We start from the raw sequence: 115092 nt of genomic DNA, 5'->3' as shown, positions 1-115092 counted from the left end.
TGGCGTCCAGGCGGTCGGCCAGACCCACCAGGTCGAGCAGATCGCGTGCGCGCTGCTCGGCCTCGTCCTTGGACAGCCCGAGCACCCTCACCGGGGCCTCGGTGATGTTGCGCAGCACGCTCATGTTGGGAAACAGGTTGAACTGCTGGAAGACCATGCCGATCTTCTTGCGCGCCTCGCGCCGCTGCTTCTCGTCGGCAGGGAACAGCCGGCCGCCGTCGACGTCGATCGTGCCCTCGTCGGGCCGCTCCAGGGTCATCAGCAGCCGCAGGATCGTCGTCTTGCCGGAGCCGGAGGGGCCGATCAGGGTGACGTGCTTGCCCGGGCGCACCGAGAAGCAGAGATCGTCGAGGACGGTGTTGTCGCCGAACCGCTTGGTGACGTTGGTGAAGCGGATCAGTTCCGGGGCCGGGGCCGCGGACGCCGCCGCGGCCTCGGGCGTGGTGTTCTTCCGGGCGGGTGTCTCAGCGGGCAAGGCGGCGCTCCAGGGTCCGTACGAGCAGGGAAGCCGGATAGGCGATGACGATGAAGGCGATGCCGACGACGGTCAGCGGCTCCGTGTACTGGAAGGTCGCTGCGCTCTCCAGACGGGACTGCTGCAGCATCTCCAGCACGCTGATCCCGGCGAGGATCGGCGTGTCCTTGAGCATCGCGATCACGTAGTTGCCGAGGGCGGGCGCGATACGCCGCACCGCCTGCGGCAGGATCACCGCGAGCCAGGTCCGGTGCACGGGCAGGCTCAGTGCGGTGGCGGCCTCCCACTGCCCGGCCGGTACGGCGTCGATGCCGGCCCGGTAGACCTGCGCGGTGTACGTCGAGTAGTGCAGCCCGATCGCGATCGTGCCGGTGGCGAGCGCGGAGAACTGCACGCCCCACTCGGGCAGCACGAAGAAGAGGAAGAAGAGCTGCACCAGCAGCGGGGTGCAGCGGATGAACTCCGTGATCAGCCCCACCGGCCAGCTCACCAGGCGCAGTTCCGACCGCAGTGCCAGCGCCCAGACCAGGCCGAGGGAGAACGACAGCAGCGAGCCCAGCACCAGGACCTGCAGGGTGACGAGTACACCGTCCCAGAAGCGCGGCATGAAGTCCGCGACCGCGGACCAGTCCCAGTTCACTTGGCCACCACTCCCAGGTTCGCCTTGGTCCTGCGCTCAAGCGCTTTCATGGAACGGGTGATGACGAAGGCGAGCACGAAGTAGATCACCAGCGTGACCGTGTAGATCTGCGCGCTCTCCTGAGTGGCCAGACGCACCAGGTACGCGGCGAAGGACACATCGCCCACGCCGAGCAGGGACACCAGCGCCGTCCCCTTCAGCAGTTCCACCAGCAGATTGCAGAAGGACGGGATCATCTCGGGCACGGCCTGCGGCAGCAGCACCAGCCGCATCCGCTGCCAGGGCGTGAAGCTGAGAGCGATCCCCGCCTCTCGCTGAGCGGGTGCCACGGCGTTCAGCGCACCGCGCACGATCTCGGCCCCGTACGCGCCGTACGAGAGGCCGAGCGCGAGCACCGCCGCCCACATCGGGACGAGTTGCCAGCCCAGCAGCGGCGGGAGCACGAAGAACAGCCAGAACATCAGGATCAGCGCCGACGTCCCGCGGAACACCTCGGTGTAGCAGGCGGCGACGAAGCGGACGGCACGCGAGCGGTGGGTCCTGGCCATGCCGACGCCGAACGCGACCACCGCGGCCAGCGCCGCGCTGTAGACGGTGAGCTGGATGGTGACCCAGATTCCTGGGAGTACCCAGTTCTGCCAGAGTCCGGCGGTCATCGGCACAGCTCCTTCGCCGTGAGCTCGGTCATCTCGCTCTCGGTGAAGCCGAACCGGCGCAGGATGCGGAAGAGCTCACCACTCTTCTTCATCCGGTGGATCTCGGTGTTGAAGGCGTTCCGCAGCGCGGTGTCGCTCGGGCGGAACGCGAAGCCCCCGCCGTCGATCTTCTTCTCGCCGTCCACGATCGCGGCGAACGGGGCGGTGGCCTCGGCCTTGGCGCTGCCCTTGGCGACCTCCCGGGCGGTGAGCGCGGTGCCCGCGAACACGTCGACCCGGCCGGACTCGACGGCGTTCAGCCCGGCCACCTGGTCCTGGAGGATGACGATGTCCTTCTCGGGATATCCGGCCGCGATCGCGTAGCCGATTTCCGCGTAGCCGGTTCCGGTCGCGAACTTCGCCTTGGCGCGCACGACGTCGTCGTAGCCGCGCAGATTCATCGGATTGCCCTTGCGCACGATGAAGGAATCCAGCATCTGGTATTCGGGGTCCGAGAAGATGACCTGTGCGCAGCGTTCCCTGTTGATGTACATCCCGGCCGAAACAACGTCGAACTGCTGCGAGTTGAGGCCGGGTATCAGCGACGCGAAGTCGGTGGCGACCGGCTGGATACGGGGCACCCCGAGCCGCTGGAAGACCGCCTTGGCGAGTTCGGGCGCCTCACCGGTGAACTCGCCCTGTTCGTCGATATAGCCGTAGGGCACCTCGCCCGCGATGCCGAGGCGCACCGTGCCCTGGGATCTCAGCCGGGCCAGCCCGTCGCCGTCGGGGACCCGGGCGCAGCCGCCCGCGGCTCCCGCGGCGCCCAATGCGCCCGCGGTACCCAGCAGCAGGGTGCGCCTCGGTATCGCCGGTATCGCCCGTCTGGTGTGTTCAGCCGTGTGAGGAGCCATGGGCGCGCGGCTACCCGGCCCGAGTCGGGGTATGCGTAACCAATGGCTGATCGCTTCATCGACGTTTCCCTGGCGAAGCGAGGCGTGCACTGCACCGCACGCCTCCTGGACGACCAGGCGCCGCTGACCTGCCAGGCCGTATGGGATGCCCTGCCGCTGGGCAGCGACGTGTACCACGCGAAGTACGCGCGCAACGAGATCTACGCGCTCTTCCCCGCCTTTGCCGAGCGTGAGCCGCCGCTGGAGAATCCGACGGTGACGCCCATTCCCGGCGACCTCTGCTATTTCACCTTCACCGGTACGGAGCTGGCGACGGCGGCCTATGGCTATGACCAGGACCTGACCCGGCCGGTGACCGTGGATCTCGCCCTCTTCTACGAGCGCAACAACCTGCTGCTGAACGGGGATACGGGCTGGGTGCCGGGCATCGTGTGGGGCACGGTGGTCGACGGACTCGACCGGATGGCCTCGGCCTGCCAGGACTTGTGGCGGGCCGGGGCGCTGGGCGAGACGCTGAACCTCCGGCGGCTGTGAGCCACGTCCTAGACCCCGGCGGATGGTGCCGGGATCGCCGCCGCGCCCGAGACGTACAGCGCGTGCGCGGCGCGCAGCACCAGCGCGTCCTGGTGGCGGGCTCCGACCAGTTGTATCCCTATCGGCAGACCGTCACCGTCCACCCCGCAAGGCACGGAAGCGGCGGGCTGCTGGGTGAGGTTGAAGGGGTAGGTGAACGGGGTCCACCCCGTCCAGCGCCGCAGCCCCGAGCCGGCCGGCACCTCCACGCCGGCCTCGAAGGCCGTGATAGGGAGTGTGGGCGTGACCAGCAGGTCGTAGGAGCTGTGGAAGCGGCCCATGCGCCGGCCCAGGTCCGTCCGCACGTCCACCGCCGCGAGGTAGTCCAGCGCGGACCGCCGCTCGCCCTCCGCGCAGATCTCCCGCAGCCCGGGGTCGAGCAGTTCCCGCTGCCCGGAGTCGAGATGCCGGGTCAGCCGAGCCGCTCCCGTGAACCACAGGGTGTGGAAGGCGTCCACCGGCTCGGCGAGATCGGGGTCGGTCTCCTCGACATACGCACCGAGCTCCGCCAGCCGCGTCACGGCGGCGCGGACGGCCGTCGCGACCTCGGGGGCGACGGCGACCTGGCCGCCGAGGGACGGGGAGTAGGCGATCCTGACCCCCTTCACACCGTCCGCCCCGGCCGCTCCCGCGCCGAGGGTGCCCGCGATGGTGGCGGCGGGGGGCAGCTGCGACCAGTCGCGCCAGTCCGGGCCGCTGAGCACATCAAGCAGCAGGGCCGCGTCGGCGGCGTCGCGGGCGATCGGCCCGGCGTGGGCGAGGGTGCCGAAGGGGCTGGCAGGATAGAGCGGGATCCGCCCGTAGGTGGGCTTCAGCCCGAAGACGCCGCAGAACGACGCCGGAATCCGGACCGAGCCGCCGCCGTCCGTACCGACGGACAGCGGCGCGGCCCCCAGCGCCACGGCCACGGCGCTGCCTCCGCTGGACCCGCCTGAGGTGCGCGACACGTCGTAGGGATTCCGGGTGATCGCGGTCAGCGGCGAGTCCGTGACACCCTTCCAGCCGAACTCCGGTGTCGTGGTCCGTGCGACCAGCACAGCGCCGTTCTCCCGCAGTCTGGCCACGGCCGGGGCGTCCTCGTCCCAGGCCGTGGCATCGGCCCGCACGGTCCGCGAGCCGCGCAGAGTCGGCACACCGGCCTGGAGCAGCAGGTCCTTGACGGTCACCGGCACCCCGTCCAGCGGCCCGAGTGGCTCGCCTCTGCGTCGGCGCTCGGTGGCGTCCACGGCCTGGGCCAGAGCCCCTTCGGCGTCGACCCGGACGAACGCGTTCACCGCAGGCTGGACCGCCTCGATCCGCTCCAGCACGGCACGGGTGGCGTCCAGGGGGGAGAAATCACCCCGTTCGTACCCCGCGATCAGCTGACGGGCGGTCAGTCCGGTCAGTGCCGCCGCGCCGGGTTCAGGTGTCGGTGTCATGAGAGGGGATGTACCCCCGTTTCTTGTCGACCACGTTCGGCAGGGGCCTTCCGGCCTTCCACAGGGCGAACAGCTCGGTGAACTGCTCGCCGAGCCGGTCCCGCCAGCCGACCGTGTCTCCGCTCATGTGCGGCGAGATGATCAGTCCGGGCACCTCCCAGAGCCGGTCGTCCGGCGCCAGCGGCTCACGTTCGAACACATCGAGGGCCGCCCCGGCAATCCCCCGCTCGCCGAGCGCCGCGACCAGGGCGTCCTCCACCACCAGCGCCCCCCGGCCCACGTTCACGAATCGGGCCGACGGCTGCATCAGCCCGAACCGCCGCGCGTCGAACATGCCGCGGGTCCGCTCGGTCAGCGGTGCCGCGCACACCACCCAGTCGGCCCGGGTGAGCAACCGGTCGAGATGCTCCGCGCCGTGGATTCCGGGGCGCCCGGTGCGACCGGTGACGGCGACGGTCACTCCCAGCGCCCGCAGGGTCCCGGCGATGGCGAGCCCGATGGGCCCCGAGCCGACGACCACCGCCTTGCCACCCGCGACCCGCAGGCCTTCGCGGTGCCGCCACTCGTGTCCGCGCTGGAGCTCCAGGGTGCGGGGGAGGTCCTTGGCCATGGCGAGCACCAGCCCGGCCACGTACTCGGCGATGGGCTCCTCGAAGACTCCCCGGGCGTTGGTCAGCACGGTGTCCGACGCCACGAACTCGGGGCACAGCAGCCGGTCCACCCCCGCGCTGGGGGTGTGCACCCAGCGCGGGCGCGGGCCCGGGCCGGGCCAGGCGCGACGTACCGCGTCGGAGGCGAAGTCCCACACCAGCAGTACATCGGCGCCCGCAAGCGCGTCCGCGAGGCAGCGTTCGTCGGTGTAGCGGATGTCGGCCTGCCCGATGAGCGGGCCGAGTCGCGGAGGCGGCTCCGCCTCCAGCACGAGAACGGTCGGCACGGGCGGTACGGCCGGTACGGACATCGCGGGAGAATCCGTTTCTGAACGTCTGACATGTACGGATTGACCCACGCTCGCACCCCAACCTACCGTCGTCAACAAGATGTTCCGAAGGGGGCCTGCGATGGATGTGTCCCTTGAAGTCTCGTTTCTCGGCGGTCCTGCTCCGCAGCGCGGAATCGGTGTGGTGGCACCCTTCGACTTCGCGCTCGACCGCGAGCTGTGGCGCTGGGTCCCGGACGAGGTCTCGCTGAGGGTCACCCGTACGCCGTATGTGCCCGTCGAGGTCTCGCTCGACCTGGCTCGGCTGGTGAGCGAGCACGAGACACTCGCCGACGCGGTCCGGGCGCTGTCCGTGTCCGAGCCCGAGGTGATCGCGTACGCCTGCACCTCGGGCAGCTTCGTGGGCGGGCTCGCGGGGGAGCGGGCCATGTGCGAGGCCATGGCGCAGGCGGGCGGCGTCGCCTCGCTGACCACGTCGGGGGCGCTGCTGGAGGCACTGGAGGAGTTGGGTGCCCAGCGGATCGCCCTGGTCACGCCCTACACGGAGTCCGTGACGGGGGCGCTGGAGGAGTATCTGGGCGAAGCTGGGGTAGCGGTCACGGGGCGCGCCTTCCTCGGATTGACCCGGCACATCTGGAAGGTTCCGTACCGGTCGGTGATGGACATGGCGCGGCAGGCCGTGGTGGGCGCGGCGGACGCTCTCTTCATCAGCTGCACCAATCTGCCCACGTACGACGCGATACCCCAGTTGGAGGCGGAACTGCGCATGCCGGTGGTCTCCGCCAACCAGGTCACGATCTGGGCTGCTCTGCGCCGGATCGGGGTGTACGCGGTCGGCTCGTACCAGGCCCTGCTGATGGCCACCGCGGGGCCGCACGAGGAGCCGCCGCCGTTGCTTCTGCCCGGGGCCGCGCAGATGCCGCCCCCGCCTCCTGGACCCGCGCATGTGTCACCGCCGCCCGTACCCCCGTCCGCCCAGCCCGGGGAACAGCAGGAAGGATGGACATGACGACCGTTGGACTTCTCTATCCGGGGCACTCCGCCGAGGACGACTATCCGCGCATCGCCGTGCTTCTCGACAGCGACATCCGGCTGCCGATCTTCCACACCGATATCGGCGAGGACGCGCACCGGACGGACGCGCTGATGGAGATGGGTTCGGCGGCCCGACTGGCGGCAGGGGTCGAGGAACTGCGTCTCGCCGGGGCCGAGTCGCTGGTCTGGGCCTGCACGAGCGGGAGCTTCATCCGCGGCCGGCAGGGCGCGCAGGAGCAGATCAGGGAGCTGGCACAGACCGCCGGGCTGCCGGCGTCGAGCACCTCGTTCGCCTTCGTGCACGCGGCCCGGCATCTGGGCCTGACCCGGGTGGCGGTCGCCGCGACCTACCCGGAGGACATCACCGCCGCGTTCGGGGACTTCCTGAAGGAGGCGGGTATCGAGGTGGCGGCGGCACGGGCGAGCGGCGTCGTCACCGCCGCCGAGGTGAGCACCTGGGAGCGGGCGCAGGTGCTTGAGCTGGCCAGGGCCGGGGATGACCCGAGGGCCGAAGCGGTGCTGCTGCCGGACACCGCCCTGCACACGGTCGCCTGTCTGGAGGAGTTGGAGACCGAGCTGGGCAAGCCGGTGCTCACGGCGAACCAGGTGACGGTGTGGGAGGGACTGCGGCTCGCCGAGCGGCGGGCCTGGGCCGACGACCTGGGCGCGCTGTTCGTCAGGCCCGACCGGGAACGCGACGAGTGGCAGCCCAGCGGCGGCTGAACCGCTCCCGCGGAACGGCCGGAATAACCGGAGAGACCCTCCTGTTCCATGGAGCCGAGGCTATGGAGCGCGACGACACAGGAGGGGCCCAACCGTGGCGGCACCGAGAACAGCAGACGACCGGATCCGGGGCACGGCTCGGGGCGAAGCACCCGTGCCGCTGTCGGTCCTGGACCTGGTCACCGTCGGCAGCGGGCGCACCGCCACCCAGGCGCTGCGTACCAGCGTGGACATCGCCCGGCTCGCGGAGCGCCGCGGCTACCACCGCCACTGGGTCGCCGAGCACCACTCCATGCCCGGTGTCGCCTCCTCGTCCCCCGCGGTGATCCTCGCCCACCTCGCCGCACACACCGAGCGCATCCGCCTCGGCTCGGGCGGTGTGATGCTGCCCAACCACGCCCCGCTGGTGGTTGCCGAGCAGTTCGGAACCCTGGAGGCGCTCGCCCCCGGCCGGGTCGACCTCGGACTCGGGCGCGCACCCGGTACCGACGGGGCCACCGCCGCCGCGCTGCGCGGCGGCGAACGGTCCGGCGAGGGCGCCGACGACTTCCCGCAGCAACTCGCCGAGCTCACCGCGTTCCTGGACGACGACTTCCCGGACGGTCACCCCTACGCCCGGATCCACGCCGTCCCCGGCCCCGTTCAGGCCACAGCGGCGGGCGGGGTGCAGTCCCCTGCCCGGCCGCCGATCTGGCTCCTCGGGTCGTCGGGTTTCAGTGCCCGGCTGGCGGGCATGCTCGGGCTGCCCTTCGCCTTCGCCCACCACTTCTCGGCGCGCCACACCATCCCGGCGCTCGACCTCTACCGCGACAGCTTCCGCCCGTCCGAGGCACTGGACGCCCCCTACGCCCTGATCGGTGTCGCCGCGTTCGCCTCCGACACCGCCGGGGAAGCCCGCCGCCAGGTTCTGACCGGTGCTCTGTCGATGCTGCGGCTGCGCACCGGCCGCCCCGGTCTGATACCGACGCCGCAGGAGGCGGAGGCGTACGCGTTCAGCGCGCTGGAGCGGGAGTTCGTGGACGGCTGGCTCGCCGATGTCGTCCACGGCACGCCGGACGAGGTACGCGCCGGTCTTGACGATCTGCGCAAGCGCACCGGAGCGGACGAGCTGATGATCACATCCAACGCCCACGGGGCGGACGCCCGGGTGCGCTCGTACGGGCTGATCGCCGACGCGTACGGATTGCCGGACTCGGCCGCAACCCCCAACTGACCGAGGGCGTCACACCACCTGCGGACTGACCCCGATCATCCCGTCGATACGCTCCGGACCGACCGCGCGCGAGTACAGCCAGCCCTGCCCGGTGTCGCAGCCGATCCTGCGCAGCCGCTCCGCCTGGCCGACCGTCTCGACGCACTCCGCCGTGACCGTGAGCCCCAGCCGGTGGGCGAGCTGCACCATCGCCTCGACGATCGTCTCGTCCGCGGGGTTGGGGTGGGTCCCGTCGTCATAGCGGAAGCCGCGCACGAATGAGCCGTCCAGCTTCAGCACGGACACCGGCAGGCGGCTCAGATAGGCGAGGTTCGAGTAGCCCGTGCCGAAGTCGTCGATGGCGATCCGCACGCCCATGTCGCTCAGCGACTGGAGCGCCTGGAGCGGGCGTCCGGCAGAGCCCATCACCGCCGACTCGGTGAGTTCCAGTTGAAGCAGATGGGCCGCCAGGCCCGTCTCCGTCAGGATGCCCGCCACATCGGCGACCAGGTCGGAGTCCCAGACCTGGCGGACCGCGACATTGACGCTGACGAACAGCGGGGTCGCGCCCGGGTGGTCGATCTGCCACTGCCGGGCCTGCCGGCAGGCTGAGCGCAGGATCCACCGGCCGAGCTGGACGATCGACCCGTCCTCTTCGGCAATTCCGATGAACCGATTCGGCGCCAGTGTGCCGAACTGCGGATGATTCCATCGGACAAGTGCCTCGACGCCCCGGACCACCCCGTCGACCATCCCCACCAGAGGCTGGTACTCGAGCCCGAACTCCCCGCGCTCGACCGCGGGCCGCAGGGTGGACGACAGCGCCTGCCGGGTCATCCGGTAGGCGTTGCGCTCGGGGTCGAAGAAGGTCCAGCGAGCCTTCCCGTCCGCCTTCGCCCAGTACAGGGTGGTGTCCGCGTCCTGCATCAGACCGGTCGCCGTCGTCCCGTCGGCGGACCGCTCCACCACTCCGATGGACGCCGAGACCGAGAGCCGCTGTCCCACGAGGTCGAACGGCTGCTGGAGCGCGACGAGCACGGAGCGGGCGAGCTCGGCGAGCTGCTCCCTGCCCATCGAGTCCTCGACCAGGATGGCGAACTCGTCGCCGCCGAGCCGTGCCACCAGATGGCCGCCGCTGCGAGCGTATCCGTCGCTGTCCGCGCACTCGGTGAGCCGCGCGGCGACCGCTGCCAGCAGCCGGTCGCCGACCCGGTGCCCGAGAGTGTCGTTGACGGCCTTGAACCCGTCGAGGTCGAGGTAGCACAGCCCGATCCGGCCCGTCCCGCCAGGCTCGTACGAGGAGGCCTCAAGGGCGGTGGAGAGCCGCTCGAAGAACAGGGTGCGGTTGGGCAGCCGGGTCACCGGATCGTGCATCTGGATATGGCGCAACCGTGCCTGGAGTTCACGCCGCTCGCTGACATCGGCCACCGAGAGCAGGGCGCGTGGACGGCCGGGCACGGGAGTGACCGTGACCTCCGTCCACAGCGAACGCCCGTCGGGGTGCTTGAGCCTGCGCGTGCAGCGGAACCGGGCGCTGCGGCCCTGGAGCACCTCGCGGTAGGCGTGCCAGGTGCGGGGGTCACCCGTCAGGTCGACCAGCTCGGCGGCCGACTGCGCGTGCAGCGCGGTGGATTCGGTGCCGAGGAGGGTGCCGAGCGCGTCGTTCGCGGACACGACACGGCCCTCGTGGTCGACCAGCGCCATCGCGGTCTGGGCCGCGTTGAAGGCCGCCCGGTAGTCGGCACCCGCCCCGGCCCACTCATGACGTTCCGTGAGCGGCGACGAGGCGCTCCCGGGTGCCGTGACCGCCGCGGGACTCGGCCCTTCGGGGTTTACGCTCACCGCTCGCTCCCGCTGTGCGTCGTGTCGTTCAGGCCCGGTCGAGGCCGGAAAGCCGGGAAAGTGTGCCGATCATAGAGGCTGGCCGGTGGCCGTTCCAGCGTGTCAGAGGTGACCGAGGGCACCCCAGGGACGAGCCCGATCGTTTCTGCGCGGCCATGGCCGCGCTCGGCACTCTCCTGATCGGTTGTGACTTTCCGTGAAAGCTCGGGGTGTCGCTGTTCGCTCGCCCAGCCGGACCAGCGGAAAGGTGCGAATTACCTAAAACCATCACAAAGTGGGTGAGGCGTTCCGTAAATCGCAGCCGGAGGTCGACGTGGAGGGTCAGCAGACACACGAGGGACCACCCGAGGGAGTGGATCGGCCCCGGATGCGTGCCACGGCGGCTGCCTTCACCTCTCTCGTGGCCCTCGCCGCCACGTCCCTCGTCGCCGGACCGGCCGTCGCTGACACATCGGCGGACCGCTGCGCCCTGCCGCGCACTTCGGCCCACCACAGCATCGGCCTGGACAGCTGGAACCAGGCCTACCCCCGACCTGACCGCGACCTGGACGCCGTCATGGTCTTCCTCTCCTTCCCTGACGCCGCCCCGAAGACCAGACCCGCTGAACTGGCCGCCGACCACTTCCCGGCCACCTCCGACTTCTTCCGGCGCGCGTCGTACGGGCGCTTCCAGTTGAGGGCCCATCCGCTGCGGAAGTGGATCAGGATGCCGCAGGCCTCGACGGCGTATCGGATGAAGCGCGACTGGGACGCGAGCCGTCGCGCCGCCTATCTGCGGGACGCGATCGCCGTCGCCGACCCTGCGGTGGACTTCTCGCGCTACGACATCGTCTACCTGGTGGCCGACCCGGACGCACCGGGAGTCGACTCCGACGCCACCAAAGTCGTCAACTTCGACTATCCGCTGTCCGCTGACGGCGCGGACATCCGACGCGTGGTCACCGTCTTCGAGAAGCACCCGCCCGACCGCAACGTCCTGGCCCACGAGACCGGCCATGTCTTCGACCTCCCGGACCTCTACCACCGGCCCACCGACGGCAAGAGCGACTGGGACACCCACGTGGGGGACTGGGACGTGATGGGCAGCCAGTTCGGCCTCGCTCCCGACCTCTTCGGCTGGCACAAGTGGAAGCTGGGCTGGCTGAACGACGACGAGGTCCGGTGTGTGGCGGGCCGGCGCGCCGCAGACCGCATGTTCACGCTGGAGTCGATGGGCGCCGCCCCTGTCCCGGGCGGGACCCTGGGTACCCGGCTCGCGGTGGTCCGCACCGGCGAGAGCTCGGCCCTTGCCATCGAGGCGCGCGGAGCCACCGGAATCGATCGCGGCACCTGCACCGAAGGCGTGCTGATCTACCGGGTGCGCAACGAGCCCGCCTCCGGCGCCGGCCCGGTCGAGGTGATCGACACCCATCCGCACACCGAGGCCTGCTGGGGTCAGTCCGTCTACCCGACCCTCGCGGATGCCCCCCTGGGGGTGGGGGAGACCTTCACGGACCCGAAGGACCGGGTGCGGGTGCAGGTGCTGGACCGCACACCGTGGGGTTCCTGGACGGTCAAGATCACCCCGGTGGTGTCCTGACGACCGAAAAGGCCCCTCGCTGCTGCGAGGGGCCTTTTCCGTCGGTGCGCCGCCAGGGACTCGAACCCCGGACCCGCTGATTAAGAGTCAGCTGCTCTAACCAACTGAGCTAGCGGCGCCTGCTGACGTCGTAGACATTAGCATCCGGATCCACGAGAGGAAAAATCGATATACGCACCGCCGTGCGTCCCCGCCTCGGGGAGCCCCGCACATGACCGCGGAAGCCGCGCCGTGCGCCGTGTTCCCGCCCCGTCCTCACCCTGCAGCCAGGCGCCGGACAGCGGTGTATCGGGGGCGGTCCCGGCTCCATGCCCGCGATCGTGTGAGCTCATATCCAGGAGTACGTGATGTACGGCACCTCGCCGCGTCCGTGGGTCCGCCCCGGTGCCGCCCGCCGCCGCTACGGCGCCCGGGGACACGGCGAACCCCGCACCCCGCTAGCCTCGGGTTCGCCGGCGGTGCGCGCAGGTCGCCGTCCACCCTTCCCCGGGGGCAACGGCTACGGCAACGGCTACTGCGCTCCGGGCTCCGAGGCGCGGAGCAGGTCGCGCCCGAACTCCACCATCTTCCGCGCGTAGTCCTCGCTCCACTCGGCCCGGGCGGCGATCTCCGCGGTGTTCAGCCGGTCGAACCGCCGCGGATCGGCGAGCTGCGCCGCGGCGAGCGCCTGGTACTCCAGGGCCCGGTCCGCCGCGGACTGGAAGGCGAGCGTCAGCTCCGTCGCACGGACCAGCAGCTCCCGGGGGTCCTCGATCGACTCCAGATCGAAGAAGTGCTCCGGGTCGGACGCGGCCTCCGAAGGCTCGAAGATCAGCGGCGCAGGCCGCATCCGCCGCTCGCCGCGCTCCGACGATTCCGCCATGCCTCTCTCCTCACCACGCATTCCGGCCATCGGCCACCCACCATTGTCCCGCGCGGCGCAAGAGGGCCCCGCGGTCCGCCGACATCGCCGCGGACCGCGGCATCCGGCGACCGCGCCCGGTCTCCCGACGAGGACCACGGCGACCCGTGTCCGCACCCGCGCCTGCTCAGGCCACCCTCATCCGGCGGAGGCGACCACGCGATGCTCCGCCAGATGAGACAGCACCGCGTGGTTCGCCTCCCATCCGTCCGGGAACTTCATGCTCACGCCCAGCTGCACCGGCTCGGTGGACGGATGCTCGTCCAACAGTTCCGCCACGCCCGCGCGGCACACCACGACACAGGCGTGCCGGTGCCGGGACGTCAGCACGCACAGGCGGCCCGTCTCCAGGTGGAACGCCGTCGCGTCGGGGCGGCCCGACAAGGGGTGGAGCACGACGGTGACATCGAATTCGCGCCCCTGGAGCCGGTTGGCCGTGTCCACGGCCACCCCGCTCACCCCGAGCTCGGTCAGCGCCGCTCGTACCGCCGCGGCCTGGTCGCGGTGGGCGGTGCCGACCGCGATCCGGTCCCGGGTCAGCGGCACAGGACCGTCGGACCGCTCCGACACCGAGACCCCGCCCCGGTCGAGCAGCCGCCGCACCACCAGTGCCACCGTCCGGACCGCCTCGGGGTCGGTGCGCGGAGTGTGCCGGGCGGGCAGCTCCAGCAGCCCCCAGCCGGACTCGGCGGCTTCGTCCAGTACCCGGTCCGTCCCCGAGCCGTCCGAGGCGACACCGAAGGACAGTCGCCGGTCGCCGTGACCCGTACCGCTGCGGAACGGCGTGTACGGATAGAACGCCCCGGACACCAGTGGCGCGGCTGAGGCGGGCAGCCGCCACGACACCGGCAGCCGGTGCTGCGGCAGCTCCGGGTTGTGCGCCAGCAGGGTGGAGACCGCGCTGGCCGACGGGTCGTACGACAGCCCCGCCCACTGGTCCGCGCCGACCACCGAGAAGGGGTCGAGCTGCCCCGGGTCGCCCACGAACAGAGCACGCTCGAAGAGCCCCGCCACGGCGAGCAGGGCGTCCGAGCGCATTTGGTACGCCTCGTCCACGATCGCGTGGCTCCAGGGCTCGACGCCCTTGACGTGCGCCCATTTGGCGGCGGTCGAGACCACCACGTCCAGGCCCGCGAGATCGCCTGCCTTCGCCGACTTCCGCACGTTGTCCAGGCCGTCGAGCGCGTGGTCGTAGGGGTCCGGGTCGTTGCTGTGCAGCCGGCCCACCGGCAGCTCCGGCTCCTTCTCGGCGAGCCGCAGCACCAGGTCGTCCACCTGGGCGTTCGTCTGGGCGACGATCATCAGCGGTCTGCCGGCCGAGGCCAGCTCCAGCGCCGCGCGCACGACCAGCGTCGACTTGCCCGCGCCGGGCGGGGAGTCCACCACGACACCCCGGGCGTCCCCGGCCACGGTGTCCGCCATGATCGCCTCGGTGGCCCGGGCTGCCGAGGCGCCCGGGTCGAGCGCGGAAGCGGCGGCCTCGATCGCTGCAGGCTCCCTCACAGCAGGTCCTCCGTGGTCACCGGGTCGGGACCTTCCGCGCCCTGCGAGACGTCGCCGCGCGGCGGCCCCCCGTGCGTCCAGGGGGTGTCCTCCGGGTCGGGCAGCTTCGGGCCGCCCCGCTGCTCATGCTCGAACAGCGTCCAGGCGATCCGGTCGCCCTTCTCCGGTACGGACCCATCGACGGGGTCCCGTGACCGCCCCATCCGGTCCAGCAGCCGCAGCACCAGCGAGCCGTCCTCCTCGCACCACGCCACGAACTCCGCGCTCTGCGGTCCGCTCTCCAGCGAGCGGTACACCTTCACGCCCGCGCCCAGCTGCGGGGTGTCGTCGGTCCGCACCGTGACCAACGGACGGGGCGACGGTCGCTTGGATTCCGACCAGGCCATCACCACCTCGGTGACCTCGCCGACGAACGCGTCGCCCGAGAGCCGCCGCCCGGCCAGCACCAGCGGATCGTCCAGGGCCTCCTGAGCCTCCAGCTGGGCCTGCGCCGTCTCGCGAGCCGCGAGCTTCCGTGCCGCGGTCACCGCGTCGTCGCGGCGCGGCTGCGGCGGCTCGCCCGCCCGGACCCGGTCGCGGTGGCCCGTGAACGACCAGCGGTCGCGGGTCCAGCGGTCGGCCACCCTCGACCCCTTTGGCAGCTCTCGCAGCAGGTCGATGCCCTGCCATACGGCGTCCCAGGTGGGCCGCAGCACCTGCCCCAGAAGACCCCGGATCTCCCCCTCGGCCACCGTCAGCCGCCCGAGCCACTCGTCCGCGGCTGCCCCGTCCTCCGCCGTGGCCAGAGCCTGACGGGCCCGGTCGTAGCGCTCCATCGCGGGTGCCAGCAGCCGGTTGTCGAAGGCCGGGTCGGTGGCGGGGCCCGCGGGTGGGCACACGAGCTGCCCCGCACCGTCCCGGGCCGTCTCGGCGCGCAACGCCGCCTCGGCGCCGCTCTCGCCGTCGGGCGGCGCGATCCAGGCCACCAGCGCGCCGAGGTGCTGGTCCTCCAACGCGGACTGCCCGGTCGCCCAGTGCCGCCCCAGCAGATCCGTCATCGCGAGCAGCAGCGACGACCCGGGAACCCTGGCCCGCTCCCCGTAGTGCGTCAGCCAGCGTCCCAGCAGCGGCACTCGCGGCGGCGCGGGATGCGGGGTGTCCGGGTCCTGCTCCACCGTCCGCCGGAACCGCATCGACCGGCCCAGCAGCCGGACGAAGTCGATACCGGGGCGGCTCGGCACGATCAGCTGTGCGGCATCCGCGCACAGTTCGACGGAGACCTTGACCCGCTTGCCGGTCTCCGGGTCGGTCTCCGCACGCTCGGCGGCTTCGACGCCGGCCTCGTACCCCTCCAGATGCGGCAGCACGCACTCGGCGAGTTCGGCGAGGAAGGCGGAGCGCAGATCGCGGTCGCGCGGCTGTGCCACGCTCAGCAGCCGTGGCGCGTCGCGGTCCGTGCCGACCATCGCCCCGAGCGGCGCCCCGGCCTCACCGGCGGTCGTCAGCGGTACGAGCACCAGCGGGCGCGCCGACAGGTGCCGGTGCCGCGCCGTGGCCAGCCGCTGGGCCCGGCCACTCTCGACCGCTTCCAGCCGGGCGAGCGTACTGATCAGCGACATCCCGCGACCTCCAGCGCCTCGGCTCGCAGCGACGCCGCCCGGCGCAGGGCGGCGACCGCCGGGTCGTCCGGGTCGCCGGACTCTCCGCGGGCCGCGGCGAGCACGTCCCCGACGGCCGTGAGTCCGCCCAGCTCTCCGCGGGCCGACCGCCCCAGCGTTGCCACCGCGCCTGCCGCGCGGGCCCGCTCCCGGCAGTGGAAGGCCAGCTCGCAGGCGGCCAGGCAGTCGGGAGCGTACGCGGCGGGTACCGCTTCGACCGATGCCGTCAGCTCACCGACCGAGCAGCCCTCCGTGTCGAAACTGACCCCGTCGGGCAGCGCGGCTGCGATTGTGTCGATCCGGGTCAGCCTGGCCAGCTGCCGTCTTGTCACCGACAGCTGCTTGCGCACATCGACCGCCGAGGCCACGGGCAGGTTGGTGAAGTCCTTGGGGCAGACCAGCAGCACCGAGTGCGCCACCCGTGCTCCGTCGGTCAGCTCCGCGACCCGCTCCAGCGCCAGCACATAGACCGCCGACTGGCGAGCGGCCGAACCGACCTTGGCCGCGTCCGCCGAGCCGTCGACCACCGGAAACGACTTGATCTCCACGACGGTCCACCGGCCGTCGGGATGGACCACGACCGCGTCCGGCTCCAGATACGCCGGCGACCCGGCCACCTCCAGCGCCAGCAGGGGATGGTCGAGCAGCGTCCACTCGCCGGACCGCTCCCCGGCCCTGGTGGCCTCGCGCAGCGCCAGCGCCGTGCGTGCCGTGCGCCCTTCGGGACCGGCCGCCGAGAGGTCGGGGACCCGGGCGCGCCGTGCGTCCTCCACGCCGAGCAGCTTCAGCAGCTCCGTGCCGCCGTCCGCCTTGACCCTGGCCTCGAACGCATGGCCCCGCATGAACGCGAACTGCGACTGGCCGAAGGCCGCCGGTGACCCCAGCGCCCGGGCGAGCGCGGCCTTGTCCACCCCGGCTCCGTCCAGCAGCGCCCGCCGCTTGCACCCGGGGTTGGCGGCGAGTGCGGCCAACGCGCGGGCGTCGAGCGGATGCGGAGCGGCCGATGGGCCGCGCAGCTCAGCGAGTCGCTGCCGGAGTGCCGTCGGCGGGACTTGCGGATGAGGTCCGCTGTCCAGGGATGTGCTCACCCGCGGAAGTCTGGCATCCGCCACTGACAATCGTGGACTTCCGGTCGGATCCGTCCGATCCGGCCTCTCCGGCGCCGGCCGCGATCCGGCTCCGTACCCGGTCGGCCAGTCGCAGTGCGGGCCGGGTGAGCAGCAGTCCCACCGCCATGGTGAGCGCGCCCCCGACCGCGTCGAGGAAGTAGTGGTTCGCCGTGCCCATGACCACCAGCGTGGTGATCAGCGGATAGGCGACCGCGAACGTCCGTGCCGCCACCCCGCGTCCGTGCAGCCAGAGCATCACCCCGCACCAAAGGGCCCAGCCGACGTGCAGACTCGGCATCGCGGCGAACTGGTTGGTCATCCCGCCGAGTCCCCGGGGCGCGCTCGCCTCCGCGCCCCACCAGCCGTACGAGCTGAACTGCTCCATCGTGTCGGTGAATCCGTGCGCGGCGTCGAGCAATCGCGGCGGGCAGGTCGGCACCAGGGTGAACCCGATCAGCCCGAGCAGGGTGGAGAGGAGCAGCCAGGTGCGTGCGGCCCGGTAGTTCCGGGGTCGTCTGCGGAACAGCCACACCAGGATCGCGGGTGTCACCAGGTAGTGCAGGGAGGCGTAGATGAAGTCGGCGGGTATGCCGAGGGCCGGTGTGCTCGTGAAGAGCCGGTTGAGCGGGTGCTCGAAGTTGATGCCGAAATGTTTCTCCCATTCCAGCAGGGTCAGCCCCTGGGTGACGGCGTCGCTCTTGCCTCCGCGCGCCAGGAGCCGTCCCGCCGAGTACGCCGCGTAGACGGCGATCAGCAGCGGTAGTTCGCTCCACCAGCGCGGACGCCGCTGGAGCGGACTGCGGCGGCCGGGCCGCGCGGGCAACTCTCTCGCCATCCGGACGCTCTCCCCCTTGTTGTTCCGGTGAACCAGTGCGGCGGCACGGGTGTGGCGGCACCGGTGCGACGGTGGTGACCGGCGTGCAGACGCTACGGGCAGGAGGACGCGGCTCCCGCGGCGGGGGTTGCCTGGAGCAACGAATGACGCGGCGCCCTGCACTCCGCCGCCGGACCGCGCCGCCGGACCGAGCGGCTGTGCAGTCGGTGGGCGATGATCGTCCGGCTGGGCGATGATGAGGCCATGGCACCCCGCATATTCCTCGCCCGGCACGGCCAGACCGAGTGGTCCTCGTCGGGCAAGCACACCGGACGGACGGACATCCCGCTCCTGGACGAAGGACGCCGTGGAGCGAAGCTACTGGGAGAGCGTCTGCACAAGGAGCCGTGGAACGGACTCCCGGACGCGGAGATCCGCACCAGTCCGCTCTCCCGTGCCCACGAGACCTGCGAGCTCGCCGGTTTCGCCGACCGGGCCCAGCCCTGGGACGCGCTCATGGAGTGGGACTACGGCGCGTATGAGGGCATGACACAAGCCGAGATCCACGCGATCGACCCCGACTGGTTCATCTGGCGCGACGGGGTCCCCGACGGCGAGACGATGGCCCAGCTCTCCGACCGCGCCGACGGGATCGTCGAGTACGTGCGGTCCGCCGATCGCGATGTGCTGGTCTTCGCGCACGGCCACATCCTGCGAGTGCTGGGCGCCCGCTGGATCGGCGAGGACGTCTCCTTCGCTGCCCGGATCAAGCTGGACCCGACCAGTCTGTCCGCCCTGGGCTGGGCCTACGGCGCCCCGGCGATCGACCGCTGGAACGACACGGGCCACCTGGGCACCTGACCAGGGCGGCCCGTCCGCCCGCCCCGTGCCACCGCCGCAGGCGGTCGCACGGTTCAGGCCCTGCCGACCGCCGTCCGCGACGTGTGCGTGTGGCGGTCCAGGAAGTCGGCCACCCCCGGGGTGCGCCGCCGCGGAAGCAGCATCCGCGCGGTGTCGGCGAGCATCGCGCGGATACGTGACGACTGGACCTCGTCCAGTACGTCGAGCACCTGTCCGGCCGCCGCCGCGGCCTCCACCGGGGTGTCCTTCGCACGAGCCAGGTCCAGCGCCAGCTGCGCCCGGTAGAGCGCCAGGTTGCGGGCGAAGTAGGGCTTCTGCAGAACCGTCGCCCGGTGGCCGTGCCGTGCGGCCCGCCGCCAGTCGCCGAGTGCCGACCAGCACTGGGCCTCCAGTGCCTGCAGTTCCGGCTCCCCGAAGAAGGACATCCACTCCGGATCGGCGTCAGCGGGACCGCGGCCGAACAGCGCGTGGGCCCGGGACAGCGCCTGCTCGCAGCACGCGCGGTCGCCCAGCCCGGCCCAGCCGCCGGCCTCGCGCAGACTCAGCAGCGCCAGCAGCAGTGCGGAACCCAGCTTGCCGGCCGCCTGCTGGCCGGCCTGGGCGGCTCGTACCGCCTCCCGGTACCGGCCGCCGTCCCGTGCCAGGAACGAGGTGTTGCAGAACGCGTGCGCCTCCAGCGCCGGGTCGTCGGCCACCCGCGCGGTGGCCAGCGCTTCCGCGTAGTGCGAGCGGGCGTCATCCAACCGGCCCGAGTCATGGGCCAGCCAGCCCACCGAGATGGCCAGCTCACCCGCACCCGCCGCGAGCCGCCCCAGGGTCGAGCCGCGGGTGGACGTACCCGAGTCGAGCAGCGCGTACGCGCTGCGCAGAGGGTGGGCGGCCCACTTGTAGAGCCGGTCGGCGCCATGCCGGTCGTCGAGCTGCCGGATCCGGCGCACGGCCTCCTCGACGGCGCCCACCTCGGACTCGCCGATCCGCTGGCGCGGCGTGACGGTCCGGAGTTCTTCGGGTACCGGCAGGGAGCCGAGACCCAGGGATGCGGTCGCCACGGTGGCGGTGCCGCCGGTCATGAATGCGCGACGCAGCACGTCGCTCTCCTCGTTGCTGTAGGTGGTGCTGTGGGTGTTGCCGCCGCTGCCGCCCGTCTGCCGAGTCCGCCGCCCGCGTACCGTGTCGCGGGCCGCGAACCCCAGGTCCGCCAGCGTCGAACCCGGGAACATGTGCAGGAAGACCCGCTCGTAGGCGTAGTTGGGGCAGCGGATCTCGCCGGCCTCCACCCGCCCGATGTACCGGGCGTCGCAGGCGACCTGCTCGCCGATCTCCCGGGCCGCCCGGCGGACGAGCGCGGCGAACTCTCCCGGTGAGCGCTGTCCGCGCAGCCGCCGGAAGACGAGGTTGGGAACTGCCCGTGACGACGCCATGGCCGAGCCCTCTCCTGTACTGCCGGCATTCCACGCTCCGGCGCGCCAAGAAGGTACCGGCTGTGACCGCCCCGCTACGCCCTGTTTAGCTACAAACGGGATATCTCACCCGCGATCCGCCATGAACTGCCATCCTTTGTAGCGGCGTGCCGCCGTAGCCGTTGACGCGCAAGGGCGTTGAACCATGAGGGGACGCGGTGCGTGTCCTCCCTTGCTCGGCGAGGAGGGGTTCCCTTGTTGGAGGTCGGCGTGGATACCAGCGGTGGCTCACGGACGAGTGCGACGAGTGCGACGAGTGTCCAGCATCTGCCCAGCGAGGAGCGCAGCGCGGCGCCGGGGCCGGCTCCCGAGCAGGAGGAGCACGACCGGCACACGAACCACACGGAGCGCGTGGAATACCGGGAGTACCGGGAGTACCGGGAACGCGGCGGCGAGTCCGGCGGTGCGGCTCAGGACCACTCCATGCCGTGCGACCTGGTGACCGTGCCTGCCCGCCAGGGCCTGGAAGCGGTCGACATCCTCCGCCGTGGTGGCGCACCGGCGGTCGGCCCGGTCCTGCACGACGGCAGCTGTGACACCCTGGGCTTTCTGGTGCCGCCGGGCACAGCGGCCGGCTGGGACATGCCGGGCAGCGCCTGTACGGAGACCGCGGGCCGCGGCCTGCGTATTCCCGCCGAACCCACCAGCAGCCAAGCCGCCCGGGGCAGCGACTGGCTGCTGCCCCCCGGGTCCACGGACGTCGTTCCGGTCACGGATCCCGAGATGCTCCGCGAGGCACTTGGTGAGGCCGCGCGCATGATCGAGGCCGCGGACAGCATCTGAGGCTCAGCGGTCCGCTGGAGGCGGGGCAGCCCGCCCACCGATAATGGAGTGGTGGCGAGGAAGAAGCAGCGTGGGCGTGAGGCGTCGGCGGAGATCGTGGTCGAAACCGTGGCCGGCGGCCTCGCCGAGCTGATACCCGACCGCGAGCGCCCCAGGGCCTGGACGCTGGTGATCGACGGTGCCCCTCAGTCCCATGTCGATCTGGACGATCCCGCGCTGCTCACCTTCGAGTACCAGCGCCGTCTCGGCCACATGGTCGACCTCGCCGCCCCCGCCGGGAAGCCGGTGCGCGCCCTCCACCTCGGCGGCGGAGCCTTCACCCTCGCGCGGTACATCGCCACCACGCGTCCGCGTTCCACCCAGCAGGTGGTCGAGGTTGACGTGCCCCTCGTCCAACTCGTCCGCGACCGGCTGCCGCTGGACCCGAACGCCCGGATACGAGTGCGGTCGGCCGATGCCCGTGACGGGCTCCGCAAGGTGCCCGACGGCTGGGCGGACCTCGTGATAGCGGATGTCTTCAGCGGAGCCCGCACCCCCGCCCATCTCACCACCACGGAGTTCCTCACAGAGGTGCGCCGGGTGCTCAGGCCGGGCGGGCGCTACGCGGCCAACCTCGCCGACGGCCCGCCGCTCGCCCATCTGCGCGGCCAGATCGCCACCGCCGCCACCGTGTTCCCCGAGCTCGCCGTCGCCGCCGACCCGACCGTGCTGCGCGGCCGTCGATTCGGCAACGCGGTGCTGCTGGCGTCCGATCTGCCGCTGCCGGTCGCCGAGTTGACCCGCAGGGTCGCCGGAGATCCGCACCCCGGCCGGGTGGAACACGGCAGGACCCTGGCCGACTTCACGGGAGGCGCGGCCGCGGTGACCGATGCCGACGCGAGGCCCTCGCCCGTACCGCCGCCGTCGGTGTTCCGCTGAGCGGCACGAAGCCCGGGGCCCGGGGGCCCGGGGTCAGCGTTCCTCGATCGTCACCCGGGGCGCGGTGTCGTGCCAGGTGCAGAAGACGTCGATCTCGCGGCCGTTCTGCGAGAACGTCACACGGATGTAGGTGGCCTGCTTCCAGATCTGCATGGTCCAGCCACCTGACGGGGTAGCCGAGACCAACTCGGCGGAGACGGGCCCGATGTCGTAGGCGACCCGGCCGCCCTCGACGGTGTAGCTCTTCACATTGCCGGGCGGGTCGGCCGGCACGGAGGGGGCGGTGGAGCCCCGATAAGCAGGCCCACCCGCGGAGGCCGAGGGGCGCGAGGACACGGGAGCACCGGGAGAAGCGCCGGAATCCGAGGCCGGCTTCGACGGTGCGGGCGCCGACGGCGCGGATTCCGGTGGCGATGCCGACTCCGCCGACACGGACGGCTTCGCACCCCCGCCATGCGCCGTGATCGGAAGGGCGCGGGGCCGGTCGTAGGCCGTGTCCGCCATCACGGTGTGGACGCCCCACCATGAGAGCGTGACCGCCGCGCCCGTGGCGAGCGACCACGCCAGGGCGTGTATGAGTCCTCTCCGCATCGGCCTCATACTGCACCACACCCGTCCCACCTGTCCCAAGGGGGACCGAGTTCCTCCGGATGGCGTACGGTGCCGCCCATGGCAAGTGTGCTCGTGGTCGAGGACGACCAGTTCGTGCGTTCCGCTCTCATCAGGCACTTGACCGAGGCCGCCCATACGGTACGAAGCGTCGGGACGGCCCTGGAGGCGCTGCGCGAAGTCGCCCATTTCCGCTTCGATCTGGTCATTCTCGACCTCGGGCTCCCCGATCTGGACGGGGCGGAGGCATTGAAGATGCTGCGCGGCATCACCGATGTCCCCGTCATCGTCGCGACCGCTCGCGACGATGAGACGGAGATCGTACGGCTGCTCAACGACGGCGCCGACGACTACCTCACCAAGCCGTTCTCGGTGGAACACCTCTCCGCCCGGATGGCGGCCGTGCTGCGGCGCTCCAGGGCCGCAGCGGACGAGGCTCCGCCCGGGAGGGTGATCCAGGTCGGGGGCCTGTCCATCGACCCGCTGCGTCGGCAGGCGGAACTCGACGGGGTGAGCCTCGACCTGACGCGCCGGGAGTTCGACCTGCTCGCCTTCCTGGCGGGACGGCCGGGTGTCGTCGTGGCGCGCAGGGAACTGCTCGCGGAGGTCTGGCAGCAGGCCTACGGCGACGACCAGACCATCGACGTCCATCTGTCCTGGCTGAGACGGAAGTTGGGGGAGACCGCGGCCCGCCCCCGCTATCTGCACACCCTCCGGGGCGTGGGAGTGAAGCTGGAGCCTCCGCGATGAGATGGGCCTTGGTGAAGGTGTCCCTGGCGGTCACGGCGATGGTCGTGATCGCCTTCGCCGTACCCCTCGGACTCGTCGTCCAGGAGATGGCAAGGGATCGAGCCTTCTCCAACGCCGAACGGCAGGCAGCCGCCATCGGTCCCACTCTCTCCATCACCACCGACCGCGACCAGCTCGAACGCGCGGTCGCCTCTACCCAGGCCGGAGCGGCGGGCCGGATGGCCCTGCACATTCCGGCATCCGCCGAGACCGGTGGCCAGGAGCTGACGGTCGGCGTCCGGCGGGCCGCCGTACGCGACCTCGGTGCCACCCGACGGCTGGGGCGCGCCTCCACCACCGAGGTGGGCGGTGGCTCTGCGCTGCTCCAGCCCACCGCGCTGAGCTCGGGGGAGATCGCGGTGGTCGAGGTGTTCGTACCGCAGGACGAAGTCGGCAGAGGTGTGACCACGGCCTGGCTGGTGCTCGCCGCGGTCGGCGTGGCGCTGATCGTCGGCTCGGTCGCGGTCGCCGACCGGCTGGGCGTACGGATGGTCCAACCGGCCCGGCGCCTCGCCGGCGCCGCCCACGAACTGGGCGAGGGCCGCCTCGGCGCCCGGGTCCCGGAACAGGGCCCCACGGAACTGCGCTCCGCCGCCGCCGCGTTCAACGCCATGGCCGACCAGGTGGTGCAGCTGCTCGCCAACGAACGGGAGCTTGCCGCCGACCTGTCCCACCGGCTGCGCACCCCACTCACCGTGCTCCGACTCAACGCCGCATCACTCGGTGAGGGGGCCGCGGCCGAGCAGACCCGGGCGGCGGTCGCCCAACTGGAGCGCGAAGTCGACACGATCATCCGCACCGCCCGCGAGGCCAAACCGCAGACGCAGGCCGCCACCGGCCCGGGTGCAGGCTGCGATGTCTCCGAAGTGGTGCGCGAACGCATGGAGTTCTGGTCCGCACTTGCCGAGGACGAGTCCCGCAAGGTCCGTCTGGCCGGCGTGGACCGCCCCGTCCGCATCCCGGTGGCGCGCCCCGAACTGGCCGCCGCTCTCGACGCCCTGCTCGGCAACGTCTTCCGCCACACTCCCGAGGGCACGGCCTTCTCGGTCGACGTGCACAACGGCGATGAGGCCGTGATCGTGCTCGTGTCCGACGCGGGCCCCGGCATCCCCGACCCGGAAGCCGCCTTGGCCCGTGGCAACAGCACCGGCCGGGACGGTTCGACGGGCCTGGGTCTGGACATCGTCCGCCGGGTCGCGGAGTCGACCGGCGGCGATGTGCGTATCGGCCACTCGGTGCTGGGCGGCACGGAGGTCCGCATCTGGCTCGCCCTGGACGGCGGTCGGCATGGTGCCTCGCTGGGCCGACGGGGCAGCAGGGCCGGCCGGCGGGGGCGCGGCGGCGAGCGGACATGACGAGCAGGCTTCTCGCGTCCTGCCGCCGTCGTGAGGAATGCGAGGTGCCTCCGCCGTGTCCTGCGCGCCGCAGCCGGTGCTCTCGGGCTCGGGTGACTCCGTGGTGCGCCGCGAGTGGACCGGATTGCCTGCCACCCGGCGGTCGATGACCGCCGTCGATGGCGGCGGTCGACGATGAAGGCCCGGCCTGTGAACAGGCCGGGCCTTCATCGATCAGGGTGAGTGACGGGACTCGAACCCGCGGCATCCTGGACCACAACCAGGTGCTCTACCAGCTGAGCTACACCCACCATGTCCGGTCGTCTTCCTGACCGGCCGAGAAAAAGTGTACAGGGTCCTGGAGGGTGCTCGTGCACATATTTGCGCTCACCCGGCGAGGGGCCGCGTACGGGCCGTCCGGGCTGGTCAGCGGGGCGATGCCAGGGAGCTACTGCGGCGCCGGGAGCACATGGCGGGCCGCGATCGTCTTCGCCGTGTCCGAGTCGGGGCCGGGCTGTGGGACGAAGATCGCCTCGCGGTAGTAGCGCAGCTCGGCGATGGATTCCCGGATGTCCGCGAGCGCCCGGTGGTTGCCGCTCTTCTCCGGACTGTTGAAGTACGCCCTCGGGTACCAGCGGCGGGCCAGTTCCTTGATCGAGGAGACATCGACGATCCGGTAGTGGAGGTACTCCTCCACCTTGGGCATGTCGCGCAGCAGGAAGCCGCGGTCCGTGCCGACCGAGTTTCCGCACAGCGGGGCCTTGCCGGGCTCCTTGACGTGTTCGCGGACATAGGCGAGGACCTGCTCCTCGGCGTCCGCGAGTGTGGTGCCGGTGGCCAGCTCGTCCAGGAGGCCCGATGCGGTGTGCATCTGGCGTACCACTTCCGGCATCGTGGCCAGCGCGGCGTCCGGCGGGCGGATCACGATGTCCACGCCCTCGCCGAGCACGTTCAGTTCCGAGTCGGTGACCAGCGCGGCCACCTCGATGAGTGCGTCGTCCGTCAGCGAGAGCCCGGTCATCTCGCAGTCGATCCACACCATGCGGTCGTTCATGCGTCCTACCTTAGGCCGTCCTTCCACGCCCGCACCGGGCGCGACCTGCTCCGGACCGTGCGCAAGCGCCGACGACCGGACGGTCCGGGACGCTCTGACGCGTCCCGGACCGTCCGGTCGCGAGGCGGCGCCTAAGGGGCGGTCCGCTGGCTCGGCAGTGCCGGGCGGCCGGAGGCGTACGCGTCCGCCACCGGCTTGCCCGGCTCCGGTGCGAGCGAGCCGGCCACGGCCGAGGCGGGCCGCCTCGGCTGCGATGTGCCATGGGCCTGCGAAGGCACCATGTGCTCGGCCGCCGCGGAGGCTCCGGGGTCCGCCTGCGGGCGCCTGGCGCGGTAGGCCGCCCGGTAAGCGGCGGGCGACGAGCCCAGCTGGCGCCGGAAGTGGCCGCGCAGTGCCACCGGGGAGCGGAAGCCACAGCGGCCCGCGACCTCGTCCACCGAGTAGTCGGAGGTCTCCAGCAGCCGTTGCGCCTGGAGCACCCGCTGGGTGATCAGCCACTGCAGCGGAGCACTTCCGGTGAGCGAGCGGAACCTGCGGTCGAAGGTCCGCCTGCTCATGTACGCGCGCGCGGCGAGCGTCTCCACGTCGAACTGCTCGTGGAGGTGCTCCAGTGCCCAGGCCACGACCTCGGCGAGCGGGTCGGAGCCGATCTCCTCCGGTAAAGACCTGTCGAGATAGCGCTCCTGACCACCGGTGCGCCGCGGTGGCACGACCAGTCGGCGCGCCAGCGCGCCGGCTGCCTCGGCGCCGTGGTCGGTGCGGACGATATGCAGGCAGAGGTCGATTCCGGCCGCGGTCCCCGCCGATGTGAGCACATCGCCGTCGTCGACGAACAGCTCACGCGGATCGACGTGCACCGATGGATAGCGCTTGGCGAGCGTCGGTGCGTACATCCAGTGGGTGGTGGCCGGCCGGCCGTCCAGCAGTCCGGCCGCGGCGAGGACGAACGCCCCCGTGCACAGCCCCACGATGCGCGCGCCCTCTTCATGGGCGCGGCGCAGCGCCTCCAGCGCTTCAGGCGGCGGTGGAGAGGTGATGGACCGCCAGGCAGGTACGACGACGGTGCCCGCCCGGCCGATGGCCTCAAGTCCGTACGGCGCGGTGAGTTCGAGTCCCCCTGTGGTCCGCAGGGGGCCGTCCTCGCCGGCGCATACGAGCAGCCGGTAGCGGGGAACTCCGGCATCCTGGCGGTCGATTCCGAACACCGAGAGCGGGATCGAACTCTCGAAGATGGGACCGCCGCTGAACAGCAGCACCGCGACGACTTCCCGGCGGCGGCGCCCGGACAGCTTCCGTGCGGCCTCCGGCGCGGCGGAGTCCTGTGTCATGACGCTAAGCCCCCCTCGGTGTTCGCGTCTCCCCGTTCGTGTCGGGCGTGTCGCTCCTGCACGTTTCCCCTCGGTTTTGCACGAGTCCCCAGTCTTCGATACTCATGATCGAATCTACTGCGTCCTGTGGTGCCGCCGTGACAAGTTCGGAATCCGGCACATTGTCGACAAGAGCACTTGGCGCGAAGCATTCGATCACGAAGCGTGGCACTCGTGGGCCGTACAGGGAAGTACGCGTGCCGGGCATGGCCCGTCCCCGTAGGGTGCGAGCGGCCGTCGGGACCCCCTTTTGCCTGGTGGCAAGGGGGTTGGTGGGTCTTTTGGGCAAGGAATCCGCCTGGCCGTGAAGTTGGCTTGAAACATTCGGGCGTCGGCTTGCGAATCCGTCAAGTCGCCCGGCGCGTTTTACTCTCGGCGGCGGTCGTGCGGAGTTGGGGCGCGATGGCTCCGACTCGGATGTGACGAGGGCCACTGGTGCGATGGTGACGAGCGTCGGTCGGAGGTGTCGGTGGGTGTCGCGGGACTGCTCGCACGTCGGGTCTCCGACGTGCGAGTGCTCCGTCGCGGCGGAGGAGTCCGTCACCGAAGCGGGAGAACCCCTTCCGATTGCCGGGCCGGCGCTGAAGCCTGTATCAGGCAGCTGCCATTGCCATACGGAGCGTGCTCGTGCATGCTCCCTGGAACGCCGTGAGTGGAGTCGTCGGCTCTGGGTATGGGAGGAGTGTCGCCGTACCCTTGGGGGTATGGGGTTGGGAAGATGATTCCCGGACACAGCTCCGCCGCCCACCGTCGCCCTCCCATGAGGATCTGAACGCCGAGACACCGATGGCCGGTCACGAATTCCCCGAACCCGCGGACCGCAAGCAGGTCGCCGACCCTCTGTCGGATCTGCAGGCGGCGGAAGAGACGCGCCGCCCCTGCGATCCCGCGTTCCGGCATGGAGTCGTCGTGGGTTTCGACGGTTCCACCTCCAGTGAGCGGGCGCTCGCCTACGCCATCGGCATGGCGCTGCGCTCCGGCTCCGGGCTGATCATCGTGCATGTCGCCAACCGTCTCCCCACGACCGTCTGGGCGGGCTGTGAACCGCCGGTCTTCGTGGACGTGCCCGACCATCGCACCGAGGTGCTCGGGCTTGAGCTCGCCTGCGCCGACTACCTGTCCGAGGTCCCGTGGATCCTCGTCGAGCGCGGTGGCGACATCTGCCACGAGCTCGAAGAGGTCGGCCGGGAGTATTCGGCGGACGCGATCGTGGTCGGTTCCACCCATGGCATCGTGGGGCGCATTTTCGGCTCGATCGCCGGCCGTCTCGCGAAGCGCGCGCAGCGGCCCGTCATCGTCATTCCATAGCGGCTCCGACGGTCCGATCCGGCCCGTGGGGCCGGGTTCTCACCTTTGTGCGCCCAGGCCCGCGAGAGCGAGCGTCATATGTGTGACTTTTGACGACCGTCAAATCCGTTCGGCCGCGCAGGTGGATTGTGCGCTTGTGAAGGGTAGATAACCGTGGCTGGGAATCAGCACCATCGCGCGCATGAAGGGAGCCCGCCGTGGACAGCGAAGTCTCCGCGGGAAGCGCAACGTCAACCACTCTCGGCCACCTCGCACTCGGTCTGACCCTGTTGGCCTTCGGCCTGGGGAACACGGGTGTGATCGACAATGTCGCGGCGTCCGACGCCGCAGCCCTCGCGACCTGGGTGGGCGGGGTCGCACTCTTCCTCGTCGGGCTGCTCGAATTCCGTGCGGGCAACGGCGGCACGGGCACGGCCTTCGCGGGCCTCGGCGCCTTCTGGTTCACCTGGGGCACGGGCGTCGGCTCGGGAGCCTCGGCGGAGGCGGCAGGACTCTTCCTACTGCTGTTCGCGCTGCTGGCGCTCAGCCTCACCGTGGGTTCGTCCGGTAGCGGGATGTTCGGCCAGGGCGTGTACGGGCTGCTCTGCGTCTCGATGCTGCTGCTCGCCGTCGCCGCGTTCGCCGACAACAGCGGACTGGCCAAGGCGGGCGGCTGGGTCGGCGCGGTCGCAGGCCTCGCGGCCTGGTACGGGGCCACGGCGGCGCTGGCGCACTGGCCCACCTTCAGTGGGAGCCGGACCGCGGGCAGGGGTGTGACGGCCACCGGCTGAGCGGTCATCGACCGGTGTGAGGGCGCCGGTGACGAAAAGGGGCGGCCCCTCGCACGCTGGTTGGAGCGTGCGGGGGGCCGCCGTCTGCCGTGCGACCGGACAGATCCGATCGGGCAGGGTTCTACTCCACCGTGACCGACTTCGCCAGGTTGCGCGGCTTGTCGATGTCCCGGCCGAGGGCCAAGGCCGTGTGGTAAGCCAGCAGCTGGAGCGGGATGCCCATGAGGATCGGGTCCAACTCGTCCTCGTTCTTCGGCACGATCACCGTGTGGTCGGCCTTTTCCTGGTCCTGGTGGGCCACCGCGAGGATCCTGCCGCTGCGGGCCTTGATCTCCTCCAGCGCGGCGCGGTTCTTCTCCAGCAGCTCGTCGTCCGGCACGATGGCGATGGTCGGCAGCGCCGGCTCGATCAGCGCCAGCGGGCCGTGCTTCAACTCGGACGCCGGGTAGGCCTCGGCGTGGATGTACGAGATCTCCTTGAGCTTCAGGGAGGCCTCGAGTGCCACCGGGTAGCCGCGCACCCGGCCGATGAACATCATCGACTTGGCGTCCGCATACTCGGCGGCCAGCTTCTTGATCTCGTCCTCCGACTCGAGGATCTCGGAGATCTGGGCGGGCAGCTTGCGCAGACCCTCGATGATCCGCTTGCCGTCGGCCACCGACAGGTCCCGGATACGTCCCAGGTGCAGCGCGAGCAGCGCGAAGGCGACCACCGTGTTGGTGAAGCACTTCGTCGAGACGACGCACACCTCGGGGCCGGCGTGCACGTACACGCCGCCGTCCGTCTCGCGGGCGATCGCGGAGCCGACCACGTTGACCACTCCCAGAACCCGTGCGCCCTTGCGCTTGAGCTCCTGGACTGCGGCGAGCACGTCGTAGGTCTCACCGGACTGGGAGACGGCGATGTAGAGGGTGTCGGGGTCCACCACCGGGTTGCGGTAGCGGAACTCGGAGGCCGGCTCGGAGTCGGCGGGGATACGGGCCAGCGACTCGATGAGCCCGGCGCCGATCAGACCCGCGTGGTAGGAGGTGCCGCAGCCGAGGATCTTCACCCGGCGGATGCCGCGGGCCTCGCGGGCGTCCAGGTTGAGGCCGCCTAGGTGCACGGTGGAGAACCGGTCGTCGATACGGCCGCGCAGCACGCGGTCCACCGCGTCGGGCTGCTCGGAGATCTCCTTGTGCATGTACGTGTCGTGGCCGCCCATATCGTAGGACGCGGCCTCCCACTCGACGGTCTCCGGGGTGGCGGTGGTCCGGGTGCCGGAGGTCGTGTAGGTGCGGAAGTCGTCGGCCTTCAGGGTGGCCATCTCGCCGTCGTTCAGGGTGACGACCTGGCGGGTGTGGGCGACCAGCGCGGCGACGTCGGAGGCGACGAACATCTCCTTCTCGCCGATGCCGAGGACGACCGGGGAGCCGTTGCGCGCGACGACTATGCGGTCGTTGAAGTCGGCGTGCATCACGGCGATGCCGTAGGTGCCCTCGACGACCTTGAGCGCCTCGCGGACCTTCTCTTCCAGGGACTCGGCCTGGGAGCGGGCGATCAGGTGGGTGAGCACCTCGGTGTCGGTCTCGGAGGCGAAGACGACTCCGTCGGCCTCCAGCTTGGCGCGCAGCTCCATCGCGTTGTCCACGATGCCGTTGTGGACGACCGCGACCTTGTTCTCGGGGTCCATGTGCGGGTGCGCGTTGTGGTCGCTCGGCACACCGTGGGTGGCCCAGCGGGTGTGGGCGATACCGGTGGTGCCGGTGAAGCGCTTGGGGACGCGGGCTTCGAGGTCCCGGACCCGGCCCTTGGCCTTGACCATCTTCAGGCCGGCGGCCTTCGGGCTGGTGATGACCATGCCCGCGGAGTCGTATCCCCGGTACTCAAGCCGCGCCAGGCCTTCCAGCAGCAGCGGCGCGACGTCGCGCTTCCCGATGTAACCGACGATTCCGCACATAAAGTCTTTGCCCCTCCAGGTTCGATGGGTGTGGTGCCCGGCCGTCCGGGTCTTCCGCTGTGGCCGCGGGTCGGGTCCGGATGATCAGCCGTAGACGACCCGGCGCAGCTGCCTGAGCGTGAGCTCGGGCGGTGCCACGGCCCGGTGCCGCAATTCGGTAGCGATCCGGTCGAAGATCTCCGCGTTCACGGCGCCGCCGGACTGCAGCTCGCGGTGCCGTCTGCGGACGAACTCTTCCGTGGTCTCGTCGAAGAACGCCAGCACGTCGAGCACCACCCGGACCGCCTCACCGCGCTGGAGCGCGGTGCTGCGCACCAGATGGTCGATGAGGTCCTCATGGGACGACGGGCGGCGATCGAGCACCCGTAGATACTGGAGGGTGACCTGAGGGGAACGCAAGATTCCTGCCCGATTCCGGGCAGGAGTTCGCGTGACCAAGGTTACAGAGGCTGGTGACCCGCCTGCTTGGCTACGGCGAAGTCCTCGCCGGCCGGCATCTCGGAGTGACGCAACTCACCCGGTTCGCGCAGTCTGCGCAGCAGTACGTCGTGATCGTTGCCGGCGGGTGCGGGTGCGGGTGCGGGTGCGGGTGCGGGTGCGGGTGCGGGTGCGGGTGCGGGTGCGGGTGCGGGTGCGGGTCACGAACGGGCGGCGGGCGCCCCGCGGAGGACCGTGACTCCGCAAGGCGCCCGCCCGCTCGTGGCCGCTGCCGGGACCGCGCCTACCGGCGGAACGGCGCGATCGGGTTGTGCAGGCTGCCCACCAACTGGAGCGCGCCCGACGGGTCGGCGAGATCGACCATCTGCTTGTTGTCGCGCAGCTGGAGCCGGTTGAGGCAGGACAGCGCGAACTCATCGGCGAACATGTCGTACTGGGCGAACTTGTCCGCCAGCTGTGGCATGGACTCCTGGTAGTCGCAGACACAGGCGGCCACCGTCCGCCAGAACGACTCCTCGTCCAGAACACCCTCCGCGGCGAGCGCGGCGCCCAGGAAGCGGAAGAAGCAGTCGAACACATCGGTGAACACCGACAGCAGCTTCATGTCCTCGGGTATCTCGGCGCGGACCCGCTCCACCGCGGGTGGCAGCACCGCGTCAGGGTCCATCACGCAGATCTCCTCGGCGAGGTCCTTGAAGATCGCGCGCAGCACCGCCCCGTCCTCGCCGAGCACGAGGATCACGTTCTCGCCGTGCGGCATGTAGACGAGGTCGTACGCGTAGAAGCTGTGCAGCACCGGCATCAGATACGCGTCCAGATAGCCCCGCAGCCACTCCACGGGGGACAGCCCCGAGCCGGTGATCAGCGCGCCCGCGAGGGACTTGCCGGAACGGTCGGTGTGCAGCAGGGACGCCATGGTCGCCAGGCGCTCGCCATCGGCCAGGGTGGGTACCGGGCTCTCGCGCCACAGCGCGGCGAGCATCTTCCGGTACGGCGAGTAGCGGTCGGTGGCCGCCTCGTACTCCAGATGCCGGTAGCCGACCGCCGCGTGCTCGCGGATGATCGAGAACCGTGCCGCCCGCAGCACCTCGTCGTTCGCCACCAGCGTGGCCAGCCAGTCGTTGATGGCCGGGGTGGCCTCCATGTACGCGGCCGAGAGCCCGCGCATGAAGCCCATGTTGATGACGGACATGGCCGTCTTCACGTAGTGCTTCGCCGGGTCGCTGGTGTTGAAGAAGGTACGGATCGACTGCTGGGCGAGGTACTCGTCGTCCCCTTCGCCGAGCGGCACGAGGCGGTGCTGCGCGATCTCGGCGGCGAAGGTGACCGAGAGCTTGTTCCACCACTGCCAGGGGTGCACCGGCATCAGCAGGTAGGCGTCCGGGTCCAGGCCGAGGTCGCGCAGGCGGGCGTCGAACCGGTCGAGGGTGCCCTGCCCCAGCTCGGCCCGCATCAGGTTTTCGTAGCCGAGGTCCGCGCAGGAGGTGAAAGTGGCGCGGGAGCGGTGTGCGGCCACCCACAGCAGCCGGATCGGGGCTGCGGCCTCCGGGGCGTACTTGTGGTACTCGTGGACGCCGAAGCCGAGCCGGCCGTTGTTGGCGACGAAGCAGGGGTGGCCCTCGGTCATCCCGGTCTCGATCGCCTGGAAGCCGGCGCGGGCGAGCTCGGCCGCGGAGACCTCCGGCTTCGCCAGTTTGTACGCCGTACCGGACAGCGTGGAGGAGATCTCCTCCAGGTAGACGGGCAGGATCTCGTCGGACAGGCCCAGCGCGCCGCGCAGTTCGGTGAAGAACTCCAGGGCGTCCAGCGGCAGCTCGGCGCCGTCGCGATGGCGGCTGATCGTCACGGGGTCGATCAGCCAGTGGTCGAGGGCGTACCGGTCTGCCCTGAAGCGGTACTCGGTCCTGCCGTCGTCGTCGGCCACGGCGTACCGGCCGTCGCCGAGTTCGCGCGGGGTGAGCAGCCGCTCGTGGGAGAACTCGGCGAGCCCCTTGCGGATCAGCAGACGGCCGGCTTGAGCCCACAGCTCGGGGGTGAGGTGGGCGACGCTTTCGATGGCGTTGCTCATCGGGCGGCTCCGGTGGCGGCTTCGAACTGCTCGCGGGTGCAGAAGCTCAGCAGCGCCTGCTTCTCGGGCTTCTGTATCTCGCGCTCGGGCACGAAGCCGACGACCTCGTTGAGCGCGTGCACGGCCTTGTTGGTGACATCCGGTTCGACGACGACGCGCCGGGTCGCCGGGTCCGCGAACAGTTCCCCCATCACGGCGGTGATCACGGCGCGGGTGAAGCCGTGTACCGGGGTGTCCGTCGGGGCAACCAGGAAGTGCATACCGACGTCGCCCGGTTCGGGTTCGTAGAGGCCGACCAGCTCGATGTGCCGGGGGTCGTAGCGCTCCATCAGGAAGGCGGGCTCACCGTCGTGCAGCCCGAGGAACGCGTCGTGGTGCTCGGACGACGCGATCGCCATGTACTCGCGCTCCACGTCCTCGAGCTTGGCGTCCTGCATCATCCAGAATGCGGCCTTGGGGTGGGTGACCCAGCCGTGCAGCACCTCGGCGTCGGCGAGCGGGTCCAGGGGACGGAAGGAGAACGTGCCCAGGGCCGTCGGGCCGTTCAGGTCGGTTGCGGTGGTGCTCATACGGCGAACTCCTGGAACGCGATGGTCTTCTCCACGGGGTAGTACTCGCTCCCGAGCAGCTCACGGATGATGTACGCGTTTCGGTACGGGCCCATCCCGAGGTCCGGCGAGGTGATCGAATGCGTGTGCACGCCTGCGTTCTGGATGAAGATGCCGTGCCCTGTCGTGTCGATCGCGTAGTTGCGGGCGACGTCGAAGCGGCCCTGCCCGTCCCAGCGGATGCGGTCGCGGACCGGCTCCAGGAAGGCGGGAGCGGCGTACCTGTAGCCGGTGGCGAGCACCAGGCCCTCGGTCTCGATCTCGAAGTCCTTCTGCTGCTCCTCCTGCCGCAGCCCCAGGGTGTAGGTCCCGTTCTCATACCGTGCGCTGTGCAGGGCGGTGTTGGTGAGCAGGCGGGTGGGCACGGGGCCGTCGAGGTTCTTCTGGTAGAGCAGGTCGAAGATCTCGTTGATCAGATCCCCGTCGATGCCCTTGAACAGGTTCTTCTGCTGCGACTCCAGCCGGTAGCGGGTGGCTTCCGGCAGCGCGTGGAAGTAGTCGATGTACTCGGGAGAGGTCATCTCCAGCGTCAGCTTGGTGTACTCCAGCGGGAAGAACCGCGGGGAGCGTGTGACCCAGTTGAGCCGGTAGCCGTGCACGTCGATCTCGCCGAGCAGGTCCTGGTAGATCTCCGCCGCGCTCTGCCCGCTGCCCACCAGGGTGATGGACTTCTTCCGCTGGAGCTCCGCCTTGGCCTGGAGGTAGCGGGAGTTGTGGACGAAGTCGCCGCCCAGCTCCCGGCAGGCGCCCGGGATGTGGGGCGGCGTGCCGGTACCGAGCACGATCCGGCGTCCTCGGAGCACCTCGCCATCTGCGGTGTGTACGACGTACAGCTCGTCCGCGGCCTCGTACTCGACCTTCGCCACCGTGGTGCCGAAGCGGATGCTGCTCAGCTTGCCGGCGGCCCAGCGGCAGTAGTCGTTGTACTCGATCCGTAGCGGGTAGAAGTTCTCCCGGATGTAGAACGAGTAGAGACGGCCTTTCTCCTTCAGGTAGTTCAGGAAGGAGTACGGGGATGTCGGGTCGGCGAGGGTGACCAGGTCCGACATGAACGGGGTCTGGAGGTGGGCGCCGTCGAGGAACATCCCCGAGTGCCACTCGAAGTCCGGCTTGGACTCCAGGAAGACGCCGTTCAGCTCGGCGATGGGCTCGGTCAGACAGGCGAGGCCGAGGTTGAACGGACCCAGTCCGATACCGATGAAATCGTGGATGTCACGGTGCTCAGGACGCGTGGACAAGGTTCTCTCCCAGGTACTGCTCGGCGTGGCCGGCTATCAGATCGAGGACGGCGGCGATGTCGGCCACGGTCGTCTCGGGGTTCAGCAGGGTGAATTTCAGGTACTGGCGGCCGTCGACCTTGGTGCCCGCGACCACAGCCTCACCGGAGGCGAACAGGGCCTTGCGGGCGTAGAGGTTGGCGCGGTCGATCTCGGCCGGTGCGGTGACCTGCGCGGGGATGTAGCGGAACACCAGCGTGGACAGGCTGGGCTCGACCACCACGTCGTAGCGGGGGTCTCCGGCCAGCAGCCGCCAGCCGGCGGCGGCCAGCTCGCAGACCTCGTCGAAGAGCTGCCCCACACCGTCGGCGCCCATGACCCGCAGGGTCATCCAGAGCTTCAGAGCGTCGAAGCGCCGAGTGGTCTGGAGGGACTTGTCGACCTGGTTGGGGATCCGCTCCTCGATGGTGCGGCGGGGGTTGAGGTAGTCCGCGTGGTAGGTGGCGTGCCGCAGTGTGGCGCGGTCCCGTACCAGCAGCGCGGAGGAGCTCACCGGCTGGAAGAAGGACTTGTGGTAGTCGACGGTGACGGAGTCGGCGTACTCGATACCGTCCAGCAGCCGGCGGCGGGTGGGGGAGGCCAGCAGGCCGCAGCCGTACGCGGCGTCCACGTGCATCCAGGCGCCGTACTGCTCGCACAGCTCGGCGACTTCCGGCAGTGGGTCGATGGAGCCGAAGTCGGTGGTGCCGGCGGTGGCCACCACGGCCATCGGGATCAGGCCCTCATCGCGGCACTTCTGCAACTCGGCGGCGAGGATGACGGTCTGCATGCGCTTGTCCCGCCCGGTGGGGACGGAGACCACGGCGTCGGGGCCGAGCCCGAGCAGCGTGGCGGACTTCTGCACGCTGAAGTGGCTGCACTCGGAGGCGAAGACACGCAGCTTCGACAGGTAGTCCGTCTTGGCCTCCTGGCGTGCCAGCAGCATCGCCTGGAGGTTGGACTGGGTGCCGCCGCTGGTGAACACACCGTCCGCGGCGGGGCCGAGGCCGATCCGTCCGGTGGTCCAGTCGATGAGCCGGCGCTCGATCAGCGTGCCGCCCGCGCTCTGGTCCCAGGTGTCGAGCGAGGAGTTGACGGCCGAGAGCACCGCCTCGCCCAGTACGGCGGGGATGACGACCGGGCAGTTGAGGTGGCCGAGGTAGCGGGGGTGGTGGAAGTAGACCGCGTCGCGCAGGTACACCTGCTCCAGCTCGTCCAGTGCGGCTGAGGTGTCGCCGAGCGGCTGGTCGAGATCGACAGCGTCGATGGCGGGGGCGAGTTCATCGGGGGTGATACCGGTGAACGGCTTCCGGGTCGTGGCGAGTTTGTTCGCCACCCGCTCGACTCCTTCGATCACGGAGCTGCGGTAGAGCTCCGCCGTTGTGTCGTTGAGCAGGTGCGAGCGCATGGGGGGCCTTTCCCTGTGCGGGGACGTGACAAGAGCGCCCTCTGAGGCGGGAGGGAGCGGCATGGGGCGTTGTGGCTTAGGTTAGCCTAACCTGAATTTCGCCTTCCAGAGTCCCTGTTCCGATGCGACCGGAGCGATCTGGCTCACACTCACCGGACGGGCGTCGGGCGGGGGTTGCCCGTAACCGGTGCGGCCCCGTCGCGGATGGCGACGGGGCCGTGGCGGATGGCGACATGGCCGCGCGGCTGAGGGGGCGGGTGCTACGACTCGTCGTCGGGCGTCTCGCGCAGCGCGTCCTCGCTGAGGCCGCTGCGCCAGTAGCCGACGAAGGTGATCCTGCGTCTGTCCCACCCGCGGTCGTTCACCAGATGGCGGCGCAGTGCCTTGACCGAGCCCGATTCGCCCGCGATCCAGGCGTACGGGGCCGAGCCCGCGAACTCCGCGGTGCGCACCGCGTCGACGGCGGCCGGAGCGCCCTCGTCCCGTACCAGCCAGTTGACGGTGGCATCGGCCCTGGTGGTGAGTTCGGCGCGGTCCCCGGTGTGCGGGACCTCGATCCAGACCTGCGTGCGCACACCGGCGGGCAACCACTCCAGGATGGCCGATGCGGCGGGAAGCGCCGTCTCGTCTGCCCAGATCAGCACCGAGTCGGCGTCATCGGGCAGGCGGAAGCGTACGGCGGTGTTGTCGGCGAGGGCGGGGCCGAGCACGGTCACCCGGTCCCCGGCGGAGGCCAGCTGCGCCCACCGGCAGGCCGGGCCGCCGTCCTCGTGCACGGCGAAGTCGATGTCCATCTCGCCGTGTTCACCGGCGTCGGGGCGTTGCTCCCGCACTGTGTACGAACGCATCACCGCACGCTCGTCCGGGGGCAGCTCACGCCAGGCGCCGAGCGTGGCGTACATGCCTTCCGTGCCGGCGTCCGGAGACTCCGGCAGCACGGGGGCCTCCTGGCCGGGATGCGGCAGGAAGAGGGAGAGCGACTGGTCGCGGCCACCGGACGCGAAGCCCGCGAGCGCTTCTCCCCCGAAGGTGACGCGTATCAGCGACGGGCCGAGCCGCCGCGTCCGTACGACCTGGAGAGGGAAGAAACGGAACGGGGCGGCTGCGGCATCCGTCATCGTCAGGCGACCTTCTTCGCGTTCTCGATCGCCTTGGCCAGGGTCTCCAGCATCGGGACGCACTTGTCGTAGGAGAGGATGGGCTCAGGGGTGCGGGGGACGACCTGACCGGCCTTGACCGCGGGCAGCTGCTTCCAGGTCGGCTTCGTCTTGTCGAGGACGGAGGGCTGGAGGGTCGCCGAACGGTCGTCCATCATGATGATGTCCGCCGGATACTTGTCGACGTTCTCCCAGCTCAGGTTCTCGAACCAGCCGCCGCTGGCCTTCTTGGCCTCCTCCGGCGGCTCGACGAGGTTCACGCCGAGGGACTTGAAGTACTCCAGGTCGATCGAGAAGTTCGAGCCGGAGACGTAGAAGATGGTCTCGGCGGCGGAGCCGACGAGGACCTTGATGTTCGGCTTGGACTTGGCCGCCGCACGCAGTCGCTCGGCCGCCGCCTCGAACCGCTTCTTGGCCTCGGTGACCTTGGCGGCCTGGACGTCGGCGCCGAGCGACTTCGCCAGGTCCAGCATCCGGCCCAGCGACTCGGGCATCTGGCGGTCGTACACCGAGATGCCGACGCTCGGGGCGAGCTTGAGGATCTTGTCCTTGGACTCCTCGGGGACGTACCAGAGCGTGCCCGAGTTGTCGAAGAGGGTGGAGATCAGCACGTCGGGAGCGAGGGCCGCGTACTTCTCGACGCTGAACTCGTTCCACACGTTGCCGATCACCGTCAGCTTGCTGACGTCCATGTCGCCGGCCTGGATGTCGGCCTTGCCGTCCTTGGTCTTCGTCGGACCGAAGACGCCCTTGCACTCGATGCCGTAGTCGTACAGGGCGGCGGCCACACCGGTGAACGCGACGATGTTCGCCGGGGTCTTGGGCGTCTTGGCCGTCTGACCGCGGTCGTCCTTGAACTCCCAGGGACCGGACTTCCTGACGTCCGAGGCCTTGCCGTCCTTCTTCTTGTCGTCACCGCACGCGGTGAGGGCGGCGCCGAGCCCTATGGCGCCGCCTGCGGCGAGGACGCCGCGGCGAGTGAGGTGGGAAGCGCGGACGTTGGGCATGGGGTATCTGCTTTCTTACGAACAGGGCCGACAGCGACCAAGGAATGTGAGGTTAGCCTAACCTCACACGATGTCTGGCTGAAAGCCCCCTTGCAGTGCCGCGTGATCGAAGTCACGCGTGAACGCTCCGGGTGGCGAGGCGCGTTCTCCCGTGGAGATCGCATCGTGATGCGAGGGCGCCCCCGGGTGCCGGCGTCGGTTTCTGCGAACAGTCTGTGTGCTCTGCTGTCCGAGTCGCGATGAGGGATTTCGGTCAAGTCCCGACTTTGCGGCACTGGTGCCCGTCTCGGTGCTGGGGCTTCCGCGTGCTCCGCTCTCGCGGCTCCATGAAGGGGCGCGGATTCACCCATCGGCCCGCTCTTGATCTCCCGGATTGCGGACCCAGGTCCCTGACGGATCTGCGTTACGGAACCCATGACGGGGCCGTGGCCGGACGCTACGGCTACAAGCCGGCCGTGGACCTGGAAACCGTTGCGGCGCGGGAGCGCAGGGCGTTGGACGCGACGACCCTGCCGCCCGGGGCGGAGGCCGTGATGCCCGGCCAGTCCCCCATGGGGTCGGTGCCCGGCGGGCGGATGCGCGGGCGAGGCCCATCGCAAGATCACGGGTGCCGATGTTGCGGCGTCCATCCCGGCTCAGGGAAATCCCGGGGTGAGGGCGGCGTTCGAAGTCTGGTCCCGGTGCGTGAAGCGCCGGGGGTTCGCCTACGCCAAGCCCATGGACGCCGTCGACGAAGTCCGGTGCCCCCGAAAGCGGTTACGGGGGCGCCGGACGCGTCCGGCGCCGGTGCGGTGCGGAAACCCGCCCCCGGCGCCGGACGGCCGGATCCGTCCGCCTCGGAGCCGGCTGGGTCAGCCCGTGAGCCCCAACTCCCTGGCGATCAGCATCCGCTGGACCTCGCTGGTGCCCTCGCCGATCTCCAGGATCTTGGAGTCGCGCCACATCCTGGCCACCGGGTACTCGTTCATGAATCCGTAGCCGCCGTGGATCTGGGTGGCCTCGCGGGCGTTGTCGACCGCGACTGTGGAGGAGTACAGCTTCGCCAGTGCGGCCTCCTTCTTGAACGGCTCACCATGGACGAGACGCGATGCCGCGTCACGCCAGCCGATCCGGGCCATGTGCGCCCGCATCTCCATGTCGGCGATCTTGAACTGTATGGCCTGGTTGTCGCCGATCGGGCGGCCGAAGGCGTGTCGCTCCTTGGCGTACTTCACCGACTCGTCCACACAGCCCTGGGCCAGGCCCGTGGCGAGCGCGGCGATCGCGATCCGGCCCTCGTCGAGGATGCGCAGGAACTGGGCGTACCCGCGGCCCTCCTCGCCGAGCAGATTGGCGAACGGAACCCGGACATCGGCGAACGACAGTTCGCGGGTGTCCGACGCGTTCCACCCCACCTTGGAGTAGGGCGCGGCGACGGTGAACCCGGGAGTGCCGGACGGCACGATGATCGAGGAGATCAGCGGCTTGCCCTCGGGGGTGCGACCGGTGACCGCGGTGACCGTGACCAGGCCCGTGATGTCCGTACCGGAGTTGGTGATGAAGCATTTGGAGCCGTTGATCACCCACTCACCGGTGCTCTCGTCGCGCACGGCGGCGGTCTTGGTTCCGCCCGCGTCGGACCCCGCGTCGGGCTCGGTGAGGCCGAAGGCGCCGAGCATCTCTCCGGAGCACAGCCGGGGCAGCCACTCGCGCTTCTGCTCCTCGGTGCCGAAGCGGTAGACCGGCATGGCACCCAGCGAGACTCCGGCCTCCAGGGTGATCGCCACGGACGAGTCGACCCGGGCCAGCTCCTCCAGGGCGATACCGAGGGCGAGGTAGTCGCCGCCCATGCCGCCGTACTCCTCGGGGAACGGCAGGCCGAACAGGCCCATACGGCCCATCTCGCGGACGATCTCGTAGGGGAACTCATGCCGCTCGTAGAAGTCGCCGATCTTCGGGGCGACCACATCGTGGGCGAACTCCTCGACGGTGCGCCGGAGTTCCTCGTGCTCGGAGGAGAGACGGTGGTCGAGCGACATGGCTAGGACTCCTTGGGGGAGAGGGCACGCACGGTGCGGGAAGGACTGGGCCGGCCCAGTTGCCCGGCCATCCAGGCGCTGGTGGCGCTGAGCCGGTCGAGATCGACCCCGGTCTCGATACCGAGGCCGTGGAGCATCCACACGAGGTCTTCGGTGGCGAGGTTTCCGGTGGCGCTCTTCGCGTAAGGGCAGCCGCCGAGGCCACCCGCCGAGGCGTCGACCGTGGTGACGCCGTGTTCCAGCGCCGCGAAGGTGTTGGCCAGCGCCTGGCCGTAGGTGTCGTGGAAGTGCACCCCGATGGCGCTGGTGGGCACACCCTCCTCGTTGAGCCGGGCGAGCAGGGCCAGCACATGGCCGGGGGTCGCCACACCGATGGTGTCCCCGAGGCTCAGCTCGTCGCAGCCCAGGTCCATCAGCTGCCTGGCGACCCGGACCACCTGGTGGACGGGCACCTTGCCCTCCCAGGGGTCCCCGAAGCACATCGAGAGGTACCCGCGCACATGGACCTCGTCCTCCTTCGCGCGGGCGACGACAGGCTCGAACATGGCGAGCGACTCGGCGACCGTCCGATTGAGGTTGCGGGCCGCGAACGTCTCGGTCGCCGACCCGAACACCGCGATCCTGCGCGCCCCCAGGGCCAGGGCCCGCTCAAGTCCCCGCTCGTTCGGTACGAGCACGGGCAGGGCCACCCCGTCACCGAGGCCCCCGAGGCGGGGGAACAGGTCTTCGGCGTCCGCCAGCTGGGGCACCCACTTCGGGTGCACGAAACTGGTGGCCTCGATGGTGGTCAGGCCCGCATCGGCGAGCCGGCGGATGAACTCCGCCTTCACCTCGGTCGGGACGACCTCCTTCTCGTTCTGGAGGCCGTCACGCGCGCCCACCTCATGGATGCGGACCCGCGCCGGGAGCCCCGGGACGGATACCTCCATGGGCAGTCCGTCAGTCATCGCCCGCCTCCTTCGCTCCGTCCTCGTGCGGGGCCACGACGGCAAGCACCTGGTCCATGGCGACGGTGGCGCCCGCGGCGACATCCAGCTCGGTGACCGTGCCTGCGTGCGGGGCGGAGATGACGTGCTCCATCTTCATCGCCTCGACCACCAGCAGGCTCTGACCCGCCTCGACCACGTCGCCGACGGAGACCTTGACGACCGTCACGGTGCCCGGCATCGGTGCCGCCAGTGTGTCCGCGCCCTGGCGCGCCGCGCCGCTGAGCGAGGCCTCCACCGGGTCGTGGTGCAGCACATGCCAGGAGTCGCCGTCCCGGCCGAGCCAGCTCCCCCCGGGGCCTGCCGCGTACCGGAAGGTGTGGGTGACCCCGTCGACCTCGACGGTGACGGAGCCCGACCGGTCCGCCGCCACGAGCCCGGCGCGGTCGTCCGTGCGCACCCTGCGCACCGGCTTCGCGGGCGCTTCGCCCACGGTGCACACGGCTCCCGCCGCCGTACCGCTCAGCCGGACCGTCACCGGGTCCTGGCCGGGGACACGGAAGTGGTGGACCGTCGCAGCCGGTTCACCACCCAGCCGCCAGCCGTTGGGGACCGAGAAGGGGTCGACCCAGCCGCCCCCGGGCGCTCCGGATGTCCCGGTCGGAGCGGACTGCCGCAGCAGCGCGGCCGCCGCGTACACCTCGTCCGGCACTCCGTCCGGCACCAGGCCGTCCGCGTCGCGCTCCACGAGTCCCGTGTCCATCTCGCCGGAGACCACATCCGGGTGGTCGAGGAGTCGGCGCAGAAAGCCCGCGTTCGTCGGCACGCCGAGCGTGACCGTGTCCGCCAGGGCCGCGCGCAGCTTGCGCAGCGCCGTCCGGCGGTCCGGGCCGTAGGCGATGACCTTGGACAGCATCGGGTCGTACAGGCTGGATACCTCGGTGCCCTCGCTGAGCCCCGAGTCGGTGCGCAGGCCGTTGCCCTGCGGCTCGTGGAGTGCCAGCACCGTGCCACCGGACGGCAGGAAGCCGCGCGCCGGGTCCTCGGCGCAGATCCGGGCCTCGACGGCATGGCCGGTGAGCCGGACGTCTTCCTGGGTGAAGGAGAGCCGCTCGCCCGCCGCCACCCGCAACTGCCACTCCACCAGGTCCAGTCCGGTGATCAGCTCGGTGACCGGGTGCTCCACCTGGAGGCGGGTGTTCATCTCCATGAAGTAGTAAGCCGACGGATCGCCACCCGGGACGATGAACTCCACCGTGCCCGCGCCCCGGTAGCCGCAGGAGCGCGCCGCCTGCACCGCGGCCTCGCCCATGGCGCTTCGGGTCGCCTCGTCCAGCAGGACGGAGGGCGCCTCCTCGATGATCTTCTGGTGGCGGCGCTGGAGCGAGCACTCGCGCTCGCCGAGGTGCACCACATTGCCGTGGCCGTCGGCGAGCACCTGGATCTCGATGTGCCGGGGGCGGTCGATCCACCGCTCCACCAGCAGGGTGTCGTCGCCGAACGATGCCCGTGCCTCGCGCCGCGCCGCCGCGATCTCCTCCAGCAGCGCCGACTCGACCCGGGTGAGCCGCATACCCTTGCCGCCGCCGCCCGCCGATGGCTTCAGCAGCACCGGCATCCCGATCTCGCGGGCCGCGTCGGCGAGCTGCTCGTCCGTCAGCCCGGACCCGGACGAGCCGGGCACCACCGGCACCCCGGCCCCGCGGACGGTCTCCTTGGCGCGGATCTTGTCGCCCATCAGCGAGATCGCCCGGGAGGGCGGTCCGATGAAGACCAGCCCCGCGTCCTCGCAGGCCTGCGCGAACGCCGCGTTCTCCGCGAGGAAGCCATAGCCGGGGTGGACCGCCTGAGCGCCGCTCAGACGCCCCGCCTCCAGCAGCCTCTTCACCGAGAGATAGCTCTCCGCCGCCGGGGCCGGACCGAGCCGCACCGCGGTGTCGGCCTCCCGCACATGGCGGGCGTCGGCGTCGGCGTCGCTGAAGACGGCGACCGAACGCACCCCCATGGCGCGCAGTGTCCGGATGACGCGGACCGCGATCTCACCGCGGTTGGCGACCAGAACCGTGTCGAACATCGTCTGTCCCTTGAAGTCCACAGCAGTCCCTCAGTCCCTCACATCCGGAAGACGCCGAAGCCGGGCGCCGCGCTGTCCTTTTGCGGAAGCGGGGCGTTGGCACAGGCGGTCAGGGCCAGACCCAGCACCTGCCGGGTCTCCAGCGGGTCGATCACCCCGTCGTCCCACAGCCGGGCCGTCGCGTAGTACGCGTTGCCCTGCTGCTCGTACTGGGCGCGGATGGGGGCCTTGAAGGACTCCTCCTCATCAGCGGCCCACTCGTCACCGCGACCTTCGATCTGGTCACGCTTGACCGTCGCCAGCACCGAAGCCGCCTGCTCGCCGCCCATCACGGAGATCTTGGCGTTCGGCCACATCCACAGGAAGCGGGGGGAATACGCCCGGCCGCACATCGAGTAGTTGCCCGCGCCGTAGGAGCCGCCGATGACGACCGTCAGTTTGGGCACCCGGGTGCAGGCCACGGCCGTGACCATCTTGGCGCCGTGCTTGGCGATGCCCCCGTGCTCGTAGTCCTTGCCGACCATGAAGCCCGAGATGTTCTGGAGGAACAGCAGGGGGATGCCGCGCTGGTCGCACAGCTCGATGAAGTGCGCGCCCTTCTGGGCGGACTCGGCGAACAGGATGCCGTTGTTGGCCACGATGCCGACCGGGTGGCCGTGGATCCGGGCGAAGCCGGTGACCAGGGTCTGCCCGAACTCCGACTTGAACTCAGCGAACCGGGAGCCGTCCACGATCCGGGCGATGACCTCGCGCACGTCGTACGGAGTGCGCGAGTCCGCGGGCACCGCCCCGTAGAGTCCGAAGGGGTCGGCCTTCGGCTCCTCGGCCGGCTCCACCGACCAGGGGAGCGGTCCGCGCTCGGGCAGGGTCGCCACGATGTTCCGCACGATCCGCAGGGCGTGGGCATCGTCCTCGGCCAGATGGTCCGTCACCCCGGAGATCCGGGAGTGCACCTCGCCGCCACCGAGCTCCTCGGCCGTGACCACCTCACCGGTCGCCGCCTTCACCAGCGGCGGTCCGCCCAGGAAGATCGTGCCCTGCTCCCGCACGATCACGGCCTCGTCGCTCATCGCCGGGACGTACGCGCCGCCCGCGGTGCAGGAGCCCATCACCGCCGCGATCTGCGGAATCCGAGCCCCTGAGAGACGTGCCTGGTTGTAGAAGATCCGGCCGAAGTGCTCACGGTCCGGGAACACCTCGTCCTGCATCGGCAGGAACGCGCCGCCCGAGTCGACCAGGTAGACGCACGGCAGACGGTTCTCAAGCGCCACCTCCTGGGCGCGCAGATGCTTCTTCACCGTCATCGGGTAGTACGTGCCGCCCTTGACCGTGGCGTCGTTCGCGACGACCACCACCTCACGGCCGCTGACCCGGCCGATACCGGCGATCACCCCGGCTGCCGGGGCCTGGCCGTCGTACATCCCGTCGGCCGCGAGCGGGGCCAGCTCCAGGAAGGGGGAGCCCGGGTCCAGGAGCGTGTCCACCCGGTCGCGCGGCAGCAGTTTTCCGCGCGCGGTGTGCCGTGCGCGGGCCTTCTCACCGCCGCCCAGCCGGGCCGCGGCCAGCTTGGCGCGCAGCGTGTCGGTCAGCTCGCGGTGCGCCGCCTCATTGGCCTGCCAGGCCTCGGATGCGGGATCTGCCGCACTCGCCAGCACGGGTGCCTGCTGCATCGGTCCAGCCCCTCCTTGTTAATGAGCGTTAACCGATTTCCTCCAGGTTAACGAGCGCTAACCGCCCTGTCTAGAATCAGTTGCATGAGCACCAGGACCGACGCCCCGACCCGGCGCGAGCAGATCCTCAAGGAGGCTGCCCGGCTCTTCGCTGAGCGCGGCTTCCACGGTGTCGGTGTGGACGAGATAGGGGCGGCCGTCGGTATCAGCGGCCCCGGGCTCTACCGCCACTTCCCCGGCAAGGACGCGATGCTCGCCGAGCTGCTGGTCGGGATCTCCGAACGGCTGCTGGAGGGCGGCAGGCGTCGGGTGGCCGAGGCGGACGGCACGGAAGGCGCAGAGGGCACGGGCGGAGCTCCGGAAGAGGTGCTCGCCTCGCTGATCGACGGGCATATCGACTTCGCCCTCGACGACCGCCCGCTGATCACCCTGCACGACCGCGAGCTCGACCGGTTGCGCGACAGCGACCGCAAGCTCGTGCGACAGCTCCAGCGCCAGTACGTCGAACTCTGGGTGGACGTGGTGCGCAGACTCCACCCGGAGCTTCCCGAGGCTCAGGCGCGGACGGCTGTGCACGCCGTGTTCGGGCTGCTGAACTCCACCCCGCACCTCGGTTCGTACGGGAACGGACCGCTGGGGCGCACCGCCATGGAGGAGCTGCTGCGCAAGCTGGCGCACGGGGCCTTCGCGTCCCTGTCGGCGTAACGACGCTGCCGGCACACGGCCGCCGCCGGAGCGGTGGCCGCCGGCGAGCGGCTGACCTCGGCCCCGGCGTCCGCGCTGTGGGACGTAGGGCACGCTCCGCACACCTGACGGCACAATGGGCACATGCCGATACCGAACCGCGCCGCCCTTGTCGACCACCTCGTCCGCACCCGGATCGCCGGAGACGTCGCCACGCCCCGCGACAACAACCTCTCCCACTACCGCAAGCTGGCCAACGGCGACCGCCACTACTGGCTGGGGCTCGAACTCGGCGACCGCTGGACCGACGAGCAGGACGTGCTCGCCGTCATGGCCGAGCGCTGCGGTGTCAACGACGATCCCCGGCACCGGTTCGGACAGGACACCATCGACCCCGAGCTGACCGTGGACGCGCTCGACCGCATGGCCGCGCGGTTGAAGGAGGCCGCCGCCGCGAGACAGTCCGTGCTCTTCGCCACCGGCCACCCCGGCGGGCTGCTCGACGTGCACCGGCAGACCGCGGACGCGCTTCGGGCCGCGGGCTGCGAGATCGTACGGATCCCGTCGGGGCTTACTGCGGACGAGGGTATGGTCTTCCAGTTCGCCGACGTCGCCATGCTGGAGCGCGGCGCCACCCTGTGGCACACCCACTCGCCCGAACCGATGGCCGCGATCCTGGACGGTCTGCACCGGGAGGGACGGCCCCAGCCGGACCTCGTGGTGGCCGACCACGGCTGGGCGGGCTGCGCAGGCCGGCGCGGGATCGACGCGGTGGGCTACGCCGACTGCAACGACCCGGCGCTGTTCATCGGTGAGGCGGAGGGCACCCTTCAGGTGACCGTCCCGCTGGACGACCATGTCACGGACCCGCGCTCCTACGACCCGATGACGGCCTACCTCCTGAATGCGGCCGGGCTCCTCTGACCAGCCCGCCGACGGTGCGCTCGCCCTCGCCATGAAGGGAGGGTATGTCTGGTGTGGCGGTTGCGCCCGGCGCGCCCGATCGCGCCGTCGGGCTTCGGCGAGTGGGCGATGGTGACGAACGGTGGCGGACTACGTCCTGGTCCACGGGGCCATGCACGGCGGCTGGTGCTGGGGCCCGGTGCGCGAGCTGCTCACCCGGGGCGGGCACCGGGTGTTCACCCCCAGCCTGACCGGACAGGGCGAACGCAGCCGGCAGCTGGCTCCCGAGGTCGGCGTCGCCGCACATGTCGACGACCTGGTGGATCTCGTCTGGTACGAGGATCTCAGCGACGTCCGCCTCGTCCTGCACAGCTACGCCGGCATCCTGGCGGGACCGGTCGCGGAACGGGCTTCCGGCCGACTCGCGGCCGTGGTGCTCGCCGGCGGCTTCCTCACCCGGCCGGGTGAATGCCTGCTGGACGTCGAGCCCCCGGAGGTCGCGTTGCGCTATCGCGAGCTGGTCGCGGAGCGGGGCGAGGGCTGGTACCTGCCGGCCGACCCCTCGTACCTCACCCAGTGGGGTGTGCGGGACGCGTGGCTGCGCGCCTGGGCGGGGCCCCGGCTGAGCGACTTCCCGTTCCGCTGCCTGACGGATCCCGTCCGGTTCGACCCGCGCCCCCTCGCGGCTTTGCGCCGGGTCTATGTGCGGCACACCGAACCGCCGCTGACGAGCCTTGACGCCTCACTCGCGGCGGCTCGTTCCGACGGCTGGGAGATCCGCACGATCGCTTGCGGTCACGACATGATGCTGGAGGCGCCGGAGGAGACGGCCAGGATCGTCGCGGTCTAGGGCTGGTCGTGCCGCCCTCGGCCGGCACTGGTGCCGCGTCAGTCAAGGTTTGCCCGTCAAGGAACGGCGCTCGGTGCGGCGCATCGCAAGGCGCCGGATCGGCCTCGTAGTGGATCTACTCGGTCGATTCGGCAACGCCGCGAGGTGTCGTGCCGGGCGTCGCGACGGGGCAAACCTTGGCAGATGCGGTACTAGCTTCCGGCGCCCCGCTCCGAGCCTGCCTGGTCGCGCGGGACACGGACCACGCCTTCCTGGATGACCGAGATGGCCAGCTGCCCGTCCCTGGTGTAGATGCGGGCCTGGCCGAGGCCGCGCCCGCCGTGCGCGGACGGTGACTCCTGGTCGTACAGCAGCCATTCGTCGGCCCGGAAAGGGCGGTGGAACCACATCGCGTGGTCCAGCGACGCGCCCACGACATCCCCGACCGTCCAACCGCCTCGCCCATGGGCGAGCAGCACGGAGTCGAGCAGGGTCATGTCCGAGACGTAGGTGGCGAGGCAGACGTGCAGCATCGGGTCGTCCGCGAGCTTGCCGTTGGTGCGGAACCACACCTGCGAGCGCGGCTCGCGCGGCTGCCCGACGGTGGCGAACGGGGGCTCGGAGACATACCGCAGATCGACCGCGGCCCGCGCGGTGAGCAGCCGCCGCGCGATCTCCGGGTGGAGGAACGTCCCCTCGTACCGCCGGATGCTCTCCTCCGCCGACGGCAGGCTCTCGGGGTCCGGCGCGTACGGCATCGGCGCCTGGTGGTCCAGCCCCTCCTCGTACGTCTGGAAGGACGCCGAGAGATGGAAGATCGGCTGGCCGTGCTGGACCGCGACGACCCGCCTGGTCGTGAAGGAGCGGCCGTCGCGGATGCGGTCGACCGTGTAGACGATCGGCGCGCCGGGGTCGCCCATGCGCAGGAAGTACGAGTGCAGCGAGTGCGCCGTCCGGTCTGCGGGCACGGTGCGGCCCGCGGCGACCAGCGCCTGGGCCGCTACCTGTCCGCCGAACACTCGGGGTACGACCGCCGAACGCGATCGTCCCCGGAAGATGTCCTGCTCGATCCGCTCGAGGTCGAGCAGATCGAGCAGCCCGTCAACAGCCTCGCTCACGCGTTCAGAGTCCCATGTTCTTGGCGATGATCGACTTCATGACCTCGCTCGTGCCGCCGTAGATGCGGTTGACGCGGTTGTCGGCGTACAGACGAGCGATCGGGTACTCGTTCATGTAGCCGTAGCCGCCGTGCAGCTGGAGGCAGCGGTCGATGACGCGGTGCGCGACCTCGGTGCAGAACAGCTTGGCCGACGCGGCCTCGGCCGGGGTCAGCTCGCCCGCGTCCAGGGCCTCCAGCGCGCGGTCCGCGACCGCCTCGGCGGCGTCCACCTCGGCCTGGCAGGCGGCCAGCTCGAACTTGGTGTTCTGGAAGGAGGCGACGGTCTTGCCGAAGACCGTACGGTCCTGCACGTACTGCTTCGCGAACCGGACGGCGGCCTTGGCCTGGGAGTAGGCGCCGAAAGCGATGCCGAAGCGCTCCGAGGTCAGGTTCTGGCCGAGGTAGTAGAAGCCCTTGTTCTCCTCGCCGAGCAGGTCCTCGACCGGGACCTTGACGTCGACGAAGGCCAGCTCGGCGGTGTCGGAGGTGCGCAGACCGAGCTTGTCCAGCTTGCGGCCGATGGAGTAGCCCTCGGACTTGGTGTCCACCGCGAAGAGGGAGATGCCGAAGCGGCGGTCCTCGGCGCTCGGGGCTGAGGTGCGGGCGCAGACGATCACGCGCTCGGCGTGCACACCACCGGTGATGAAGGTCTTGGCGCCGTTGAGGACGTAGTGGGTGCCGTCCTCGGAGAGCTTGGCGGTGGTCTTCATGCCCGCGACGTCGGAGCCGGTGCCCGGCTCGGTCATCGCCAGCGCCCACATCTCCTCGCCGCTGACGAACTTCGGCAGGAAACGCTTCTTCTGCTCGTCGGTGGCGAGCATCTTTATGTAGGGGAGGGCGAGCAGCACGTGCACGCCGGAGCCGCCGAAGTGGACACCCGCGCGCGAGGTCTCCTCGTAGAGCACGGCCTCGAACTTGTGGGTGTCCAGACCCGCGCCACCGAACTCCTCGGGCACGTTGATACCGAAGACGCCCAGCTCACCGAGCTTGTGGTAGAAGTCGCGCGGCGCCTGGCCGGCGGCGAACCACTCGTCGTAGACGGGGACGACCTCGGCCTCGATGAAGGCGCGGATGGTCTCCCGGAACGCTTCGTGGTCCTCGTTGAATACGGTCCGGCGCACGGACGCCTCCTCTGCGGTGACGGGCCGGCCGGCGTGGTCGCGGCGGCTGGCCTGGCTGGCGTGTACAAGGCTTCGTCTAAGCGCTTGCTCAGACAGAAGTTACCGGTCGGTCACCGTGACTGTCCAGAGCCGGTTGTCCAGATCACAGCCTCTGAGTTCCAGCCATCCGCGGTCCGGGCAGCTCGAGATCGCAGTCGTCCGAGGTCTGGCAGCCCGGCAGCCCGAGTTCGGGGTCGTCCGCGGTCCGGCAGTCCGAACCACAGTCGTCCGAGGTCGACGGCCAGGATCACAGCCACCTGAGGGCGAACCAGAGCTCCATCCGTACGTCCGCGTCGTCCAGGTCGGCCCCGAGCAGTGAGCCGCAGCGGGAGATCCGCTGGCGCACGGTGTTGCGGTGCACCCCGAGGGCGACCGCCGTGCGGTCCCAGCTGCCGTGCAGGGAGAGCCAGACCCGCAGGGTCTCGATGAGCGCGGGGGAGTCCGCGATCGGTGTGAGGAGAGTGCGTGCGTGCGCGCCGGCCTCGGCGGGTGCCACAAGTGCGGCCAGCCCGGTGTCGCGCTGCCGGGCCAGCGGTTCACGGGTCGCCTCCGCTCGCCGCAGCGCACGTGCTGCGGCGGCGTCGGCTGCGCCCAGCTCGCCGGGCTCCACGGGCGCGCTCACTCCCAGCGTCCAGTCGGACTGCGGCACGATCCGCTGCTCCCAGAGCTCCGGGTCTGCCACGGGGAGCAGGATCCGTACCGTTGTTCCCGTCGTCGTTGTTCCTGTTCCTGCCGATTCCGTAGCCTCCGCGACGGGCGGCATGCCGGCGTCCGTGTCCACCAAGGCGCTGCCCAGCGCCGTGCCGAGCGCGGAGGCCGCGATCCGGTCCGGCGCGGCCCCCTGCCTGGAGGCGTGCACCACGATCCAGCGGCCCGGCGCCAGTGAGGGCGCCACTTCTGCGGGCGCCGCCCCCAGCAGCAGACGCACCAGCGCGGAGGAGCGCGCGGCTGTGTCCGCTCCCTGGTGCGGTGCGGTGAGCAGTGACAGGAGGACGACGGCCATCCCGGCCACCGTGTGCCCGCCGGGCTCGCGGGTGCCGGTCGCGATCCCGAGGGCCAGGCCCTCCGTGCCGGCGATCGCGTATGCGGCCAGATGGTGCCCGCCGGCCGTGTCGGTGGCGGAGGTGGGCGCACGCCTGGCCGCTACCGGGTCCCCTTGGTTGTCGGGATCCGGCGGTTCGCCTTCCGCCGTGACCGGGTTCACCACGCGCACCAGCCGGTTCAGCGCCGCACGGGCCTCCCGTGCCGGCGCCCGCCCCGCGGACTGCACGGCGGAGCCGTCCGACGACGTCAGCACCGCCCAACCGCCGAGCCGGGCGGCCAGCTGTCGCAGTACCGCGGGAATCGGGTCGGGCCGCGCCGCTGCGACGGCGAGGCCCTGCTGTGCCTCGCTGACCCGGCGCAGCTCCCGCAGTCTCACCTGGGCCATCAGCCGCCACACGGCACGCGCGACCGCGGTGAACGGCGTCTGCGGCGGCACCTCCACCAGTGGCAGTCCATGCTGCTCGCATGCCCGTACGAGGGTTTCGGGCACCGTCTCGTACACGGGCGCGACCCCGAAGCCGATCGCCGCGCCCCCCGCCTCGGCGACGCGGGAGACATACCGCGCCGGGTCCGCCAACAGGACCCCGGCGGTCAGCAGCAGCTCGCCGCCCAGCAGGTAGGGGTACGGATCAGCCATTTCCGAGGTGTGCACCCACTGGATGGCGGTGTCATCCGGCCCGGTGATCAACCGCAGCCCCAGATCCTCGCGTGCCAGCAATGCCGACAGCGGAACGGGCGGTACGGGCAGGGTGGGAGCGGCGGCTGGGGACGCGGCGGGAGCGACGGGATCCGGCATGGTGGACGTTCCATCCAGATAGGCCTTCCAGAATGGAGGAAACGTATACTTCATCGCCGTCTTTTGGCCACTTATCGTCGAGACGTGTGGTCATCGTCGGCACGAGCGCGCATCCCCAGGCACAAGCCGCCCGCGGTATGGGCAGACCACCAGAGCCACAGCAGTGGAGCACCGCAGCCGGACACCCGATCCAGATCCGTCCGGACCCATCGCAGCCGTAGGAAGAAGGCATGGCCATGAACAGCAACGAGACGCCGCGCGGCCCCATCGACTCGTCCCGCACCCCGCGCTATGCCGGACTCGCGACGTTCGCCCGGCTGCCCCGGCTGGACGAGGTCGGCCGCACCGACGTCGCCGTGGTCGGCGTGCCCTTCGACGCCGGAGTCTCGTACCGTCCCGGCGCCCGCTTCGGCGGCAACGCCATCCGTGAGGCCTCCCGGCTGCTGCGCCCGTACAACCCCGCGCAGGACGCCTCGCCGTTCGCGCTCGCCCAGGTCGCCGACGCGGGCGACATCGCCGCCAACCCGTTCGACATCAACGAGGCGGTCGAGACCATCGAGGCGGCGGCCGACGACCTCCTCGGCACCGGCGCCCGCATGATGACGCTCGGCGGCGACCACACCATCGCGCTGCCGCTGCTGCGCTCGGTCGCCAAGAAGCACGGCCCGGTCGCGCTGCTCCACTTCGATGCCCACCTGGACACCTGGGACACCTACTTCGGTGCCGAGTACACGCACGGCACCCCGTTCCGCCGCGCCGTCGAGGAGGGCATCCTCGACACCGAGGCGCTCTCCCACGTCGGTATCCGCGGGCCGCTCTACGGCAAGCAGGACCTGAACGACGACGAGAAGATGGGCTTCGGCATCGTCACCTCCTCCGATGTCTACCGGCGCGGCGCCGACGAGGTGGCCGACCAGCTCCGCCAGCGCATCGGCGACCGGCCGCTCTACATCTCCATCGACATCGACTGCCTCGACCCGGCCCACGCCCCGGGCACCGGCACCCCCGAGGCGGGCGGCATGACCTCCCGCGAACTGCTGGAGATCCTGCGCGGTCTGGCTTCCTGCAACCTCGTCTCGGCGGATGTCGTCGAGGTCGCCCCGGCCTACGACCACGCCGAGATCACCTCGGTCGCCGCCTCCCACACCGCGTACGAGCTGACTACGATCATGGCCCGTCAGATCGCGGCGGGCCGTGCCGGCGGCGCTGCCGGGCAGGACGCGAAGTAGCCTGCCCCTCCGCCGGCTCCGGGAGCGAGAGCCGGAGCCGGCGCGACACCCGCAGCGGGGAGCGCGTCGCCGCACCCGGCGGCGGGCAGGACGAAGGGACACCGGACACCCATGACCCATGACCACGATCTTGTATTGCGTCCGAGCGCGGCGCAGACCGATGCCGCGCTCAACCCCCCGGCAGGGCGCAGAGGCGGGGATCTGGTCATCGAGACCCTGAAAGGCCTCGGGGCGACGACGGTGTTCGGGCTGCCGGGCCAGCACGCGCTCGGCATGTTCGACGCCGTGCGCCGCTCACCGCTCAGATACGTCGGACTGCGCGTCGAGAACAACGCGGGTTTCGCCGCCGACGCCTACGGGCGTATCACCGGCGAGGCGGCGCCGCTGCTGGTGTCGACCGGCCCCGGCGCGCTGACCTCGCTCGCCGCGCTCCAGGAGGCGGCGGCGGCCTCCGCCCCGGTGCTGGCGATCTCCAGCCAGGTGCCGAGCGCGGGACTCGGCGGCGGACGGCACGGCTATCTGCACGAGCTGCGCGACCAGCAGGCGTCGTTCCGCGGGATCGTGAAGTCCGTGCACACCGTGCGCACCGCCTCGCAGATCCCGTCCGCGGTCGCCGCCGCCTGGGAGTCCGCGCTGAGCGCCCCGCACGGTCCGGTCTGGGTGGAGATCCCGCAGGACGTGCTGCTCGCCGAGACGGACCTGCCGGTCGTGACGGCCATGGACGCGACCCCCCACGAGCTTGTCCCCCGCCCCGAGCTGACCGCCGTGGCCGCACATCTGCTGCACGCAGCCGAACGCCCGGCGATCATCGCGGGCGGGGGCGTCGTACGCTCCGACGCGTCCGGCAAGCTGCGGGCACTCGCGGAGCGGCTGGACGCTCCGGTCGTCACCACCTTCGGCGGCAAGGGCGCCTTTCCATGGGAGCATCCGCTGTCCCTGCGATCGTGGCTGGAGGACCGGCACACCACCGACTTCCTGGAGGACGCGGACGTCCTCCTCGTCGTCGGGTCCGGGCTCGGCGAGCTGTCCTCGAACTACCACACCTTCGCGCCCCGCGGCCAGGTGATCCAGATAGAAGCCGACCTCGGCAAACTGGAGTCCAACCACCCCGCGCTGGGCATCCACGCCGACGCGCGCATCGCACTCTCAGCGCTGCTGGAGACGCTGGAACCGGTCCGGGGCGCATCGGCTCCCGTGGCCGGGACCGGGATGGTCGGGGCCGGTGGCGCCGTGTCGGGGGCCGAGCGGGTGTCCGCGCTGCTGGCAAAGGTGACGGAGCGTATCTCCGGCCAGAACCTGGCCCTGGAACAGGAGGTACTCGCCGCGGTGCGCGATGCGCTGCCGGACGACGCGCCGAGCTTCTGGGACATGACCATCCTGTCCTACTGGGCCTGGTCCGCCTTCGACCCCCGCCGGCCGAACACCATGCATTCCGCACAGGGCTCGGGCGGCCTCGGCTACGCCTTTCCCGCCGCGCTCGGCGCCGCTGTGGCGGACCCCGGGGCACCGGTGCTCGCCGTGTCCGGTGACGGAGGAGCCATGTACTCGATCGCGGAGCTGGCGACGGCGAAGCAGTACGACCTGCCGGTGACCTGGCTGATCGTGGACGACGGCGGCTACGGCATCCTGCGCGAGTACATGACCGAGTCCTTCGGCGAGACGACCGGCACCGAGCTGACCCGCCCCGACTTCGTGGCCCTCGCAGAGTCCTTCGGAGTGCCCGCCGTGCGCACCACACCCGAGGCGCTCCGCGAGGACCTGGCCAAGTCACTGGAGCACTCCGGGCCCTCGGTGGTGGTGCTGCCGGCGCTGCTCAGGATGTTCGCGCCGACGCACATCTGAAAGCCGGGCAGCGCACCCCGGCCGTCCGGTCCTGGCCCGCCGTGCTGCCCGGTCCTAGGACCGGAGACCGATCTTCGCCGCAACCCGCGCTGTCAGCGCGCGGGCGGGATGAAAACCGGCTGCGTGCGTGTTGCAGCCTTCGGTCAGACGAGCGTGGATGAGTGGATCAGCGGTTCACCGGAGCAGGGAGGCGCAAGTGGCGGGGGAGACACAGGGGTGGGCGCGAAGGCTGACCGGTTACGCCTGGCGCTACCGGCGCAATGTGGTGCTCGCACTTGGATCGTCCCTTGGCGGCATGGCCGTGATGGCCCTGATGCCGCTGATCATCAAGGTCGTCATCGACGATGTGATCAGCGACCGCACCCGGCCACTGGCGGCCTGGATCGGGCTGCTCATCGCCTCGGCGGTCGCCGTCTACGTCTTCACGTACATCCGCCGCTACTACGGTGGCCGTCTCGCCCTCGACGTCCAGCACGACCTGCGTACCGAGATGTACGGCACGATCAGTCGGCTCGACGGGCGGCGCCAGGACGCGTTGTCCACCGGTCAGGTGGTGGGCAGGGCGACCAGTGACCTCCAGCTCATCCAGGGGTTGCTCTTCATGCTCCCGATGACCATCGGGAACGTCCTGCTCTTCGTGATCTCCCTGGTGGTCATGGCCTGGCTGTCGCTGCCGCTCACCCTGGTGGCGCTCGCGGTCGGCCCCGCACTGTGGTTCATCGCCAAGCGCAGCCGTGCCCGTCTGCATCCCGCCACCTGGTACGCCCAGCAACAGGCCGGGACGGTCGCGGGCGTCGTCGACGGCGCGGTCGCCGGGGTCCGTGTGGTCAAGGGCTTCGGGCAGGAGGAGCAGGAGACAGGAAAGCTCAAGGAAGCCGGACGCAGGCTCTTCGCCGGCCGGCTGCGCACCATCCGGCTCAACTCCCGCTACACCCCCGCCCTGCAGGCCGTGCCCTCACTCGGGCAGGTGGCCATGCTGGCGTTGGGCGGCTGGCTGGCCACCCGGGGGGAGATCACGCTCGGCACCTTCGTCGCGTTCTCGACGTATCTCGCCCAGCTGGTGGGCCCGGTGCGGATGCTGGCGATGGTGCTCACCGTCGCCCAGCAGGCACGGGCCGGCGTGGAGCGGGTCCTGGAACTCATCGACACCCAGCCGAGCATCAAGGACGGCGCCAAGGAGCTTCCGGCCGACGCCCCGGCATCCGTCGAGTTCGACAACGTCAGCTTCGCCTACTCCTCCGGAGCCGGGTCTGGGCTCGGGTCCGGGTCCGGGGCGTCGTACGGCGGCGAGCCCGATGATGAGAGCGGAGCCGCCGCCCGGCCGGTGCTCGACGGGTTCTCGCTGGAGATCAGGCCAGGGGAGACCGTGGCCGTGGTCGGCGCGTCCGGCAGCGGCAAATCCACGGTCTCGCTGCTGCTGCCCCGCTTCTACGACGCCACCTGCGGCGCTGTGCTCGTCGGTGGCCATGACGTCCGGGAGCTGACGCTCGAGTCGCTGCGTGCCGCAATCGGCCTGGTACCCGAGGACAGCTTCCTCTTCTCCGACACGGTCCGCGCCAACATCGCGTACGGCAAGCCCGGTGCCACGGACGCGGAGATCGACGAGGCGGCCCGCACCGCCCAGGCGGACCGTTTCATCGCCGAGTTGCCCGACGGCTACGGCACCAAGGTCGGCGAGCACGGACTCACCCTGTCCGGGGGGCAGCGCCAGCGCATCGCCCTGGCGCGTGCGATCCTCGCCGACCCCCGGCTGCTGCTGCTGGACGACGCGACATCGGCCGTGGACGCACGGGTCGAACACGAGATCCACGAGGCGCTGCGCGGGGTGATGGCGGGGCGGACCACGCTGCTGATCGCCCACCGGCGTTCCACCCTCGGCCTCGCCGACCGGATCGCGGTGCTGGACGACGGCCGCCTCGCCGACATCGGCACGCACGACGAGTTGCAGGGGCGGTCCGCGCTGTACCGGCGGCTGCTCACCGACCCCGATGAGCTGGGCGCGGTGTCCCCGGGGCACACCAGCCAGATCGAGATCCCCGAGGACCGCACGCTGCGGGCCGAGATGGACACCGATTTCGACGCCGAGCGCGGTATCACCCCGCCGCTGTGGGTCCGCAAGGAAGAGGCCGAGGAAGACGAGGCCGCCGGCGCCACGCCCGAGCTGCTGGCCCAGGTCGCCGCGCTGCCGCCGGCCGACGACACGCCCCGGGTCGACGAGGCCCGTGCGGTGCTGCCCGAGGAGTCCGGTTCGTACGGGCTGCGCAGACTGCTGCGGGGTTTCGGGCTGCCGTTGCTGGTCAGTCTGATGCTGGTCGCGATCGACGCGGGTATGGGCCTGCTGCTGCCGGTGTTGGTCCGGCACGGAATCGACGACGGAGTCGAGCGCGCGGCGCTGGGAGCGGTCTGGGCGGCATCCGCGCTCGGCCTCGTTGCGGTGTTCGTGCAGTGGGTCGCGCAGGTCGGGGAGACCCGGATGACCGGTCGTACCGGCGAGCGCGTCCTGTACGCGCTCAGGCTGAAGATCTTCGCGCAGCTCCAGCGGCTTGGGCTCGACTACTACGAGCGCGAGCTGACCGGCCGGATCATGACCCGCATGACGACGGACGTCGACGCCCTGTCCACCTTCCTCCAGACAGGCCTGGTCACCGCCTTCGTCTCCGTGGTCACGTTCTTCGGAATCATGGTCGCGCTGGTCGTGATCGATGTGCAGCTGGCCTTCGTGGTGTTCGCGACCCTGCCGCTGCTGATCATCGGCACGGTGTTCTTCCGCAGGCAGTCGGTGAAGGCGTACGAGCTGGCCCGTGAGCGGATCAGCGTCGTCAACGCCGACCTCCAGGAGTCGGTCAGCGGACTGCGCATCGTGCAGGCGTTCCGCCGAGAGCAGTCGGGCAACCGGCGGTTCGCGGAGCGCAGCGACGCCTACCGCGCGGCACGGGTGCGCGGCCAGTGGCTGATCTCCGTGTACTTCCCCTTCGTCCAGCTGCTGGCTTCGGTGGCCGCCGCGGCGGTGCTGGTGGTCGGGGCCGGACGGATCGAGGCCGGCACTCTCACGACGGGTGCGCTGGTGGCGTATCTGCTGTACATCGACTTGTTCTTCGCACCGGTGCAGCAACTGTCGCAGGTCTTCGACGGTTACCAGCAGGCGAGCGTGTCGCTCGGGCGGATCCAGGAGCTGCTGGACGAGCGGACGTCCACGGAACAGGCGGAGAAGCCGCTCGAAGTGCGGGGACTGCGCGGCGAGATCGCCTTCGAGGACGTCAGTTTCGCCTACGGCGCGCTGGCCGGCTCCGGCGCCGAGACCGCGGCCGGGATCGAGGCGGCGGATGGCGGGCCGGGCGCTGAGGGCAGCGGAAAGACGGCGGGCGAGGGCGCGCTCACCGACGTCGACCTGCGGATCCCGCCCGGCCAGACGGTCGCGTTCGTCGGCGAGACCGGAGCAGGCAAGTCGACGCTGGTCAAGCTGGTGGCCAGGTTCTACGACCCGACGAGCGGCCGGGTGACCGTCGACGGCATCGATCTGCGCGACCTGGACCTCACGGAGTACCGCCACCGTATCGGCATCGTCCCGCAGGAGGCGTACCTCTTCGCCGGTACGGTGCGCGACGCCGTCGCCTACGGGCGCCCGGAGGCGACGGACGCCGAAGTGGAGTCCGCGGCGCGGGCCGTGGGCGCGCACGACATGATCGCCACGCTCGACGGCGGCTATCTGCACGAGGTCGCCGAGCGCGGGCGCAATCTGTCGGCCGGCCAGCGCCAGCTGATCGCCCTGGCCCGCGCGGAGCTGGTCGACCCGGATGTGCTGCTGCTGGACGAGGCCACGGCGGCCCTGGATCTCGCGACTGAGGCCCAGGTCAACCAGGCCACCGACCGGCTCACGGGGCGTCGTACCACCCTGGTCGTCGCCCACCGGCTGACCACGGCAGCACGTGCCGACCGGGTGGTCGTGATGGCGCGCGGACGGGTCGTGGAGGACGGCACCCATGACGAGCTGCTGGAGCTGGACGGGCGGTATGCCGCGCTCTGGCGGACGTTCGTCGGGGCCGCGGAGCCCACACCGGCCTGAGCCGGAGTGACTGAAGGTGGGCCGGTCCCGGGGGCCGGGCCCCGGGCCGATCGCCTGACCGCGTGCCTCGCGTGCCGCGGCCGCGGGCCGCAACCGTCGAGGGCACCTTTGCGTCGTACGTCAGTACGGTTTGACGTGAGATGGGAGCAGGAGTGTTCGGAGGTTTGCTCGTGCGCGCCGGTACGTCGCTCGTGCTCGCGGGAGCCCTGCTGGCGGCCGGCCCCTGGGGTCCGGAGGCGGAGGCGGCCTCCGGGTGCTCGGGCCGTCCCGTCAAGACCGTGAGGTTCGCGACCGGGGAACTGCGGCTCTACAAGCACCGTGCCTATGTGTGCGCCATGACGATCGCGAAACGGCCCGGGGCGAGGCGGGCTATGTCGGTCAGTCTTCAGCCGCGCGGTGGGCGCGCCGCCACGGACAAGGGCCGCTTCACCCGTCACGCGGGGCCGGTGACGGTGTACGCGCTCCACCGCTCCGTGCGCGCCTCGGGTGCTGTCGCCGGTGTGGGTGCCACGACGGGCTGGATCCTCCTCTGAGGCCCCGCATCCCCCTCTGACGTCCCGCCCCCTCTCTGGCGCCGTCGCGCTCTCCGGTCTGTCCTGCTGGGCGAATCTTCCCATCCTGCGATCCAACTGGGTCTGGCGGTAAGGGTGTTGCAGTCGCTAGGTTCGCGGCGACCGTTGTGAACCAGGGGAGGGCGCGTATGCGCAAGGCGCTGAGATGGCTGTTGTCGTTCGTCATGCTCATCGGCGTAGTCGGGACGGCGGCCGGAACGGCCGCCGCCGAACCGGGCCCCGGCCCGGCGGAAGGGACCCAGGACATCAGGGACCGGATCCTCGCGATCCGGGGGATGAGCCTGATCGAGGAGAAGCCGTACGCAGGCCACCGCTACTTCGTGCTCGACTACGCCCAGCCGGTCGACCACCGGCGCCCGTCCAAGGGAACGTTCCGGCAGCGCATCACCGTGCTGCACAAGGACGCGGCCCGCCCGACGGTCTTCTACACCAGTGGCTACAACGTGGGTACCACCCCGCGCCGTCGTGAGCCCACCCGGATTGTCGACGGCAACCAGGTCGACATGGAGTATCGATTCTTCACCCCGTCTCGGCCTCAGCCCGCCGACTGGAGCAAGCTCGACATCTGGCAGGCGGCGAGTGACCAGCACCGGGTGTTCGCCGCGCTGAAGCAGATCTACACCCGGAAGTGGATCGCCACCGGAGCCTCCAAGGGCGGGATGACGGCGACGTACTACGAGCGCTTCTACCCGCGGGACATGGACGGCGTGGTCGCCTATGTCGCCCCGAACGACGTCAACGACCGCGCGGACGCCGCCTACGACCGGTTCATGGCGACGGTCGGTACCAAGGAGTGCCGCGACCGGATCACCGCAGTCCAGCGCGAGGCCCTCGGCAAGCGCCGCGCGGCACTCACCGCCAAGTACCGTGCCTGGGCCGAGGAGAACGCGGGCACCTTCCAGACCATCGGGTCGCTGGACAAGGCCTTCGAGAGCCTGGTGTCCGACTATGCCTGGGCCTTCTGGCAGTACGGCCTGCTCGCCGACTGCGCTTCCCTTCCGACCGCGGCGACCGCGAGCGACCAGGAACTCTTCGACTCGCTCGACTCGATATCCGGCTTCGCCTTCTACACCGACCAGGGCCTCGAACCGTATGCCCCGTACTACTACCAGGCGGGTACCCAGCTCGGCGCACCCACGTTGCGCCAGCCGCGGCTTGCGGATCTGCTCCGCTACCCGGGCTACTTCACACCGCGGGTGTACGTCCCCCGTGAGATACCCATGAAGTCGTTCGACCGGTACGCGATGCGAGACGTCGACAGCTGGGTCCGCGATCACGCGAAGCACATGATCTGGGTGTACGGGGAGAACGACCCCTGGGGCGCGGAGCGGTTCCGCCCTGGCAAGGGAGCGCGTGACGCCCATGTCTTCACCGAGCCCGGAGGCAACCACGGCGCCTCCGTCGCGGGTCTGCCCGAGGCTGACCGTGCCAAGGCGACCGCGCGGATCCTGGACTGGGCTGGAGTCGCCCCGGCTGCCGTCCAGCAGAACCCGGCACTCGCGAAGCGTCTGGCGCCCTACGACGCCAGGCTCGACAAGCAGGGCGACGAGCGGGAGCCGTTCGCGCTGCGACCGTGACGATCCACTCCGCTTCCGTGTAGGGATCGCGCCCGGCCGGCCGAGTGTCACACCCGGCCGGGCGCGCCCGGGAGGTCCCCGGCCGGTTGCCGCGGTGCACGTCCGTCAGACGCCAGAACGCCGGTACATCGCCCCGAAGCCGATCGGATAGAGCATCCGCGCCGGGTCCTCCGCATGCGGAACCGGCACCGGCAGCCGGCCCACAGGCTCCGTCCGCCCGGCCATCACGCGTACGGCGGCTCGCAGTTCCACATCCGTCCACCCGTACGCGGCCAGCGAGGCGGCGATACCGAACCCGCTCAACTGCGCGATGTCGTAGGGGTTGCGGATCGCCACCGTGATCACGGGCACACCGGTCGCGGCCATCCGGGACACCAGAATCCGCTGCGGACCGTCGGCCGCGATGTTGTACGTCGCCACGACGACCACGTCCATGCCTGCCGCCGCTGTCACCGCCTCCTCGACATTCGCGGCGGTGGGTGCGATGCCGGTGGGGAGGGCGGTGGCTTTGAATCCCAGTTCGGCGAAGGCTCTGGCGAGTGCGGCCGTGGGTGGCCCCGTGGTCCCCGACGGTGAGGCCGGATCGGCGCCGGTCACCAGCACTCGGGGATGGCTGCGACGGGAGATGGGCAGCAGTCCCCCTTCGTTCAGCAGCAGGGTGGTGGTCCGCCCGGCGATCCGGTCGGCGGTCAGGAGATGGGCCTCGGCCCCCACGGTGCCGAGCACCTCCCGGCGAGCCGCGAGCGGATCGCGCAGCAGGCCCAGCTTCGCCTTCAGGCGGAGGATGCGCATGACCGACTGGTCAAGGCGCTGCTCGGTCAGTTCACCACTTCTGACAGCGGTGAGGACCGCGCTCCAGGCCAGGTCCAAATTCGGCGGATTGAGCAGCTGGTCGCAGCCCGCCTTGAGCGCGAGCACCGGTACGCGGTCGTCGCCGTACTTCTGCCGGACCCCGGCCATATCGAGGGCGTCGGTGACGACGACCCCTTCGTAGCCGAGTTGTTCGCGCAGGACGCCGGTGACGATGGGGCGGGAGAGCGTCGCCGGGTCTTCGCTCGGATCGAGCGAGGGGACCACGATGTGCGCGGTCATGATCGAATCGACCCCTGCGGCGACCGCCGCCCGGAACGGCGGTGCGTCCAACTCGTCCCACTGCTCACGGGTGTGGCGGATGGTGGGCAGGGCGTGGTGGCTGTCGCTTTCGGTGTCGCCGTGGCCCGGGAAGTGTTTGACCGTGGCCGCGATTCCGGCGCTCTGGTATCCCTTCACCTGTGCGACGACCAGCCCGGCCACGGCGCAGGGGTCGGCGCCGAAGGAGCGGACACCGATGACGGGGTTGGCCGGGTTGACATTCACATCGGCCACCGGCGCGTAGTTCTGGTTGATGCCCATCGCCGCCAGCTCCTCTCCCGCGATCCGCGCCGCCTCACAGGCATCGGTTCTCGATCCGCCTGCCCCCAGCGCCATCGCCCCCGGCATCAGCGTCGCCGGTCTGCCCACACGGGCGACGGCGCCGTGTTCCTGATCGGTTGAGATCAGCAGCGGGACGGGTGTCGGCTGGGCGAGCCCCGCCCGCTGGATGCCGCGGGAGAGACCGGTGATCCGCTGCGGGTTCCCGGTGTTGTGCGCCCAGGCGAAGTAGATGATTCCGCCCACGTGATAGCGCCGGATCAGCTCGGCGGCGTTCCGGACGCCGATCTCCCGTAGGTTGGCATCCACATCGGCCTTGTCGGGTGCGGTGGCGGAGTGCCCGTACACCCGCATCACGAAGAGCTGTCCGACCTTCTCTTCCAGGCTCATCCGGGAGACGAGCTGCTCGACGCTGCTACGGGAGTCGGCAGCGGACTGCGCAGGCGCGAGCATGAGAGCCGAGGCGCCGAACGCCGTCGCGGTGAGCACGACGCGTCTGGAGGGTGCGGAGGGCCAGGAGGTCCTGGGGGAACTGGAGGGGCCGGGAGGTGTGCTCCGGTCCTGCATCGGTTGCTCCTTACACGAGGGAATCTGCCAAGAAGCCATGCCAGTAGGGAAAGTAACCGCCAGTCACGGTCGGAGTGAGGGAAGGGCACGCGGGTGGGACGCCGGAACGCAGCGTGGGGGCACCTCCCGGCGAAGCCAGGGGGAGTGCCGTAGCTGTCGTCGCGCGCCCGCCGGGGATTACGGGACAGCCCTTTTAGGTTCGGACGCCGACACCGTTCAAGGCCTGTGGACAACTCGCGGAGCGGCGGCCCGCGTACTCGGAGTCCGGCTCACACCGCCCGCGGAGGCGGGGCGGTCGACGCCCGCGCGACCAGCTCGGCGCCGATCGTCTCGGCCTCGCCCGGCGGTGGCTTCTCCGCGCCCACCGCCAGTCGGCCCGCTCGCCTTCCCGCCATGTGCAGCGGCAGCCGTACCGTCGTCAGTGCCGGAACGGTGTCCGCCGAAAACGGCAGATCGTCGAAGCCCGCCACCGACACGTCTTCCGGAACGCGCAGCCCCTGCTCGCGGAGAGCGGCGCAGGCCCCCAGGGCGACCGTGTCGTTGGCCGCCGCGATCGCGGTGAGACCCGGGTCGCGGCTCAACAACTCCAGCGTGGCGTCGAAGCCCGAGCAGCGTTCGTAGCTGCCGTACACCGTGAGGCGTTCCCGGTCCGCTGCGGTTCCGTGACCTCCTTCGTCCACATCGCTTCCGCCGATCCCCGCCCAGGCCAGGGCCGCCCGATGCCCCTCGAGCCGTTGTCGTGTCGTGGTCCGGTCCGGCGGGCCCGCGATATAGCCGATGCGGCGATGCCCCAGTGCGATCAGATGCTCGGTGAGTCGCCGACTCCCGCCGCGATGGTCGAAAGTGAGCGTCACCGTCGACGGCCCGCAGGGCAAGGGCGGGCGGCCGCAGAGCACCACGGACGTACCGCCGGCCGCGAGCTTCGCCAGCTTCGCCGACACCGCGGCGGTGTGCCTCGGATCCTCCAAGGCTCCACCGGTCAGGATCACCGCCGCCGCGCGCTGCCGCTGCAGCAGAGTCAGAAAGGTGAGCTCTCGCTCGGCCGAGCCGCCCGTGTTGCAGACCACCGCCAGCTTCTCGCCGCCTGCCCGCCCGGTCACCCGCTCGCCGATCGCCGTCTGTGCCGCCCCTGCGATGATCCCGAAGAATGGATCGGCGATGTCGTTGACGAGGATGCCGACCAGGTCGGATGTGGCCGCGGCAAGGGAGCTGGCCGGTCCGTTGAGTACGTAGTCCAGCTCGTCGACGGCTCGCAGCACCCGCTCCCGAGTGGCCGCCGCCACGGGGTAGTTGCCGTTGAGGACGCGTGAGACGGTCGCCGGGGACACCCGGGCGCGGGCCGCCACATCCACCAGCGTGACCGTCATCGCTACCTCCGGGGGAGATCGAGCCGCGCCCTTAATCCCGAAAAAATAACAGCTCGCAATAGTGCAACCCTTCCGGCGTGACGTGAGTCGTAGTTGTCATCAGGGCTCCGGGGGGATCTGGGGGGATCCGAAGAGTCCGATGACGGGGGGAGTGAACGGGGCCCGGTCGTATGACCGGGCCCCTTGAGCTGATCGTCCTGCGCACGCGGCTTCCGACGCGGCGGCGCGGTCGTCGCAGAACACCGGCCAGGCCGTGATGCCCCCGATTCATCCGCAGGAGGTACGCGCTGTCCGACCGGAACGGTAGCGTCGGAACATGTCCAACCTGGCAGTCGTCGAAGGGGTCCTCGAGCGGATCACCTACGCCAACGAGGAGAACGGGTACACGGTCGCCCGTGTCGACACCGGCCGCGGCAGTGGTGACCTCCTCACGGTGGTCGGCTCGCTCCTCGGGGCACAGCCGGGCGAGTCGCTGCGCATGGAAGGGCGTTGGGGCTCCCACCCCCAGTACGGCAAGCAGTTCAGCGTGGAGAACTACACCACGGTCCTCCCCGCCACGATCCAGGGGATCCGCCGCTATCTCGGTTCAGGGCTGATCAAGGGGATCGGACCGAAGATCGCCGAGCGCATTGTCGATCACTTCGGTGCCGACACTCTCGACGTCATCGAGCAGGAGCCCGGGAAGCTCATCGAGGTTCCCGGCCTGGGGCCCAAGCGGACCCGGATGATCGGGACCGCCTGGGAGGAGCAGAAAGCCATCAAGGAGGTCATGGTCTTCCTCCAGGGCGTCGGAGTCTCCACATCCATCGCCGTGCGCATCTACAAGAAGTACTCAGACGCATCCATCTCCGTCGTGAAGAACCAGCCGTACCGCCTGGCAGCGGATGTCTGGGGCATCGGCTTCCTCACCGCAGACCGGATCGCCCAGGCGGTCGGCATACCCCACGACAGCCCCGACCGGGTCAAGGCCGGTCTCCAGTACGCCCTGTCGCAGTCCACCGACCAGGGCCACTGCTTCCTGCCCGAGGAACGGCTTATCGCCGACGCGGTGAAGCTGCTCCAGGTCGACACCGGCCTGGTCATCGAGTGCCTCGCCGAGCTTGCGGCCGAGGAGGAAGGCGTCGTACGCGAGCAGGTCCCCGATCCGGAAGGCGGGGACCCGGTCACCGCCGTGTATCTGGTGCCGTTCCATCGGGCCGAGCTCTCCCTCTCGGCCCAACTGCTCCGGTTGCTGCGCGCGGACGACGACCGGATGCCGGCGTTCCAGGACGTCGCCTGGGACAAGGCGCTGGCGTGGCTCGCCGACCGTACGGGAGCCGAGCTCGCGCCCGAGCAGCAGCAGGCCGTACAGCTCGCGCTCACCCGCAAGGTGGCGGTCCTCACCGGAGGGCCGGGCTGCGGCAAGTCCTTCACAGTGCGCTCGATCGTGGAGCTCGCGCGGGCGAAGAAGGCGAAGGTGGTTCTCGCCGCGCCCACGGGGCGTGCGGCGAAACGCCTTTCGGAGCTGACCGGAGCCGACGCGTCCACCGTGCACCGGTTGCTGGAGCTCAAGCCGGGTGGTGATGCCGCGTTCGACCGTGACCGCCCGCTCGACGCCGATCTGGTGGTCGTCGACGAGGCCTCCATGCTGGATCTGCTCCTCGCCAACAAACTGGCGAAGGCCGTGGCACCCGGAGCGCATCTGCTCCTGGTGGGGGATGTGGACCAGCTGCCCAGCGTGGGCGCGGGCGAGGTGCTGAGGGACCTGCTCGCGGAGGCGGGCCCGGTCCCCAGTGTCCGGCTGACCCGGATCTTCCGGCAGGCGCAGCAGTCGGGTGTGGTCACCAACGCCCACCGCATCAACTCAGGGATACCACCCCTGACCCAAGGCCTCGACGACTTCTTCCTGTTCGTGGAGGACGACACCGAGGAGGTGGGGCGGCTCACCGTGGATGTCGCGGCCCGGCGCCTCCCCGCCCGGTTCGGCCTGGATCCCCGGCGGGACGTGCAGGTGCTCGCCCCCATGCACCGGGGACCGGCGGGCGCCGGCACCCTCAACGGATTGTTGCAGCAGGCGATCACACCCGGCCGGCCGGACCTGGCCGAGAAGCGCTTCGGCGGCCGGGTGTTCCGTGTGGGCGACAAGGTCACCCAGGTTCGCAACAATTACGAGAAGGGGAGGAACGGAGTCTTCAACGGGACGGTCGGCGTGGTGACCTCGCTCAACCTGGTCGACCAGCGGCTGACCGTGCTCACCGACGAGGACGAGGAGGTGCCCTACGACTTCGACGAGCTGGACGAGCTCGCGCACGCGTACGCGGTGACGATCCACCGGTCCCAGGGCAGCGAGTATCCGGCGGTCGTGATTCCGGTCACCACCAGTGCCTGGATGATGCTCCAGCGGAATCTCCTGTACACGGCTGTCACCCGAGCCAAGAAGCTCGTGGTCCTGGTCGGCTCCCGCAAGGCCATAGGGCAGGCCGTGCGCACCGTTTCCGCAGGCAGGCGCTTCACCGCGCTTGATCACCGGCTGGCGGGTGAAAGGCCCGTGCGAAAGATCGCCTAAGACTTTCGGAACCAGGGCGAAGGGGGCAGGATGAGAAGGTTGACGGCACTGAGTGCCGCCAGTCGGCCCATAGGCCGACCCCGAGTGCACTCTCCTCTGCCGAATGGGGGAAGGTAGAGACAGTCAGGGCACCTCAAAGAAGAGGCACTACGTCGGTGAGGGATGACGTGAGCGACAACTCTGTAGTACTGCGGTACGCGGACGGTGAATACACCTACCCGGTGGTCGAGAGCACTGTCGGCGACAAGGGCTTCGACATCGGGAAGCTCCGGGCGCAGACCGGTCTGGTGACCCTGGACAGCGGTTACGGCAACACCGCCGCCTACAAGTCCGCGATCACCTACCTCGACGGCGAGCAGGGCATCCTGCGCTACCGCGGCTACCCGATCGAGCAGCTGGCCGAGCACTCCACCTTCCTCGAGGTGGCCTACCTGCTGATCAACGGCGAGCTCCCGACGGTCGACGAGCTGGCGGCGTTCCAGGGCGAGATCACCCAGCACACCCTGCTGCACGAGGACGTCAAGCGGTTCTTCGACGGCTTCCCGCGCGACGCGCACCCGATGGCGATGCTGTCGTCCGTGGTGAGCGCCCTGTCGACGTTCTACCAGGACAGCCACAACCCCTTTGACGAGAAGCAGCGCAACATCTCCACGATCCGGCTGCTCGCCAAGCTGCCGACGATCGCGGCCTACGCGTACAAGAAGTCGATCGGTCACCCGTTCGTCTACCCGCGCAACGACCTCGGGTACGTGGAGAACTTCCTGCGGATGACCTTCTCGGTCCCGGCACAGGAATACGACCTCGACCCGGTCGTGGTCGCCGCCCTCGACAAGCTGCTCATCCTGCACGCGGACCACGAGCAGAACTGCTCGACCTCGACCGTGCGGCTCGTCGGTTCCTCGCAGGCGAACATGTTCGCCTCGATCTCGGCCGGTATCTCCGCCCTGTGGGGTCCGCTGCACGGCGGTGCCAACCAGTCGGTGCTGGAGATGCTCGAGGGTATCGCGGCCGGCGGCGGCGACGCCGACACCTTCATCCGAAAGGTGAAGAACAAGGAGGACGGCGTCCGTCTGATGGGCTTCGGTCACCGGGTCTACAAGAACTTCGATCCCCGTGCCAAGATCATCAAGGCCGCCGCCCACGACGTCCTCTCCGCCCTCGGCAAGTCCGACGAACTGCTCGACATCGCGCTCAAGCTCGAAGAGCACGCTCTCTCCGACGACTACTTCGTCGAGCGCAAGCTCTATCCGAACGTGGACTTCTACACCGGTCTCATCTACCGGGCCATGGGCTTCCCGACCGAGATGTTCACCGTGCTCTTCGCGCTCGGCCGGCTGCCCGGTTGGATCGCCCAGTGGCACGAGATGATCAAGGAGCCCGGCTCCCGCATCGGCCGTCCCCGTCAGATCTACACGGGTGAGGTCCTGCGGGACTTCGTGCCCGTAGAGGCCCGCTGACGCGACGTGCCCGTCCGCTTCCGGGCGTCTGACGACGGAGGCGGTGCACAGGAGACGAAGAAGCGCCCCGTCGCCGATCCCCCCACGGGTCGGCGAGCGGGGCGCTTCCCATATCCCCGGTGCGGATTCCCCCCACGGGATCCGGCCCGGGCGTCTGCTGGTTGGTACTCAGCAGAAGCTCTTCGCGCGGTCTGCCGGGGTACGTATGTCGGGAGGGCCGCTCAAAGCTCCCCGGTCTACGTGCCCCGGCCAACGCTTGCCTGGGACGTCCCCCAAGACATCCCATGAACGTCCCCCAAGACGTTCTGGCATCGCCCACTTAGACTCGCGAAGAGCCCGAATGGTTACCCACAAATATCTGTGATCTGGATCTCTTTGTGAAGGTCCTGTGTATCACGTGAAGGATCGCAGACGAAGGCTGTTGCTGACCACGAAAACGGACGAGAAAGCCATGGCGAATCCGGCGATCATGGGATTCAGCAGTCCGGCGGCGGCCAGCGGCAGGGCCGCGACGTTGTAGCCGAAGGCCCAGAACAGGTTCCCCTTGATGGTGGCGAGGGTACGCCGGGAGAGCCGGATGGCGTCGGCGGCGACGAGGAGATCACCTCTGACGAGCGTGAGATCGCCCGCTTCGATGGCCGCGTCCGTGCCGGTGCCCATGGCCAGTCCGAGGTCCGCAGCGGCCAGCGCGGGGGCGTCGTTCACCCCGTCCCCCACCATGGCGACCCTGCGGCCCGCCGCCTGGAGCCGCTGCACGGTGGCCACCTTGTCCTGCGGCAGTACCTCGGCGTAGACCTCGTCGATACCGACCTCGGCGGCGACCGCACGGGCGACCGAGCTGTTGTCGCCCGTCAGAAGTACCGGCTTCAGGCCGAGTGCCCGCAGTCGTGCCACGGCCTCGGCGCTGGTGGCCTTGACCTCGTCGGCGACGACCAGCACCCCGCGTGCGGCACCGTCCCAGGCGACGGCGACGGCGGTGCCCGCCGATGAGGCGCCGGTCAGCTCGGGCGGTGGCTCGATGTCCGCTTCCCGAAGCAGCGGGGCCCGTCCGACCAGGACGGCACGGCCTTCGACCGTGCCGCGCACACCAAGGCCGGGAACGTTCTCGAATGCCTCGGCGGCCGGTAGTCCGGTGGTGCCCAGTCGCTCCTCGGCACCGGCCGCGATGGCGCGCGCGACGGGGTGCTCCGATGCGTGCTCCAGGGCCCCCGCGTACCGCAGCAGTTCTTCCTGGGTCGCTGATCCGGTGACAAGCACCTCCCGCAGGCGCATCCGGCCGGTGGTGACCGTCCCGGTCTTGTCGAGGACGACGGTGTCGACCGTGTGGGTCGACTCCAGCACTTCGGGCCCCTTGATGAGGATCCCGAGCTGGGCGCCGCGCCCCGTTCCCACCATGAGCGCGGTCGGGGTGGCGAGCCCCAGGGCGCAGGGGCAGGCGATGATCAGCACGGCGACGGCCGCGGTGAAGGCGGCGGCAGGGTCGTTCGTGGTGAGCAGCCAGACCACCAGGGTGCCGAGCGCGATGAGCAGCACGGCGGGTACGAAGACGGCCGAGATCCGGTCGGCTAGACGCTGTACCGCGGCCTTGCCGTTCTGGGCGTCCTCGACCATGCGTGCCATCCGGGCCAGCTGGGTGTCGGCGCCGACACGGGTCGCTCGCACGACGAGCCGGCCCGCCGCGTTGACGGTGGCGCCGGTGACGTCGTCCCCGACGGTCACGTCGACAGGAACGGACTCGCCGGTCAGCATCGACGCGTCGACGGCCGATGAGCCCTCGGTCACGGTGCCGTCGGTGGCGATCTTCTCGCCGGGGCGTACGACGAACAGGTCGCCGACCGCCAGCCCGGCGGCCGGGACGCGTACCTCCGCACCGTCTCTGAGCACGGCGACGTCCTTGGCGCCGAGCTCCAGCATGGCGCGGAGGGCGGAGCCGGCCTTCCGCTTCGCCCGTGCCTCCAGGTAGCGCCCGAGCAGCAGGAAGGTGACCACTCCCGCGGCGACCTCGAGATAGACGGCCGACGAGCTGTCCGCGCCCGCCGCGGAGGCGGTGATGGTGAACTCGAAGCCGTGGCGCATGCCGGGCATCCCGGCATGCCCGAAGAACAGGGCCCACAGCGACCAGCCGAAGGCCGCCAGAGTGCCCAGGGAGACCAGGGTGTCCATCGTGGCCGCGCCGTGCCGGAGATTGGTCCAGGCGGCGCGGTGGAAGGGCAGCCCGCCCCAGACCACGACCGGCGCGGCAAGGGTGAGGGAGAGCCACTGCCAGTACTGGAACTGGAGCGCGGGGATCATGCCCATCAGGACGACGGGCGCGGCGAGCAGCGCGGAGACGGCCAGCCGTTGCCGCAGAGCGGTGAGTGCGGGCGCTGTCTGATCCTGATCGTGCTCCCGGGCCTCGGCTGCGCGGCCGGGCCGGGACCCGGACGTGGACGTGGACGGGGGCGCGGAACCGGACGGGGCCAAGGGCACGGGGGCGGCTCCAGCCCCGTTCGGGGCGCCGGCGGGTGAGGTGGGAGTCCGGGTGCCACCTGCCCGAGTCACGGGCGCGGACGGGGAGGCCGGGGCAGCGGCGCTGGACGGAGTGCTGGACGGCGCACTGGTCAGGGGTGTCGCCGTGTATCCGGTCTTCTCGACCACGGCGATCAGGTCGGGCACCGCGATGCCTTCGCCGTAGGAGACACGGGCCTTCTCCGTCGCGTAGTTCACCGTCGCCGTGACGCCGTTCATGCGGTTGAGCTTCTTCTCGACCCGGGCCGCGCAGGAAGCGCAGGTCATGCCGCCGATCAGGAGTTCGATACGGGGGGTGTCCGTTGCCGAGGGGTCGGTTGCGATGCTGCTCATGATGGCTTGATGCTCCAAACGCGGGCCCGGCCGCACCCCGGGTACGCGCGGTGCGGCCGGGCCGGAAGCGGGGGTGGGGGCAGGTCAGGCCTGGCTGACGAGTTCATAGCCCGCCTCGTCGACGGCGGCGCGCACCATGGATTCGTCGAGCGGGGCTTCGGAGACGACGGTGACCTCTCCGGTTCCTGCCGCCGCCGCCACCGAGATCACACCCGGGAGTTCGGCGATCTCGCTCGACACGGCCCCTTCGCAGTGGCCGCAGGTCATGCCCCGCACCTCATAGACCGCGCTGTGCGCACCCAGACTGATGTCCGCCGTGCCGCCCTGGCAGGAGCCGCCGGGGGAGCAGCAGGAGCCGGTGGCCTCGGCGGTCTCGGTCGTCGTCTCGGCGGTCATGGCGTTCTCCTCTGCGAGGGCGTGTCGCGCTGTGCGGACACATCGTGCGATGGGCGAGTGGTGCGTCTGGGGAGTCCGGGAGTGCCGGGACGTCCCCACACTCGTCAGACTATACCCCTAGGGGGTATGAATGCGAGCTCGTTCGCGCCCACCCGCCGCATGCCCCGAGGGCGCCGCTCACCCGGGCGTTCCCGGGTGCCGCGGCGCGGCGAGGGCCTCGGCGTCGAGCAGTGGTGTCAGGTATCGGAGCAGCAGGGTCTTCAGCTCGGTGACATAGCCGTCCCGCTCGGCCCCCTCGTGGGCGAGGATCAGCTCCAGGCCCGACTTCACCACGGCGAACACCATGTTCGCCGTCCTGTGAAGTGCGTCCTGGGGGGATGAGGGGTGCAGTTCCCCGAGGATCTGCTCCACCCGGACGAGCAGCGCCGAGTGCACGGCGTCGTGCTCCTCGGTGATCCGGCCCGGGATCTCGGAGCCGTGCATGAGGACGGTGAAGGCGGGATTCTCGCAGTTGAACGCGATGAGCGGGTCGAGGAACGAGTCCAGCAGGAGCTCCGGCGAGAGTGCGGTGTCGAGCTCCTCGAAGACCGTGCCGTAGGACTCGCGCCAGCGGTGCAGCAGTTGCCCGCCGAGCTCCACGGCGATGGCTTCCTTGTTCGGGAAGAACTGGTACAGCGTGCCGGGTGAGACCCCCGCCTCGCGGGCGATGGCGTTGGTGCTGGCTGCGGTGTAGCCGCTGCGGCAGAAGACGTCCGACGCCGCTTTCAGCAGCTGGGCGATACGGCGCTCGCCGCGGGCCTGGCGGCGGCGCGGCTGGGCGGGGTCGACTGCGCCGAGGGCGTGCTGCTCCGATGCGTCTGCCGCCCCCGATGCGTCCGTCGCCGTCGCGGGTCCCGTCGATGCCCCGCTCGCCGCCTTCTTTCTCGCCTTGGGCTTGTCCGGCATGTGCATCACCGATCTCCAGTTTTCCGATCACGGTTGACAAACGCGAGAGGTCGCTCGCATTCTGGTGAAACGCGAGCGATGACTCGTGTTTTCTAGTCTATTGGCAATGGCCGATCAGTACTGCCCGCCTGCCCGCGTGCCTGCGGCACCGCACTGGTCTTGGTGAAGGGGACACCGCACCATGTCTGTAGTCAACAGCGGACCGCGCCTGGGCCGCTGGACTCGCCTCGCCACAGCGCGCCCACGGCTGTCACTGCTCCTCGCACTGGTCGTCACGGCGCTCGCCGTGTTCGCGGGCAGCGGGGCCGCCGATCGTCTGAGCAGCGGCGGCTGGGACGACCCGGGCTCTCAGTCGAGCTACGCCGCCAAGGCGCTCGATCGCGAGTTTCCCGGCGCAAGGCCGAACCTGCTTCTGCTTGTCGACGGCCGGGGCAAGGGTGTAGACGATCCCGCCGTGGCCGGCGAGGCCGCGCGGCTGGTGAAGCGACTCTCCGCAGAGGAGGGTGTCACCGGCGTCGGCTCGTACTGGCAGAGCAAGTCGCCCTCGCTGCGTTCCCAGGACGGCCGGGAAGCACTGATCGCCGCCCGGATCGAGGGCGATGAGAAGGAAGCCGGAGAAGTGCTGGAGCGCATCGCGCCCGGCTACCGGGGCGCGCACGGGCCCGTGGAGGTTTCCATAGGCGGGCCGGTCGCGGTCATGCACGACATGCAGACCATCATCCAGGAGGACCTGCTGCGGGCCGAGATGATCGCCCTGCCGGTGACACTGGTGCTGCTGGTCATGGTGTTCGGCAGTGCGGTCGCCGCGATGCTGCCGCTCGTGATCGGCGTCGTCGCGATCCTCGGTACGAACGCGATCCTGAACGGCCTCACCGCCTTCACCGACGTCTCCGTGTTCGCGCTGAACCTGACGACGGCGCTGGGCCTCGGGCTCGCCATCGACTACGCCTTGTTCATCGTGCGCAGGTTCCGGGAGGAGCTCGCAGCAGGGGCGTCGCCCCGCCAGGCGGTCGGGATCACCTTGCGCACCGCCGGTCGCACGGTCCTGTTCTCCGCGCTGACGGTGGCCGTCTCGCTCTCCGCGATGCTGGTCTTCCCGCAGTACTTCCTCAGGTCGTTCGCGTATGCCGGAATCGCCGTCGTCCTGCTGGCCGCAACGGCGGCACTGATTCTGCTGCCCGCCGCGTTGATGCTGCTGGGCGACCGGGTGAACGCGCTGGACCTGCGCGCGCTGTTGCGCTCGCGCAGGAGTGCCGGGGCCGCGGCCACCCGATCCGAGGACAGCGTCGAAGGCACGCGCTGGGGCCGGGCGGTCTCTCTGGTGATGCGCAGAGCGCCCGTGTTCGCGGTGTTCACCACCGCTGTGCTGGTGCTACTCGGACTGCCCTTCCTGGGAGTGCGGTTCGGCCCCGCCGACGACCGCCAACTGCCGCCGGGCGCGGAGTCGCACGTCGTGCAGGAGCACATCAGGGAAGGCTTTCCCGGAAGCCCCGGTGGCGGGCTGGAGGTGTTGGCGGAGGGAGCGGCCACACCGGCCCAGTACGCCGAGTACCGCAGCCGGATCGAGGGGCTCTCCGGAGTGCTGCGGGTGGACGGGCCGCTGGTGTCGGGTACGAGTGCGACCTTCACGGTGCTGCCCGAGGAGAAGGCTGTGGGCGAGGAGACCCAGCAGCTGGTGCGGGAGGTGCGCGAACAGCCCGCGCCCTTCAAGACCTCGGTGGCGGGGGCGGCTGCGATGCTGGTCGACTCCAAGGCAGCCATCGGTGACCGGCTCCCTTGGGCGGCGGCGATCATCGTGGTCGTCACCCTGCTGCTGGTCTTCCTGCTGACGGGCAGTGTGCTGATCCCGCTCCAGGCGGTCGTACTCAACGGACTGAGCCTGACCGCGATGTTCGGGGCAGTGGTCTGGATCTTCCAGGAGGGGCATCTGTCCGGGCTGCTCGCCTTCACCTCGACCGGTGACATCGAGGCCACGCTGCCCGTGCTGATGTTCTGTGTCGCCTTCGGCCTTTCCATGGACTACGGGGTGTTCCTGCTCTCGCGGATCAAGGAGGAGTACGACCGCACGGGAGACCACGAGCACGCGGTGGCCTATGGCCTGCGGCGCACGGGCGGACTGATCACCGCCGCTGCTGTGATCCTCGCCGTGGTGATGGTCGCGATCGGTGCCTCGCGGGTGACCAACGCCAAGATGCTCGGCCTGGGTATCGCCCTTGCCGTGCTGATGGACGCGGCGGTGGTGCGCAGTCTGCTCGTTCCCTCGGTGATGAAGTTGACAGGCCGTGCGACGTGGTGGGCGCCGACTCCGTTGCGTGCCCTCTATCGCAGGTTCGGTATCAGCGAGGGCGAGATATCCCATACGCCCCTGCGGACGGAAGCAGCCGTGGAGGAGAAGGAGCTCGACGACCGCGACCGCGCACCAGTGGGATAGGTGTACTGCCCCGTGAGGTTGGGTCAGGCCGCGGTCTCGCGGGGCGTCTGGGCGGCAGGGTCCGTGCGAGCGGGTTCACTCCCTGCGGGATCTGTTGCCGGGGCGGTTGGCCACCCAGGTGCGGATGGTATCCGCGTACCAGTACGGCTTTCCCGCCTCCACATGGTCGGGAGGCGGAAGGAGCCCGTGCTTGCGGTAGGAGCGAACCGTGTCCGGCTGCACCCGGATGTGTGCGGCGATGTCCTTGTAGGACCAGAGCCCGTTGTCCGTCATGTGTGGCACCTCCCTGCGCGCCGCAGTGGCGGCAGGGAGCCGTCGGACGAACTGCGGCGCGGGCATCGCCGATCGCCGGCGATCAGCCATGCCCGTGCCCTATGAACGAATCGCGTGGAGCAAGGGGGAGCGGTTGTCGCGTGCCTGTGACGGAAGGCCCGCGTAATGGAGACATGTGTGACGGGACGTCCATTGATGTGACGAAGCCGTCGTCATCCGGCAGTTGACGCACATTGGTGCGATCCGCGCCATTGTGCGGTTGGCGCGGCCCGGGGGCGGGTGCTCTCACAGGCCCCTCGGTCAGGCTCCGCAGGAGCGGAGATAGCGCCGGGTGCGTTCGGCGATCGGGAAGGGCCTGTCCGGCGGGCAGGGGTACATGTCCTGCTCGACGATGGCGAACAGTTCGGCCTCCAGCCGTCGGGCAGCGGCGAGCACAGGCTCCAGCGCCGGTACCCCGGACGGCGGCTCGCACATCACCCCCCGCGCCACGGCAGGGCCGAACGGTACTTCGTCCGCGACCACTTCGGCGAGGACCGCCGGATCCACCTGCTTGAGATGGAGATAGCCGATCCGCTCGCCGTAGGTCTCGATGAGCTTGACGCTGTCGCCGCCACAGTAGGCGTAGTGACCGGTGTCCAGGCAGAGGGAGACCAGGTCGGGGTCGGTCGCGTCGAGGAAGCGGTTGACGTTCTGCTCGTTGTCGATGTGGGTGTCCGCGTGCGGGTGGACCACGATGCGCAGTCCGAAGCGGTCGCCGACCTCTCGGCCCAGGCGTTCGGTCTGGGTGCTGAGGTGGTGCCACTGCTCGGTGGTGAGCGTGCGGTCCTCCAGGGCCGCACCCGTCCTGTCGTCACGCCAGAAGGAGGGGATGACCACAAGGTGCTCGGCGCCCGTCGCCCGGGTCAGTGCGGCGATGTCGGCGACATGGGCCCAGGTCTCGTCCCATACGGCCGGTCCGCGGTGCAGCCCGGTGAAGACAGTGCCGGCGGAGACCCTCAGCCCGCGGGACGCGGTCTCTTCGGTGAGCCTGGCGGGATCGGTCGGGAGATAGCCGTAGGGGCCGAGTTCGATCCACTCGTAGCCGGCCTGTGCCACCTCGTCGAGGAAGCGCCGCCAGGGCACCTGCTGTGGGTCTTCGGGGAACCACACCCCCCAGGAGTCAGGGGCCGATCCGATCCGGATGCTCTGGAGTGAAGGGGAGGATGAGGCCATGGCGGCCAGCCTTCCGGCGGTTTCGGAAAGGTGTCAAGGTTTCGTCCGAATGTAAGGACAAAATGTTGACAGCCTCCCAGGAGGGGATGAGATCAGGTGCAGCCGGCGTGGAACCGAAGGGACCTTTATGTCTCAAACATCTCAGTCGTCCCAGTCGTACGACGTGATCACGATGGGCCGGATCGGAGTGGACCTCTACCCCCTGCAGACAGGGGTACCCCTGGCAAGCGTCGAGACCTTCGGGAAGTTCCTCGGCGGATCCGCCACGAATGTGGCGGTGGCGGCGGCGCGGCTCGGCCGTCGGACCGCCGTGATCACCCGTACCGGGCAGGACGCCTTCGGCACGTACCTCCACCAAGCGCTCAGGGAGTTCGGCGTCGAGGACAGATGGGTGACAGGTGTCCCGGGGTTGCCCACACCTGTGACCTTCTGCGAGATCTTCCCTCCTGACGACTTCCCGCTCTACTTCTATCGCCATCCCAAGGCTCCGGACCTCGAACTGCGCCCCGGGGAACTGGACCTGGCCGCCATCGCCGACACGCGCGTCTTCTGGATGACGGGTACCGGTCTGTGCGCCGAGCCCAGCAGGGCGGCCACCCTCGCCGCACTGGACCACCGGGCGAACCACGGGACCGGCGGGGCCATCACCGTCTTCGACCTCGACTGGCGGCCCATGTTCTGGACCGATCCCGGCCGGGCGCGCGCTCTCTACACACAGGCGCTCGCCCTGGCGACCGTCGCCGTCGGCAATCTCGACGAATGCGAGATCGCGACAGGAGAGCGCGAACCGTATGCCGCGGCAAGCGCGTTGCTCGACGCAGGTGTCGAGCTGGCCGTGGTGAAGCAGGGCCCCGAGGGTGTCCTGGCCATGCACCGGGACGGCACCACCGTCGAGGTGCCACCCGTGCCGGTCGTCGTGGTCAACGGACTCGGTGCGGGTGACGCGTTCGGCGGTGCGATGGCCCATGGGCTGCTGGCCGGATGGGAGTTGGAGTACGCCATGCGGTTCGCCAACGCAGCCGGTGCCATCGTCGCCTCCCGGCTCGCCTGCTCCCCCGCCATGCCCTACCGTCCCGAGGTCGAAGCCGTGCTCGAAGGGCGCACACCGGGCCCGGAGCCCTGCCCCGTACCCCCCGGCAGCACAGCGGGCCGGGCACCCGGCAGACCGTCCGACCCGGTCTTCCGGGCGGGCTCATGACCGGGCACGGCGTCGGCGACTCGCCGGCGCCCGACCGGCATGTGAGGGCAGCGACCGCCGCGGGTCCGTATGCGCTCGACATCGACCCGGCGTCGGCCGGATGGGGCTACTCCGCGCTGCGGATTCTGGAGCTGCCCCCGGGCGGTTCGCACCTCCTCGACGCAGGGGACAGCGAATGGATCGTGCTTCCCCTCAGCGGTGGTTGTACGGTGCGCATCGAGCACCGGACCATGGAACTGCACGGCAGAGAAGACGTGTTCGCCGGAGTCACGGACTTCGCCTACGTGCCACGTGACGTCCCGGCGTGGATCGCCACCGGTGCGGGTGGCCGCTTCGCCCTGGCGGGAGCGAAGTGCGAGCGACCGCTCCCCGCCCGCTACGGTCCCGCCCGGGGGGTGCCCGTCGAGCACCGAGGCAGCGGCGACTGCGCCCGCACGGTGCACAACTTCGCCGCAGCCGACTCCTTCGCGTGTGACCGCCTCATCGCCGTCGAGGTCCTCACCCCGGGCGGCAACTGGTCTTCGTATCCGCCGCACAAGCACGACGAGCACCGGCCGGGAGAGGAGACCAGACTGGAGGAGATCTACTACTTCGAGATCGAAGGACCACACGGCTTCGGCTACCAACGGGTGTCGCCGTCGCGCCCCGGGGGCACTGATCTGCTCGCCGAAGTCCGCAGCGGCGACGCCGTTCTGGTACCGGATGGTTGGCACGGCCCGTCGATCGCCGCTCCGGGACACGACATGTACTACCTGAACGTCATGGCCGGCCCGGGGCCCGAGCGTGAGTGGCGGATCCGCTTCCACCCCGACCACACGGAGGGCTACCGATGAGCACGGGAACGATCACGCCCCGCCCCGGCACTCGCCGTCTGACCACCGCCCAGGCGCTGGTCGCCTTTCTGGCCCGTCAGTACACGGAGCGTGACGGGAACCGCCGCCGGCTGATCGGCGCCACCTGGGGTATCTTCGGCCACGGGAACGTGGCCGGGGTCGGCCAGGCCCTGCTGGAGAGCGGCTCCGATATGCCGTACTACCAGGGCCGCAGCGAACAGGCCATGGTCCACGCGGCCGTCGGCTATGCCCGTCAATGTGCCCGGCTCTCGGCACACGCCGTCACGACCTCCATCGGACCCGGCGCCACCAACCTCGTCACCGGTGCCGCCCTCGCCACCGTCAACAGGCTGCCCGTGCTGCTGCTGCCCGGCGATGTGTTCGCGACCCGCCCGGCCGACCCCGTGCTCCAGCAGCTCGAAATCCCTTACGCGGGGGACGTCTCCGTCAACGACACCCTGCGCCCCGTGTCGAGGTACTTCGACCGGATCACCCGGCCCGAGGCACTCGTCCCGGCCGCCCTCGCCGCGATGCGGGTGCTCACCGACCCCGCCGAGACGGGCGCGGTCACCCTCGCACTGCCGCAGGACGTGCAGGCCGAGGCGTTTGATTGGCCGGAGGAGTTCTTCGCCGAGCGGGTCTGGCAGGTACGCCGCCCCCAGCCGGATCCGGAGGCGCTCGCCGAGTCGGTACGAGCCATCGCAAGCGCCGGCCGGCCGCTGATCATCGCGGGCGGCGGGGTGCGCCACAGCGAAGCGGAGGAAGCGTTGAAGGGCCTGGCCGATGCGACCGGCATCCCGGTGGCCTCCACCCAGGCAGGCAAGGGCACGCTGCGCCACGATCACCCCGCCGATGTCGGCGGCATCGGCCACACCGGCACAGCGACTGCGGACGACCTGGCCCGGTCCGCCGACCTCGTCATCGGAGTCGGCACCCGCTACTCCGACTTCACCACAGCGTCCGCGACCCTCTTCACCCGCCCTGGGGTCCGCTTCGTCAACCTCAACATCACCGGTTTCGACGCCCACAAACTCGCCGCCCTCCCGCTGGTGGCAGACGCCCGTGCCGGACTCGAAGCACTCACCACCGCCCTGCGCGGCCACCGAGTGGGGTACGGATACACCGCTGAGTACTCCGACGGCAAGGCACGCTGGGAGCGCCGCGTCGACGCCGCATACGCGGCGTCCGACGAGGACGTCCGCCCCACCCAGACGCAGGTGCTCGGGGTGCTCGACGGCCTGGTGACCGAGGACGACATCGTGGTCAACGCGGCGGGCTCCCTCCCCGGCGACCTCCACAAGCTCTGGCGGTGCCGCTCCCACGACCAGTACCACGTCGAGTACGGCTACTCCTGCATGGGATACGAGATCCCCGCGGCGATCGGCGTAGCCATGGCGGTTCCGGGCCGACCGGTCTGGGCACTGGTCGGCGACGGCACTTATCTGATGAACCCCACCGAGATCGTGACCGCGGTGCAGGAGAACATCCCGATCAAGCTGGTGATCCTCCAGAACCATGGGTATGCCTCCATCGGAGGCCTGTCCGAGTCGGTCGGTTCCGAGCGGTTCGGCACGGCCTACCGCTACCGGCAGCCCTCGGACTCCGGCGTCCGCGGCACCGGTGACTACACGGGTGGTCCACTCCCCGTGGACCTCGGCGCCAACGCCGCGTCCCTGGGGATGCGCGTCATGCCCGCCAGGACCGTTCGTGACCTGCGGGAAGCCATGGCCGCGGCCCGTGCGGCTGACCGCCCCACATGTGTCTACGTCGAGACCGAAACTGCAGACACTGTGTCGGGCCCGCCGCCGGCCCAGGCGTGGTGGGATGTTCCCGTGGCCGAGACCGCGACCCGACCGTCGGCGGTCAAGGCCCGGCAGGAGTACGACCGCCAGGTCGCAGCCCGACGTCGCCATCTCTGAAGGACCTGAAGGAGCTTTCCACCATGACGAAGCACGTCAACCACTGGATCGGTGGCAAGATCGTCGAGGGCGCGTCCGGCAACTGGGCACCGGTCACCGACCCGGCGACCGGTGCCGCGACCCGGGAGGTGGCGCTCGCCTCCGTGGCCGAGGTCGACGCGGCCGTCGCCGCAGCGAAGGACGCCTACGCCAGGTGGGGCACGTCGTCGCTGGCCCAGCGCACCACGATCCTGTTCCGTTTCCGTGCGCTGCTGGACGCGAACCGTGACGCCATCGCCGAGTTGATCACCGCCGAGCACGGCAAGGTCCACTCGGACGCGCTCGGCGAGGTCGCCCGCGGTCTGGAGATCGTGGACCTGGCCTGCGGAATCACCACCCAGCTCAAGGGCGAGCTGTCCACCCAGGTGTCGAACCGGGTGGACGTGGCAGCGATCCGCCAGCCGGTCGGCGTGGTCGCCGGCATCACGCCGTTCAACTTCCCCGCGATGGTTCCGATGTGGATGTTCCCCATCGCCATCGCCTGCGGTAACACCTTCGTCCTCAAGCCGAGTGAGAAGGACCCCTCTCCCGCTCTGAAGATCGCCGAGCTGTTTGCCGAGGCGGGCCTGCCGGACGGCGTCTTCAACGTCCTCCAGGGTGACAAGGTCGCGGTCGACCGCCTTCTCGAGCACCCGGACATCGCGGCGATCTCCTTCGTAGGCTCCACGCCGATCGCCCGTCACATCCACACCACCGCCGCGGCCAACGGCAAGCGGGTCCAGGCGCTCGGCGGCGCCAAGAACCATATGCTGGTCCTGCCGGACGCGGACCTGGACGCCGCTGCGGACGCCGCGGTCTCCGCCGCGTACGGATCGGCGGGCGAGCGTTGCATGGCGATCTCCGCCGTCGTCGCGGTCGGCTCTATCGGTGACGAACTGGTCGGCAAGATCCGTGAGCGCGCCGAGAAGATCAAGATCGGTCCCGGCAACGACCCGGCGTCCGAGATGGGCCCGCTGATCACCAAGGCCCACCGCGACAAGGTGGCCTCCTACGTCCACGGCGCAGCCGCACAAGGCTCCGAGGTCGTCCTCGACGGCACGGGCTACACGGTCGAAGGCTTCGAAGACGGCCACTGGATCGGGCTGTCGCTGCTGGACAAGGTCCCCACCGACTCCGACGCATACCGCGACGAGATCTTCGGTCCGGTGCTGTGCGTGCTGCGCGCCGACACGTACGAGGACGGCGTCGCGCTGATCAACGCCTCGCCGTTCGGCAACGGAACCGCGATCTTCACCCGTGACGGCGGTGCCGCACGCCGCTTCCAGATGGAGATCGAGGCCGGCATGGTCGGAGTGAACGTGCCGATCCCGGTGCCCGTCGGCTACCACAGCTTCGGCGGCTGGAAGGACTCGCTCTTCGGCGACCACCACATCTACGGCAACGACGGCGTGCACTTCTACACGCGCGGGAAGGTCGTCACCACCCGCTGGCCCGACCCGTCCGAGGCGCCGGCCGGCGTGGACCTGGGCTTCCCCCGCAACCACTGACCACCGGCGGTGGACGCCTGGCGGTCGGTACGGGACGCTCGCCCGTACCGGCCGCTTCGCCGTTCTGCGGGACATCGTCGCATCTGCGCGGTGCCGACGGGTGATCGAGAAGACCAGCGGGTTTCCCGACGGTAGGTACAGAGCACGGTGCTGACCTCAAAGGAAGGGGGTCGGTCCATCCCCGCAGGTCAACGTGACTGGAGGGGTAACTAGGGCCGTGCCGGGCCGCCCTAGGAGGGCGCCGAGCTCCGCCCGGTGGCGACCACCGGTGCGGCGCGGGTCCGCTTAGGGTTCCACCATGACGATCCGACTTCCCTCTCCCTGGCGGACAGCCGTGAACCGGCGCCGAGGGCGGGGACGGAGGCGATGGCTCGCGGGCGTCGCCGCCGTCGCCGTCCTCGGCAGCGCCGGCGTGTGGACGGTGGCGGCTTCGGAGGACATGCCGTCGGTGCACCGCGAGGACCGGGTGCTGAGCATGCCGGGGGCGAGGATCGACACCTCGTTCTTCACCGCCGGCAGCGGTGGCGCGCGGCGGCCCGCCGTACTGGTGGGCCATGGCTTCGGTGGAAGCAAGGACTCGGTCCGCGACCAGGCGGAGGCACTGGCGCGTGACGGGTATGCCGTCCTGACCTGGTCCGCGCGTGGCTTCGGGGCATCCACCGGACAGATCGGACTCAACGACCCGGACCACGAGGTCAAGGACGTGTCCCGGTTGATCGACTGGCTCGCCAAGCGGCCCGAGGTGCGTCTCGACGCCGAGGGCGACCCACGCGTCGGTGTCACCGGAGCCTCATACGGCGGTGCGATCTCGCTCCTCGCAGCGGGCCACGATCGGCGGGTCGACGCGATCGCACCGGAGATCACCTACTGGAACCTCGCCGACGCCCTGCTCCCCGATGGGGTCTTCAAGAAGCTGTGGGCGGGCATTTTTTTCACCACCGGTGGGATGAGTGCGGTCCAACCGGCCTCTGGTGCCGCGCCCCCGCGCTCGGCGGCGGCCGCCTGCGGACGCTTCCAGCCGGTGCTGTGCGCGATGTACGAACGGATCGCCACCTCGGGCGTGCCCGACGCCGCGGCCCGCACTCTGCTGGAGTCGCGCAGCCCGTCCGCCGTCGGGGACCGGATCACGGTGCCCACACTGATCGTGCAGGGCCGGTACGACTCGCTGTTCCCCCTCGGGCATGCCGATGAGATGGCCTCGACGATCAAGCAGAACGGCGCACCCGTCGCCGTCGACTGGATCGCAGGCGGCCACGACGGCGGGGACATGGAGGGCGCGCGCATCCAGCACCGCGTCTCCGCCTGGTTCGACCGCCACCTGAACGGCGACACCACCGCGGACACCGGGCCTGGCTTCCGTGTCAGTCGCGCGGGAGGCGTCGACTCGACCGACGGCCGGGCAACCCTGCGCGGTGCCACTGCCGCCGGATACCCCGGACTGCACGCGGGCGGCCGTGCCATCGAACTCGGTGGCCGGGTACAGACCTTCCACAATCCGGCCGGCGCGAGCCCGCCGGGGATCTCCGCCGTCCCCGGCCTCGGAGGCGGACTTGCCCAGCTGTCCTCCCTGGGGTCCGGGCTCTCCATGGACTTCCCCGGGCAGTACGCCCGCTTCGACTCCCAGCCGTTGAAGAAGCCGCTGACCATCACCGGCTCGCCCACGGTGCGCCTCACGGTGACATCCGACAGTGGAACTGCGGTGCTCTTCACCAAGGTGTACGACGTCGGACCCGACGGACGCAGCCAGGTACTGCCCGCCCAACTCGTCGCGCCCGTCCGGGTCGAGGGCGCCAAGTACGGAAAGAGCGTCGCGTTGTCCCTGCCCGCGGTGGACCACGAGGTGGAGACGGGCCACCGGCTACGACTGGTCGTCGCCGCCACCGACCTCGGCTACGCTTCGCCGGCGACTCCCGCGGCCTACACCGTCTCGCTTGCCGGACCGCTCATCGCGCCCACCGCACCGGGTGTCAGCGCCCAGGCCGCCGTGCTGCCGTGGTGGGTGTGGGGACTTCCCGCCGTGGGCGTGCTCACCGCCGCGGTGCTGCTGCTCACCGCCCGGCGCCGCACCACCGCACCGGTGCCCGACCCCGGCCTCGCGGGTGTGCCCCTCCAGATCACAGGGCTGACCAAGCGCTACGCCAAGTCCGCCGACCGCTACGCCGTACGGGACCTGTCCTTCCGGGTCGAGAAGGGCCAGGTCCTCGGTCTCCTCGGCCCGAACGGTGCGGGAAAGACCACCACGCTGCGCATGCTGATGGGTCTGATCACGCCCGATGAGGGCGAGATCCGTGTCTTCGGGCATGTCATCAAGCCCGGTGCACCGGTGCTCTCCCGCGTCGGCGCTTTTGTCGAAGGCGCGGGTTTCCTCCCCCATCTGTCCGGCCGCGAGAATCTCGAGTTGTACTGGCAGGCCACCGGGCGCCCCGCCGAAGACTCGCATATCGGCGAGGCGCTGGAGATCGCGGGCCTCGGCGATGCCGTGAGCCGCGCCGTACGCACCTACTCGCAGGGCATGCGACAGCGCCTTGCGATCGCCCAGGCGATGCTCGGTCTGCCGGATCTGCTGATCCTGGACGAACCGACCAACGGACTCGACCCGCCGCAGATCCGGGAGATGCGGGACGTGATGATCCGGTACGCGGCCGAGGGCCGTACGGTCATCGTCTCCAGCCATCTCCTGGCCGAGGTCGAGCAGTCGTGTACCGACCTGGTGGTCATGGACCGTGGCAGGCTCGTCCAGACCGGTCCCGTCGCTGAGATCACCGGTGCGGGCGACACCCTGCTGGTGACCACAGCGGCAGGGGTGTCCGAGCCGCTGGTGGAGAAGATCGCCACCCTGCCCGGTGTGGGGTCCGCCGCACGCAGCGACGACGGCCGCGGGCTGCTGGTCCGCCTGGACGGAGCGAGCCCCGCGACGCTGATCGCCGAACTCGTACGCCTTGAGGTGCCGGTGACCGGGGTCGGCCCGCACCGGCGTCTGGAGGACGCGTTCCTCACCCTGATCGGAGAGGCAACCGCATGAGAACCGCGCACCCCGTGCACACCGAGCCGACGGGGGCGACCGCCCCTGGCTACCGAGCACGGCGCACTCTGCCGCTGCGAGTCGAGGCCGTCCGGCAACTGAAGCGCAGGCGCACCCTGGTGATGGGCGCGGTCCTGGCCGCCCTGCCGTTCATCCTGATCGCGGCCTTCGCTATCGGAGGCTCGCCGGGCGGCGACGACGGCCGCGGCGGCACCCGGATCAACCTCATGGACACGGCAACCGCGTCCGGTGCCAACTTCGCCGCCACTTGCCTCTTTGTGTCGGCGGGATTTCTGCTGGTGGTGCCGGTGGCGCTGTTCTGCGGGGACACCGTCGCATCCGAGGCAAGCTGGTCCTCCCTTCGCTATCTGCTCGCTGCGCCGGTGCCCCGAGCGCGGCTGCTGTGGTCGAAACTCGCTGTGGCGCTGGTCTTCAGTGCTGCAGCGATGCTTCTGCTGCCGCTTGTCGCACTCGCGGCGGGTACTGTCGCCTACGGTTGGGGGCCGCTGGTGTTGCCTACCGGGGGCTCCCTGACGGCCTCCGCCGCCCTGGGACGGCTCACCCTGGTCATCGCCTTCGTCTTCGTTTCCCAGTTGGTCACCGCTGGGCTGGCCTTCTGGCTGTCGACCAAGACCGACGCGCCGCTCGGTGCCGTCGGCGGTGCGGTCGGACTGACGATCATCGGAAATGTCCTGGACGCGGTCACGGCGCTCGGATCCTGGCGTGATCTCCTTCCCGCGCACTGGCAGTTCGCCTGGGTGGACGCACTGCAGCCGCAGCTGGAATGGGGCGGGATGCTGAAGGGCACAGCGGTCTCCACGACCTATGCCGTGATCCTCATCGCCCTGTCCTTTCGCGGCTTCGCCCGCAAGGACATCGTGTCCTGAAAACCATCACCTCCTCTCCTCTTCCGCCGCCTGTTCCCCCGTACTCCCAGCCTGGGCGCCGGGCCTTCGGATCCAGCCCCGGCGGGCCGCTTCCACCCCCGCGCTGAAGCGGCTCGTCGTGCCCAGCGCGATGAGCAACTCACCGACTCGGCGGCTGTATGTACGGCCGGACATACCGAGCCGGGTCGCGGCTGCCTCATCCGTGAGTCCGGCCAGCACGGCCTCCGGCACCGGGCGGAGATGGGCGGGTACGGAGTCCTCGCCGATGGCCTGGATCTCCTCGCCCGCTTCCCACCAGCGCAGGTGCGTGCGCACCAGCGCCTGGACCACCACGGGGTCACGGATGAGCAACAGACCATCGCAGTGCAGCCGCAGATCCAGCGGCAGAGCGGCGGCGCTCCACTGGTCCGCCGTTGCCGCTTTGAGATCCATCCGCAACGCGTTCGCATGCTCCAGCGCGCCTTCTCGAACGTCACATCCACAGTGCTGACAATCCAGGGGGCTGAGGATGCATCTCCGCGCAAGGACGTATCAAGAGAGTGCCGCGCTGCGAGTGGTCGCGCAGGCATACGCACGGACAACCAGAGGAGCGCTCGTCACGCTGCTTTCCGGGGCCATGGTGCTGACCGGCTGCGGGGCGGGTGGGCAGGTCGACGGCTCCTCGCGAGGCGACGGAGCGCATCGGGCCGAGCGGGGACAGCCGGCTCCGATGCCAGCCGACGGAGGAGGGCCCGCGGCCGGGAGCGACACTGAAAGGGGACGAGAAGGCGAGCAGCAGGGCGACGAGGCAGGGGAGTTCGCGCCTCCGGCGGCCTACCTGTCCACCTTCGCACTCGATGTGGACACGGCTTCGTACGGGTACGCGAAACGCACACTCGCCGAAGAGCGACTGCCCGCCCCCGCCGCGGTGCGCCCCGAGGAGTTCGTCAACAGCTTCCGTCAGGACTATCCGCGGCCCCGGGGGAACGGCTTCACCGTGGCCGTGGATGGCGCCCGGGTGGCGAACGAGGAAGGGAGGGGAAGGTACGTCGGGCAGGATTGGTCGCTGTTGCGCGTCGGGCTGGCCACCCGCACCGCCGACCGCACAGCCGAACGGCCTCCGGCGGCCCTGACGTTCGTCGTCGATGTGTCGGGGTCGATGGCGGAACCCGGACGGCTCGACCTGGTCCGGGAATCCCTCGGCATCCTCACCGATCAACTGCGTGATGACGACTCGATCGCGCTGGTGACATTCAGCGGCGAGGCGGAGACCCGGCTCCCGATGACCGGCCTCGGTGGTCGGCGGGACCGTATCCGCCAGATCGTCAATGGTCTTGAACCGGGCGACTCGACCAATGTCGGGGCAGGTGTCGGCACCGGATACGACGTCGCTGCGGAGGGGTACAGGAAGGGAGCCACCAACCGGGTCGTGCTGCTCTCGGACGCGCTTGCCAATACCGGTGACACCGACGCGGACGCGATCCTCGAGCGGATAGACACCTCGCGTCGGGAGTACGGGATCACGCTGTTCGGCGTCGGGGTCGGCAGTGACTACGGCGACCAGTTGATGGAGCGCCTCACCAACCGGGGCGACGGGCACACCACCTACGTGTCCACGTCCGCGCAGGCCAGGAAGGTGTTCGTGGACCAGCTCCCCGCCCATGTGGAGCTACGCGCCCGGGACGCCAAGGCGCAGGTCGCGTTCGACCCGCAGACGGTGAAGGAGTTCCGGTTGATCGGATACGAGAACAGGGAGGTGGCGGACGAGGACTTCCGTGACGACCGGGTGGACGGGGGCGAGGTGGGGCCGGGACACACGGTGACCGCGCTCTACGCGGTACGGCTGCGTGAAGGCGCGAGCGGGCACGTCGCCACCGCCACCGTGCGCTGGCTCGATCCCCGCACCAGGGCGCCCCACGAGGCGACCGGGGCGGTGGAGGCGGCGGCGCTCGACCGGGGCCTCTGGTCCACGGAGACGGCGCCGCGGCTGCGGGTCAGTGCCGCCGCCGCGTACTTCGCCCAAGCACTGCGAGGTGTGGAGACTCCCGGCGCTCCCCGGTTGGGCGAACTTGCCCAGAGGGCCGAAGGCTTGGCCGAGGTGACGGAGGATGCGTCGGTGCAGCAGTTGGCGAAGTCAATAGGACAGGCAGCCACGTTGATGGCGCAGCGGTGACCGGTGCCTGATCTTCCAGACCGGGATCATGCCCGCACTGGCAAGGCTTCCGGACGAGCAGTTCGTCGCGACCATGAGGCGCATCAACGAGGAGGTGCCACGTGCTGTGTTCCTGACGGTCTTTTTGGCCGTCATCGTGTTTCCGGTGGCGACCCTGGCCGTGCCGACGGAAGAGCGATCAGCCGGTCGGATGTGGCTGCTCGTGGCCGGATCGGTGTGCGCCATCCTCAATCACCTGATCACGATCGTCGGCAACATCCCCCTCAACGACGCGCTGGCGTCTTCCGGGAGCGCACCGGCTTCCGAGGCGCGAGCGGCCTTCGAAGCCAGATGGCGACGCTTCCACGCTGCTCGTACCGGGCTCATTCTGGCCTCGTTCGTGCTCCTGGTGTGGGCCTCGCTCATGTGATCGCGGTACGGGCCCGACCGGACCCCCCAATCCGGTCCAGCACAACTCAGTCCGGCACAGCTCAGCCCAGCCCGACCGGACCCGTCGCGCCGAGCCGTGCGGACGGATCGCCCGGACCGCGGTCCGGACCGCTCAGGCCACGTCGGGGAGTTGCTCTCCGCAGCGACCGCAATAGCGCGCGTCCGACTCCGGCGCGAGGCGTCCGCATTCGGGGCAGACGCGGTCCAGCAGGCAGGCGTGTTCACCACCCTCCGACGTATCCGCGGGCGAAGCCTGAATGGCCAACCCCGGGCGCCGCCGATGGACGCTGAGCTGGACCAGGCCCTCGGGCCCGGCATACAGAGCCCGCCGGCTTCCGCGTGGGAGCCACACCACCGAGCCCTCGGCGATGTCCTGGCGCGTGCCGCCGATGAGCAGCCGCCCGCTGCCCGAGGTGATGTACAGCAGTACGTCAAGGGCCGGCTCTACGTGTTCGGCTACATGGGCGCCCGGTGGCAGGCGTACGACATTGGCGTCGAGTTGGCGCCCGTCCGCCGCGAGCCGCCACAGGGCCCCGCCCTGGTCTTGCGATGCGTCACGGCTCAGCTGGGCCAGCCGTGCGAGCACACCCGGCTGGGAAAGGGATGCCATGTGGTTCCTCCAGCGTTCAATCCCCACGCGGTCCGTGCCGGACCCCCGAAGCCAGGCAGGGATGCTACCTCTGTCAGCCGGTTCCGGGGCGGCCAACCGGATGGAAGACGTGGACAGGAGCCGTCGCCGATATCGCGCGCCAGTACGGAGAGTGAGGAGAGGGTGACTCTAGGATGCGCGCATGGCGCGCGGCTGTGTTTACCGGAACTACCCCCCGCCGAGGTACGGGCGGTCGCATCGACGTCGCACCGCGGTCGCCGCGGTGGCGGCGTCCGCGGCCCTGGCAGGGGCCGGCTTCTGGGCCTACACCACCCTGGTGGTGCATCCGGAGGATTCCCGTGTACAGGCTGCCACCGAGCGTTTGCAGGGTTTCCTGGACGCCTGGGAGGCGGGGGCGGCCCGACGGGCGGGCGCGTACACCGCGACTCCCGCCTATGCCGAGTCGCTCATCACCTCCGTGATGACGAACCTGAAGCCGTCGAAGGCCGAGCTCAGGGCACTGAAGGGCACGAGGCAAGGAAGCCGGGAGGTCCGGATCCCGTTCGCCGTCGCCATGACGATCCCCGGTGCGGGTGACTACACCTGGGAGTCGAAGGCCAGACTCCTGCTGAAGCGGGGCGGGCACAGTGGGCGGGACGGGCAGGGAACGTGGGAGGTGGAGTTCACCACCCCGCTGATTCATCCCGAGCTCGCTCCCGGGCAGACCCTGGCTCTTCGGGCGCGGCGACGCGCTGCCGTGCTCGACACCCACGGTGACACCCTGCGAGCACCCTCGCTCGTGGGGCTGGTCGATCCGAAGAGCGGCAAAGGGATCTCCGGCCTCGAAGCCCGCTACGACCGGCAGCTCACCGGTGGAGCCCCCGGGATGAGTTCCGTCGTGATCGTGGACCGCGCCTCCGGGCGCGCCGTGAAGGGGATCCGCGACGACAGCGGGGCCAAGGGCGGAGTGCCCGTACGGACCACCATCGACGCGAGGATCCAGGAAGCCGCCGCCGGCGCTCTGGACGGCCTGGAGAAGAACGCGGCCATCGTGGCTCTCGATCCGGCGACCGGTCGTATCCTCGCCGCCGCCAACAGGCCCGGTGGTATGAACCGAGCACTGGAAGGGCGCTATCCACCCGGCTCCACCTTCAAGGTCATCACCGCCGCCGCTCTGCTGAAGGCGGGCATGCGGCCGGCCGATCGCGCCGACTGCCCCGTGTTCGCCCATGTCAACGGGCAGCGGTTCGAGAACCACGGCCGGTTCGGTCTGCCGGGAGGTGCCACGCTCACGGACGCGTTCGCCCGGTCCTGCAACACCTTCTTCATCAACGCCCGTACCAAGCTCAAGGACGCGTCGCTGCACGACACGGCGCGGGCCTTCGGTATCGGCGGCGCATGGGACGTCGGGGTCGCCACATACGACGGAAGTGTCCCAGCCGCCGATGGCGACAACGACAAGGCCGCGGCGACCGTCGGACAGGCCCGGGTCCAGGTCTCGCCCCTCGTGATGGCGTCGGTCGCGGCGACCGTCAAGGACGGCACGTTCCGGCAGCCGTTCCTCGTGCCCGCCGCGGTGAAGAACAAGCACCATGCGTCGGAGCGCCTCGTCCCCGCCGTCCTGTCCGCGCTGCGCGGCATGATGCGCGCCACGGTCGCCGAGGGCACCGCCCAGGTGCTGCAGGACGTCCCGGGAGAGGCGCATGCGAAGACCGGCACGGCCGAGTACGGGGACCAGCGGCCTCCGCGTACCCATGCCTGGATGATCGGCTACCAGGGACAGCGGAACCTGGCCTGGGCGGTGTTCGTGGAGGACGGCGGCTCGGGCGGTGCCGACGCGGGACCCGTCGCCGCCCGGTTCCTGAAGGCGGTGGGCTGAGGGAGCCCCGGGCCGACCGACCCGTCGTACCGGCCGGGGCTCCGAGCCGGTCTCCACTGGTGCTGCAGGCGCCTTCGGCAGCCTGGGCGCAGTCGCGCGGCCATGAGGGCAGCGTCTCGAAGGGAGTTGCCATGCCTCAGCCGGTCGGGACACTCCGGCACCAGGTCACCGGAGATGTCTACGCCGAGGTCCAGACCTTCTACGCCCACCAGATGCGCCGGGTCGACGCCCTCGACATCGAGGGGTTCGCGGACACCTTCACCGACGACGGAGAGGTCGTCCACGCGGGCGGCCACCGTCAGCAGGGCCGCGAGGAGATGATCGCCGGGATGAAGGCGAACCTCCCGCGCTACCAGGGCATCGCCGTCCGCCACTGGTTCGGCCACATCCTGATCGAGGTCGACCAGGCGGACGCCGACCTCCTGCGCGTTTCGTACTACACCCTCGTCACCCAGACCGACCGCGAGGGCAACGTCAGCTTCCAGCCCACGTTCACCGTCGACGATGTCCTCGTCCGGGTGGATGGCAGGCTTCTGACCCGCTCGCGGGTGATCCACCGCGACGAACCCGGCGCTTCCTGAGCCCGAAAGCGCCGATGCGCCGAAACGGGCGGGTGCCCCGTACCGAAGTACGGGGCACCCGCCCGTTTCGCAGTGGCACCCGCCGCCGGCTCAATCGATGCCACGGCAGATGTGCGACTCGCTGCCGTCGTCATCGGGATCACCGGCCAGCAGCAGGGGCACCCAGGCGGGTGCGGTACGGGGCGCTGGGGCCTGAGTCGGTGCCACTGTCGGAGCCAGTGCCATCAGCGGCGGCAGGGTGTGCCCCACCGTCAGCTCCAGCGGCGGCAGCGCTTCCCTTACGGTCCGTTCCAGCAGGATCGTCATCGACGACTCCTCTCAGCGTGTCGTTCAGGCATGGCAGGCGGGCAGCCCGCCGTGGTAGGCGACCATCTCCTTGAAGGACGCCAGTACATCGATGCGGGCCCCGGGCGCGAGACCCTGGAGCTCCGCGAACGCGCGGTGCAGATTTCCCACCAGCCGCTCCGAGTCCACGAGCCCGGCGAACGCGCTCGTATCCGCCTCCTCGGCAGCGCGAAGCGGCCCGATGCCCCGGCTCAGCCCGTCTTCCGCCAGCCGCTGCACCCAACGCAGATATGCCTCCGTCTCATCGATCAACTCACCGCCGCCGACCGGCCCATGACCCGGCACCACCGTCGCGGCCCCGAGCTCGCGCAACCGGGCCAGAGCCCTCAGCGAGCCCGAGATCGAGCCCATCAGCACGTACGGAGTGACGCCCGACCACACCACGTCGCCTGTGAACAGCACCGAACGCTCCGGTACCCACACCACCACGTCGTCGTGGGTGTGCGCGGGTCCGACCGACAGCAGCTCGACACGCACATCCCCCGCGTGCACGGTGAGCGAGTCGCGGAACGTGAGCGACGGCAGGACCAGCGGCGTCTCGCCCCACTCCACGTCCGGCCACAGGCTTCGCAGCCCGAGCCCGGCCTCGGCACTGTCGGCACGGCAGCCCTCGCTCGCCACGATCACCGAGCGCGGAGTGAACTGCCCGTTGCCGAAGGTGTGGTCACCGTGGAAATGCGTGTTGACGACGAAGTCGACCCCGCCAGGAGCCAGCCGTTCGGTCTCCTCCCGCAGCCGCCGGGCACGGGCCTCGGTGGCCGCGGTGTCGACCAGCACACCGCGCTCCGAACCCACGATGAGCCCGGCGTTGTTGAGACACCAGCCTCCGTCCGGCTGGACGAAGGCGTACACCCCGTCCGCCACGGGCCGCAGCGAGGGCGGCGCCGTGGCGGACACGTCGGAGCCCGCTCTCATGCCGCCGCCTCCGTCGCGGCTGCGCCGGCGGGCAGGCGGGTGAAGCGGCCCTGGTGGAAGACGAGCGGATCGGAGCCGGTCTCGGTGGTGGCCAGGGCCACCACCCGCCCGATCAGCAGCGTATGGTCCCCGGCTTCGTGCTGGGCGTCGAGTACGCACTCGAACGAGGCCTCGGCCAGCGGCAGTACCGCGTTACCGGTGATCCCTTCGACCGCGCCGAGCCGGCGCATCGCCGCCAGGCCGGCCGGGCGGTCGGGCCGGCAGAACTCCTGGGCCAGGTCCTGCTGATGGCACCCCAGCACATTGACGGCGAAGCTGCCGGCATCGGCGACCCGGGGGCGCATCCGGCCATCCGCTTTGATGGAGACCAGGATCAGCAAGGGGTCGAGCGACACGGACGTGAGGCTGTTCAGGGTGATCACACTCGTGCCGTCGCCGCTGCCCTGCGTGAGCAGGGTGACCCCGGTGGGGAAGCGGCCCATGGCCGCCCGGAAGGCGGCCATCTCGGGCGCGGCCAGTACGGCTGTCGCGGACGCGACGGACGCGACGGACGCGACGGACGCGGCGGAAGCCGCGGCTCCGGCCGGTACCGCGGACTCGGCCGGTTGGGAGAACGGGGAAACCTTCGCCATGGTGGTGACTTCCGTCTCGGTTCGCATCAGTAGTTGCCCAGCCCGCCGCAGACGTTCAGCGCCTGCGCCGTGATCGACGCCGCCGAGTCGGAGACCAGATAGCCGACAAGACCCGCCACTTCCTCGGGCGTGGAGTAGCGGCCCAATGGGATCTTCGCGTTGAACTTCTCGAGGATGTCCTCCTCGCTCACGCCGTAGTGCCCGGCGTAGCCCTGGCGGACCCGCTGCGCCATCGGTGTCTCCACATAGCCAGGACACACGGCGTTGACCGTGATTCCGCTCTTGGCCAGCTCCTTGCCGACCGCCTTGGTGAAGCCGATGACACCGTGCTTGGAGGCGGAGTACGGCGCGGCCAGTTCGACGCCCTGCTTGCCTCCGGTGGAGGCGATGCTGACGATGCGGCCCCAGCCCCCGTCCCGCATCAGCCCGGTGCTCAGCACCTCACGGGTGACACGGAAGGTGCCGTTGAGGTTGGTCTCGATCACGTCGTCCCAGAGGGAGTCCTCGATCTCGGCGGTCACTCCGCCACCGCCGCGCCCCGCGTTGTTGACGAGGACGTCGATCCGGCCGTAGGCGTCGACGGCCGTGCGCACCGCGGCGCGGATCGACTCCGGCGAGGTGACGTCGCAGACCGCTCCGGAGACCTCGTGGCCCTCCGCGCGCAACCGCTTCACCAGCGCGCGTACGTCCTCGTCACCCCGGGCCACGCCGAACACGGCCATGCCCTGCCCGGCCAGCAACTCGGTCACCGCGAGTCCGATCCCGCTGGTCGCGCCGGTGACGAAGGCGACTCGTCGTGCCGTATCTGTCATCGTGCTCTCCCGTCGCTCGTCCAAGTGGACCGACCGTGGCGCCCGGTCCTTGCGTGGTTCTCGAATCCGCCTCGAGGCCAGGCCGTTCGAGCCCCGGTCGACGTGGGGTTGAGCGGTGGAGGCGATGGTGACCGCACCGATCGATGTGACGCGAGCGAGGAGGGGTCCGTGTCGGAGCAGACGATTCCGGACGTACGGAAGTCGGTGACGGTGCCGGCATCGCCCGACGAGAGCTTCAAGGTCTTCACCGAGCGCCCCAAGGACTGGTGGCCGCCGTCCCATGTCCTGCTCAAGAAGGAGCGGGTGGGCCTCGCCTTCGAGGGCGGAGCGGATGGGCGCTACTACGAGTGGGATGTGGAGGGCAACGAGATCACCTGGGGCCGCATCCTGGAATGGGAGCCGGGACGCCGACTGGCGATGACCTGGCGGCTCGACGGCAACTGGCAGTCGATCCCGGACGACGAACGGGCCAGTGAGATCGAGGTGACCTTCACCCCGGCGCAGGGCGGCGGCACCACCGTGGAGCTGGCGCACATCAAGCTGCACAAGCACGGAGAGGGTGCCGACCGGATCTTCCAGGCGCTGGACGGGCCGAGCCCGGGGGAGACCCTGGAGCGGTTTGCCAAGCTCTTCTGAGGCGCGGTCCGTTCCGTGGAGCGGCCTCGGGCCCCGGTCATCGTCGACCGGGGCCCGAGGCATGTTCCGAGTGGGCACGGTCCGCGAGGTCTCCTAGCCGCGTTGCACCCGGCTTCGAGGCGCTCCCGGCAGGGTGTGCGACCGGACCGCGCATAGCGAAGCGTTCACCACAGGAGGTCATGAGGATGGCTGCCGTCATACAAGGGGACACCGGCCTGGCCCAGGCCGCCGACAAGCTGCGCGCGCTCGCGGCCGAGCATGCCGCAGACGCGGACACCACCCGTCGGCTCGCTCCCGAAGTCACCGAGGCGATCCGTGAGTCCGGCTTCGCCCGGCACTTCGTGGCTTCCCGCTGGGGTGGTACGGAGGGCGGCTTCGGTGAGCTGACGCGCGCCGTCGTGGCCGTCGGCGAGGCCTGTGCGGCGACCGCCTGGTGCGCCTCGCTCGCCGCGTACTCGGCACGGTTCGCCTCCCATCTCCCGGAAGAGGGCCACCGCGCCGTCTGGGGTGAGAGCCCCGACACTGTGATCGCCACCGCTCTGATGCCCGCAGGGCGGGCCAAGGCGGTGGACGGGGGCGGCTGGCGGCTCAGCGGCCGGTGGAGCTACGTCAGCGGGATCGACTTCGCCGACTGGGCCCTGGTCTGCGCCGCCGCCGTCACGGGCGCCGAAGGGCCCCCGCAGCTGCGCTTCTTCGCGCTGCCCCGCGGGACCTGGACGGTGCAGGAGACCTGGGACAGCGTGGGTATGCGGGCAACCGCCAGCCACACCGTGGTGCTGGAGGACGTGCTCGTACCGGCGCATCTGTCCTTCGACCGTGCCGACATGCTGACCGGGCACAACGAGACCTCCGCCGCGCCCTGCCACCATGTGCCGTTCCAGGCGGTCGGCGGGCTGACCTTCATCGCCCCTGTGGTGGGGGCGGCAACGGGTGCCCTGACCGCTTGCGCCGGCAGCATGACCGGTCGGCGCCGCAACCACGCGGGCGAGATGATCATGGTGCGTGCGTCGGGCCGGATCGACGCCGCCCGTCACCTCGTCGACCAGAACGCCGAGGTCATCGACAAGCAGCTCTTCACACCTGAGCTGATGGCCAGGAACGAGCGCAACGCGACCTTCGCCGCCGAGCTCCTCCAGGAGGCGGCGGGGCTGCTGGTACGTGGCGCGGGCACCGGCGGTCTCGGCGAGGCGCATCCCCTGCAGCGGTTCTGGCGTGACATCACCTCTGCCACCAGCCATGTCGCACTCCAGTACGACACGGCGGCGCGCAAGAACTACTCGGCCGTGCTGCTGGGCCCCGAGGAGCAGTAGCCGTCCGACCGGACCCAGCCGATTCCCCCACCGCCCCAGCACAGAGCCGAGCACGCCCGCGCGCCGCTGAGCAGCGCCTGCGGATCGCCCGCGCCGTGCCCTGCCCGTCCGCCCACCACCCGACGACAGCCCGCACCTCGCGGAGGTATCCCGATGTCCGCCTGCCCCGTGTCCGACGTGTCCGACGTCTATCCTTTCCCCGGTTCGAGCTACCGGGGGCCCGCCCCGCAGTACGCCACCCTGCGCGCCGACCAGCCTGTGGTACGCGTCCCCACCGCAGGCGGCGTCGACGCCTGGCTGATCACCCGGTACGAGGACGTGCGGGCGCTGTCGGCCGACCCCCGCCTCAGCCGGGCGCTGGCCTGCGGGGAGGGCGCCCCGCGTATCGGCGGAACCATGCACACCACACCGGAGATGATCATCTCCCTGGACTCGCCGGAGCACTCCCGGCTGCGCAAGCTGGTGGCCGGCGCCTTCACTCTGCGCCGCGTCGAGCGGATGCGGGCCGGAGTCCAGAAGGTCTCCGACGAACTCCTGGACGACATGATGGTCAAGCAGGGCCCGGTCGACCTGGTGCAGCAGCTCTGCCTGCCGCTGCCGCTCACGGTCATCGGCGAACTGCTCGGCGTGCCGGCCAAGGACCTGCGGGACTTCGAGAAGTGGGCACGTGCCTTCGCCACCGTCGACGACCGTGCGGGTGGTGAGGAATCCCTGGCCGGACTCGCCAAGCTGAGCGAGTACATCGTCGGGCTGATCGCCGACAAGCGCGCCAATCCCACCGACGACATGCTCTCCGAGCTGATCGCGGCCCGTGACAACGACGACCGGCTCAGCGAGCAGGAGCTGGTGACGTTCGGTTTCACCCTGATCGGCGCCGGTTTCGACACCACCGCCAACCAACTCGCCAACTCGGTGCTCGCACTGGTCGCCGACCACCCCGAGCAGTGGCAGTGGCTCGCCGAGGACCGCAGCCGTATCCCGGTCGCCGTCGAGGAACTGCTACGGCACGTCAATCTGTTCGCGACCGACACCTCCGGCTTCCCGCGGGTCGCCGCCGAGGACATCGAGGTCGGCGGGGTGACCATCCGCAAGGGCGACGCCGTGCTGCTGTGCCTGGCGTCGGCCAACCGCGACGGCGATGTCTTCGCCGACGCCGACCGGCTCGACCTGGCCCGCGAGCACAACCCGCACATCTCCTTCGGCCACGGGGTGCACTACTGCCTGGGCAAGCACCTGGGCCGGATGGAGATGGAGATCGCCATCGACGGCCTGGTACGACGCTTCCCCGGCCTCCGGCTCGCCGTGCCGCGGGAGGAACTGCCCTGGCACACCGGCGAGATCAACCACACCCTGACCAGCCTGCCGGTGGTCTGGGACGCCCCCTGAGAGCCTCGCCGAGGCCCGAACCCAACCACCCGGTACGGAGGACAGTGATCATGACATCGGGAGCAGTGCCGGTCCCGGACAAGGCCCGTGAGATACGCCTGGCCAAGCACCTGGAGGGCGATCTCACCCTCGACCACTTCGAGCTCGCCGAGGTCGAGATCCCTGAGCCCGCCCCGGGCGAGGTCGTCGTGCGGATGGACCATCTCGGTGTGGCCGCCGCTTACCAGGACCTCATGCGCGCGGACTGCCAGCTGCCGCTGCCTCCGTACCAGGTGGGCGGGCGCATCGGCGGTGGGGAGACCGGCACCGTCGTGAAGTCCAACAGCCCCGACCTGGCCGTCGGCGATCCGGTGCAGTCCATGACCGGCTGGTGCGAGTACGCGGTCGGTCCCGCACACACCTTCTTCAAACTGCCTCAAGGCATGTTCCCCGACACCTCCTACTTCCTGTGCCAGGGCCCCACGGCGTATTACGGCATGGCCGACATCGCCCGGGTCGGCGAGGGCGACGTGGTGTTCGTCTCCGGCGCGGCCGGTGGCGTGGGCTCGCTCGCCGGGCAGATCGCCAAGCACCGGGGCGCGGCGCGGGTGATCGGCAGCGCGGGCAGTGCGGAGAAGGTGGCGTACCTGGTGGAGGAGCTCGGATACGACGCCGCCTTCGACTACCACGACGGGCCGGTGGTCGAGCGGTTGAGGGAGCTCGCCCCCGACGGCATCAACGTGTTCTTCGACAACGTCGGCGGCGAGCAGTTCGAAGCCGCGATCCAGGTCGCGGCCCCGTACGCCAGGTTCGCGCTGTGCGGCGCGCTGTCCGTGCAGAACGGGGCCGGCGAGGACGGCCGGCCGCGGCTCGACCTGATGACGGCGATCACCCGGCACCTGGAACTGCGGCCCTTCGCCTGCTACCACACCCCGGAGCAGATCGGCGCCTGGCTGCAGCACTTCGCGACCTGGCTGGGGGCGGGCACGTTCGTGTTCCCGCAGACGGTGGTCGAGGGTGGCATCGAGGCAGCTCCGGAGGCGCTGATGGCGTGCCTGAAGGGCGCCTACCGAGGCAATGTGTCGCTCTCGCTGAACTCCTGAGGCCGAACGCCGGAATCACCTGTCCTGGGCGCTTGGGCGACGAGCCCGGCGGACACCACAGCGGTGTCCGCCGGGCTCGTCGCAGCGCCAGTGCACGCGAGCCTGCAAGATCCGAACGAGGAGCCCTTGGGTTCGGACAGCCCTTGGTCTCGGCGGAACGTCCGCATCAGCGTGCGGGTCAGCCGCGCGGGCCGGGGCAGTTCGTCTCCGGTGTGGGCGGTGGGCCGGCTGTGGGACTGCACCTGTGCGCTCGCCGTCGGGACGGGCCTTCCGACGGGCGGCGTCCTCAGTCCCTGACCAGGCAGAACGGATGGCCGGCGGGGTCGGCGAAGATCCGCCAACTCCGCTTCCCGTCACCCGCGTCGAGGAGCACGGCGCCCTTGCCGAGCGCCTCCTCCTGGGCCCTGTCCAGGTCTTCCACCGCCAGGTCGAGATGGAACTGCTGGGGGTGAGCCGGGTCGGGCCAACGCGGCGGCCGGTGGTCCGCCACCCGCTGGAAGGCCAGCACGATCCCGCTTTCGGTGTGCAGGGTCGCCCAGTCGTCGTCGAGCAACCACCGGGGATCGGGCTGGTTCACCGTGCCGCCGATCAGCGACTGGTAGAACCGGGACAACTCGTCGACGTCGGCGCAGTCCAACACCACGCACTGGAGCCTGGCGATCATGAGGGCAGCGTCTCACGAGGTCCGTCGCGCCGAGATCCCGACCCGGGCCTGGCGGTCCGCCCGCCCCTCGCGGTCGTACACCACCGCGGTTCCCGTGCTGCTGAAGGCGTCCCCGTCCAGTGTGGCCCGCTGCACGATGTCCACCCAGCCGGTGCACGCGCCCGTGCCGTCGAAGACGGGCTCGGCGATCCGGAACGCGAAGCGGCCGACCGAGGCACCACCCGTCGCCCGCCAGCTTCCGGCGCCGCCCGACGCCAGGAACACCCTGCCGTCCGTGGTGAAGTGCAGGACACCCGGATATGTGCCGCCGGGCCGGGACACCTGGACCGTCCAGGCCCCGGCCGGTGTCAGCGTGCTCGAGTCCACCGGGAGCGTGGTCCTCACACGGCCGTCCGCGCCGCAGCCGCACTCGCCTGGGCATGGTTCTGCCAGGTCTTGAGGTCGAAGCCGGGCCTGGCCGCTTCCTCCGGGGACGGGCCGGGGGCGTCCGAGGCCAGCAGGCGGCGCGTGATCATATGGTCCGCAGGGCGGTTCACCGACTCGGTGCCCACCAGCCGCTCCCCTCGGAAGCAGAGCACGGAGAACCGCCGCCCGGCCGGATCGCCCACCGTCACCGTGTGGTCATGGCCTCCGGTGATGCCCGCGATCTGCACCCGCAGGTCGTACTGCTCCGTCCAGAACCACGGCACGGCGGTGTACGGGGCGGGCTCGCCGCACAGGGCCGCCGCCACGCAGCGGGCCTGGTCGGAGGCGTTCTGCACGGACTCAAGACGCAACGTCCCCGCTGTGTGCGGGGCATGGGGGGTGGGGAATCGGGCGCAGTCGCCGATGGCGTACACGGCCGGGTCGCTGGTGCACAGCGAAGCGTCCACGATCACTCCGTCGCCCACGTCGAGCCCGGCGTCCGCCGCCAGGTCCACCGACGGCAGCACACCGATGCCGACCACGACCACGTCGGCGGGTATGCGCCGGCCGTTGTTCAACTCGACCACGCGGACATGGCCATCGCGGTCGCCGTCCAGACCGATCACCTCGGTGCCGAGCAGGATGCGGACGTCCCGTGCCGTGTGTTCGGCGGTGAGGAACTCCGAGACCTGACTCGTCACCGTACGGCCCATGGCCCGGGTGCCCGCCTCGACCACCGTCGTCCGCACGCCCAGGCCGGTGGCCGTGGCCGCCAGTTCCATGCCGATGAATCCGGCGCCGATGACCACCAGGTTCGCTGCAGCGGACAGTTCACGGCGCAGCACGTCCGCGTCCGCGAGGCTGCGCAGCGACAGCACGCCGGCGAGTCCCGTGCCGGGCACGGGCAGCAGACGGGGGCGGGCGCCGGTGGCCAGCACCAGGCTGTCGTAGCGCAGGGTGCGCCCGGTGGCGAGCACCACCTGGGAGGCGTCCCGGTCGAGGGACGCCACCCGGACACCGCCGACCCGCTCGATGCGCTGGGCGGGGTAGAAGTCCTCGGGCCGCAGTTCGAGCTCGCCGAGACCGGCCTTGCCCGAGAGATACGCCTTGGACAAGGGGGGACGCTGGTACGGGACGGGTGTCTCGTCGCCGATCAGCACCACATCCCCGTCGAAACCCCGCGCGCGCAGCGCGGCGGCCGTGTCCGAGCCCGCCTGCCCGGCGCCCACGACGACCACCTGACGCCCGGCCATCAGCTCTGCCTCTCCGGCAGGTGCACCACAAGCCCGTCGATGGCGTCCGAGACGGGCAGCTGGCAGCTGAGCCTGCTGGTCTCCCGGCGCGGGCTGGCCGTGCCGTACAGCACGTCGTCCTCGACGTCGTCCATCGGCGGCAGCGGCAGGGTGTTGGCCTCGTCGATGTACACATGGCAGGTGCCGCACTGTGCGGAACCCCCGCACTGCGCCTCGATGCCGTTCACGTTGTTCAGCTTCGCGCCCCGCATGACGGTGTTGGGCTCGGGGACGTCGAGCACGGTCTCGCTGCCGTCCGGATGTGTGTACCTGATCTTGGCCATGGCGCCTCCTCGTGGGATCCGTCCGTGTGTACGCCCGGTGCGCCCGGTACGCCCATGCGGCACGCGACTGTGGCAACGGCGACTGGGGGACGCCTCGGGGGCTCCTCGAAGACATCAGGACCGAGTCGACCGCGGCCCGAGCCGGTGTCGATCCACCGGGCCCAGCGTTCTGCTATGACCACCGCTGAGAGTCTGCGAACCTCCGATGCCGCACCCGCCGAGGCAGGCGGCGGTCGCCGCCTCCGCCTGATCCTGCTCGCCTGCTGCCTGGGCCAGTTCATGAACGTGCTCGACGCCTCGGTCGTGAACGTGGCCCTGCCATCGATCGGCGTCGAGCTGGGCTTCGCCCCCACCCGGCTCAACTGGGTGAACAATGCCTACACCATCGCCGTCTGCGGCTTCCTGCTGCTCGGCGGGCGGCTCGCCGACCTCTTCGGGCAGCGCCGGGTGTTCCTCGCCGGTGTCGCGCTCTTCACGCTCGCCAGCAGCGTGGGTGGGATGGCCGACGACCCGGCGACCCTGGTGCTCGCCCGCGCGTTCCAGGGTCTCGGCGCCGCCGTCATGGCTCCGGCGACCCTGACCGTGCTCGGCACCACCTTCACCGCGCCCGGCGCACGGGCCAGGGCGTTCGGCATGTGGAGCGTGGTGTCGGGTGCCGCGGGCGCGGTCGGTGTGCTGGCGGGCGGGCTGATCACCGAATGGTTCTCCTGGCGCTGGATCCTGCTGGTGAACGTGCCCATCGGGTTGTTGCTGTTCGCCCTGGTGCGCTGGGTGGTGCCCGAGACCTCCGGCAGCGGCGCCGGACGGCGCGCTCTCGACGTGCCCGGCGCGGTCACCGTCACCGCCGGGCTGATGGCCCTCGCGTACGGCATCGCCGAGTCGCACACCTACGGCTGGGGCTCGTTCCACGTGATCGGCGCACTCGGTGCGGGAGCCGTGTTGCTGGTGCTGTTCGTGCTGATCCAGGCCAAGTTCGCCGCCTCCCCGCTGGTACCGCTCGCCGTGTTCCGCAACCGCTCGGTGAGCAGCGCCAACCTGGTGGCGTTCTTCAGCATCGCCGCGCTGTTCAGCACCTTCTACTTCTTCACCCTGACCCTCCAGCAGGTGCTCGGCTACAGCCCCCTGCGCACCGGGCTCAGCTATCTGCCCCTGTCGCTGGGGATCGCGCTCGGCGGCTGGGGGGTATCCCGACTCGTGCCCCGCACCGGCCCGCGGCCCGTGCTGATCACCGGGCTCGCCCTCTCGGCGGCCGGACTGCTGTGGCTGTCACGGATCGGCGAGCACTCGGCGTACACCACGGGTGTGCTCGGTCCGGCCCTGCTGCTCGGCTTCGGCATGGGCGGGGTGCTGAACGCCACCACCAACGCCGCCACCGCGGGGTTGCCGCCCCGCCAGGCCGGACTCGCTTCAGGGCTGCTCAACACCACCCGCCAACTGGGCAGCGCCATCGGCCTGGTGACGCTGGCCGCCGTGTCCGCCGCCCGCGCCGAGACGGCGCTCGACGGGGGACGGACGCTTCCACAGGCTCTGGTGTCCGGATACGGCCTCGCGCTCGCCGGCGCCGCCGTGTTCTGCCTCGCCGGGTTGCTCGCCGCGCTCGCCGTACCCTCCGCCTCGCAGAGGGCCAGGGACTGATCCGGGATCCAGGACCTCTCAAGGCGCTGACGAGAGGCTGCTCGCCTGACCTGAAATGGGAGGTTCTGCGGTGGCAACCATGCGGTCCGCGACAACACCGCCCGACGTGCTGAGCGAGTTCCGCGCCCAGCAGCCGCGGTGGACCACGAGCACATCCGACGACGAGAGCGGCGCCGGGGCCCCGGTCGAGCACACGACCATCGAGGTGCCGGCCGACTACGCCAGGCCGGACGGGGAGCGCCTCACCATCGCCCTCACCCGCCGCCGGGCGACCGACCCCGGGCGCAGGCGCGGCATCCTGCTGTCCGTCAACGGCGGTCCCGGTGGCGACTGGGGCCGTGGCCGGGCGCTTCCTGCCGCCTACGCGGACACCCCGGTGCACGAGGTCTACGACCTCATCGGCTTCGACCCGCGCGGCACCGGGGCGTCCACCCCGCTGCACGCCGAAGTGACGGTCCCCAAGGCGCCGTTCGACTCGCGTCCGCCGGACTCCGCGTTCGAGGCGCTCGCCGAGGACATGCGGCAGCGCGAGCTGGGCTGTGAACGCGGTGGCGGCACGCTGCGTCCCCACATCAGCACCCGTAACACCGCACGCGACATGGACGTCATCCGCTCCGTACTCGGCGAGGAGCGGCTCAGCTTCGTCGGATACGCGTACGGGGCTTATGTCGGCGCGGTGTTCGGCAGCATGTTCCCCGAGCGACTCGACCGCAGTGTGCTCGACTCCTGCGTCAACCCGGACTGGACCTGGCGCGAGCAGTTCCTGTGGCAGGGCGACGCCGTCCAGCGCAATGTTGACCAGTGGGCCCACTGGACCGCCGACCGGCACGGCCATTTCGGGCTCGGACGGGACGCCCGCCAAGTGCTCGCCCGGGTGGAGGAGGTCGTCGCACAGCTCGAAAGGCTGGACGGCGGAACCCAGTTGCGCACGCTGTTCGACGGGGCCGTCGGCACCCGCGCCACCGACCGGTCCCAGTGGGCCGACCTCGGCACCCTCGTCGCCCGGCTGTCGGACGCCGGCACGGCAGGCGACAAGGATGCCGCCCGCGGGCTGCTGGCCGAGCAGGGCACCTGGCGGCCCCAGGACAACGAGGGCGAGCTGCGCACCGGCGTTCTGGAGGCCATCACCCTGGAACACGCCTGGCCCGACGACCCGGAGGTCTACTACCGGGACATGCGCGACTTCCGCACCCGCTTCCCGTACGGCTACGGCGTGCTGCGTGCCCAGCCCTGGGTGGGTGCCTTCCGCACCTTCACGCCCTCCGAGCCGCCGACCGCCATCACCCGCGACGGCTACCCCGTCGGCCTGGTCGTCCAAGCCGACGGCGACCCCCTCGACCACTACGCGGGCGGTGTCGCCATGGCGGAGCGCCTCGGCCACCATCTGGTCACCGTGGCGGACTCGGGCGACCACGAGGTCTACCGCCTGCTGGGCAATCCCGGACTGGACGCCCTGGTGGACCGCTACCTGGTGCACGGGGAGCTGCCGCCGTCGCGGGTGAGCGTTCCGGGCACCACACCGAGGCCGGACATCCCGGCCGACGACCTGTCCTAACCGGCAGCCGCTGCCGGCTGCTGGCTGCGACGAAGCGGGCCCTGTCCTCCGAGAGGACAGGGCCCGCTTCGTCGGCCGCCGGAGGATCACCAGCCCTCGACCGGCAACTCCCACAGCCCGTAGATGACCGCGCCCTCCTTGCGCCCGATCTCCAGGAACGGCTTGGCCAGTTTCAGCCCCGGGATCCGGTCGAACAGCTTGCTCCAGACGAGCTCCAGCTCAAGGCGCGCCAGGTCCGCTCCGATGCAGTGGTGCACCCCGTGCCCGAAGCCCAGGTGCTTGCGGCTGCCCCGGTTGATGATCAGCTTCTCCGGCTCGGGGAAGACCTCAGGGTCGCGGTTCGCGGCCAGGCCCAGGCACAGGATGCCGTCGCCCTTGGGGATCACCTTGCCGCCGATCTCGATGTCCTCCAGTGCCACCCGGGGCACGGCGGTGTCGCCGATGGTCGCGATGCGCACCAGCTCCTCGACGGCCGGCTTGACCAGCGACTTGTCGTTCCTGAGCAGTTCGAGCTGGTCCGGGTTCTCCAGCAGGCAGGCGGTGCCAAGCGAGATCTGACTCGCGGTGGTCTCGTGGCCGCCGTTCATCAGCAGCCGGACCATGTTGAACAGATCGCGGTCGGTGTACGCCTCGCCCGACTCCTCGTAGTCCGCCATCGCCCGGCTCAGCAGGTCGTCGCCCGGCTCCCGCTTCTTGAGCTGGATCAGCTCCTCGACATAGGCGTTGACCTCCACGATCGCCGCCTGGCGCTCCTCGGTCGAGCTGTGGCCGCCGAGCAGGGCCGTGCCGTGCTTGATGAAGAAGTCGTGCCGGTCCTGCGGTATGCCCAGCAGTTCGCAGATCACGGTCATCGGCACGGCCAGCGAGAACACCCGGTGCATGTCCACGGGCGGTTCCATGGCCAGCATCTTGTCGATGTGCTCGTCGACGATCTCCTCGATGCGCGGACGCAGCCGCTGCACCTGCCGGTTGGTGAAGGTCAGCGCGGCCTTGCGACGGGTGGAGGCGTGCTCCTTCCCGTCGTAGCCGATGAAGGAGGTCTCGGTGCGGTACTCGGGTGGTGCGATGAAGTAGAAGGGGAAGTTCGCGTGCTTGCGGGAGGCGCTGACCCGGGGGTCGGTGAGCAGCTTGCGGATCGTCTCGTAGCCGGTCACGGTCCAGATCCGCAGCCCGGAGCCGGTCAGTGTCACCTGGGAGACGTCCTCCTCGATCATCTCCGTGTACTGAGGCGGCGGGGTGAAGGGGCAGCCGCGGGTGTACGGGAAGGTCGGCGACTGCTGTTCCGAGCCGGACTCGGTGCCGGACTCGGCGGCGTGTGTGGTCACGGTGGGTGGATCCTTCCTGAAGTGCGAGGGCGAAGGGTCAGCGCAGGGGGCCGAAGAACGCGCGCAGTTCGGCCGTCAGCAGTTCTGGTTGTTCGAGTGCGGGGAAGTGGCCGCCGCGGTCGTGGTCGGTGAAGCGGCGCAGATCGGTAAAGCGCCCCTCGATCCAGGGGCGCGGCATGCGTCCGTCCTTGGGGAAGTTGGAGACCGCCGCCGGAATGCCCACCGGGCCGAGCGCGAGCTTGTTCTGGCTCTCCCAGTAGATCCGGGCCGAGGACGCGGCGGTGCCGGCCAGCCAGCCCACGGTGACGGCGTCGAGCAGCCGGTCGCGCGGGATGATCTTCTCCAGGTCGCCGTCGTGGTCGCTCCAGGCCCAGTACTTCTCCGCCATCCAGGCAAGTTGCCCGGCAGGGGAGTCCGTCAACCCGTAGCCGAGGGTCTGCGGGCGGGTGGTCTGGATGACCGAGTAGCCGCCCTCGTTCTGCTGGAACCTCTTCATCGCGGCGAGGCCCGCCATGTCCTGCTCGGACAACTCCACCTGCTGCTCGGGCGGGCGGGCGAACGGCATCGTCAGATGGATGCCGACAAGCCTGCGGGTGTCGGCGGGCCGGGCGGTGTCGCGTTCGCCCAGGATGGCCGTGACGAACGAGCCCCAGTCGACGCCATGGGCGGCGTACCGCTCGTAACCCAGCCGGGACATCAGCTCGTCCCAGGCGGCGGCGATGTGTTCCGCGGTCCAGCCGGAGACGGCGGGCCGGTCGCTGAACCCGTAGCCGGGCAGTGAGGGGCAGACGACATGGAAGGCGTCGGCCGGGTCGTCGGGATCGGTCAGCGGGCCGATGAGATCCAGGAACTCCACCACCGAGCCGGGCCAGCCGTGGCTGATCAGCAGGGGTGTGGCGGCTTCATGCCGGGAGCGGACGTGCAGGAAGTGGATGCCGAGCCCGTCGATCTCGGTACGGAACTGGGGCAGGGCGTTCAGCCTGGACTCCGTCGCCCGCCAGTCGTAGCGCTCAGCCCAGTAGGTGCACAGCTCCTGCAAGTATCCGAGCGGGGTGCCCTGCGACCAGTCGGTCACCGTCTCGCGCTCCGGCCAGCGGGTGCGCGACAACCGCAGCCGCAGGTCGTCCAGATCGGACTCGGGGATCTCCACACGGAAGGGGGCGATACCGCCGCCGGTGAGTCCGGTGCCGCTCATGACTGGGCCCCGCCGACGTCCATACCGCCGTCGATGGTGATGATCTGGCCGGTCACCAGGTCGTTCGACGGGTCGGCCAGGCGGGTGATCCAGGAGCTGATGTCCTCGGCCTCGGCCACCTTGCCGAGCGGGATGCCGTGTACGACACCGGCGAACAATCCCTCCACCTGCTCCGGGCTCAGCCCGTTGGCGGCGTACGCGTCGGTGCGCACGAATCCGGGGGCGACCGCGTTGACCCGGATGCCCTGGCCGGACAACTCGGCCGCCCAACTCCTGGTGAAGCTGTGCAGAGCCGCCTTGCTGGCGGAGTAGACGGAGCTGCCGGGGCCAGGGTTGTGGCCGCCCCGGCTGGAGACCAGCACGATGCTGCCGCCGGGCGAGCGCAGCAGCGGCAGCAGTCGGTGGGTCAGCACCAACGGGCCCAGCACGTTGATGTCGAAGACCTCACGGGCCGCGTCCGCGTCCAGCGCGGCGAGCGGGCTGAACCGGAACACTCCGGCGTTGTGCACCAGGACGTCCAGGCTGCCGCCGGCGACCGCCACTGCGTCCGCGACCGCCTGCGCCCCTTCGTCGGTGGTCACATCGGCGGCCACCGGCACAATGGCGGGGTCGAGTGCGGCGGTGGCGTCGATGCGGTCCTTGCGGCGTCCGGTGACGATCACGGTCCGGGCACCGAGGCCCGCGAAGGCGAGGGCGGTCGCGCGGCCGATGCCGGTGCCGCCTCCGGTGATGACGACGGTACGGCCGTCGAACGGCTGGTCGGTCATGACGGTTTGCCTCTTTCCTCGGGTTCCTCGGGGTTCGTCAGAGAGCGGGGCAGGGAAGCGGCGGAGCAGGAGGACGTACGCGCGGAGCAGGACGTACGCGGCGGTGCGGGCGCCGGGACACAGATGTGCGAAGTGTCGCCGTCGCCGCTCGGGCCGCCCTTGAGAGTCCGGCTTGAGGCGTTCTGTAGGGTCCGTCCCTACGGTGCCCGGCATGCTGATCACGCATCGTGCGAACGGGCAGTCCGAGCGGCGGCGGACCGGCGGACCGCTGAGCGGACTGCGCGTCATCGAGCTGGCCGGGATCGGCCCCGCCCCTTTCGCCTGCATGCTGCTCGCCGACATGGGCGCCGACGTCGTCCGCGTCGACCGCGCAGACGGGCAGCGGCCGTTCGGTGGTTGGCACCGGTATCTGGACCGGGGGCGGCGCTCGCTGGCCATCGATCTCAAGGACCCGCGGGGAGCCGAGACCGTCCTACGGCTCGCGGAGCGCGGCGACGTGCTCGTGGAGGGCTTCCGCCCCGGTGTCACCGAGCGCCTGGGCATCGGCCCCGAGCAGTGTGCCCGACGCAATCCGGCGCTGGTGTACGCGCGGATGACGGGCTGGGGTCAGGACGGGCCGCTGGCACAGACCCCGGGCCACGACATCAACTACATCGCGCTCAGCGGGGCGCTGGACGCCATCGGACCGGCCGACGGCCCTCCCGTGCCGCCGGTCAACCTGCTCGGCGACTTCGCGGGCGGCGCCCTGTACCTCGTCACCGGGATCCTCGCCGCCGTCCACGCAAGCCGAAGTTCGGGACGGGGCCAGGTGGTGGACACCGCGATCACCGACGGCACGGCGTCCCTGCTCGGCATGCTGCTCGCAATGGCCGACGCGGGGGAGTGGGGGCAGGGCCGGGGCGGCAACCTGCTGGACGGCGGGGCACCCTACTACGCGGTCTACCGCTGCGCCGACGGACGGTATGTGGCGGTCGGTGCGCTGGAGGAGCGCTTCTACCGGGCGCTGCTCGACGGTCTGGGACTCGGCGGCCGACCGCTTCCCGAGCGGACCGACCGGGACAACTGGGCCGCTCTGCGAGCCGAGTTCGAGAAACGGTTCGCCACACGCGGCCGGGACGACTGGGCCGCCGTCTTCGACGGCACCGAGGCCTGCGTCAGCCCGGTTCTGACCGCCGCGGAAGCCGCGCGGCACCCCCACCACCTGGCCCGCGGCACCTATCTGCGGACGCCCGACGGCACCCAGCCCGCGCCCGCTCCGCGGTTCTCCGGTACCCCCGCCACCCTGCCGCCGTCCGCACCCCGCCCCGGTGCCCACACCAGGGACGTACTCGCAGAGTGCGGATGGACCCCGGCAGAGGTCGACGAGCTGCTGCGCACCGGTGCCGCGGCGGGCGATTCCGACGGAGCGGACGGCACCGGGCATCGACCGCCGCTCCAGGCCTTCCCGAGGACCGCGCCGGACGGTGGCCCGACAGAAGCCGTCGGGTGACGGGCATCGGCGGCGCGAGTGAGGAGGGGCGGGATGGCCGAGGAGAGCCTTCAGCTCTACGACACGACCCTGCGCGACGGCAGTCAGCAGGAAGGCATGGTCCTGACGGTCGATGAGAAGCTCGCCGTCGCCCGCCACCTGGACGCCATCGGCGTGGGCTTCATCGAGGGAGGCTGGCCCGGGGCCGTGCCCAGGGACACGGAGTTCTTCCACCGGGCCCAGACCGAACTCCAGCTCGAAAACGCTCAACTGGTGGCCTTCGGCGCCACCCGCCGTGCCGGGGTCCCGGTCTCCCTCGACCCCCAGGTGCGCGCCCTGCTGTCGGCCGGCACACCGGCGATCACCCTCGTCGGCAAGAGCCACACCGGCCATGTGCAGAGGGCCCTGCGCACCACCCTCGCAGAGAACCTCGCCATGATCGGCAGCACGGTCCGCCACCTGGTGCACGCCGGCCGCCGGGTCTTCCTCGACGCCGAGCACTACTTCGACGGCTACCGCCTCAACCACGACTACGCACTCGCCGTGGTGCGCACTGCCGCCGAAGCCGGGGCCGAGGCCGTGGTGCTGTGCGACACCAACGGCGGATCCCTGCCCGACGAGATCGCCGGGATAGTCACCGAGACCATCGCGCTGACCGGCGTCCCCGTCGGCATCCACTGCCACGACGACACCGGCTGCGCGGTCGCCAACACCATGGCGGCCGTGGACGCGGGAGCGACGCACATCCAGGGCACCGCGCACGGCTACGGCGAACGCTGCGGAAACGCGAACCTGTTCACCGTCATCGGCAACCTCGTCCTGAAGAAGCAGCACAAGGCGGTGGACCCGGAGCTACTCACCGGTATGACCGCCACCGCGGCTGCCATCACCGAGCTCACCGGCCTGCCCTCCCGCCCGTCCGCTCCCTACGTCGGTGCCTCCGCGTTCACCCACAAGGCGGGTCTGCACGCGTCGGCCCTGCGGATAGACCCCGACCTGTACCAGCACATCGACCCGGCCGGGGTCGGCAACGCCATGCGCACCCTGGTCTCCGACATGGGCGGCCGGTCGTCCGTCGAACTCAAGGCACGGGAGTTGGGCTACGACGTGGCAGCGGGCTCCGACGAAGTGGCCCGTGCCGCCGCCAGGATCAAGGAACTGGAAAGCGACGGGTACAGCTTCGAGTCCGCCGACGCCTCCTTCGAGCTGCTGCTGCGCGAGGAACTGGCGGGCAGCGCCGCCGAACCGCCGTTCCAGGTCGACTCGTGGCAGGTGTCCGTCGCACGCGAGCGCGGCCGTGAGGTACGCACCGAAGCGGCCGTGAGGCTGCGTATCGACGGCGTCCCGCTGGCCGCCACCGGGCACGGCAACGGTCCGGTCAACGCCTTGGACCGAGCCTTGCACCAGGCGCTCGACCCGTTCTTCCCGCAGCTCGCCCGGCTGGAGCTGGTGGACTACCGGGTACGGGTGCTGACCGGCGAGACCGGCAGCGGCGCCCGGGCCCGGGTGCTGATCTCCTACCGCGACGGCGAACGCCGCTGGGGGACCGTCGGCGTGGACCAGAACACGGTCACGGCGAGCTGGCGTGCCCTGCTCGACGCCGTCCACTACGTGCTCCTCGACGACGTACGCCCCGCCGGCGGAATGGTGCCGCTCACCGCCGTCCGAGCGGGCTGAAGAACCCTCGACTCCGGGAGTAGCTGTGCGTGTGGAAGACATCTACATACGGGGGACGTCCGTACGGCTCCCCAGCGTGGCAACCGTCGCCGACGCCGTCGCCCAGGGCGCCTGCCCACCCAAGGTGGCCTCCGCCACCGGAATGGTGTCCGTGGCGTACTCGCCCGACGATTCCGCCGCCGAGATGGCCGCCGCCGCGGCCCGTACGGCGGTGGAACGCGCCGGCTGCGCCCCCGAGGACATCGATTTGCTACTGCACGCCGACACGTACCACCAGGGCCAGGATCTGTGGCCGGTCGCCTCGTACATCCAGCGCGAGGCGCTCGGCAACTCCTGCCCGGCCCTGGAGATCCGGCAGATGTCCAACGGCGGACTGGCGGCGATCGACCTGGCCACCGCCTACCTCCGCGCGGGACACGGCAGTTGCGAGGCACTGCTGACCACCGCCGACCGCTTCTGCGAACCGGGCATCGACCGTTGGCGTACCGACCCCGGCACTCCCTACGCCGACGGGGCCACCGCGCTGGTGCTCTCCCGCCGCGGCGGCTTCGGGCGGATGCTCTCGCTCTCGCTGCTCGCCGATCCCGACCTCGAACCCCTGCACAGGGGCGACGAGCCCTTCACCCGTGCTCCGTTCGGCCACCGGATGCCCGTCGACTTCGACGAGGCCAAACGCGCCTTCATCGGCCGGGTCGGCATGTCGTACGCCATCACCCGTGCCCACAACGGCCAGCAGACCGTCATCAAGCAGGCGCTGGCCGACGCCGGGATGGAACTGGCCGACGCACGCTGGGTGATCCTGCCCCACTTCGGTCGCCGCAGGCTCCAATCCATCTACTACCAGCCATTCGGCATCGACCCCGATCGCACCACCTGGGACTGGAGCCGTACCGTCGGACACCTCGGCGCGGGCGACCAGTTCGCGAGCCTGGACCACCTCGTGGTGTCCGGGCGGGCCAGGCCCGGGGACCGCTGCGTCCTGATCAGCGTCGGCGCCGGATACAGCTGGGGCTGCGCCGTCCTGGAGATCACCGGGCAGCCCGCCTGGGCCGACGGGGACCAGGCGGGCGACCGCTGAACAGCCCGGCCCGACCGGCCGAGTCGGCATCGGCCGCGTGGTTCCACCGCCCGCTGATCACTCCGACCACTACCGACCACACCCGACCCACTCGCGCTCAAGCCCAGTTCGAGCCCCTCTCTGTCACTCTGAACCGGCCGCTCTCACGGCCGCACTGAAGGGAAGGTACGCCGTGGCGACCGTTACGCCCGACACGTCGGCACCGCATGTCACCGAGCACGCCGTCACCGTCTCCGCGCCCGCTTCCGCCGTCTACGACCTGATCGCGGATGTCTCCGCCTGGCCGCAGGTCTTCGGACCCACCGTCCACGTCGAGGTGATCGAGGAGGCACCCGAGACCGGCGGTGAGCAACTGCTGAGGATCTGGGCCATCGCCAACGAGCAGGTCCGCACCTGGACCTCGCGGCGCGTCCTCGACCCGGAGGCCCGCAGCATCACCTTCCGCCAGGTCGTCCCGGCGGCGCCGGTGGCCTCCATGGGGGGCGCCTGGCGCCTGGAGCCAGTGGACGACGGCACCACCCGGGTGGTGCTGCTGCACGACTACCGCGCCGTAGGCGACGACCCCGCCGCTGAGGAGCTGATCGAGCAGGCCGTCGACCGCAACAGCCGCGCCGAACTCGCCGCGCTCAAGAACGCCGCCGAGCTCGGCGAGGCCCGCGACGAACTCCACTTCACCTTCAGCGACTCGGAGACCATCGCGGGTGCGGCCGGCGACGTCTACGCCTTCCTCGACCGGGCCGACCTGTGGCCGGAGCGGCTGCCGCACGTGGCAAGGCTCGACCTCACCGAGGACGAGCCGGGAATCCAGCACATGGACATGGACACCCGTAGCCTGGACGGATCCCTGCACAACACCACCTCCGTCCGGGTCTGCTTCGAAGACCGCAGGATGATCGTCTACAAGCAGCTCCGGGTGCCCGTAGCCATGAGCGGGCACACCGGCCGCTGGGTGATCGAGTCTCTCGGCGACGGCACGGTCAGGGCCACCTCCTGGCACACCGTGACCCTGGACCCCGAAGGCGTGCGCAGCGCGCTCGGCCCGGACGCCACCCTTGCCGAGGCCCGCGCGCTGGTCCGCAAGGCGCTCGGCACCAACAGCGGCACCACCCTGCGCCACGCCAAGCAGTTCGCGGAGGACACGCGTGCCGGTACGTGATCCGAACGGACCGATCACCGTCATCAACCGGTTCGAGGTCAAGGGCGACATCGCCGAGTTCGAGCAGGAGTTCCGGCTCCACGCTCAGTTCCTGCGACGCCGCCCCGGCTTCGACTTCCTGGTGACCGTGCAATTGGTCGACCGACCGCGGGTCTACGTCCACCTCGGCCACTGGCGCAGGCTCAGCGGCTTCCTGGACACCGTGCACGACGACACCTTCGTCGCACATGTCCAGCGGCTCGGCCCGCTGGTGCACACCGAGGCCGACCAGGCGCTCAGCGTCGACCGGACACTGAGGGAGAACGCGGTCGTCGGCGACGCGGCCGTGGTCCTCGTCTCCGCCCATGTGCACCACGACCCGGCCGGGTTCGAGAAGCGGTACGCAAGGCTCAGCGAGAGCTGTGCGGCACTCGGCGGCTTCGGCGGCAGCGATCTGCTCCGCTCGACCGTCAGACCGCTGTCGTACACGGGAGTCCACTGGTGGCGGGACGCGGACCGCTGCTCCGACGCCGTCGCGTCCGGGGTCTACCGGACCGCGCTCGACGAACTCGCCGAACTGGCGGACATCACCATCGAACGGAGCCGGCACCTGGCCTATGAGCGCGTGATCGACTGACCGCGGAAAGGACACGGACCAACCACCCACAAGACCGGCGACGAGCCGCCACGGAACCGCATGTACCGAGCCCGAGGACGCCACCCCTGCCCTTCCGAGACCCATCAAGGGGTGTGCGTCCCCCGTGCGTTTCCACGGGAAGGGACACTCGGCCACTGTCCGTGTAGCCCGCGAGCCCCTCTCAAGCGCCCGGGCGCACCCTTCCTCCATGGCAGAAGAGACAGGAATCACCGTGCTGCGCGGCCTGCCGGACGCGGCGGAACTCGCTGCCGTGACCACCGTGCTGCTGGCGGTGCTGCGCGAGAGGGCGCGGCAGGCGGACCCACCGGATGGAGCGAACCCACCGGTCGTGTACGCCGACTGGAGCGTCAAAGGCACCGGTGGACAGGTCCCGGCGGCCTGGTCCGCCCGGCAGACCCGACGGAAGGGGGGACTGCGGTGACCGGTCAGCGGACCTTCATCGACACGTTCGAGACCGTGGCGACCGAGGCCCCGGAGCGGGACGCACTGGTCCTGCTGACGGAGGACGACGGACGGCTGCGGCCGCAGAGCGTGACCTACGGAGAACTCAGCCACCAGGCGAAGGCGCTGGGCGCTCGGCTGCGCGCGCATACCTCACCCGGTGACCGGGTGCTCATTCCGCAGTCGTCGAGGCGGCTGTTCGCCGCCTCCTTCCTGGCCTGCCTCCATGCCCGGCTGGTGGCGGTCCCGGTACCGCCACCTGGCAGCAGGGGCCACCACGACGAGCGGATCGCCGGGGTGGTCAAGGACGCGGCGGTGAGCTGTGT

97 protein-coding genes and 2 tRNA genes (2 of these 99 running past the window's edge) are annotated in these 115092 nt (G+C 70.4%); 46 read left to right on the top strand and 53 right to left on the bottom strand.

Annotation, left to right across the window (positions count from 1 at the left end; translation table 11 throughout):
• The 4 genes from ehuA to ehuB all read right to left on the bottom strand — a co-directional run.
• Positions 1–400, bottom strand: partial view of an ectoine/hydroxyectoine ABC transporter ATP-binding protein EhuA gene (ehuA, locus tag V1460_RS31215; protein ID WP_338678279.1) — the 5' portion only. 329 nt of this gene lie to the left of the window's left edge; only the first 400 of its 729 coding nucleotides appear in the window; it begins with the start codon at positions 398–400; its stop codon lies beyond the left edge, outside the window.
• A gap of 64 nt (positions 401–464) precedes the next feature.
• A complete protein-coding gene (gene ehuD / locus V1460_RS31210) occupies positions 465–1115 on the bottom strand; it encodes an ectoine/hydroxyectoine ABC transporter permease subunit EhuD (RefSeq protein ID WP_338676950.1) in 651 nt (216 codons plus the stop codon).
• Positions 1112–1771, bottom strand: coding sequence for an ectoine/hydroxyectoine ABC transporter permease subunit EhuC (gene ehuC / locus V1460_RS31205; protein WP_338676949.1), 660 nt, complete (start codon positions 1769–1771; stop codon positions 1112–1114). Before ehuC ends, ehuD begins: the two co-directional genes overlap by 4 nt.
• Positions 1768–2664: an ectoine/hydroxyectoine ABC transporter substrate-binding protein EhuB gene (gene ehuB / locus V1460_RS31200; RefSeq protein WP_338676948.1), complete on the bottom strand. Its 897-nt coding sequence runs from the start codon at positions 2662–2664 to the stop codon at positions 1768–1770. Before ehuB ends, ehuC begins: the two co-directional genes overlap by 4 nt.
• Before the next feature lie 42 nt (positions 2665–2706).
• On the opposite strand from ehuB, the gene V1460_RS31195 reads away from it, so the two are divergent.
• Positions 2707–3198 carry a DUF3830 family protein gene (locus V1460_RS31195; protein WP_338676947.1) on the top strand — a complete coding sequence of 164 codons (492 nt, stop codon included), beginning with the start codon at positions 2707–2709 and terminating at the stop codon, positions 3196–3198.
• 8 nt (positions 3199–3206) lie between these two features.
• Here the strand turns inward: V1460_RS31195 and V1460_RS31190 are convergent, their stop codons facing one another.
• Both V1460_RS31190 and V1460_RS31185 read right to left on the bottom strand, forming a co-directional pair.
• Positions 3207–4655 (bottom strand): amidase, encoded by a 1449-nt coding sequence (locus tag V1460_RS31190; RefSeq protein WP_338676946.1) that lies wholly within the window; start codon positions 4653–4655, stop codon positions 3207–3209.
• Positions 4639–5616: a D-2-hydroxyacid dehydrogenase gene (locus V1460_RS31185; protein ID WP_338676945.1), complete on the bottom strand. Its 978-nt coding sequence runs from the start codon at positions 5614–5616 to the stop codon at positions 4639–4641. Before V1460_RS31185 ends, V1460_RS31190 begins: the two co-directional genes overlap by 17 nt.
• A gap of 100 nt (positions 5617–5716) precedes the next feature.
• On the opposite strand from V1460_RS31185, the gene V1460_RS31180 reads away from it, so the two are divergent.
• From V1460_RS31180 to V1460_RS31170, 3 genes are all read left to right on the top strand, one after another.
• Complete coding sequence (locus V1460_RS31180) at positions 5717–6604, top strand: decarboxylase (protein WP_338676944.1); 888 nt, start codon at positions 5717–5719, stop codon at positions 6602–6604.
• Positions 6601–7353: a decarboxylase gene (locus V1460_RS31175; RefSeq protein WP_338676943.1), complete on the top strand. Its 753-nt coding sequence runs from the start codon at positions 6601–6603 to the stop codon at positions 7351–7353. Before V1460_RS31180 ends, V1460_RS31175 begins: the two co-directional genes overlap by 4 nt.
• 94 nt (positions 7354–7447) lie before the next feature.
• Complete coding sequence (locus V1460_RS31170; RefSeq protein WP_338676942.1) at positions 7448–8566, top strand: LLM class flavin-dependent oxidoreductase; 1119 nt, start codon at positions 7448–7450, stop codon at positions 8564–8566.
• A 9-nt stretch (positions 8567–8575) separates the two neighbouring features.
• On the opposite strand, the gene V1460_RS31165 is transcribed toward V1460_RS31170, so the two are convergent.
• Positions 8576–10387, bottom strand: a complete 1812-nt coding sequence (locus V1460_RS31165; protein WP_338676941.1) for an EAL domain-containing protein — start codon at positions 10385–10387, stop codon at positions 8576–8578.
• 367 nt (positions 10388–10754) lie between these two features.
• On the opposite strand from V1460_RS31165, the gene V1460_RS31160 reads away from it, so the two are divergent.
• Positions 10755–11966, top strand: coding sequence for a M6 family metalloprotease domain-containing protein (locus tag V1460_RS31160; protein ID WP_338676940.1), 1212 nt, complete (start codon positions 10755–10757; stop codon positions 11964–11966).
• Positions 11967–12011: 45 nt separating this feature from the next.
• Here the strand turns inward: V1460_RS31160 and V1460_RS31155 are convergent.
• From V1460_RS31155 to V1460_RS31130, 6 genes are all read right to left on the bottom strand, one after another.
• Positions 12012–12085: transfer RNA gene (locus tag V1460_RS31155), tRNA-Lys, on the bottom strand.
• A 392-nt stretch (positions 12086–12477) separates the two neighbouring features.
• Positions 12478–12828, bottom strand: a complete 351-nt coding sequence (locus tag V1460_RS31150; RefSeq protein ID WP_338676939.1) for a hypothetical protein — start codon at positions 12826–12828, stop codon at positions 12478–12480.
• 177 nt (positions 12829–13005) lie between these two features.
• Positions 13006–14289, bottom strand: coding sequence for an AAA domain-containing protein (locus tag V1460_RS31145; RefSeq protein ID WP_338678278.1), 1284 nt, complete (start codon positions 14287–14289; stop codon positions 13006–13008).
• 77 nt (positions 14290–14366) lie between these two features.
• The gene (locus V1460_RS31140; RefSeq protein WP_338676938.1) at positions 14367–15968 is read right to left on the bottom strand and encodes a hypothetical protein; all 1602 of its coding nucleotides are present in this window, start codon (positions 15966–15968) and stop codon (positions 14367–14369) included.
• Positions 15959–17095 (bottom strand): hypothetical protein, encoded by a 1137-nt coding sequence (locus tag V1460_RS31135; protein WP_338676937.1) that lies wholly within the window; start codon positions 17093–17095, stop codon positions 15959–15961. The genes V1460_RS31140 and V1460_RS31135 overlap by 10 nt, the downstream gene beginning before the upstream one ends.
• Positions 17025–17951, bottom strand: coding sequence for a phosphatase PAP2 family protein (locus V1460_RS31130; protein ID WP_338676936.1), 927 nt, complete (start codon positions 17949–17951; stop codon positions 17025–17027). Before V1460_RS31130 ends, V1460_RS31135 begins: the two co-directional genes overlap by 71 nt.
• A 243-nt stretch (positions 17952–18194) precedes the next feature.
• On the opposite strand from V1460_RS31130, the gene V1460_RS31125 reads away from it, so the two are divergent.
• Positions 18195–18791 carry a histidine phosphatase family protein gene (locus tag V1460_RS31125; RefSeq protein WP_338676935.1) on the top strand — a complete coding sequence of 199 codons (597 nt, stop codon included), beginning with the start codon at positions 18195–18197 and terminating at the stop codon, positions 18789–18791.
• Positions 18792–18844: 53 nt separating this feature from the next.
• Here the strand turns inward: V1460_RS31125 and V1460_RS31120 are convergent, their stop codons facing one another.
• Positions 18845–20212: a tetratricopeptide repeat protein gene (locus V1460_RS31120; RefSeq protein WP_338676934.1), complete on the bottom strand. Its 1368-nt coding sequence runs from the start codon at positions 20210–20212 to the stop codon at positions 18845–18847.
• A gap of 249 nt (positions 20213–20461) precedes the next feature.
• On the opposite strand from V1460_RS31120, the gene V1460_RS36530 reads away from it, so the two are divergent.
• Complete coding sequence (locus V1460_RS36530) at positions 20462–21034, top strand: hypothetical protein (RefSeq protein ID WP_407077557.1); 573 nt, start codon at positions 20462–20464, stop codon at positions 21032–21034.
• 51 nt (positions 21035–21085) lie between these two features.
• Positions 21086–21952 carry a fused MFS/spermidine synthase gene (locus tag V1460_RS31110; protein ID WP_338676933.1) on the top strand — a complete coding sequence of 289 codons (867 nt, stop codon included), beginning with the start codon at positions 21086–21088 and terminating at the stop codon, positions 21950–21952.
• Positions 21953–21985: 33 nt separating this feature from the next.
• Here the strand turns inward: V1460_RS31110 and V1460_RS31105 are convergent, their stop codons facing one another.
• Complete coding sequence (locus V1460_RS31105) at positions 21986–22552, bottom strand: hypothetical protein (RefSeq protein WP_338676932.1); 567 nt, start codon at positions 22550–22552, stop codon at positions 21986–21988.
• Between the two features lie 69 nt (positions 22553–22621).
• On the opposite strand from V1460_RS31105, the gene V1460_RS31100 reads away from it, so the two are divergent.
• Positions 22622–23311 (top strand): response regulator transcription factor, encoded by a 690-nt coding sequence (locus tag V1460_RS31100; protein WP_338676931.1) that lies wholly within the window; start codon positions 22622–22624, stop codon positions 23309–23311.
• Complete coding sequence (locus V1460_RS31095; RefSeq protein ID WP_338676930.1) at positions 23308–24705, top strand: HAMP domain-containing sensor histidine kinase; 1398 nt, start codon at positions 23308–23310, stop codon at positions 24703–24705. Before V1460_RS31100 ends, V1460_RS31095 begins: the two co-directional genes overlap by 4 nt.
• A gap of 217 nt (positions 24706–24922) precedes the next feature.
• Here V1460_RS31095 and V1460_RS31090 read toward each other — a convergent pair.
• The 3 genes from V1460_RS31090 to V1460_RS31080 form a co-directional block, all read right to left on the bottom strand.
• Positions 24923–24995: transfer RNA gene (locus V1460_RS31090), tRNA-His, on the bottom strand.
• A gap of 137 nt (positions 24996–25132) precedes the next feature.
• Entirely contained in the window at positions 25133–25738 is a 606-nt protein-coding gene (gene orn, locus V1460_RS31085; RefSeq protein ID WP_338676929.1) for an oligoribonuclease, read from the bottom strand.
• Between the two features lie 131 nt (positions 25739–25869).
• On the bottom strand, positions 25870–27066 hold the full coding sequence (locus tag V1460_RS31080; RefSeq protein WP_338676928.1) for a helix-turn-helix domain-containing protein: 1197 nt from the start codon (positions 27064–27066) through the stop codon (positions 25870–25872).
• Positions 27067–27891: 825 nt separating this feature from the next.
• Here V1460_RS31080 and V1460_RS31075 point away from each other — a divergent pair.
• Together V1460_RS31075 and V1460_RS31070 are read left to right on the top strand one after the other, a co-directional pair.
• Positions 27892–28413: a universal stress protein gene (locus tag V1460_RS31075; protein ID WP_338676927.1), complete on the top strand. Its 522-nt coding sequence runs from the start codon at positions 27892–27894 to the stop codon at positions 28411–28413.
• A 197-nt stretch (positions 28414–28610) separates the two neighbouring features.
• Positions 28611–29183 (top strand): acetate uptake transporter, encoded by a 573-nt coding sequence (locus V1460_RS31070; protein WP_338676926.1) that lies wholly within the window; start codon positions 28611–28613, stop codon positions 29181–29183.
• A 121-nt stretch (positions 29184–29304) separates the two neighbouring features.
• Here V1460_RS31070 and glmS read toward each other — a convergent pair whose 3' ends face one another.
• The 12 genes from glmS to V1460_RS31010 all read right to left on the bottom strand — a co-directional run bounded on the left by glmS (position 29305) and on the right by V1460_RS31010 (position 45752).
• A complete protein-coding gene (gene glmS, locus V1460_RS31065; RefSeq protein ID WP_338676925.1) occupies positions 29305–31122 on the bottom strand; it encodes a glutamine--fructose-6-phosphate transaminase (isomerizing) in 1818 nt (605 codons plus the stop codon).
• A gap of 84 nt (positions 31123–31206) precedes the next feature.
• The gene (locus V1460_RS31060; RefSeq protein ID WP_338678276.1) at positions 31207–31485 is read right to left on the bottom strand and encodes a hypothetical protein; all 279 of its coding nucleotides are present in this window, start codon (positions 31483–31485) and stop codon (positions 31207–31209) included.
• 358 nt (positions 31486–31843) lie between these two features.
• Positions 31844–33628, bottom strand: coding sequence for an IucA/IucC family siderophore biosynthesis protein (locus V1460_RS31055; RefSeq protein WP_338676924.1), 1785 nt, complete (start codon positions 33626–33628; stop codon positions 31844–31846).
• Positions 33625–34197 (bottom strand): GNAT family N-acetyltransferase, encoded by a 573-nt coding sequence (locus tag V1460_RS31050; RefSeq protein ID WP_338676923.1) that lies wholly within the window; start codon positions 34195–34197, stop codon positions 33625–33627. The genes V1460_RS31055 and V1460_RS31050 overlap by 4 nt, the downstream gene beginning before the upstream one ends.
• On the bottom strand, positions 34194–35474 hold the full coding sequence (locus tag V1460_RS31045; protein ID WP_338676922.1) for a lysine N(6)-hydroxylase/L-ornithine N(5)-oxygenase family protein: 1281 nt from the start codon (positions 35472–35474) through the stop codon (positions 34194–34196). The genes V1460_RS31050 and V1460_RS31045 overlap by 4 nt, the downstream gene beginning before the upstream one ends.
• Complete coding sequence (locus tag V1460_RS31040; protein ID WP_338676921.1) at positions 35458–36900, bottom strand: aspartate aminotransferase family protein; 1443 nt, start codon at positions 36898–36900, stop codon at positions 35458–35460. The genes V1460_RS31045 and V1460_RS31040 overlap by 17 nt, the downstream gene beginning before the upstream one ends.
• Positions 36901–37160: 260 nt before the next feature.
• The gene (locus V1460_RS31035; protein ID WP_338676920.1) at positions 37161–38018 is read right to left on the bottom strand and encodes a siderophore-interacting protein; all 858 of its coding nucleotides are present in this window, start codon (positions 38016–38018) and stop codon (positions 37161–37163) included.
• A 2-nt stretch (positions 38019–38020) separates the two neighbouring features.
• On the bottom strand, positions 38021–39064 hold the full coding sequence (locus V1460_RS31030) for an ABC transporter substrate-binding protein (protein WP_338676919.1): 1044 nt from the start codon (positions 39062–39064) through the stop codon (positions 38021–38023).
• Between the two features lie 851 nt (positions 39065–39915).
• Positions 39916–41082, bottom strand: coding sequence for an acyl-CoA dehydrogenase family protein (locus V1460_RS31025; protein WP_338676918.1), 1167 nt, complete (start codon positions 41080–41082; stop codon positions 39916–39918).
• Between the two features lie 2 nt (positions 41083–41084).
• Positions 41085–42029, bottom strand: a complete 945-nt coding sequence (locus V1460_RS31020; RefSeq protein ID WP_338676917.1) for a hydroxymethylglutaryl-CoA lyase — start codon at positions 42027–42029, stop codon at positions 41085–41087.
• A complete protein-coding gene (locus V1460_RS31015) occupies positions 42022–44082 on the bottom strand; it encodes an acetyl-CoA carboxylase biotin carboxylase subunit (protein WP_338678275.1) in 2061 nt (686 codons plus the stop codon). Before V1460_RS31015 ends, V1460_RS31020 begins: the two co-directional genes overlap by 8 nt.
• Positions 44083–44120: 38 nt before the next feature.
• A complete protein-coding gene (locus V1460_RS31010; protein ID WP_338676916.1) occupies positions 44121–45752 on the bottom strand; it encodes a carboxyl transferase domain-containing protein in 1632 nt (543 codons plus the stop codon).
• Positions 45753–45836: 84 nt separating this feature from the next.
• Here V1460_RS31010 and V1460_RS31005 point away from each other — a divergent pair, with 84 nt between their 5' ends.
• The 3 genes from V1460_RS31005 (at position 45837) to V1460_RS30995 (ending at position 48189) form a co-directional block, all read left to right on the top strand.
• Complete coding sequence (locus V1460_RS31005; RefSeq protein WP_338676915.1) at positions 45837–46457, top strand: TetR/AcrR family transcriptional regulator; 621 nt, start codon at positions 45837–45839, stop codon at positions 46455–46457.
• A 123-nt stretch (positions 46458–46580) separates the two neighbouring features.
• Entirely contained in the window at positions 46581–47360 is a 780-nt protein-coding gene (locus V1460_RS31000; protein WP_338676914.1) for a phosphatase, read from the top strand.
• A 121-nt stretch (positions 47361–47481) separates the two neighbouring features.
• Positions 47482–48189, top strand: coding sequence for an alpha/beta hydrolase (locus V1460_RS30995; RefSeq protein ID WP_338676913.1), 708 nt, complete (start codon positions 47482–47484; stop codon positions 48187–48189).
• A 191-nt stretch (positions 48190–48380) separates the two neighbouring features.
• Here V1460_RS30995 and V1460_RS30990 read toward each other — a convergent pair whose 3' ends face one another.
• The 3 genes from V1460_RS30990 to V1460_RS30980 all read right to left on the bottom strand — a co-directional run bounded on the left by V1460_RS30990 (position 48381) and on the right by V1460_RS30980 (position 52327).
• Positions 48381–49286, bottom strand: coding sequence for an acyl-CoA thioesterase II (locus tag V1460_RS30990; RefSeq protein ID WP_338676912.1), 906 nt, complete (start codon positions 49284–49286; stop codon positions 48381–48383).
• Positions 49287–49290: 4 nt separating this feature from the next.
• Positions 49291–50448, bottom strand: coding sequence for an acyl-CoA dehydrogenase family protein (locus V1460_RS30985; protein WP_338676911.1), 1158 nt, complete (start codon positions 50446–50448; stop codon positions 49291–49293).
• Positions 50449–50734: 286 nt separating this feature from the next.
• On the bottom strand, positions 50735–52327 hold the full coding sequence (locus tag V1460_RS30980; RefSeq protein WP_338676910.1) for a PucR family transcriptional regulator: 1593 nt from the start codon (positions 52325–52327) through the stop codon (positions 50735–50737).
• A gap of 236 nt (positions 52328–52563) precedes the next feature.
• Here V1460_RS30980 and speB point away from each other — a divergent pair, with 236 nt between their 5' ends.
• The 5 genes from speB to V1460_RS30955 all read left to right on the top strand — a co-directional run bounded on the left by speB (position 52564) and on the right by V1460_RS30955 (position 61610).
• Positions 52564–53556, top strand: a complete 993-nt coding sequence (gene speB / locus V1460_RS30975) for an agmatinase (RefSeq protein WP_338676909.1) — start codon at positions 52564–52566, stop codon at positions 53554–53556.
• Positions 53557–53667: 111 nt separating this feature from the next.
• Positions 53668–55398, top strand: coding sequence for a thiamine pyrophosphate-binding protein (locus V1460_RS30970; RefSeq protein ID WP_338676908.1), 1731 nt, complete (start codon positions 53668–53670; stop codon positions 55396–55398).
• Positions 55399–55594: 196 nt separating this feature from the next.
• Entirely contained in the window at positions 55595–59461 is a 3867-nt protein-coding gene (locus V1460_RS30965; RefSeq protein WP_407077556.1) for an ABC transporter ATP-binding protein, read from the top strand.
• Positions 59462–59601: 140 nt separating this feature from the next.
• Positions 59602–59994, top strand: coding sequence for a hypothetical protein (locus tag V1460_RS30960; RefSeq protein WP_407077555.1), 393 nt, complete (start codon positions 59602–59604; stop codon positions 59992–59994).
• 167 nt (positions 59995–60161) lie between these two features.
• The gene (locus tag V1460_RS30955) at positions 60162–61610 is read left to right on the top strand and encodes a S28 family serine protease (RefSeq protein WP_338676906.1); all 1449 of its coding nucleotides are present in this window, start codon (positions 60162–60164) and stop codon (positions 61608–61610) included.
• A 105-nt stretch (positions 61611–61715) separates the two neighbouring features.
• On the opposite strand, the gene V1460_RS30950 is transcribed toward V1460_RS30955, so the two are convergent.
• Together V1460_RS30950 and V1460_RS30945 are read right to left on the bottom strand one after the other, a co-directional pair.
• Positions 61716–63473, bottom strand: a complete 1758-nt coding sequence (locus V1460_RS30950) for a glycoside hydrolase family 3 protein (RefSeq protein WP_338678272.1) — start codon at positions 63471–63473, stop codon at positions 61716–61718.
• Positions 63474–63856: 383 nt separating this feature from the next.
• Entirely contained in the window at positions 63857–64954 is a 1098-nt protein-coding gene (locus tag V1460_RS30945; protein WP_338676905.1) for a LacI family DNA-binding transcriptional regulator, read from the bottom strand.
• 316 nt (positions 64955–65270) lie between these two features.
• Here V1460_RS30945 and V1460_RS30940 point away from each other — a divergent pair, with 316 nt between their 5' ends.
• Complete coding sequence (locus V1460_RS30940; RefSeq protein ID WP_338676904.1) at positions 65271–67499, top strand: ATP-dependent RecD-like DNA helicase; 2229 nt, start codon at positions 65271–65273, stop codon at positions 67497–67499.
• Positions 67500–67666: 167 nt separating this feature from the next.
• Positions 67667–68956, top strand: coding sequence for a citrate synthase (locus V1460_RS30935; protein WP_338676903.1), 1290 nt, complete (start codon positions 67667–67669; stop codon positions 68954–68956).
• A gap of 393 nt (positions 68957–69349) precedes the next feature.
• Here V1460_RS30935 and V1460_RS30930 read toward each other — a convergent pair whose 3' ends face one another.
• From V1460_RS30930 to V1460_RS30920, 3 genes are all read right to left on the bottom strand, one after another.
• Entirely contained in the window at positions 69350–71797 is a 2448-nt protein-coding gene (locus V1460_RS30930; protein ID WP_338676902.1) for a heavy metal translocating P-type ATPase, read from the bottom strand.
• Between the two features lie 84 nt (positions 71798–71881).
• Positions 71882–72193 carry a heavy-metal-associated domain-containing protein gene (locus tag V1460_RS30925; protein ID WP_338676901.1) on the bottom strand — a complete coding sequence of 104 codons (312 nt, stop codon included), beginning with the start codon at positions 72191–72193 and terminating at the stop codon, positions 71882–71884.
• Between the two features lie 177 nt (positions 72194–72370).
• Positions 72371–73138: a TetR/AcrR family transcriptional regulator gene (locus V1460_RS30920; protein WP_338678271.1), complete on the bottom strand. Its 768-nt coding sequence runs from the start codon at positions 73136–73138 to the stop codon at positions 72371–72373.
• Positions 73139–73319: 181 nt separating this feature from the next.
• Here V1460_RS30920 and V1460_RS30915 point away from each other — a divergent pair, with 181 nt between their 5' ends.
• The gene (locus tag V1460_RS30915) at positions 73320–75569 is read left to right on the top strand and encodes an MMPL family transporter (protein ID WP_338676900.1); all 2250 of its coding nucleotides are present in this window, start codon (positions 73320–73322) and stop codon (positions 75567–75569) included.
• A 75-nt stretch (positions 75570–75644) separates the two neighbouring features.
• Here V1460_RS30915 and V1460_RS30910 read toward each other — a convergent pair whose 3' ends face one another.
• Together V1460_RS30910 and V1460_RS30905 are read right to left on the bottom strand one after the other, a co-directional pair.
• Positions 75645–75842, bottom strand: coding sequence for a MerR family transcriptional regulator (locus tag V1460_RS30910; RefSeq protein WP_338676899.1), 198 nt, complete (start codon positions 75840–75842; stop codon positions 75645–75647).
• 300 nt (positions 75843–76142) lie between these two features.
• Positions 76143–77054, bottom strand: a complete 912-nt coding sequence (locus tag V1460_RS30905; protein ID WP_338676898.1) for a sugar phosphate isomerase/epimerase — start codon at positions 77052–77054, stop codon at positions 76143–76145.
• 127 nt (positions 77055–77181) lie between these two features.
• Here V1460_RS30905 and iolC point away from each other — a divergent pair, with 127 nt between their 5' ends.
• The 6 genes from iolC (at position 77182) to V1460_RS30875 (ending at position 86439) form a co-directional block, all read left to right on the top strand.
• On the top strand, positions 77182–78252 hold the full coding sequence (gene iolC / locus V1460_RS30900; protein WP_338676897.1) for a 5-dehydro-2-deoxygluconokinase: 1071 nt from the start codon (positions 77182–77184) through the stop codon (positions 78250–78252).
• Entirely contained in the window at positions 78249–79085 is an 837-nt protein-coding gene (iolB, locus tag V1460_RS30895) for a 5-deoxy-glucuronate isomerase (protein WP_338676896.1), read from the top strand. Before iolC ends, iolB begins: the two co-directional genes overlap by 4 nt.
• Positions 79082–81004: a 3D-(3,5/4)-trihydroxycyclohexane-1,2-dione acylhydrolase (decyclizing) gene (gene iolD, locus V1460_RS30890; RefSeq protein WP_338676895.1), complete on the top strand. Its 1923-nt coding sequence runs from the start codon at positions 79082–79084 to the stop codon at positions 81002–81004. Before iolB ends, iolD begins: the two co-directional genes overlap by 4 nt.
• Before the next feature lie 23 nt (positions 81005–81027).
• Positions 81028–82530, top strand: coding sequence for a CoA-acylating methylmalonate-semialdehyde dehydrogenase (mmsA, locus tag V1460_RS30885; RefSeq protein WP_338676894.1), 1503 nt, complete (start codon positions 81028–81030; stop codon positions 82528–82530).
• A 298-nt stretch (positions 82531–82828) separates the two neighbouring features.
• Positions 82829–85552 (top strand): alpha/beta fold hydrolase, encoded by a 2724-nt coding sequence (locus tag V1460_RS30880; RefSeq protein WP_338676893.1) that lies wholly within the window; start codon positions 82829–82831, stop codon positions 85550–85552.
• Positions 85549–86439, top strand: a complete 891-nt coding sequence (locus V1460_RS30875) for an ABC transporter permease (protein WP_338676892.1) — start codon at positions 85549–85551, stop codon at positions 86437–86439. The genes V1460_RS30880 and V1460_RS30875 overlap by 4 nt, the downstream gene beginning before the upstream one ends.
• A gap of 6 nt (positions 86440–86445) precedes the next feature.
• On the opposite strand, the gene V1460_RS30870 is transcribed toward V1460_RS30875, so the two are convergent.
• A complete protein-coding gene (locus V1460_RS30870; RefSeq protein WP_338676891.1) occupies positions 86446–86871 on the bottom strand; it encodes a hypothetical protein in 426 nt (141 codons plus the stop codon).
• Positions 86872–87055: 184 nt separating this feature from the next.
• Here V1460_RS30870 and V1460_RS30865 point away from each other — a divergent pair, with 184 nt between their 5' ends.
• Both V1460_RS30865 and V1460_RS30860 read left to right on the top strand, forming a co-directional pair.
• A complete protein-coding gene (locus V1460_RS30865; RefSeq protein WP_338678270.1) occupies positions 87056–88591 on the top strand; it encodes a von Willebrand factor type A domain-containing protein in 1536 nt (511 codons plus the stop codon).
• Positions 88592–88697: 106 nt separating this feature from the next.
• A complete protein-coding gene (locus tag V1460_RS30860) occupies positions 88698–89000 on the top strand; it encodes a DUF1772 domain-containing protein (protein WP_338676890.1) in 303 nt (100 codons plus the stop codon).
• 132 nt (positions 89001–89132) lie between these two features.
• Here the strand turns inward: V1460_RS30860 and V1460_RS30855 are convergent, their stop codons facing one another.
• Positions 89133–89630, bottom strand: coding sequence for an AraC family ligand binding domain-containing protein (locus V1460_RS30855; RefSeq protein WP_338676889.1), 498 nt, complete (start codon positions 89628–89630; stop codon positions 89133–89135).
• A gap of 181 nt (positions 89631–89811) precedes the next feature.
• Between V1460_RS30855 and V1460_RS30850 the strand changes: the two genes are divergently transcribed.
• The gene (locus V1460_RS30850; protein WP_338676888.1) at positions 89812–91488 is read left to right on the top strand and encodes a penicillin-binding transpeptidase domain-containing protein; all 1677 of its coding nucleotides are present in this window, start codon (positions 89812–89814) and stop codon (positions 91486–91488) included.
• Between the two features lie 131 nt (positions 91489–91619).
• The gene (locus V1460_RS30845; protein ID WP_338676887.1) at positions 91620–92069 is read left to right on the top strand and encodes a nuclear transport factor 2 family protein; all 450 of its coding nucleotides are present in this window, start codon (positions 91620–91622) and stop codon (positions 92067–92069) included.
• Positions 92070–92159: 90 nt separating this feature from the next.
• On the opposite strand, the gene V1460_RS30840 is transcribed toward V1460_RS30845, so the two are convergent.
• Genes V1460_RS30840 through V1460_RS30825 form a run of 4 tightly spaced genes read right to left on the bottom strand, consistent with a single transcriptional unit; the run spans position 92160 to position 94773 of the window.
• Complete coding sequence (locus V1460_RS30840; protein WP_338676886.1) at positions 92160–92375, bottom strand: hypothetical protein; 216 nt, start codon at positions 92373–92375, stop codon at positions 92160–92162.
• Between the two features lie 24 nt (positions 92376–92399).
• Positions 92400–93329 (bottom strand): MBL fold metallo-hydrolase, encoded by a 930-nt coding sequence (locus V1460_RS30835; RefSeq protein ID WP_338676885.1) that lies wholly within the window; start codon positions 93327–93329, stop codon positions 92400–92402.
• Positions 93326–93961: a flavin reductase family protein gene (locus V1460_RS30830; RefSeq protein ID WP_338676884.1), complete on the bottom strand. Its 636-nt coding sequence runs from the start codon at positions 93959–93961 to the stop codon at positions 93326–93328. The genes V1460_RS30835 and V1460_RS30830 overlap by 4 nt, the downstream gene beginning before the upstream one ends.
• Positions 93962–93987: 26 nt before the next feature.
• Positions 93988–94773, bottom strand: coding sequence for an SDR family NAD(P)-dependent oxidoreductase (locus V1460_RS30825; RefSeq protein ID WP_338676883.1), 786 nt, complete (start codon positions 94771–94773; stop codon positions 93988–93990).
• Between the two features lie 168 nt (positions 94774–94941).
• Here V1460_RS30825 and V1460_RS30820 point away from each other — a divergent pair, with 168 nt between their 5' ends.
• The 4 genes from V1460_RS30820 (at position 94942) to V1460_RS30805 (ending at position 99187) form a co-directional block, all read left to right on the top strand.
• On the top strand, positions 94942–95409 hold the full coding sequence (locus V1460_RS30820) for an SRPBCC family protein (RefSeq protein ID WP_338676882.1): 468 nt from the start codon (positions 94942–94944) through the stop codon (positions 95407–95409).
• Between the two features lie 185 nt (positions 95410–95594).
• Positions 95595–96719, top strand: a complete 1125-nt coding sequence (locus tag V1460_RS30815; protein WP_338676881.1) for a hydrolase — start codon at positions 95595–95597, stop codon at positions 96717–96719.
• A 153-nt stretch (positions 96720–96872) separates the two neighbouring features.
• Positions 96873–98105, top strand: coding sequence for a cytochrome P450 (locus V1460_RS30810; RefSeq protein ID WP_338676880.1), 1233 nt, complete (start codon positions 96873–96875; stop codon positions 98103–98105).
• Positions 98106–98155: 50 nt separating this feature from the next.
• Complete coding sequence (locus V1460_RS30805; protein WP_338676879.1) at positions 98156–99187, top strand: NADP-dependent oxidoreductase; 1032 nt, start codon at positions 98156–98158, stop codon at positions 99185–99187.
• 286 nt (positions 99188–99473) lie between these two features.
• Here the strand turns inward: V1460_RS30805 and V1460_RS30800 are convergent, their stop codons facing one another.
• The 4 genes from V1460_RS30800 to V1460_RS30785 are packed head-to-tail and all read right to left on the bottom strand — an operon-like array spanning position 99474 to position 101832.
• Positions 99474–99851 (bottom strand): VOC family protein, encoded by a 378-nt coding sequence (locus V1460_RS30800; protein ID WP_338676878.1) that lies wholly within the window; start codon positions 99849–99851, stop codon positions 99474–99476.
• A gap of 12 nt (positions 99852–99863) precedes the next feature.
• A complete protein-coding gene (locus tag V1460_RS30795; protein WP_338676877.1) occupies positions 99864–100217 on the bottom strand; it encodes a hypothetical protein in 354 nt (117 codons plus the stop codon).
• Between the two features lie 14 nt (positions 100218–100231).
• Entirely contained in the window at positions 100232–101509 is a 1278-nt protein-coding gene (locus V1460_RS30790) for an FAD-dependent oxidoreductase (protein ID WP_338676876.1), read from the bottom strand.
• Positions 101509–101832, bottom strand: coding sequence for a 2Fe-2S iron-sulfur cluster-binding protein (locus V1460_RS30785; RefSeq protein WP_338676875.1), 324 nt, complete (start codon positions 101830–101832; stop codon positions 101509–101511). The genes V1460_RS30790 and V1460_RS30785 overlap by 1 nt, the downstream gene beginning before the upstream one ends.
• A 174-nt stretch (positions 101833–102006) precedes the next feature.
• Between V1460_RS30785 and V1460_RS30780 the strand changes: the two genes are divergently transcribed.
• Both V1460_RS30780 and V1460_RS30775 read left to right on the top strand, forming a co-directional pair.
• Entirely contained in the window at positions 102007–103467 is a 1461-nt protein-coding gene (locus V1460_RS30780) for an MFS transporter (protein ID WP_338676874.1), read from the top strand.
• A 79-nt stretch (positions 103468–103546) separates the two neighbouring features.
• Positions 103547–105022 (top strand): alpha/beta hydrolase, encoded by a 1476-nt coding sequence (locus V1460_RS30775; protein WP_338676873.1) that lies wholly within the window; start codon positions 103547–103549, stop codon positions 105020–105022.
• 86 nt (positions 105023–105108) lie between these two features.
• Here the strand turns inward: V1460_RS30775 and V1460_RS30770 are convergent, their stop codons facing one another.
• From V1460_RS30770 to V1460_RS30760, 3 genes are read right to left on the bottom strand one after another with little or no spacing between them, the layout of a single operon-like run.
• Positions 105109–106347, bottom strand: coding sequence for a cytochrome P450 (locus V1460_RS30770; RefSeq protein ID WP_338676872.1), 1239 nt, complete (start codon positions 106345–106347; stop codon positions 105109–105111).
• Positions 106348–106384: 37 nt separating this feature from the next.
• Complete coding sequence (locus tag V1460_RS30765; protein ID WP_338676871.1) at positions 106385–107542, bottom strand: epoxide hydrolase family protein; 1158 nt, start codon at positions 107540–107542, stop codon at positions 106385–106387.
• Entirely contained in the window at positions 107539–108309 is a 771-nt protein-coding gene (locus tag V1460_RS30760; protein WP_338676870.1) for an SDR family oxidoreductase, read from the bottom strand. Before V1460_RS30760 ends, V1460_RS30765 begins: the two co-directional genes overlap by 4 nt.
• A 211-nt stretch (positions 108310–108520) precedes the next feature.
• Here V1460_RS30760 and V1460_RS30755 point away from each other — a divergent pair, with 211 nt between their 5' ends.
• The 7 genes from V1460_RS30755 to V1460_RS30725 all read left to right on the top strand — a co-directional run.
• The gene (locus tag V1460_RS30755; protein ID WP_338676869.1) at positions 108521–109798 is read left to right on the top strand and encodes a CaiB/BaiF CoA-transferase family protein; all 1278 of its coding nucleotides are present in this window, start codon (positions 108521–108523) and stop codon (positions 109796–109798) included.
• A gap of 33 nt (positions 109799–109831) precedes the next feature.
• Positions 109832–111454 carry a citramalate synthase gene (gene cimA, locus V1460_RS30750; protein ID WP_338676868.1) on the top strand — a complete coding sequence of 541 codons (1623 nt, stop codon included), beginning with the start codon at positions 109832–109834 and terminating at the stop codon, positions 111452–111454.
• 25 nt (positions 111455–111479) lie between these two features.
• Positions 111480–112532 carry a ketoacyl-ACP synthase III family protein gene (locus V1460_RS30745; protein WP_338676867.1) on the top strand — a complete coding sequence of 351 codons (1053 nt, stop codon included), beginning with the start codon at positions 111480–111482 and terminating at the stop codon, positions 112530–112532.
• A 172-nt stretch (positions 112533–112704) separates the two neighbouring features.
• Positions 112705–113688, top strand: a complete 984-nt coding sequence (locus V1460_RS30740; protein WP_338676866.1) for an aromatase/cyclase — start codon at positions 112705–112707, stop codon at positions 113686–113688.
• Positions 113675–114304, top strand: coding sequence for a hypothetical protein (locus tag V1460_RS30735; protein WP_338676865.1), 630 nt, complete (start codon positions 113675–113677; stop codon positions 114302–114304). The genes V1460_RS30740 and V1460_RS30735 overlap by 14 nt, the downstream gene beginning before the upstream one ends.
• A 208-nt stretch (positions 114305–114512) precedes the next feature.
• Entirely contained in the window at positions 114513–114746 is a 234-nt protein-coding gene (locus tag V1460_RS30730; RefSeq protein ID WP_338676864.1) for an acyl-CoA carboxylase subunit epsilon, read from the top strand.
• Positions 114743–115092 carry the 5' end (the start) of a fatty acyl-AMP ligase gene (locus V1460_RS30725; RefSeq protein WP_338676863.1) on the top strand. Its footprint extends 1462 nt past the window's final position, so only the first 350 of its 1812 coding nucleotides appear in the window; the start codon lies at positions 114743–114745; its stop codon lies beyond the right edge, outside the window. Before V1460_RS30730 ends, V1460_RS30725 begins: the two co-directional genes overlap by 4 nt.

This window comes from Streptomyces sp. SCSIO 30461, assembly GCF_037023745.1.
Taxonomy (GTDB): domain Bacteria; phylum Actinomycetota; class Actinomycetes; order Streptomycetales; family Streptomycetaceae; genus Streptomyces.
This window is presented reverse-complemented; position numbering and strand designations above follow the sequence as displayed.

What these genes read in the sequence shown, in the direction of transcription:
- V1460_RS30835 (WP_338676885.1), bottom strand. Translation starts at nt 93,329, where the DNA reads ATGAGAGCGGGCTCCGACGTGTCCGCCACGGCGCCGCCCTCGCTGCGG.
- V1460_RS30940 (WP_338676904.1), top strand. Translation starts at nt 65,271, where the DNA reads ATGTCCAACCTGGCAGTCGTCGAAGGGGTCCTCGAGCGGATCACCTAC.
- iolD (WP_338676895.1), top strand. Translation starts at nt 79,082, where the DNA reads ATGAGCACGGGAACGATCACGCCCCGCCCCGGCACTCGCCGTCTGACC.
- V1460_RS31120 (WP_338676934.1), bottom strand. Translation starts at nt 20,212, where the DNA reads ATGGCGTCGTCACGGGCAGTTCCCAACCTCGTCTTCCGGCGGCTGCGC.
- V1460_RS31125 (WP_338676935.1), top strand. Translation starts at nt 18,195, where the DNA reads ATGGCACCCCGCATATTCCTCGCCCGGCACGGCCAGACCGAGTGGTCC.
- ehuC (WP_338676949.1), bottom strand. Translation starts at nt 1,771, where the DNA reads ATGACCGCCGGACTCTGGCAGAACTGGGTACTCCCAGGAATCTGGGTC.
- V1460_RS30880 (WP_338676893.1), top strand. Translation starts at nt 82,829, where the DNA reads ATGACGATCCGACTTCCCTCTCCCTGGCGGACAGCCGTGAACCGGCGC.
- V1460_RS31035 (WP_338676920.1), bottom strand. Translation starts at nt 38,018, where the DNA reads ATGACGGATGCCGCAGCCGCCCCGTTCCGTTTCTTCCCTCTCCAGGTC.
- V1460_RS30955 (WP_338676906.1), top strand. Translation starts at nt 60,162, where the DNA reads ATGCGCAAGGCGCTGAGATGGCTGTTGTCGTTCGTCATGCTCATCGGC.
- V1460_RS30785 (WP_338676875.1), bottom strand. Translation starts at nt 101,832, where the DNA reads ATGGCCAAGATCAGGTACACACATCCGGACGGCAGCGAGACCGTGCTC.
- V1460_RS31160 (WP_338676940.1), top strand. Translation starts at nt 10,755, where the DNA reads ATGCGTGCCACGGCGGCTGCCTTCACCTCTCTCGTGGCCCTCGCCGCC.
- V1460_RS30765 (WP_338676871.1), bottom strand. Translation starts at nt 107,542, where the DNA reads ATGAGCGGCACCGGACTCACCGGCGGCGGTATCGCCCCCTTCCGTGTG.
- iolC (WP_338676897.1), top strand. Translation starts at nt 77,182, where the DNA reads ATGTCTCAAACATCTCAGTCGTCCCAGTCGTACGACGTGATCACGATG.
- V1460_RS31130 (WP_338676936.1), bottom strand. Translation starts at nt 17,951, where the DNA reads ATGGCGAGAGAGTTGCCCGCGCGGCCCGGCCGCCGCAGTCCGCTCCAG.
- V1460_RS30805 (WP_338676879.1), top strand. Translation starts at nt 98,156, where the DNA reads ATGACATCGGGAGCAGTGCCGGTCCCGGACAAGGCCCGTGAGATACGC.
- V1460_RS30755 (WP_338676869.1), top strand. Translation starts at nt 108,521, where the DNA reads ATGCTGATCACGCATCGTGCGAACGGGCAGTCCGAGCGGCGGCGGACC.
- V1460_RS30875 (WP_338676892.1), top strand. Translation starts at nt 85,549, where the DNA reads ATGAGAACCGCGCACCCCGTGCACACCGAGCCGACGGGGGCGACCGCC.
- orn (WP_338676929.1), bottom strand. Translation starts at nt 25,738, where the DNA reads ATGAACGACCGCATGGTGTGGATCGACTGCGAGATGACCGGGCTCTCG.
- V1460_RS30850 (WP_338676888.1), top strand. Translation starts at nt 89,812, where the DNA reads ATGGCGCGCGGCTGTGTTTACCGGAACTACCCCCCGCCGAGGTACGGG.
- ehuB (WP_338676948.1), bottom strand. Translation starts at nt 2,664, where the DNA reads ATGGCTCCTCACACGGCTGAACACACCAGACGGGCGATACCGGCGATA.
- V1460_RS30760 (WP_338676870.1), bottom strand. Translation starts at nt 108,309, where the DNA reads ATGACCGACCAGCCGTTCGACGGCCGTACCGTCGTCATCACCGGAGGC.
- V1460_RS30780 (WP_338676874.1), top strand. Translation starts at nt 102,007, where the DNA reads ATGACCACCGCTGAGAGTCTGCGAACCTCCGATGCCGCACCCGCCGAG.
- V1460_RS31100 (WP_338676931.1), top strand. Translation starts at nt 22,622, where the DNA reads ATGGCAAGTGTGCTCGTGGTCGAGGACGACCAGTTCGTGCGTTCCGCT.
- V1460_RS30870 (WP_338676891.1), bottom strand. Translation starts at nt 86,871, where the DNA reads ATGGATCTCAAAGCGGCAACGGCGGACCAGTGGAGCGCCGCCGCTCTG.
- V1460_RS31195 (WP_338676947.1), top strand. Translation starts at nt 2,707, where the DNA reads ATGGCTGATCGCTTCATCGACGTTTCCCTGGCGAAGCGAGGCGTGCAC.
- V1460_RS30790 (WP_338676876.1), bottom strand. Translation starts at nt 101,509, where the DNA reads ATGGCCGGGCGTCAGGTGGTCGTCGTGGGCGCCGGGCAGGCGGGCTCG.
- V1460_RS30775 (WP_338676873.1), top strand. Translation starts at nt 103,547, where the DNA reads ATGCGGTCCGCGACAACACCGCCCGACGTGCTGAGCGAGTTCCGCGCC.
- V1460_RS31080 (WP_338676928.1), bottom strand. Translation starts at nt 27,066, where the DNA reads ATGACACAGGACTCCGCCGCGCCGGAGGCCGCACGGAAGCTGTCCGGG.
- V1460_RS31040 (WP_338676921.1), bottom strand. Translation starts at nt 36,900, where the DNA reads ATGCGCTCGCACCTGCTCAACGACACAACGGCGGAGCTCTACCGCAGC.
- V1460_RS30960 (WP_407077555.1), top strand. Translation starts at nt 59,602, where the DNA reads ATGGGAGCAGGAGTGTTCGGAGGTTTGCTCGTGCGCGCCGGTACGTCG.
- cimA (WP_338676868.1), top strand. Translation starts at nt 109,832, where the DNA reads ATGGCCGAGGAGAGCCTTCAGCTCTACGACACGACCCTGCGCGACGGC.
- speB (WP_338676909.1), top strand. Translation starts at nt 52,564, where the DNA reads ATGAACAGCAACGAGACGCCGCGCGGCCCCATCGACTCGTCCCGCACC.
- V1460_RS31075 (WP_338676927.1), top strand. Translation starts at nt 27,892, where the DNA reads ATGGCCGGTCACGAATTCCCCGAACCCGCGGACCGCAAGCAGGTCGCC.
- V1460_RS31010 (WP_338676916.1), bottom strand. Translation starts at nt 45,752, where the DNA reads ATGCAGCAGGCACCCGTGCTGGCGAGTGCGGCAGATCCCGCATCCGAG.
- V1460_RS30845 (WP_338676887.1), top strand. Translation starts at nt 91,620, where the DNA reads ATGCCTCAGCCGGTCGGGACACTCCGGCACCAGGTCACCGGAGATGTC.
- glmS (WP_338676925.1), bottom strand. Translation starts at nt 31,122, where the DNA reads ATGTGCGGAATCGTCGGTTACATCGGGAAGCGCGACGTCGCGCCGCTG.
- V1460_RS31095 (WP_338676930.1), top strand. Translation starts at nt 23,308, where the DNA reads ATGAGATGGGCCTTGGTGAAGGTGTCCCTGGCGGTCACGGCGATGGTC.
- V1460_RS30810 (WP_338676880.1), top strand. Translation starts at nt 96,873, where the DNA reads ATGTCCGCCTGCCCCGTGTCCGACGTGTCCGACGTCTATCCTTTCCCC.
- V1460_RS30910 (WP_338676899.1), bottom strand. Translation starts at nt 75,842, where the DNA reads ATGACGGACAACGGGCTCTGGTCCTACAAGGACATCGCCGCACACATC.
- V1460_RS30950 (WP_338678272.1), bottom strand. Translation starts at nt 63,473, where the DNA reads ATGCTCGCGCCTGCGCAGTCCGCTGCCGACTCCCGTAGCAGCGTCGAG.
- V1460_RS31015 (WP_338678275.1), bottom strand. Translation starts at nt 44,082, where the DNA reads ATGTTCGACACGGTTCTGGTCGCCAACCGCGGTGAGATCGCGGTCCGC.
- V1460_RS31145 (WP_338678278.1), bottom strand. Translation starts at nt 14,289, where the DNA reads ATGGCGGACACCGTGGCCGGGGACGCCCGGGGTGTCGTGGTGGACTCC.
- V1460_RS31140 (WP_338676938.1), bottom strand. Translation starts at nt 15,968, where the DNA reads ATGTCGCTGATCAGTACGCTCGCCCGGCTGGAAGCGGTCGAGAGTGGC.
- V1460_RS30945 (WP_338676905.1), bottom strand. Translation starts at nt 64,954, where the DNA reads ATGACGGTCACGCTGGTGGATGTGGCGGCCCGCGCCCGGGTGTCCCCG.
- V1460_RS30905 (WP_338676898.1), bottom strand. Translation starts at nt 77,054, where the DNA reads ATGGCCTCATCCTCCCCTTCACTCCAGAGCATCCGGATCGGATCGGCC.
- V1460_RS30930 (WP_338676902.1), bottom strand. Translation starts at nt 71,797, where the DNA reads ATGAGCAGCATCGCAACCGACCCCTCGGCAACGGACACCCCCCGTATC.
- V1460_RS30815 (WP_338676881.1), top strand. Translation starts at nt 95,595, where the DNA reads ATGGCTGCCGTCATACAAGGGGACACCGGCCTGGCCCAGGCCGCCGAC.
- V1460_RS31050 (WP_338676923.1), bottom strand. Translation starts at nt 34,197, where the DNA reads ATGAGCACCACCGCAACCGACCTGAACGGCCCGACGGCCCTGGGCACG.
- V1460_RS31005 (WP_338676915.1), top strand. Translation starts at nt 45,837, where the DNA reads ATGAGCACCAGGACCGACGCCCCGACCCGGCGCGAGCAGATCCTCAAG.
- V1460_RS31025 (WP_338676918.1), bottom strand. Translation starts at nt 41,082, where the DNA reads ATGTCGCTCGACCACCGTCTCTCCTCCGAGCACGAGGAACTCCGGCGC.
- V1460_RS30970 (WP_338676908.1), top strand. Translation starts at nt 53,668, where the DNA reads ATGACCCATGACCACGATCTTGTATTGCGTCCGAGCGCGGCGCAGACC.
- V1460_RS31175 (WP_338676943.1), top strand. Translation starts at nt 6,601, where the DNA reads ATGACGACCGTTGGACTTCTCTATCCGGGGCACTCCGCCGAGGACGAC.
- V1460_RS30800 (WP_338676878.1), bottom strand. Translation starts at nt 99,851, where the DNA reads ATGATCGCCAGGCTCCAGTGCGTGGTGTTGGACTGCGCCGACGTCGAC.
- iolB (WP_338676896.1), top strand. Translation starts at nt 78,249, where the DNA reads ATGACCGGGCACGGCGTCGGCGACTCGCCGGCGCCCGACCGGCATGTG.
- V1460_RS31020 (WP_338676917.1), bottom strand. Translation starts at nt 42,029, where the DNA reads ATGACTGACGGACTGCCCATGGAGGTATCCGTCCCGGGGCTCCCGGCG.
- V1460_RS31055 (WP_338676924.1), bottom strand. Translation starts at nt 33,628, where the DNA reads ATGAGCAACGCCATCGAAAGCGTCGCCCACCTCACCCCCGAGCTGTGG.
- V1460_RS30830 (WP_338676884.1), bottom strand. Translation starts at nt 93,961, where the DNA reads ATGGCGAAGGTTTCCCCGTTCTCCCAACCGGCCGAGTCCGCGGTACCG.
- V1460_RS30855 (WP_338676889.1), bottom strand. Translation starts at nt 89,630, where the DNA reads ATGGCATCCCTTTCCCAGCCGGGTGTGCTCGCACGGCTGGCCCAGCTG.
- V1460_RS30730 (WP_338676864.1), top strand. Translation starts at nt 114,513, where the DNA reads ATGGCAGAAGAGACAGGAATCACCGTGCTGCGCGGCCTGCCGGACGCG.
- V1460_RS31105 (WP_338676932.1), bottom strand. Translation starts at nt 22,552, where the DNA reads ATGAGGCCGATGCGGAGAGGACTCATACACGCCCTGGCGTGGTCGCTC.
- V1460_RS30865 (WP_338678270.1), top strand. Translation starts at nt 87,056, where the DNA reads ATGGTGCTGACCGGCTGCGGGGCGGGTGGGCAGGTCGACGGCTCCTCG.
- V1460_RS31180 (WP_338676944.1), top strand. Translation starts at nt 5,717, where the DNA reads ATGGATGTGTCCCTTGAAGTCTCGTTTCTCGGCGGTCCTGCTCCGCAG.
- V1460_RS31185 (WP_338676945.1), bottom strand. Translation starts at nt 5,616, where the DNA reads ATGTCCGTACCGGCCGTACCGCCCGTGCCGACCGTTCTCGTGCTGGAG.
- V1460_RS31030 (WP_338676919.1), bottom strand. Translation starts at nt 39,064, where the DNA reads ATGCCCAACGTCCGCGCTTCCCACCTCACTCGCCGCGGCGTCCTCGCC.
- V1460_RS31000 (WP_338676914.1), top strand. Translation starts at nt 46,581, where the DNA reads ATGCCGATACCGAACCGCGCCGCCCTTGTCGACCACCTCGTCCGCACC.
- V1460_RS31150 (WP_338676939.1), bottom strand. Translation starts at nt 12,828, where the DNA reads ATGGCGGAATCGTCGGAGCGCGGCGAGCGGCGGATGCGGCCTGCGCCG.
- V1460_RS31190 (WP_338676946.1), bottom strand. Translation starts at nt 4,655, where the DNA reads ATGACACCGACACCTGAACCCGGCGCGGCGGCACTGACCGGACTGACC.
- V1460_RS30840 (WP_338676886.1), bottom strand. Translation starts at nt 92,375, where the DNA reads ATGACGATCCTGCTGGAACGGACCGTAAGGGAAGCGCTGCCGCCGCTG.
- V1460_RS30915 (WP_338676900.1), top strand. Translation starts at nt 73,320, where the DNA reads ATGTCTGTAGTCAACAGCGGACCGCGCCTGGGCCGCTGGACTCGCCTC.
- V1460_RS30925 (WP_338676901.1), bottom strand. Translation starts at nt 72,193, where the DNA reads ATGACCGCCGAGACGACGACCGAGACCGCCGAGGCCACCGGCTCCTGC.
- V1460_RS30920 (WP_338678271.1), bottom strand. Translation starts at nt 73,138, where the DNA reads ATGCCGGACAAGCCCAAGGCGAGAAAGAAGGCGGCGAGCGGGGCATCG.
- V1460_RS30825 (WP_338676883.1), bottom strand. Translation starts at nt 94,773, where the DNA reads ATGACAGATACGGCACGACGAGTCGCCTTCGTCACCGGCGCGACCAGC.
- V1460_RS30980 (WP_338676910.1), bottom strand. Translation starts at nt 52,327, where the DNA reads ATGCCGGATCCCGTCGCTCCCGCCGCGTCCCCAGCCGCCGCTCCCACC.
- mmsA (WP_338676894.1), top strand. Translation starts at nt 81,028, where the DNA reads ATGACGAAGCACGTCAACCACTGGATCGGTGGCAAGATCGTCGAGGGC.